General features: G+C 63.1%; 112 protein-coding genes, 1 tRNA gene and 1 pseudogene (1 of these 114 only partly in view). 84 read left to right on the forward strand and 30 right to left on the reverse strand.

Translation table 11 applies throughout. The annotated features are described in order from the left end of the window. The 17 genes from H597_RS0127270 to H597_RS0127350 form a co-directional block, all read left to right on the forward strand. Positions 1-1,033, forward strand: the 3' portion of a protein-coding gene (locus H597_RS0127270; RefSeq protein ID WP_028104910.1) for a chemotaxis protein CheA. 863 nt of this gene lie to the left of the window's left edge; only the last 1,033 of its 1,896 coding nucleotides appear in the window; the start codon falls outside the window, past its left edge; the stop codon is at positions 1,031-1,033. Positions 1,034-1,214: 181 nt separating this feature from the next. Further along, complete coding sequence (gene leuC, locus H597_RS0127275; protein ID WP_028104911.1) at positions 1,215-2,618, forward strand: 3-isopropylmalate dehydratase large subunit; 1,404 nt, start codon at positions 1,215-1,217, stop codon at positions 2,616-2,618. A 24-nt stretch (positions 2,619-2,642) separates the two neighbouring features. Then, the gene (locus H597_RS0127280; RefSeq protein WP_028104912.1) at positions 2,643-2,768 is read left to right on the forward strand and encodes an entericidin A/B family lipoprotein; all 126 of its coding nucleotides are present in this window, start codon (positions 2,643-2,645) and stop codon (positions 2,766-2,768) included. Between the two features lie 54 nt (positions 2,769-2,822). Then, positions 2,823-3,470 (forward strand): 3-isopropylmalate dehydratase small subunit, encoded by a 648-nt coding sequence (gene leuD / locus H597_RS0127285; RefSeq protein ID WP_028104913.1) that lies wholly within the window; start codon positions 2,823-2,825, stop codon positions 3,468-3,470. A gap of 14 nt (positions 3,471-3,484) precedes the next feature. Continuing rightward, positions 3,485-4,552, forward strand: coding sequence for a 3-isopropylmalate dehydrogenase (gene leuB, locus H597_RS0127290; RefSeq protein WP_028104914.1), 1,068 nt, complete (start codon positions 3,485-3,487; stop codon positions 4,550-4,552). Between the two features lie 88 nt (positions 4,553-4,640). Continuing rightward, positions 4,641-5,768 (forward strand): aspartate-semialdehyde dehydrogenase, encoded by a 1,128-nt coding sequence (gene asd, locus H597_RS0127295; RefSeq protein ID WP_083941316.1) that lies wholly within the window; start codon positions 4,641-4,643, stop codon positions 5,766-5,768. Between the two features lie 249 nt (positions 5,769-6,017). Further along, positions 6,018-8,951: a motility hub landmark protein FimV gene (locus tag H597_RS0127300; RefSeq protein ID WP_028104916.1), complete on the forward strand. Its 2,934-nt coding sequence runs from the start codon at positions 6,018-6,020 to the stop codon at positions 8,949-8,951. 77 nt (positions 8,952-9,028) lie between these two features. Next, positions 9,029-9,832 carry a tRNA pseudouridine(38-40) synthase TruA gene (truA, locus tag H597_RS0127305; RefSeq protein ID WP_028104917.1) on the forward strand — a complete coding sequence of 268 codons (804 nt, stop codon included), beginning with the start codon at positions 9,029-9,031 and terminating at the stop codon, positions 9,830-9,832. An 11-nt stretch (positions 9,833-9,843) separates the two neighbouring features. Beyond that, entirely contained in the window at positions 9,844-10,536 is a 693-nt protein-coding gene (locus H597_RS0127310) for a phosphoribosylanthranilate isomerase (RefSeq protein WP_028104918.1), read from the forward strand. After that, complete coding sequence (gene trpB / locus H597_RS0127315; protein WP_028104919.1) at positions 10,520-11,761, forward strand: tryptophan synthase subunit beta; 1,242 nt, start codon at positions 10,520-10,522, stop codon at positions 11,759-11,761. Before H597_RS0127310 ends, trpB begins: the two co-directional genes overlap by 17 nt. A gap of 182 nt (positions 11,762-11,943) precedes the next feature. Further along, entirely contained in the window at positions 11,944-12,747 is an 804-nt protein-coding gene (trpA, locus tag H597_RS0127320) for a tryptophan synthase subunit alpha (RefSeq protein ID WP_028104920.1), read from the forward strand. 89 nt (positions 12,748-12,836) lie between these two features. After that, on the forward strand, positions 12,837-13,709 hold the full coding sequence (gene accD, locus H597_RS0127325; protein WP_028104921.1) for an acetyl-CoA carboxylase, carboxyltransferase subunit beta: 873 nt from the start codon (positions 12,837-12,839) through the stop codon (positions 13,707-13,709). A 66-nt stretch (positions 13,710-13,775) separates the two neighbouring features. Beyond that, on the forward strand, positions 13,776-15,065 hold the full coding sequence (folC, locus tag H597_RS0127330) for a bifunctional tetrahydrofolate synthase/dihydrofolate synthase (RefSeq protein WP_028104922.1): 1,290 nt from the start codon (positions 13,776-13,778) through the stop codon (positions 15,063-15,065). A gap of 11 nt (positions 15,066-15,076) precedes the next feature. Then, positions 15,077-16,048 (forward strand): SPOR domain-containing protein, encoded by a 972-nt coding sequence (locus H597_RS0127335; protein ID WP_028104923.1) that lies wholly within the window; start codon positions 15,077-15,079, stop codon positions 16,046-16,048. A 24-nt stretch (positions 16,049-16,072) separates the two neighbouring features. Beyond that, on the forward strand, positions 16,073-16,561 hold the full coding sequence (locus tag H597_RS0127340) for a CvpA family protein (RefSeq protein ID WP_028104924.1): 489 nt from the start codon (positions 16,073-16,075) through the stop codon (positions 16,559-16,561). A gap of 39 nt (positions 16,562-16,600) precedes the next feature. Then, the gene (purF, locus tag H597_RS0127345; protein WP_028104925.1) at positions 16,601-18,127 is read left to right on the forward strand and encodes an amidophosphoribosyltransferase; all 1,527 of its coding nucleotides are present in this window, start codon (positions 16,601-16,603) and stop codon (positions 18,125-18,127) included. Beyond that, positions 18,127-19,356 carry a cystathionine gamma-synthase family protein gene (locus H597_RS0127350; protein WP_028104926.1) on the forward strand — a complete coding sequence of 410 codons (1,230 nt, stop codon included), beginning with the start codon at positions 18,127-18,129 and terminating at the stop codon, positions 19,354-19,356. The genes purF and H597_RS0127350 overlap by 1 nt, the downstream gene beginning before the upstream one ends. A 33-nt stretch (positions 19,357-19,389) precedes the next feature. On the opposite strand, the gene H597_RS0127355 is transcribed toward H597_RS0127350, so the two are convergent. From H597_RS0127355 to lexA, 4 genes are all read right to left on the reverse strand, one after another. After that, entirely contained in the window at positions 19,390-20,853 is a 1,464-nt protein-coding gene (locus H597_RS0127355; RefSeq protein WP_028104927.1) for a M61 metallopeptidase family protein, read from the reverse strand. Between the two features lie 106 nt (positions 20,854-20,959). Next, positions 20,960-21,988, reverse strand: a complete 1,029-nt coding sequence (locus H597_RS0127360; RefSeq protein WP_028104928.1) for an alpha/beta fold hydrolase — start codon at positions 21,986-21,988, stop codon at positions 20,960-20,962. Positions 21,989-22,090: 102 nt separating this feature from the next. Then, complete coding sequence (locus tag H597_RS0127365) at positions 22,091-22,711, reverse strand: glutathione S-transferase family protein (RefSeq protein ID WP_028104929.1); 621 nt, start codon at positions 22,709-22,711, stop codon at positions 22,091-22,093. Beyond that, complete coding sequence (lexA, locus tag H597_RS0127370) at positions 22,711-23,400, reverse strand: transcriptional repressor LexA (RefSeq protein ID WP_028104930.1); 690 nt, start codon at positions 23,398-23,400, stop codon at positions 22,711-22,713. The genes H597_RS0127365 and lexA overlap by 1 nt, the downstream gene beginning before the upstream one ends. Positions 23,401-23,529: 129 nt before the next feature. Between lexA and H597_RS0127375 the strand changes: the two genes are divergently transcribed. Beyond that, positions 23,530-23,982 (forward strand): hypothetical protein, encoded by a 453-nt coding sequence (locus tag H597_RS0127375; protein WP_154668304.1) that lies wholly within the window; start codon positions 23,530-23,532, stop codon positions 23,980-23,982. Here H597_RS0127375 and H597_RS0127380 read toward each other — a convergent pair. Continuing rightward, positions 23,956-24,210 (reverse strand): DUF4351 domain-containing protein, encoded by a 255-nt coding sequence (locus tag H597_RS0127380; RefSeq protein WP_028104932.1) that lies wholly within the window; start codon positions 24,208-24,210, stop codon positions 23,956-23,958. The two genes, H597_RS0127375 and H597_RS0127380, sit on opposite strands and share 27 nt — an antisense overlap. Beyond that, on the reverse strand, positions 24,203-24,490 hold the full coding sequence (locus H597_RS35230; protein WP_154668305.1) for a hypothetical protein: 288 nt from the start codon (positions 24,488-24,490) through the stop codon (positions 24,203-24,205). The genes H597_RS0127380 and H597_RS35230 overlap by 8 nt, the downstream gene beginning before the upstream one ends. A 155-nt stretch (positions 24,491-24,645) precedes the next feature. Here H597_RS35230 and rpsF point away from each other — a divergent pair, with 155 nt between their 5' ends. The 9 genes from rpsF to H597_RS34470 all read left to right on the forward strand — a co-directional run bounded on the left by rpsF (position 24,646) and on the right by H597_RS34470 (position 30,942). Then, the gene (rpsF, locus tag H597_RS0127385; RefSeq protein WP_028104933.1) at positions 24,646-25,026 is read left to right on the forward strand and encodes a 30S ribosomal protein S6; all 381 of its coding nucleotides are present in this window, start codon (positions 24,646-24,648) and stop codon (positions 25,024-25,026) included. Positions 25,027-25,045: 19 nt separating this feature from the next. Continuing rightward, positions 25,046-25,339, forward strand: coding sequence for a primosomal replication protein N (gene priB / locus H597_RS0127390; RefSeq protein WP_028104934.1), 294 nt, complete (start codon positions 25,046-25,048; stop codon positions 25,337-25,339). A 31-nt stretch (positions 25,340-25,370) separates the two neighbouring features. Then, the gene (gene rpsR / locus H597_RS0127395; RefSeq protein ID WP_028104935.1) at positions 25,371-25,661 is read left to right on the forward strand and encodes a 30S ribosomal protein S18; all 291 of its coding nucleotides are present in this window, start codon (positions 25,371-25,373) and stop codon (positions 25,659-25,661) included. 31 nt (positions 25,662-25,692) lie between these two features. Continuing rightward, positions 25,693-26,145, forward strand: a complete 453-nt coding sequence (rplI, locus tag H597_RS0127400; protein WP_028104936.1) for a 50S ribosomal protein L9 — start codon at positions 25,693-25,695, stop codon at positions 26,143-26,145. A 96-nt stretch (positions 26,146-26,241) separates the two neighbouring features. After that, positions 26,242-27,633 carry a replicative DNA helicase gene (locus tag H597_RS0127405; RefSeq protein ID WP_028104937.1) on the forward strand — a complete coding sequence of 464 codons (1,392 nt, stop codon included), beginning with the start codon at positions 26,242-26,244 and terminating at the stop codon, positions 27,631-27,633. A gap of 66 nt (positions 27,634-27,699) precedes the next feature. Then, entirely contained in the window at positions 27,700-28,326 is a 627-nt protein-coding gene (locus H597_RS0127410; protein ID WP_028104938.1) for a DUF47 domain-containing protein, read from the forward strand. 16 nt (positions 28,327-28,342) lie between these two features. After that, positions 28,343-29,353 carry an inorganic phosphate transporter gene (locus H597_RS0127415; protein ID WP_028104939.1) on the forward strand — a complete coding sequence of 337 codons (1,011 nt, stop codon included), beginning with the start codon at positions 28,343-28,345 and terminating at the stop codon, positions 29,351-29,353. A 78-nt stretch (positions 29,354-29,431) separates the two neighbouring features. Beyond that, the gene (locus H597_RS0127420; RefSeq protein ID WP_028104940.1) at positions 29,432-29,992 is read left to right on the forward strand and encodes a helix-turn-helix domain-containing protein; all 561 of its coding nucleotides are present in this window, start codon (positions 29,432-29,434) and stop codon (positions 29,990-29,992) included. After that, a complete protein-coding gene (locus H597_RS34470; RefSeq protein ID WP_083941317.1) occupies positions 29,980-30,942 on the forward strand; it encodes a GNAT family N-acetyltransferase in 963 nt (320 codons plus the stop codon). Before H597_RS0127420 ends, H597_RS34470 begins: the two co-directional genes overlap by 13 nt. A gap of 23 nt (positions 30,943-30,965) precedes the next feature. Here the strand turns inward: H597_RS34470 and H597_RS32695 are convergent, their stop codons facing one another. After that, positions 30,966-32,771 carry a GspE/PulE family protein gene (locus H597_RS32695; protein WP_035375361.1) on the reverse strand — a complete coding sequence of 602 codons (1,806 nt, stop codon included), beginning with the start codon at positions 32,769-32,771 and terminating at the stop codon, positions 30,966-30,968. Between the two features lie 316 nt (positions 32,772-33,087). Between H597_RS32695 and H597_RS0127440 the strand changes: the two genes are divergently transcribed. The 3 genes and pseudogenes from H597_RS0127440 to cueR all read left to right on the forward strand — a co-directional run. Then, positions 33,088-33,579 (forward strand): ShlB/FhaC/HecB family protein, encoded by a 492-nt coding sequence (locus tag H597_RS0127440; RefSeq protein ID WP_028104941.1) that lies wholly within the window; start codon positions 33,088-33,090, stop codon positions 33,577-33,579. Between the two features lie 79 nt (positions 33,580-33,658). Beyond that, positions 33,659-35,896, forward strand: a complete 2,238-nt coding sequence (locus H597_RS32700; protein WP_051294148.1) for a heavy metal translocating P-type ATPase — start codon at positions 33,659-33,661, stop codon at positions 35,894-35,896. Positions 35,897-35,899: 3 nt separating this feature from the next. Next, positions 35,900-36,280: pseudogene (gene cueR / locus H597_RS34475) on the forward strand (Cu(I)-responsive transcriptional regulator); the annotation flags it as partial. Here cueR and H597_RS36060 read toward each other — a convergent pair. Further along, positions 36,281-37,027: a sulfite exporter TauE/SafE family protein gene (locus H597_RS36060; protein ID WP_028104943.1), complete on the reverse strand. Its 747-nt coding sequence runs from the start codon at positions 37,025-37,027 to the stop codon at positions 36,281-36,283. A 7-nt stretch (positions 37,028-37,034) separates the two neighbouring features. After that, on the reverse strand, positions 37,035-37,742 hold the full coding sequence (locus H597_RS32705) for an FMN-dependent NADH-azoreductase (protein WP_035375362.1): 708 nt from the start codon (positions 37,740-37,742) through the stop codon (positions 37,035-37,037). Positions 37,743-37,853: 111 nt separating this feature from the next. On the opposite strand from H597_RS32705, the gene H597_RS0127465 reads away from it, so the two are divergent. After that, positions 37,854-38,732, forward strand: a complete 879-nt coding sequence (locus H597_RS0127465; RefSeq protein ID WP_028104944.1) for a LysR substrate-binding domain-containing protein — start codon at positions 37,854-37,856, stop codon at positions 38,730-38,732. Next, positions 38,729-39,475, forward strand: coding sequence for a glutathione S-transferase (locus H597_RS0127470; RefSeq protein WP_028104945.1), 747 nt, complete (start codon positions 38,729-38,731; stop codon positions 39,473-39,475). Before H597_RS0127465 ends, H597_RS0127470 begins: the two co-directional genes overlap by 4 nt. Here H597_RS0127470 and H597_RS0127475 read toward each other — a convergent pair. Then, positions 39,459-39,659 (reverse strand): heavy-metal-associated domain-containing protein, encoded by a 201-nt coding sequence (locus H597_RS0127475; protein ID WP_028104946.1) that lies wholly within the window; start codon positions 39,657-39,659, stop codon positions 39,459-39,461. The two genes, H597_RS0127470 and H597_RS0127475, sit on opposite strands and share 17 nt — an antisense overlap. A gap of 19 nt (positions 39,660-39,678) precedes the next feature. Here H597_RS0127475 and H597_RS0127480 point away from each other — a divergent pair, with 19 nt between their 5' ends. From H597_RS0127480 to H597_RS35235, 4 genes are read left to right on the forward strand one after another with little or no spacing between them, the layout of a single operon-like run. After that, positions 39,679-40,524 carry a DUF4349 domain-containing protein gene (locus H597_RS0127480; protein WP_051294149.1) on the forward strand — a complete coding sequence of 282 codons (846 nt, stop codon included), beginning with the start codon at positions 39,679-39,681 and terminating at the stop codon, positions 40,522-40,524. After that, positions 40,521-41,387 (forward strand): ATP-grasp domain-containing protein, encoded by an 867-nt coding sequence (locus tag H597_RS0127485; RefSeq protein WP_035375365.1) that lies wholly within the window; start codon positions 40,521-40,523, stop codon positions 41,385-41,387. Before H597_RS0127480 ends, H597_RS0127485 begins: the two co-directional genes overlap by 4 nt. After that, complete coding sequence (locus tag H597_RS0127490) at positions 41,387-41,806, forward strand: VOC family protein (RefSeq protein WP_028104949.1); 420 nt, start codon at positions 41,387-41,389, stop codon at positions 41,804-41,806. The genes H597_RS0127485 and H597_RS0127490 overlap by 1 nt, the downstream gene beginning before the upstream one ends. 39 nt (positions 41,807-41,845) lie before the next feature. Beyond that, positions 41,846-42,250, forward strand: coding sequence for a LysR family transcriptional regulator domain-containing protein (locus tag H597_RS35235; protein WP_161630649.1), 405 nt, complete (start codon positions 41,846-41,848; stop codon positions 42,248-42,250). A gap of 242 nt (positions 42,251-42,492) precedes the next feature. Here the strand turns inward: H597_RS35235 and H597_RS0127500 are convergent, their stop codons facing one another. From H597_RS0127500 to H597_RS0127510, 3 genes are all read right to left on the reverse strand, one after another. Continuing rightward, positions 42,493-44,271 carry a PhoH family protein gene (locus H597_RS0127500; RefSeq protein WP_028104951.1) on the reverse strand — a complete coding sequence of 593 codons (1,779 nt, stop codon included), beginning with the start codon at positions 44,269-44,271 and terminating at the stop codon, positions 42,493-42,495. Positions 44,272-44,508: 237 nt separating this feature from the next. Then, positions 44,509-44,964: a peroxiredoxin gene (locus H597_RS0127505; RefSeq protein ID WP_035375367.1), complete on the reverse strand. Its 456-nt coding sequence runs from the start codon at positions 44,962-44,964 to the stop codon at positions 44,509-44,511. A gap of 24 nt (positions 44,965-44,988) precedes the next feature. Next, positions 44,989-45,363 carry an Mth938-like domain-containing protein gene (locus H597_RS0127510; RefSeq protein WP_028104953.1) on the reverse strand — a complete coding sequence of 125 codons (375 nt, stop codon included), beginning with the start codon at positions 45,361-45,363 and terminating at the stop codon, positions 44,989-44,991. A 133-nt stretch (positions 45,364-45,496) separates the two neighbouring features. Here H597_RS0127510 and H597_RS0127515 point away from each other — a divergent pair, with 133 nt between their 5' ends. The 23 genes from H597_RS0127515 to H597_RS0127625 all read left to right on the forward strand — a co-directional run bounded on the left by H597_RS0127515 (position 45,497) and on the right by H597_RS0127625 (position 66,105). Further along, on the forward strand, positions 45,497-46,729 hold the full coding sequence (locus H597_RS0127515; RefSeq protein ID WP_028104954.1) for a pyridoxal phosphate-dependent aminotransferase: 1,233 nt from the start codon (positions 45,497-45,499) through the stop codon (positions 46,727-46,729). Between the two features lie 20 nt (positions 46,730-46,749). Next, positions 46,750-48,072 (forward strand): homoserine dehydrogenase, encoded by a 1,323-nt coding sequence (locus H597_RS0127520; RefSeq protein WP_028104955.1) that lies wholly within the window; start codon positions 46,750-46,752, stop codon positions 48,070-48,072. 202 nt (positions 48,073-48,274) lie between these two features. Then, positions 48,275-49,006, forward strand: coding sequence for a beta-ketoacyl synthase chain length factor (locus H597_RS0127525; protein WP_028104956.1), 732 nt, complete (start codon positions 48,275-48,277; stop codon positions 49,004-49,006). Continuing rightward, entirely contained in the window at positions 48,999-49,772 is a 774-nt protein-coding gene (locus H597_RS0127530; RefSeq protein WP_028104957.1) for a lysophospholipid acyltransferase family protein, read from the forward strand. The genes H597_RS0127525 and H597_RS0127530 overlap by 8 nt, the downstream gene beginning before the upstream one ends. Then, complete coding sequence (locus tag H597_RS0127535; RefSeq protein ID WP_028104958.1) at positions 49,765-50,019, forward strand: phosphopantetheine-binding protein; 255 nt, start codon at positions 49,765-49,767, stop codon at positions 50,017-50,019. The genes H597_RS0127530 and H597_RS0127535 overlap by 8 nt, the downstream gene beginning before the upstream one ends. Positions 50,020-50,029: 10 nt before the next feature. Further along, complete coding sequence (locus tag H597_RS0127540) at positions 50,030-50,302, forward strand: acyl carrier protein (protein ID WP_229632258.1); 273 nt, start codon at positions 50,030-50,032, stop codon at positions 50,300-50,302. Then, positions 50,302-50,850: a COG4648 family protein gene (locus H597_RS0127545; protein WP_028104960.1), complete on the forward strand. Its 549-nt coding sequence runs from the start codon at positions 50,302-50,304 to the stop codon at positions 50,848-50,850. The genes H597_RS0127540 and H597_RS0127545 overlap by 1 nt, the downstream gene beginning before the upstream one ends. Continuing rightward, the gene (locus tag H597_RS0127550) at positions 50,843-52,573 is read left to right on the forward strand and encodes an ApeI family dehydratase (protein ID WP_028104961.1); all 1,731 of its coding nucleotides are present in this window, start codon (positions 50,843-50,845) and stop codon (positions 52,571-52,573) included. Before H597_RS0127545 ends, H597_RS0127550 begins: the two co-directional genes overlap by 8 nt. Before the next feature lie 24 nt (positions 52,574-52,597). Then, positions 52,598-53,686, forward strand: coding sequence for a class I SAM-dependent methyltransferase (locus H597_RS0127555; protein ID WP_161630650.1), 1,089 nt, complete (start codon positions 52,598-52,600; stop codon positions 53,684-53,686). Next, complete coding sequence (locus tag H597_RS0127560) at positions 53,679-54,422, forward strand: glycosyltransferase family 2 protein (protein WP_035375369.1); 744 nt, start codon at positions 53,679-53,681, stop codon at positions 54,420-54,422. The genes H597_RS0127555 and H597_RS0127560 overlap by 8 nt, the downstream gene beginning before the upstream one ends. Then, positions 54,419-55,363: a lysophospholipid acyltransferase family protein gene (locus H597_RS0127565; RefSeq protein ID WP_211232090.1), complete on the forward strand. Its 945-nt coding sequence runs from the start codon at positions 54,419-54,421 to the stop codon at positions 55,361-55,363. Before H597_RS0127560 ends, H597_RS0127565 begins: the two co-directional genes overlap by 4 nt. Next, the gene (locus H597_RS0127570; protein WP_028104965.1) at positions 55,350-56,906 is read left to right on the forward strand and encodes an HAL/PAL/TAL family ammonia-lyase; all 1,557 of its coding nucleotides are present in this window, start codon (positions 55,350-55,352) and stop codon (positions 56,904-56,906) included. The genes H597_RS0127565 and H597_RS0127570 overlap by 14 nt, the downstream gene beginning before the upstream one ends. Further along, complete coding sequence (locus tag H597_RS0127575) at positions 56,899-57,333, forward strand: acyl-CoA thioesterase (protein ID WP_028104966.1); 435 nt, start codon at positions 56,899-56,901, stop codon at positions 57,331-57,333. Before H597_RS0127570 ends, H597_RS0127575 begins: the two co-directional genes overlap by 8 nt. After that, entirely contained in the window at positions 57,327-57,932 is a 606-nt protein-coding gene (locus H597_RS0127580) for an outer membrane lipoprotein carrier protein LolA (RefSeq protein ID WP_035375370.1), read from the forward strand. Before H597_RS0127575 ends, H597_RS0127580 begins: the two co-directional genes overlap by 7 nt. A 1-nt stretch (position 57,933) precedes the next feature. After that, positions 57,934-60,318, forward strand: a complete 2,385-nt coding sequence (locus H597_RS0127585; protein ID WP_028104968.1) for an MMPL family transporter — start codon at positions 57,934-57,936, stop codon at positions 60,316-60,318. Beyond that, positions 60,302-60,850 (forward strand): DUF3261 domain-containing protein, encoded by a 549-nt coding sequence (locus H597_RS0127590; protein ID WP_371850750.1) that lies wholly within the window; start codon positions 60,302-60,304, stop codon positions 60,848-60,850. Before H597_RS0127585 ends, H597_RS0127590 begins: the two co-directional genes overlap by 17 nt. Continuing rightward, positions 60,850-62,034 carry a beta-ketoacyl-ACP synthase gene (locus tag H597_RS0127595; protein WP_028104970.1) on the forward strand — a complete coding sequence of 395 codons (1,185 nt, stop codon included), beginning with the start codon at positions 60,850-60,852 and terminating at the stop codon, positions 62,032-62,034. Before H597_RS0127590 ends, H597_RS0127595 begins: the two co-directional genes overlap by 1 nt. Beyond that, complete coding sequence (locus H597_RS0127600) at positions 62,031-62,501, forward strand: hotdog family protein (protein WP_028104971.1); 471 nt, start codon at positions 62,031-62,033, stop codon at positions 62,499-62,501. The genes H597_RS0127595 and H597_RS0127600 overlap by 4 nt, the downstream gene beginning before the upstream one ends. Beyond that, positions 62,494-63,219, forward strand: a complete 726-nt coding sequence (gene fabG, locus H597_RS0127605; protein ID WP_028104972.1) for a 3-oxoacyl-ACP reductase FabG — start codon at positions 62,494-62,496, stop codon at positions 63,217-63,219. Before H597_RS0127600 ends, fabG begins: the two co-directional genes overlap by 8 nt. Continuing rightward, positions 63,216-64,448, forward strand: coding sequence for a beta-ketoacyl-ACP synthase (locus H597_RS0127610; RefSeq protein WP_028104973.1), 1,233 nt, complete (start codon positions 63,216-63,218; stop codon positions 64,446-64,448). Before fabG ends, H597_RS0127610 begins: the two co-directional genes overlap by 4 nt. Next, positions 64,445-65,029: a hypothetical protein gene (locus tag H597_RS0127615; RefSeq protein ID WP_028104974.1), complete on the forward strand. Its 585-nt coding sequence runs from the start codon at positions 64,445-64,447 to the stop codon at positions 65,027-65,029. Before H597_RS0127610 ends, H597_RS0127615 begins: the two co-directional genes overlap by 4 nt. 27 nt (positions 65,030-65,056) lie before the next feature. Then, a complete protein-coding gene (locus H597_RS0127620) occupies positions 65,057-65,512 on the forward strand; it encodes an excinuclease ATPase subunit (RefSeq protein ID WP_028104975.1) in 456 nt (151 codons plus the stop codon). Between the two features lie 5 nt (positions 65,513-65,517). Continuing rightward, positions 65,518-66,105, forward strand: coding sequence for a 4'-phosphopantetheinyl transferase family protein (locus tag H597_RS0127625; RefSeq protein WP_035375373.1), 588 nt, complete (start codon positions 65,518-65,520; stop codon positions 66,103-66,105). A gap of 58 nt (positions 66,106-66,163) precedes the next feature. On the opposite strand, the gene H597_RS0127630 is transcribed toward H597_RS0127625, so the two are convergent. The 5 genes from H597_RS0127630 to H597_RS36065 form a co-directional block, all read right to left on the reverse strand. Continuing rightward, positions 66,164-66,475 carry a BON domain-containing protein gene (locus tag H597_RS0127630; RefSeq protein ID WP_028104977.1) on the reverse strand — a complete coding sequence of 104 codons (312 nt, stop codon included), beginning with the start codon at positions 66,473-66,475 and terminating at the stop codon, positions 66,164-66,166. 171 nt (positions 66,476-66,646) lie between these two features. Beyond that, a complete protein-coding gene (locus tag H597_RS0127635; RefSeq protein WP_028104978.1) occupies positions 66,647-68,026 on the reverse strand; it encodes a sigma 54-interacting transcriptional regulator in 1,380 nt (459 codons plus the stop codon). Continuing rightward, complete coding sequence (locus tag H597_RS0127640; RefSeq protein ID WP_028104979.1) at positions 68,023-68,565, reverse strand: hypothetical protein; 543 nt, start codon at positions 68,563-68,565, stop codon at positions 68,023-68,025. The genes H597_RS0127635 and H597_RS0127640 overlap by 4 nt, the downstream gene beginning before the upstream one ends. Beyond that, positions 68,555-69,976 (reverse strand): sensor histidine kinase, encoded by a 1,422-nt coding sequence (locus H597_RS0127645; RefSeq protein WP_028104980.1) that lies wholly within the window; start codon positions 69,974-69,976, stop codon positions 68,555-68,557. Before H597_RS0127645 ends, H597_RS0127640 begins: the two co-directional genes overlap by 11 nt. Positions 69,977-70,061: 85 nt before the next feature. After that, positions 70,062-70,706, reverse strand: a complete 645-nt coding sequence (locus H597_RS36065) for an energy transducer TonB (protein ID WP_161630651.1) — start codon at positions 70,704-70,706, stop codon at positions 70,062-70,064. A gap of 142 nt (positions 70,707-70,848) precedes the next feature. Between H597_RS36065 and H597_RS0127655 the strand changes: the two genes are divergently transcribed. Together H597_RS0127655 and H597_RS0127660 are read left to right on the forward strand one after the other, a co-directional pair. Next, positions 70,849-71,487 (forward strand): response regulator transcription factor, encoded by a 639-nt coding sequence (locus H597_RS0127655; RefSeq protein WP_028104982.1) that lies wholly within the window; start codon positions 70,849-70,851, stop codon positions 71,485-71,487. Beyond that, complete coding sequence (locus H597_RS0127660; protein WP_028104983.1) at positions 71,487-72,734, forward strand: ATP-binding protein; 1,248 nt, start codon at positions 71,487-71,489, stop codon at positions 72,732-72,734. The genes H597_RS0127655 and H597_RS0127660 overlap by 1 nt, the downstream gene beginning before the upstream one ends. Here H597_RS0127660 and H597_RS0127665 read toward each other — a convergent pair. Together H597_RS0127665 and H597_RS0127670 are read right to left on the reverse strand one after the other, a co-directional pair. After that, on the reverse strand, positions 72,697-74,136 hold the full coding sequence (locus H597_RS0127665) for a sensor histidine kinase (protein ID WP_028104984.1): 1,440 nt from the start codon (positions 74,134-74,136) through the stop codon (positions 72,697-72,699). The two genes, H597_RS0127660 and H597_RS0127665, sit on opposite strands and share 38 nt — an antisense overlap. Further along, on the reverse strand, positions 74,133-74,822 hold the full coding sequence (locus H597_RS0127670; protein ID WP_028104985.1) for a response regulator: 690 nt from the start codon (positions 74,820-74,822) through the stop codon (positions 74,133-74,135). The genes H597_RS0127665 and H597_RS0127670 overlap by 4 nt, the downstream gene beginning before the upstream one ends. A gap of 100 nt (positions 74,823-74,922) precedes the next feature. Between H597_RS0127670 and H597_RS0127675 the strand changes: the two genes are divergently transcribed. From H597_RS0127675 to H597_RS0127710, 8 genes are all read left to right on the forward strand, one after another. After that, positions 74,923-75,990, forward strand: coding sequence for a porin (locus tag H597_RS0127675; RefSeq protein WP_028104986.1), 1,068 nt, complete (start codon positions 74,923-74,925; stop codon positions 75,988-75,990). Between the two features lie 13 nt (positions 75,991-76,003). Next, positions 76,004-76,954 (forward strand): Bug family tripartite tricarboxylate transporter substrate binding protein, encoded by a 951-nt coding sequence (locus H597_RS0127680; protein ID WP_028104987.1) that lies wholly within the window; start codon positions 76,004-76,006, stop codon positions 76,952-76,954. A gap of 29 nt (positions 76,955-76,983) precedes the next feature. Next, complete coding sequence (locus H597_RS0127685) at positions 76,984-78,069, forward strand: ABC transporter substrate-binding protein (protein ID WP_028104988.1); 1,086 nt, start codon at positions 76,984-76,986, stop codon at positions 78,067-78,069. Positions 78,070-78,079: 10 nt separating this feature from the next. Beyond that, entirely contained in the window at positions 78,080-79,855 is a 1,776-nt protein-coding gene (locus H597_RS0127690) for an ABC transporter permease (RefSeq protein WP_035375375.1), read from the forward strand. Between the two features lie 28 nt (positions 79,856-79,883). Then, positions 79,884-80,945, forward strand: coding sequence for an ABC transporter ATP-binding protein (locus H597_RS0127695; protein WP_028104990.1), 1,062 nt, complete (start codon positions 79,884-79,886; stop codon positions 80,943-80,945). Then, a complete protein-coding gene (locus H597_RS0127700; protein ID WP_051294150.1) occupies positions 80,933-81,991 on the forward strand; it encodes an AbrB family transcriptional regulator in 1,059 nt (352 codons plus the stop codon). The genes H597_RS0127695 and H597_RS0127700 overlap by 13 nt, the downstream gene beginning before the upstream one ends. 108 nt (positions 81,992-82,099) lie before the next feature. Next, positions 82,100-83,986 (forward strand): MFS transporter, encoded by a 1,887-nt coding sequence (locus H597_RS0127705; protein ID WP_028104992.1) that lies wholly within the window; start codon positions 82,100-82,102, stop codon positions 83,984-83,986. A gap of 118 nt (positions 83,987-84,104) precedes the next feature. Then, complete coding sequence (locus H597_RS0127710) at positions 84,105-84,821, forward strand: hypothetical protein (RefSeq protein ID WP_154668307.1); 717 nt, start codon at positions 84,105-84,107, stop codon at positions 84,819-84,821. A 251-nt stretch (positions 84,822-85,072) separates the two neighbouring features. Here the strand turns inward: H597_RS0127710 and H597_RS0127715 are convergent, their stop codons facing one another. Further along, positions 85,073-85,819 (reverse strand): hypothetical protein, encoded by a 747-nt coding sequence (locus H597_RS0127715; protein WP_028104994.1) that lies wholly within the window; start codon positions 85,817-85,819, stop codon positions 85,073-85,075. A 129-nt stretch (positions 85,820-85,948) separates the two neighbouring features. On the opposite strand from H597_RS0127715, the gene H597_RS34485 reads away from it, so the two are divergent. From H597_RS34485 to H597_RS0127730, 3 genes are read left to right on the forward strand one after another with little or no spacing between them, the layout of a single operon-like run. Beyond that, positions 85,949-87,220, forward strand: a complete 1,272-nt coding sequence (locus H597_RS34485; RefSeq protein ID WP_161630652.1) for a sensor histidine kinase — start codon at positions 85,949-85,951, stop codon at positions 87,218-87,220. Next, positions 87,217-87,849, forward strand: a complete 633-nt coding sequence (locus H597_RS0127725; RefSeq protein WP_028104995.1) for a response regulator — start codon at positions 87,217-87,219, stop codon at positions 87,847-87,849. The genes H597_RS34485 and H597_RS0127725 overlap by 4 nt, the downstream gene beginning before the upstream one ends. Positions 87,850-87,890: 41 nt before the next feature. Further along, a complete protein-coding gene (locus H597_RS0127730; protein WP_028104996.1) occupies positions 87,891-88,571 on the forward strand; it encodes a MipA/OmpV family protein in 681 nt (226 codons plus the stop codon). A gap of 7 nt (positions 88,572-88,578) precedes the next feature. Here the strand turns inward: H597_RS0127730 and H597_RS0127735 are convergent, their stop codons facing one another. Then, on the reverse strand, positions 88,579-89,151 hold the full coding sequence (locus H597_RS0127735) for an outer membrane beta-barrel protein (RefSeq protein ID WP_028104997.1): 573 nt from the start codon (positions 89,149-89,151) through the stop codon (positions 88,579-88,581). A gap of 176 nt (positions 89,152-89,327) precedes the next feature. Between H597_RS0127735 and H597_RS0127740 the strand changes: the two genes are divergently transcribed. After that, positions 89,328-89,795 carry a YaiI/YqxD family protein gene (locus H597_RS0127740; protein ID WP_028104998.1) on the forward strand — a complete coding sequence of 156 codons (468 nt, stop codon included), beginning with the start codon at positions 89,328-89,330 and terminating at the stop codon, positions 89,793-89,795. On the opposite strand, the gene H597_RS0127745 is transcribed toward H597_RS0127740, so the two are convergent. The 4 genes from H597_RS0127745 to H597_RS0127760 form a co-directional block, all read right to left on the reverse strand. Then, positions 89,796-90,062 (reverse strand): hypothetical protein, encoded by a 267-nt coding sequence (locus H597_RS0127745; RefSeq protein ID WP_028104999.1) that lies wholly within the window; start codon positions 90,060-90,062, stop codon positions 89,796-89,798. Positions 90,063-90,287: 225 nt separating this feature from the next. Beyond that, the gene (locus H597_RS0127750; protein ID WP_229632259.1) at positions 90,288-91,241 is read right to left on the reverse strand and encodes an alginate lyase family protein; all 954 of its coding nucleotides are present in this window, start codon (positions 91,239-91,241) and stop codon (positions 90,288-90,290) included. Between the two features lie 60 nt (positions 91,242-91,301). Then, positions 91,302-91,808 (reverse strand): DUF6438 domain-containing protein, encoded by a 507-nt coding sequence (locus H597_RS0127755; protein ID WP_028105001.1) that lies wholly within the window; start codon positions 91,806-91,808, stop codon positions 91,302-91,304. Between the two features lie 144 nt (positions 91,809-91,952). After that, entirely contained in the window at positions 91,953-93,797 is a 1,845-nt protein-coding gene (locus tag H597_RS0127760; RefSeq protein WP_229632260.1) for an SPFH domain-containing protein, read from the reverse strand. A 456-nt stretch (positions 93,798-94,253) separates the two neighbouring features. Between H597_RS0127760 and H597_RS0127765 the strand changes: the two genes are divergently transcribed. Genes H597_RS0127765 through H597_RS0127775 form a run of 3 tightly spaced genes read left to right on the forward strand, consistent with a single transcriptional unit; the run spans position 94,254 to position 99,967 of the window. After that, positions 94,254-95,426 carry an efflux RND transporter periplasmic adaptor subunit gene (locus tag H597_RS0127765; RefSeq protein WP_051294162.1) on the forward strand — a complete coding sequence of 391 codons (1,173 nt, stop codon included), beginning with the start codon at positions 94,254-94,256 and terminating at the stop codon, positions 95,424-95,426. 16 nt (positions 95,427-95,442) lie between these two features. Next, positions 95,443-98,580 (forward strand): efflux RND transporter permease subunit, encoded by a 3,138-nt coding sequence (locus H597_RS0127770; RefSeq protein ID WP_028105004.1) that lies wholly within the window; start codon positions 95,443-95,445, stop codon positions 98,578-98,580. Position 98,581: 1 nt separating this feature from the next. Beyond that, entirely contained in the window at positions 98,582-99,967 is a 1,386-nt protein-coding gene (locus H597_RS0127775) for an efflux transporter outer membrane subunit (RefSeq protein ID WP_028105005.1), read from the forward strand. On the opposite strand, the gene H597_RS0127780 is transcribed toward H597_RS0127775, so the two are convergent. Next, a complete protein-coding gene (locus tag H597_RS0127780; RefSeq protein WP_028105006.1) occupies positions 99,964-100,467 on the reverse strand; it encodes a GNAT family N-acetyltransferase in 504 nt (167 codons plus the stop codon). The two genes, H597_RS0127775 and H597_RS0127780, sit on opposite strands and share 4 nt — an antisense overlap. 89 nt (positions 100,468-100,556) lie before the next feature. On the opposite strand from H597_RS0127780, the gene H597_RS0127785 reads away from it, so the two are divergent. Both H597_RS0127785 and H597_RS0127790 read left to right on the forward strand, forming a co-directional pair. Then, complete coding sequence (locus tag H597_RS0127785; RefSeq protein ID WP_028105007.1) at positions 100,557-101,162, forward strand: TetR/AcrR family transcriptional regulator; 606 nt, start codon at positions 100,557-100,559, stop codon at positions 101,160-101,162. 11 nt (positions 101,163-101,173) lie between these two features. Further along, a complete protein-coding gene (locus tag H597_RS0127790) occupies positions 101,174-101,881 on the forward strand; it encodes a fumarylacetoacetate hydrolase family protein (protein ID WP_154668308.1) in 708 nt (235 codons plus the stop codon). Here the strand turns inward: H597_RS0127790 and H597_RS0127795 are convergent. Then, positions 101,878-102,720, reverse strand: coding sequence for an SIR2 family NAD-dependent protein deacylase (locus H597_RS0127795; protein WP_028105009.1), 843 nt, complete (start codon positions 102,718-102,720; stop codon positions 101,878-101,880). The two genes, H597_RS0127790 and H597_RS0127795, sit on opposite strands and share 4 nt — an antisense overlap. Positions 102,721-102,784: 64 nt before the next feature. Between H597_RS0127795 and H597_RS0127800 the strand changes: the two genes are divergently transcribed. From H597_RS0127800 to H597_RS35245, 6 genes are all read left to right on the forward strand, one after another. After that, positions 102,785-102,861 (forward strand) — tRNA-Pro (locus tag H597_RS0127800). Between the two features lie 347 nt (positions 102,862-103,208). After that, on the forward strand, positions 103,209-104,072 hold the full coding sequence (locus H597_RS0127805) for a hypothetical protein (RefSeq protein WP_028105010.1): 864 nt from the start codon (positions 103,209-103,211) through the stop codon (positions 104,070-104,072). A gap of 242 nt (positions 104,073-104,314) precedes the next feature. After that, complete coding sequence (locus H597_RS33620) at positions 104,315-104,917, forward strand: PAAR domain-containing protein (RefSeq protein WP_083941320.1); 603 nt, start codon at positions 104,315-104,317, stop codon at positions 104,915-104,917. After that, positions 104,917-105,684, forward strand: a complete 768-nt coding sequence (locus H597_RS0127810; RefSeq protein WP_028105011.1) for a hypothetical protein — start codon at positions 104,917-104,919, stop codon at positions 105,682-105,684. Before H597_RS33620 ends, H597_RS0127810 begins: the two co-directional genes overlap by 1 nt. Positions 105,685-106,133: 449 nt before the next feature. After that, positions 106,134-106,415, forward strand: a complete 282-nt coding sequence (locus H597_RS35240) for a hypothetical protein (protein ID WP_028105012.1) — start codon at positions 106,134-106,136, stop codon at positions 106,413-106,415. A gap of 167 nt (positions 106,416-106,582) precedes the next feature. Continuing rightward, on the forward strand, positions 106,583-106,840 hold the full coding sequence (locus tag H597_RS35245; protein ID WP_154668309.1) for a hypothetical protein: 258 nt from the start codon (positions 106,583-106,585) through the stop codon (positions 106,838-106,840). 268 nt (positions 106,841-107,108) lie between these two features. Here H597_RS35245 and H597_RS0127825 read toward each other — a convergent pair whose 3' ends face one another. Beyond that, positions 107,109-107,666, reverse strand: a complete 558-nt coding sequence (locus tag H597_RS0127825; protein WP_028105013.1) for a hypothetical protein — start codon at positions 107,664-107,666, stop codon at positions 107,109-107,111. A gap of 27 nt (positions 107,667-107,693) precedes the next feature. Next, the coding region (locus tag H597_RS35760; protein WP_211232091.1) for a hypothetical protein at positions 107,694-107,944 on the reverse strand (251 nt) is incomplete at its 5' end.

Here is a 107,944-nt window from a genome sequence, read left to right on the forward strand (position 1 = left end):
GGCCCTGACCGAAACCCTGGAACGCGCTTCGCGCTATTCGACCGAACTGCAGCGCGCCACGCTGGCGACCCGCATGCAGCCGGTCGGCCGCCTGTTCCAGAAGTTCCCGCGCCTGGTGCGCGAACTGGCGAAAGACCTGGGCAAGGAAGTCGAGCTGACCATCGAGGGCGCGGAGACCGAAGTCGACCGCGTGGTGGTGGACAGCCTGTACGATCCGCTGGTGCACATGCTGCGCAATGCGCTCGACCACGGCGTCGAGGCGCCCGATGCGCGCATGGCCATCGGCAAGCCGCCCAAGGCCTATATCTCGCTGAAGGCATGGCAGGAGGCCAACTCCGTCATGATCGTCCTGCAGGACGACGGCAAGGGCATGGACCCGGTCGCGCTGCGCCGCAAGGCCGCCGAGAAGGGCTTGATCTCGCCCAGCGCCAACCTGTCGGACGACGAGTCCTACCAGCTGGTGTTCCTGCCCGGCTTCTCGACCAAGGAAGTGGCGTCTTCCGTGTCCGGCCGCGGCGTCGGCATGGACGTGGTGAAGACCGCCGTGGAGAAGAACCGCGGCGCGATCCACATCGAATCGCAGCTGGGCAAGGGCACCAAGTTCGCCATCCGCCTGCCGATCGAGCTGTCGATCGTGCCGACCATGCTGGTATCGACCTCGGGCGCGCTGCTGGCGCTGCCGATGGCGGTGGTCGAGCGCGTGGTGGAACTGCCGGAAGTGTTCATGGAAGTCGGCGGCGCACCGGTCCTGAAAGACCAGGGCCGTCCGCTGCCGGTGCGCTCCCTGGCCGATGCCCTGGGCTACGAGCCATGCTCGGAGCGCGTGGGCATCGTCATCAACTCGCCGCAGCCCTATATCCTGGCCGTGGCAGCCGTGGACGGCACCGCCGACCTGGTCATCAAGCCGATGACGGCGCTGTCGGTGGACGGCATTACCGGCACCGCGCGTTCCGCCGAGGGCGACCTGGTCCTAGTCGTCGGCCTATCGTTCCTGATGGACGGTTGCAGGGGTAGTGTACGAATGGCGGCTTAAAGCCTCCCTTCAAAGAAAACAGAAACCACGAGCCTGCAGCCTCCCAAAAAGGGGCTGCAGGCTTTTTTTATTTGGCGCTGTATGGCGAAACTTACGCTGGATTGCTCACAAGGCGGAAAACGGCTGGGTTTTGCGTTGCACAAACTATGGCATAATCAATCGGATCACCTAATCAGGCAGCATCATGAAAACGCTTTACGACAAACTCTGGGAATCCCACGTAGTTCGCACTGAGGAAGACGGCACGGCCCTCCTGTACATCGACCGCCACCTGGTCCACGAGGTGACCAGCCCGCAGGCTTTCGACGGCCTGCGCAGCGCCGGCCGCCAACCGTGGCGCCTGTCCGCCAACCTGGCGGTGGCCGACCACAACGTCCCGACCACGGACCGTTCGCACGGCATCGAGGATCCGGTCTCGCGCCTGCAGGTGGAGACCCTGGACAAGAACACGAAGTCGGTCGGCATGACCTATTTCAATATGAACGACAAGCGCCAGGGCATCGTGCACGTGATCGGCCCGGAGCAGGGCGCGACCCTGCCGGGCATGACGGTCGTGTGCGGCGACTCGCATACCTCGACCCACGGCGCCTTCGGCGCACTGGCGCACGGCATCGGCACCTCGGAAGTGGAGCACGTGCTGGCGACGCAGACCCTGCTGGCCAAGAAATCCAAGGCCATGCTGGTGCAGGTGGACGGCGTGCTGCCGGCCGGCGTGACGGCCAAAGACATCGTGCTGGCCGTGATCGGACGGATCGGCACCGCCGGCGGCACCGGCTATGCGATCGAGTTCGCCGGCTCGGCGATCCGTTCGCTGTCGATGGAGGGCCGCATGACGGTCTGTAATATGGCGATTGAGGCGGGCGCGCGCGCCGGCATGGTGGCCGTCGACGAAACCACCATCAACTATGTCAAAGGCCGCCCGTATTCGCCTGTCGGCCCGCAGTGGGAGCAGGCGGTGGCCTACTGGCGCACCCTGCATTCCGAGCCAGGCGCCAAATTCGACTTCGTGGTCACGCTCGACGCGGCCCAGATCCAGCCGCAGGTGACCTGGGGCACCTCGCCCGAGCAGGTGACCTCGATCGACGGCCGCGTGCCCGATCCGGACCAGGAAAAAGACCCGGTCAAACGCGACGCCATGGAAAAGGCCCTGGTGTACATGAATCTGGCGCCGAATACGCGCATCGAAGACATCCGCATCGACAAGGTCTTCATCGGCTCCTGCACCAACTCGCGCATCGAAGACCTGCGCGCCGCCGCCGCCGTGGTGCGCGGCAAGCAGCGCGCCTCCAACGTCAAGCTGGCGCTGGTGGTGCCGGGTTCGGGCCTGGTGAAAGAGCAGGCCGAACGCGAAGGGCTGGACGCGATCTTCAAGGCCGCCGGCTTTGAATGGCGCGAACCGGGCTGCTCGATGTGCCTGGCCATGAACGCCGACCGTCTCGATCCGGGCGAGCGCTGCGCCTCGACTTCCAACCGAAATTTTGAAGGCCGTCAGGGCCAAGGCGGACGCACCCACCTGGTGTCCCCCGCCATGGCCGCGGCAGCCGGTATCGCCGGCCATTTTGTGGATGTCCGATCCATCCACTAACCATTCACCGCCAGAGCAGACATCATGAAAAAGCTATTCGCCATCGCCCTCGCCATTTCCGCCATCGCCCTGACCGGCTGCAATACCGTTGCGGGCTTCGGCAAGGACATCCAGAAAGTCGGCCAGAAAATGGAAGGCGCTGGCAAATAAACCACCGCAGAACGGCGGGCCGTGACGGTCCGCCGTCGCCACCCTTTGAGAATCATGGAAAAATTCACCGTCTATGAAGGCTTAGTTGCACCGCTTGACCGCGCCAATGTCGATACCGACGCGATCATTCCGAAACAGTTCCTGAAGTCGATCCACCGTACCGGCTTCGGCCCCAATCTGTTCGACGAATGGCGCTATCTGGACCACGGCGAACCGGGCATGGACAACAGCAAGCGTCCGCTCAACCCGGATTTCGTGCTGAACCAGCAGCGCTACCAGGGCGCCTCGATTCTGTTGACGCGCAAGAACTTCGGCTGCGGTTCCTCGCGCGAGCACGCGCCGTGGGCGCTCGACCAGTACGGCTTCCGCGCCATCCTGGCGCCGAGCTTTGCCGACATCTTCTTCAACAATTGCTTCAAGAACGGCCTGCTGCCGGTCGTTCTGACCGAAGCGCAGATCGATCATCTGTTCAATGAAGTCAAGGCCTTCCCGGGTTACCGCCTGGTGGTGGACCTTGCGCAGCAGCGCGTCGGCACCAGCAACGGCGCCGTCTCCTATCCCTTCGAGATCGACGCCTTCCGCAAGTTCTGTCTGATGAATGGCCTCGACGACATCGGCCTGACCCTGCGCCACGCCGACGAAATCAAGGCATTCGAAGCGCGCCGCCTGGCGAACCAGCCCTGGCTGGCCAACGTTATCTAACAGAAGATCGAACAATGAAAATCGCAATCCTGCCGGGCGATGGCATCGGCCCGGAAATCGTCGAGCAGGCCGTCAAGGTCCTGCATGCACTCGACGAGAAATTTGAAATGGAAACCGCGCCGGTGGGCGGCGCCGGCTACGAGGCCAAGGGCCATCCGCTGCCGGAGGACACCCTGGCGCTGGCCAAGGCGGCCGACGCCATCCTGTTCGGCGCCGTGGGCGACTGGAAGTACGATACGCTGGAGCGCCCGCTGCGCCCGGAGCAGGCCATCCTCGGCCTGCGCAAGCACCTGGGCCTGTTCGGCAACCTGCGCCCCGCCATCCTCTACCCTGAGCTGGCCGGCGCCTCGACGCTGAAGCCGGAAGTGGTGTCGGGCCTGGACATCCTGATCGTGCGCGAACTGACCGGCGACATCTACTTCGGCCAGCCGCGCGGCGTGCGCGAATGCCCGGACGGCCCGTTCAAGGGCCAGCGCGAAGGCTTCGACACCATGCGCTATGCGGAAGGCGAAATCCGCCGCATCGCCCACGTGGCGTTCCAGGCGGCGCAAAAGCGCGGCAAGCGCCTGACCTCGGTCGACAAGGCGAACGTGCTGGAAACCTTCCAGTTCTGGAAAGACATCGTCACCGACGTGCACCGGGACTACCCGGACGTGGCGCTGGACCATATGTATGTCGACAACGCCGCCATGCAACTGGTGCGGGCGCCGAAGAAATTCGACGTCATCGTCACCGGCAATATGTTCGGCGACATCCTGTCCGATGCGGCGGCCATGCTGACCGGTTCCATCGGCATGCTGCCGTCGGCTTCGCTGGACGCCAACAACAAGGGCCTGTACGAACCCTCGCACGGTTCGGCTCCCGATATCGCGGGCAAGGGGATCGCCAACCCGCTGGCCACGATCCTGTCGGCGGCCATGATGCTGCGCTATTCGCTGGACCGCGCGCAGCAGGCCGACCGTATCGAAAGCGCGGTCAAGAAGGTCTTGGCGCAGGGGCTGCGCACGCCGGACATTTACGAAGCGGGCACGACCAAGGTTGGCACGTCGCAGATGGGCGATGCCGTGGTGGCGGCGCTCTGAAACCGGCAAGTCGGTGCTTGACCCTGCGGGTCGGGCACCGGTTTACCGGTTTAGAATTGAATAGATTTCACACCCAAAGGAAAGCAAAATGAAACTCGTAGGTCTGGTTGGTTGGCGCGGTATGGTCGGTTCGGTCCTGATGCAGCGCATGCAGGAAGAGGGCGACTTTGCCCATATCGAGCCGGTATTCTTCTCCACTTCGAACACCGGCGGCGCTGCGCCGAAGATGGCGAAGAACGAGACGACCCTGAAGGACGCCACCAACATCGACGAACTGAAACGCTGCGAGATCATCATCTCCTGCCAGGGCGGCGACTACACCACCGAGGTATTCCCGAAGCTGCGCGCGGCCGGCTGGAACGGCTACTGGATCGACGCGGCGTCGACCCTGCGCATGGACAAGGACGCCGTGATCGTGCTCGATCCGGTCAACCTGAACGTGATCAAGGACGCCATGGCCAAGGGCGTGAAGAACTTCATCGGCGGTAACTGCACCGTGTCCTGCATGCTGATGGGCCTGGGCGGCCTGTTCAAGCAGGACCTGGTGGAGTGGATGACCTCCATGACCTACCAGGCGGCCTCCGGCGGCGGCGCGCAGCATATGCGCGAGCTGCTGACCCAGTACGGCACCATCAACGCCTCCGTCAAGCACCTGCTGGACAACCCGGCCTCGGCCATCCTGGAAATCGACAAGCAGGTGCTGGCCACCCAGCACGGCATGTCGGCCGAGGAGACCAAGCAGTTCGGCGTGCCGCTGGGCGGCAACCTGATCCCGTGGATCGACAAGGACCTGGGCAATGGGCAGTCGAAGGAAGAGTGGAAGGGCGGCGCCGAGACCAACAAGATCCTGGGCCGCGGCGCAGGCTTCGCTGCCGCGCCGATCCATGTCGACGGCCTGTGCGTGCGCATCGGCGCGATGCGCTGCCACAGCCAGGCGCTGACCATCAAGCTGCGCAAGGACGTGCCGCTGGACGAGATCAACGACATCATCGCCCAGGACAACCAGTGGGTGAAGCTGGTGCCGAACACCCGCGAAGCGTCGGTCAAGGACCTGACCCCGGCGGCCGTCACCGGCAGTCTGGCCATCCCGGTCGGCCGCGTGCGCAAAATGGCGATGGGCGGCGACTACCTGTCCGCCTTCACCGTGGGCGACCAGCTGCTGTGGGGGGCGGCCGAGCCGCTGCGCCGCATGCTGCGCATCGTTCTGGATAAATAAATGTTATTACCGAGATAATAACTGCTGAATAATAAACAAGTTAAACAGTATTTTCTAAAGGCCGGATTTCAAAGGAAATTCGGCTTTTTTCTTTGAATCACAAAATATTTTCGGCACGAACGAAACAGAATGCTGGCCATGAGGGGGTGATTAGTGGGAGAATGCTTGCATGCTTCCAAGCATGATGTTATGTTGAGACCTCTGGAAAAGTAACTTTCTTTCCACGTTAACCATTTTTCGTCGCTCACTATGCCTGTTCAAAAACCTTCCAAGGTCGCTTCGTTCGCGTTGAAAACACTGACCGCTGCAGTGCTCAGCGGCGCCGTGCTCGTACCTACTACCGTCAACGCAGCTGGTCTTGGCAAGCTCACCGTGCTCTCCTCCCTGGGGCAGCCGCTGCGCGCCGAAATCGAATTGACCGCCGTTTCCTCTGAGGAAGCGTCCGAACTGGTGGCCAAGCTGGCCTCGCCGGATGCTTTCCGCGCCGCCAATATCGAATTCAACTCGGCCCTGCTCGGCCTGCGCTTCGAAGTCGAAGCCCGTGGCTCACGCCAATTCATCCGTATCACGTCCGGCCAGCCGATCAACGAACCTTTCGTTGATATGCTGCTCGAACTTACCTGGACCAATGGTCGCCTGGTACGGGAATACACCTTCCTGCTTGATCCAGCCGACCTGCGGACAGCCCGTTCGCCGCAAGTGGCGGCGCCGGTGCAGGCCAAGGGGGCACGCAATGCGCCGGCAGCTGCCGCGCCAAGCGCCACCCCGAGCGCCACGCCAAGTGCCGCATCAGCAGCGCCGTCCGCACCAGCCCAGGCGCCAGCGCCAGCCGCATCGCGCGCCGCTGCCGGCACCGATGCCGGCGCCGGCGACAGCTACCAGGTCAAGAAAGGCGATACGCTCGGGCGTATCGCCGGCCGCCTGAAGCCGGCCGAAGTCTCGCTGGACATGATGCTGGCGGCGCTGTACCGCGCCAACCCGGACTCCTTCAACGGTGGCAATATGAACCGCCTGAAGTCCGGCACCATCCTGACCGTGCCTGACGCGAACACCGTCAAGGGCAGCAGCCAGAGCGAGGCCCATGGCCTGGTCGTGGCGCATGCCGCCGACTTCAATGCCTACCGTTCCAAGCTGGCGGGCCAGGTGGCTGCGGCCACCCCGGCCAAGGAAGCGGAAGCCCAGCAAAGCCACACCGGCAAGATCACAGCCAAGGTGCAAGAGCGTCCGACCGCCGTCAGCGAGTCGAAAGACCAGCTGAAGCTGTCCAAGGCGGGCGACACGGCCACCAAGGCCGGCAAAACCGGCGCCATGGAAGAGAAGATCGCCAAGGACCGTCAGATGGCCGACGCCAGCGCCCGTGTGAAGGAGCTGGAAAAGAACGTCAATAGCCTCGAGAAGTTGGTGGAGGTGAAGAACAAGGCTGCCGCCAGCGCCCAGGCCAAGGCAAGCGCCGCGGCGTCGGCTCCGGCAGCAATCTTGTCCGCACCGTCGGCCCCTGCACCTGCGCCTGCCCCAGTCGCCGCGGCGCCAGCCCCGGCCCCGGCTCCAGTTCCCGCTCCAGCCGCTTCGGCGCCTGCCGCACCGGAAGCCGCCGCGCCGGCAGCTGCCGCACCAGTGGCCCCGGCGCCTGAACCGGAAAAGCCAGTCAAGCCAAAGCGCAGCCCAGTGGCCCCGGCGCCAGCGCCTGCCAGCCCAAGCCTGGTCGACACGCTGATGGAAAACATCCAGCTGATCGGCGTTGGCATTGCAGCGCTGCTGGCCGGTGCCGCCGTGGTGGTGATGCGCCGCCGCAAGGCTGCCGAAGAAGAGTCGTCGATGATGAACACGGAATCGGGCAGCGTGATGGGCGATCCAGGCACGACCGCGCATTCCCTGTTCGCGGAAACCGGCGGCCAGAGCGTGGACACCAGCAACAGCGTGTTCAACTCGAACTTCGCGCCGTCGGCCAGCCAGCTCGACACCAATGAAGTCGATCCGGTCGCGGAAGCCGACGTGTACATCGCCTACGGCCGCGACGCCCAGGCGGAAGAGATCCTGAAGGAAGCGCTGCGCGTTCACCCTGAACGCCACCCAGTGCGCCTGAAGCTGCTGGAAATCTACGCCGGCCGCAAGGACGCGCGCGCCTTTGAAACCCAGGCCAGCGAGCTGTATTCGATGACCAAGGGCCAGGGCGACGAGTGGGCGCAAGCCGCCGCGCTGGGCGCCGGCATCGATGCCGACAATCCACTGTACGTGAATGCTGCGCAGGCGAAAGCTGCTGCAGGCCTGGGTGCAGCCGCCGCCGGCGCTGCCGCCCCTTTCGCAGCGAGCGAGTCGAATGAGCTCAACGACTTCGCTGCGATGTTTGCCGAGCCAGTAGCTGCTGCCCCGGCCAAGGCCGGTGGCCTGGACATGGACCTGAGCGCTGACGCTTCGCCAGCCGCTGCGGAATCCAGCCTGATGGACTTCGATCTCGACCGCGATGCCGGCTCGCTGCCGTCGCTGGCCGAGGAATCGAAGGCCGCGCCCAAAGCTGCTGAGAGCAATACCCTGGACTTCGACCTTGGTGGCCTGAGCTTCGATGAACCGGCGCCGTCTGGCGGGGCCGCGGTCGAACTGGCACCGGCACCGGTTGCTGCTGCGGAAGAAGTGCACGACCTGTCCTTCGACCTGGGCCTGGATACGCCAGTCAGGGCGGAAGCCGTGCCAGCCGCGCCAGCCCATGACGCCATGGCCGATATCGGCATGGACTTCGGCCTGGATCTGCCGAGCGAAGCCAAAGCGGCCGCAGCGGCGCCTGCCGCCGATCCGCTGGCTGAACTCGACAGCATGGACTTCTCGCTGCCATCCGGCGGCGCGGCGGCTCCTGCTGTAGCGCACGTCGAAGCGGCGCCGTTGTCGGCCGCCGACTTCTCGCTGGATCTGCCGAGCGAGCCAGTGGCCGCTGCCGCGGCACCGGCGGACTTCGACCTGTCCGGCATCAATCTCGACCTCGGCGGCGCGGGCCAGGCAACTGCCGCACCGAAGAACGAAGACGAGATGTCTGCTCTGCACATGGAAATGGACACCAAGCTGGACCTGGCGGTGGCATACCAGGAAATCGGCGACAAGGAAGGCGCCCGCGAGCTGCTGGATGAAGTGATCCGCGGCGGCAGCGACGACCAGGTCTCGCGCGCCAGCGCCATGCGTGCCCAACTCGGCTGAGCCTCAGCTGTCCGGCTAGGTAGCAAATAGCCGTATAATGCCCGGTCACAGATCAATCTGACCGGGCATTTTTTATTTTGAAACGCATCGCATTAGGAGTTCAGTACAACGGCGCCGACTGGCTTGGCTACCAGGTCCAGCCGCACGGCCAGACCGTGCAGAACAGGCTGGAGGACGCCATTGAGCGCTTTGCCTGCGCCCGGCTGGCCACCACCTGCGCCGGCCGCACCGACGCCGGTGTGCACGCCTTGAACCAGGTGGTGCACTTCGACACCGATCTGGATCGCGCAGAACACGCCTGGGTGCGCGGCATCAACGCCTTCCTGCCCGAATCGATCGGCGTGCGCTGGGCGCGCTACCTGCCCGCGGCGCCGACGCCGGAACAGGAATTCCATGCCCGTTTCAGTGCCCGTTCCCGTACCTACCACTACCTGCTGTACAACCAACAAGTGCGTTCGCCCCTGCTGGCGGGCCGCGCCGGATTCACCCACTGGAAGCTGGACGTGGAGCGCATGCGCGAAGCGGTCAAGCCCCTGATCGGGACCCACGATTTCACCGCCTTCCGCGCCTCGATGTGCCAGGCCAAGACGCCGGTCAAGGAGATGCACTGCATCGAGATCGAGCGCCACGGCGACATGATCCTGTTCACGCTGCGCGCCAACGCCTTCCTGCACCATATGGTGCGCAACCTGGTCGGTTCGCTGGTCTACGTCGGCCAGGGGCGCGAGAACACGGACTGGATGGGCGAGCTGCTGGCAGGGCGGGACCGCACCAAGTCGGCGCCCACCTTCATGCCCGACGGCCTGTACCTGTCCCGCATCGAATACGACGAAAAATGGGGCTTGCCTTACGAAGAGCCCTGCATCCTCCCAGCCTTTTAAGGAAACCGGCAATGCCACGCACCCGCATCAAGATCTGCGGCCTGACCCGCGAAGAAGACGTCCAGGCCGCCGTGGCGGCGGGCGCCGACGCGGTGGGCTTCGTGTTCTACGAGAAGAGCCCGCGCTACGTCGCCCCGCAGCGCGCCGCCGAACTGATTGCGCTGCTGCCGCCGTTTGTGACCCCGGTCGGCCTGTTCGTCAACCACACGGCGGAGCAGGTGGCCGCCACCGTGGCGGTGGCGCCGGTATCGCTGCTGCAATTCCATGGCGATGAAAGCGCCGCAGAGTGCGCCGCCGCGGCGCGCGCCGCGGGCCGGGCCTATGTGCGGGTATTCCGTGTCAAACCCGACACAAGCGGCGCCGAGCTGCTAGAATATGAGCGACTTTGCCGCGCATCCAGCAGCTTGTTCTCGGGCCTCCTGCTCGATACCTTCGTGGATGCCTATGGCGGCGCAGGAAAGGTTTTCGATTGGTCTCTAATCCCAAAAGATCTCGCGCATCGGGCCGTTTTGAGTGGTGGCTTGAGCGTGCAAAATGTGACTGGCGCAGTGGCCAGCGTTCGCCCTTACGCGGTTGACGTCTCAAGTGGCGTCGAGCGCGCCAAGGGCATCAAAGATGCTCGCCTGATCGCGGAGTTCATTCGCGGCGCGCGGGCAGCAGATGCCACTTTTGAGAAAGATCCGCACCATGAAAACCCCGCTTGATGCGCCACCAGCGCAGCTGTTCCACGCCTCGTCCTACCACCTGCCCGACGCCACCGGCCATTTCGGCCCGTATGGCGGTTCCTTTGTTGCCGAAACCCTGAGCTACGCGCTGGCCGAGCTGCGCGAAGCCTATGCCCGCTACAGCAAGGATGAACTCTTCCTGGAAGAGTTCCGCTATGAGTTGAAGCACTTCGTCGGCCGTCCGTCGCCCGTGTACCACGCCAAGCGCTGGTCGGAGCAACTGGGCGGCGCGCAGATCTACTTCAAGCGCGAAGACCTGAACCACACCGGCGCCCACAAGATCAACAATGTGATCGGCCAGGCCTTGCTGGCCAAGCGCATGGGCAAGCCGCGCATCATCGCCGAGACCGGCGCCGGCCAGCACGGCGTCGCCACCGCCACCATTTGCGCGCGCTTCGGCCTGGAGTGCGTGGTCTACATGGGCAGCGAGGACGTCAAGCGCCAGGCGCAGAACGTGTACCGCATGAAGCTGCTGGGCGCCACCGTGGTGCCGGTGGAATCGGGCTCCAAGACCCTGAAGGATGCGCTGAACGAGGCGATGCGCGACTGGGTCACCAATATTGAAAACACTTTCTACATTATCGGCACGGTGGCCGGGCCGCACCCTTACCCGATGATGGTGCGCGATTTCCAGTCCGTGATCGGCGAGGAGTGCCTGCAGCAGATGCCCGAGATGACCGGGCGCCAGCCGGATTATGTGGTGGCCTGTATTGGTGGCGGTTCGAATGCCATGGGGATTTTCTATCCTTATATCGACCAGGCGGCGACGGCGCTGGTGGGCGTCGAGGCGGCGGGCGAGGGGCTCGGCACGGGCAAGCATGCGGCGTCGCTGACGGCCGGCTATCCGGGTGTGTTGCATGGCAACCGCACTTACCTGCTGCAGGACGAGGGCGGGCAGATCATTGAGACGCATTCAGTCTCGGCGGGATTGGATTATCCAGGGGTGGGGCCGGAGCATTCTTATCTGAAGGATGCGGGGCGCGCAGAATACGTGTCGATTGCCGACGACGAGGCGCTGCAGGCTTTCCATGATTGCTGCCATATCGAGGGGATCATTCCTGCGCTCGAGAGTTCGCATGCGCTGGCGTATGCGGCCAAGCTGGCGGCGACCTTGCCGAAGAATAAGATCATTCTGGCCAATCTGTCGGGGCGCGGGGATAAGGATATGCATACTGTCGCGCAGCGCGCAGGACTGCAGTTCTAAAACCGGTAATCCAGGGTCAGACCCAAGGGTCAGACCCTGTCAGATCATCCGCCGCGAGTTTGGTTTGGGGCTTTTGACTTTCGTCGAAGATCAAGGCGCACATCCCTGCACGCGGCCGCCGCGTACCGGGGTCAGACCCTTGGGTCTGACCCCGCCTTACCGGTTTGAAAAAGGAAAGCAAAATGACTCGTATCGCACAAACCTTCGCCGCTCTGAAAGCGCAAAACAAAAAAGCCCTGGTCACCTTCATCACCGCCGGCGACCCGGAACCGGGCCTCACCGTAAGCTTGATGCACGCCCTGGTGGAAGGCGGGGCCGACATCCTGGAACTGGGCATCCCATTCTCCGACCCCATGGCGGAGGGCCCTGTCATCCAGCGCGCCTGCGAACGCGCGCTGGCGAAGGGTGTCGGCATCCGCCACTGCTTCGACTTCGTACGCGAATTCCGCAAGACCAACAGCAGCACGCCGGTGGTCCTGATGGGCTACGCCAACCCGATCGAACGCCTGGGCGCCGACGCCTACATCGACGCCAGCCGCGCCGCCGGCGCCGACGGCGCCATCGTGGTCGATTATCCGCCGGAGGAGTGCGAGGCGTTCGCCGCCAAGATGCGCGCCGCGGGGCAGGACCTGATCTTCCTGCTGGCTCCCACCTCGACCGAAGAGCGGGTGCAGCAGGTGGCGCGCGTGGGCAGCGGTTTCACATACTATGTGTCCCTGAAAGGCGTGACCGGCGCCGGCCATATCGACACGGAAGACGTGGCGCGCCGCCTGGACATGATACGCAAGCACGTGCAGCTGCCGCTGGGCGTCGGTTTCGGCATCCGCGACGGGGAAACCGCCCGCGCGGTGGCCGCCGTGGCCGATGCGGTGGTGATCGGCAGCCGCATCATCCAGGAAATCGAGTCGGCCGGGCCAGAAAACGCTGTAAAATCAGTACGATCGTTCGTTTCCGGCATTCGCCACGCACTTGACGCAAAGCATTAATCCGAGAGCAAGATTCTGCCTGTTTTGTTCGACAGGGCAGGCAGAACCGGCTACACTTCCGGCCTAAGTTAGTGCAAGAGGAGAAATTTATGAGCTGGTTGGAAAAATTGCTGCCACCGCGCATCCAGCGCTCGGACGCTGCCGCTCGCAAGACAATGCCTGAAGGCCTGTGGGTCAAGTGCCCATCCTGCGAGGCTGTGCTGTACCGTACCGACCTCGAGTCGAACCTGCATGTCTGCCCCAAGTGCGACCATCACATGCGTATCCGCGCCCGCGAGCGCCTGGACGCGCTGCTGGACGCCGGCGGCCGTTATGAAATCGGCCAGGAGACCCTGCCGGTCGACACGCTGAAGTTCAAGGATAGCAAGAAATACCCGGATCGCCTGAAGCAGGCGATGGAAGCCACCGGCGAAACCGATGCCCTGATCGCGATGGGCGGCTCGATCATGAGCCTGCCGGTTGTCGTGGCGTGCTTCGAATTCGAATTCATGGGCGGCTCCATGGGTTCCGTGGTGGGCGAACGTTTCGCCCGCGCGGCCCAGGTGGCGCTGGAACAGAAGGTGCCGTTCATCTGCGTGACCGCCACCGGCGGCGCACGTATGCAGGAAGGCCTGCTGTCGCTGATGCAGATGGCGAAAACCACCGCCATGCTGACCAAGCTGGCCGAGAAGAAGCTGCCGTTCATCTCGGTGCTGACCGACCCGACCATGGGCGGCGTGTCCGCCTCGTTCGCCTTCATGGGCGACGTGGTGATGGCCGAGCCGAAGGCGCTGATCGGCTTCGCCGGCCCGCGCGTGATCGAAAACACCGTGCGTGAAAAGCTGCCGGAAGGCTTCCAGCGTTCCGAGTTCCTGCTGACCAAGGGCGCGATCGACATGATCGTCGACCGCCGCCAGATGCGCGAAGAAATCGCCCGCCTGCTGGCCCTGATGCAGAACCAGGCCGTGGAAGTGCTGGCCTAAGCTTTACGTTTCACCCGGCGCGCGCAGCCTCCTGCGCTGCGCGCCCGAACTCCCTCCCTGGCGATAATGTCCAATCTCCCGAATACCCTCCCCGAATGGCTTGCGCTGATCGAGTCGCGCCATGCCGAAACCGTCATCAACATGGGCCTGGACCGCGTGCGCGCCGTCAAGGAACGCATGGCATTGCAGTTCAAGTGCCCGGTCATCATGGTGGCCGGCACCAACGGCAAGGGCTCGACCTGCGCCATGCTGGAATCGATCCTGATGCAAGGCGGTTACCGCGTCGGCCTGTACATCAAGCCCCACTTCCTGCATTTCAACGAGCGCGCGCGCCTGAACGGCGATATGGCGAGCGGCGAGCAGCTGGTGGACAGCTTCAATTTCGTGGAGCGCTCGCGCGGCGATATTTCGCTGACTTATTTTGAATTCACCACGCTGGCCATCATGCACCTGATGTCGCAGGCGGCGCTCGACGTGGTTATCCTCGAAGTGGGCCTGGGCGGCCGCCTGGATGCGGTCAATGTGATCGACGCCGACGTGTCGATCGTGACCAGCGTCGATATCGACCACGTCGACTACCTGGGCGGTACGCGCGAGCAGATCGGCTTTGAGAAGGCTGGTATCTTCCGCACCGGAAAAGCGGCCATCTGCAGCGATCCGGTGCCGCCGCAGGCCCTGATCGATCACGCCACGGAAATCGGCGCCGACCTGTGGCTGATGGGGCGCGATTTCAATTATGCCGGTGACAAGCAGCAATGGAATTACGGCGGACGTTCGCAGCGCCGCAATTCGCTGGCCTACCCGGGCCTGCGCGGCGCCAACCAGCTGCTCAATGCCTGCGCGGCGCTGGCGGCCCTGGAAGCGCTGAAGATGGAACTGCCGGTCGGCGCCCAGGAAGTGCGCACCGGCCTGGTGATGGTGGAGCTGCCGGGCCGCTTCCAGGTGCTGCCGGGCCGCCCGACTGTCATCTACGACGTCGCGCACAACCCGCACGCCGCCGCCGCGCTGGCGCAGAACGTGGGCAATATGGGCTTCAGCCCGTACACCTTCGCGGTGTTCGGCTCCATGCACGACAAGGATATCGACGGCGTGATCCAGGCCATGGCGCCCAATGTCGACCATTGGTGCCTGACCAACCTGCCGTCGCCGCGCGCAGCGACGGCGTCGGAACTGGCGGCCAAAGTGCAGGCAATTGAGCCTAAAATGGATGAGAAAACCGTTAATATTTTCGATGATCCAGGCCAGGCATTCGCAAATGCGATCAGCCGTGCGGGCGAGAATGATAGAATTGTGGTCTTTGGATCATTCCTGACCGTCGCCGGCGTCATGGCGGCGAAAAAATCCTCACTCCACTGAGAAAATCACGCATGGGCTTGTTATCGAAATTTGGCAAAGACAAGCAAGATGCTGCTGGTGATGACAGCGGCTATTACCGCGCACAGGACGACCGGGCTTTGAACGACAAGGCCCGCTCCAAGCGCGCATCCAGTGCTGGCGCCGACGCGGCGCCGCGCCGCAATGGCGGCAAAAATGCAGCTGATCCCGTATTGCCAGAGAAGAAGCGCGCCCGCCGGCGCCTGGTCGGCGCCATTGCGCTGGCGCTGGCCGTTGCCATCGGCCTGCCGATGCTGCTCGATTCCGAGCCAAAATCGTCGGTATCCGACATCGCCATCAATATGCCGTCCAAGGACAAGCCGGGCGAACCGCTGAATGGCGGGCCGGTGCCGGCACCGATGCCGGCGATCGAGCAGCCCGCCGCTGGCAAGCCTTCCGCCTCGGCCCAGTCTTCACGCACGGTGGCCCCAGTCGCTGCGGCGGGCGCCTCGCTGGACAAGGGCGAAGAAATTGTCCACGTGCCGGCCAAGCCGGCCGTGACCGAGCCGGCAAAGCCGCCCAAAGCGGCCGATGTCAAAGCGACCGACCTGAAAGTCGCGAAGGCCGAAGTGAAGCATCCGGAAACCAAGCCCGAACCGAAGAAGCCGGAAACCAAGCCTGACACCAAGCCTGACATCAAGCCTGACACTAAGCCGGAAGCCAAGCCCAGCCATAACGACGATGCGCGCGCCATGGCTATCCTGGAAGGCAAGCCCACCGAAGCGGCGCCCGCAGCCGCCAAGTATGTGATCAAGGTCGGCGCCTTCGCTGCCAAAGACAAAGTGGACGAGTTGCAGCGCAAGCTGAACGAAGCCGGCATCAAGTCCTATGCGCAAAAGGTCAACACCGCCAACGGCGAATTGACCAGCGTGCGAGTCGGCCCGTTCCCGAACAAGGACGAAGCTGAAAAGGTCAAAGCCAAGCTGGGCAAACTGGGCCTGACTGGCAGCCTGACTCCAGCCTGACCGATGATTTGAGGCTGCGCTGACGTGACGATTTTCGATTACCTGGTTATCTTCGTGCTGGTCTCTTCCGTCATCATCAGTACCCTGCGTGGCCTGGTCAAAGAGGTATTGTCCCTGGCCGGCTGGATTGTCGCTTTCGTCGTCGCCAACGCTTACGGCCCGTGGCTGGCCGCCATGCTGCCGAGCGCCCTGCCGGGCGAGGTGGTACGCCTGATCGTTGCTTTCATTGCATTATTTATCGGTGTGCGCATCCTCATGGCCCTGCTGACCATGGCGATCGATGCGCTGATCACTGCCGGCGGCCTGTCGCTGGCCGACCGTGGCCTGGGAGGCGTGTTTGGCCTCGGCCGGGGTATCGTGATCGTGCTGGCCGGCGTCATATTGTGCGGGATGACGTCCATCCCCAAACAGGATTTCTGGAAAAACGCGCTGTTGAGTCCCATGGCGGAATCCAGTGTGCGAACGGTGAAACCGATGCTGCCCGATGCGATGGCGCAGCATGTCCATTTTTAGAATTCTTTAAATCCGCAGTACCAAGTTTAGGAGCACACCATGTGTGGCATCGTCGGCGTCGTATCCCACCAACCAGTCAACCAGATGCTGTATGACGCGCTGCTGCTGTTGCAGCACCGCGGCCAGGATGCGGCAGGCATCGCAACCAATCAAAGCAACACCTTCTCCATGCACAAGGCCAATGGCCTGGTGCGCGACGTGTTCCGCACCCGGAATATGCGTTCGCTGAACGGCACTTCCGGTATCGGCCACTGCCGCTACCCGACCGCCGGCTCTTCCAGCGAGGAAGAAGCGCAGCCGTTCTACGTCAACGCGCCGTTCGGCATCACGCTGGCGCACAACGGCAACCTGACCAACTGGGAACAGCTCAAGGACGAGATGTTCAAGATCGACCGCCGCCACATCAACACCGATTCCGACTCGGAAGTGTTGCTGAACGTGCTGGCGCACGAACTCCACAAGGCGTCCACCGGCTTCACCCTGACCCCGGCCAATATCTTCCAGGCGGTGACGGTACTGATCAAGCGCGTGCGCGGCGGCTATGCGGCGGTGGCGCAAATCGCCGGCAGCGGTATGCTGGCGTTCCGCGACCCGTTCGGCATCCGCCCCCTGTGCCTGGGTGTGAACGAAACGGCGGAAGGCACCGAATACATGGTGGCCTCCGAATCGGTGGCGCTGGAAGGCATGGGCTTCCGCTTCGTTCGCGACGTGCTGCCTGGCGAAGCGATCTTTATCGACAGCGACAATAAGCTGCACGCCCAGATCTGTGCCGACGCGCCGAAGCTGAATCCATGCGTATTCGAATACGTCTACCTGGCGCGTCCGGACTCCGTGATTGACGGCGCCTCGGTGTACAACACCCGCCTGAAGATGGGCGAGTACCTGGCCGACAAGATCAAGCGCGAAGGACTGGCCGACGACGTCGACGTCGTGATGCCGATCCCGGACTCCTCGCGTCCCGCCGCGATCCAGCTGGCGATGCGCCTGGGCGTGGACTACCGCGAAGGCTTCATCAAGAACCGCTACATCGGCCGCACCTTCATCATGCCGGGCCAGGCCATGCGCAAGAAATCCGTGCGCCAGAAACTCAACGCCATCGGCGACGAGTTCAAGGACAAGGTCGTGCTGCTGGTGGACGACTCGATCGTGCGCGGCACCACGTCGCGCGAGATCGTGCAGATGGCGCGCGAAGCGGGCGCCAAGAAAGTGATCTTCGCCTCCGCCGCGCCGCCGGTGCTGTATCCGAACGTGTACGGTATCGACATGCCGACGCGCGACGAGCTGATCGCCCACGGACGCACGCTGCAGGAAATCTGCAATGAAATCACCGCCGACGCGCTGGTGTACCAGGACCTGGAAGACCTGAAGAAGTCCATCGCCGATGTCAACCCGGCGCTGACTGAATTCGAGGCTTCCTGCTTCGATGGCAAGTACGTCACCGGCGACGTGTCGGCCGAGTACCTGGACCGCATCGAGCAAGCGCGCCACAACCCGACCAAGGCCAAGGTTGCGGAGGATGCGGGCCGTATGCAGCTGAACCTGAACACCGCCAACACGGAAACCTGATGAAGAACTACGGCTTCACGACCACCATCCTGCACAACGACCGCCAGAAAGGCATCGAACACGGCTCGCTGCACAAGCCGATCCACACCTCGGTGACGTTCGGCTATGCTGATGCGCGCCAGCTGGCGTCGGTGTTCCAGGGCAAGGAGCCGGGCTTCCGCTACGGCCGCCAGGGCAATCCGACGGTTGCCGCGCTGGAAGACAAAGTCAGCAAGATGGAGCAGGGCGTTGGCACGATCTGCTTCGCCACGGGCATGGGCGCCATCGGCGCCGTGTTCCAGGCGCTGCTGCGTGCCGGCGACCACGTCGTGTCGTCGTCGTTCCTGTTCGGGAATACCAACTCGCTGTGGCAAACGGTGGCGGGGCAGGGCGTGGGCGTGGACTTTGTCGACGCCACCGACGTCGCCAATGTGGCGGCGGCGCTGACACCTGAAACCCGCATGGTGTTCGTCGAGACGATCGCCAACCCGCGCACCCAGATCGCCGACCTGAAACGCATCGGCGAGCTGTGCGCGCAGCGCGGCATCCTCTACATCGTCGACAACACCATGACGTCGCCTTACCTGTTCCGCCCGAAGGACGTGGGCGCGGGCCTGGTGGTGAATGCGCTGACCAAGTCGATTGGCGGCCATGGCAACGCGCTGGGCGGCGCATTGACCGACACCGGCGCCTATGACTGGACCAGGTTCCCCAATATCTTCGAGAACTACAAGAAGAATCCCGCGGCGCAGTGGGGGCTGGTGCAGATCCGCGCCAAGGCACTGCGCGATTTCGGCGCTTCGCTGGCGCCGGAGGCCGCGCACACCATCGCCGTCGGCGCCGAAACGCTGGCGCTGCGCATGGACCGCGCTTCGGCCAACGCGCGCGCGTTGGCCGACATGCTGGAAGCAGACGAACGCGTTGCAGCCGTCTACTACCCGGGACTGAAGTCGCACCCGCAGCATGGCATTGCAGCGGAACTGTTCAAGGACTTCGGCTCGCTGCTCAGTTTTGAACTGAAGGACGGCATCGACTGCTTCGACTACCTGAACAAGCTGAAGCTCGCGATTCCGACCTCCAACCTGGGCGACACGCGCACGCTGGTGATCCCGGTCTCGCACACGATCTTCTACGAAATGGGGCCAGAGCGCCGCGCATCGATGGGCATCGCCGACAGCCTGATCCGCGTTTCCGTCGGTATCGAAGACACCGCCGACCTGATCGCCGACTTCAAGAACGCCCTGGATTGAAAAATGAAAGCCAGAGCTGACCCCGGCTTTTAATTAGTATGCCACTCCGAAAATGGCGGTGAAGCGGGCTTTCTGTTCGGCCGATGCTGCGGGGTCGCGCAGCAGGTAGGTTTCCAGCATGCCGAATTGTTCGAGGCGCAGGCCGATGTCCTTGAACAGCGGGCCGAGGTCTGGTGCTTTGCTGGTGGCGACGATGTTGTTCAACAAGGGATCGAGGTCGATGCCGCCGATCGCCTTGCCGATGCGGACGATGTCTGCCTGGTCGTACTGCTTGCCTTTGTGGCCGAATTCCTTGTACATCGCGTTCAGCAGCGTATCCAGGCTGGCTTTGCCGTTGGTGGCCTTGCGCAGCTCCACGTCCATCGCCAGACCGGCAATCGTGCCGCCGCCGTACACCAGCAGCCAGTTGCGGTGATTGTCCTTGACTGCTTCACGTACCGTGACGGTCAGGCCCTGCACGTTGCGGGCCACGTTCTGGCCGCGTGCCAGGTTTTCCAGTTGCTGGATCAGCATGGCGCGGTCCATCAGCTCGTTGCGGGCCATGGTGATGACGGTAACGTAGTCGTTCACGCCTTCCTTGAACCATTCTTCGCTTTCATTCTTCGGTACCAGAGAATGGCCGTCCCAGAAGTGGGCCAGCTCGTGCGACATCACCTTGCCCCAGATCGGGCGCGAAACTTCGCTGCCGTCGTCCTTCAGGTATTGGCTGAAGGAGGCTGAGAAGGCGCCGCCGTCACCGGTGCCGCCCTGGTTGATGACGACCAGGAAGCGATCAGCCACCGGGCCGCGGCCATACAGCTTCTGGTAGCTGTTCATCTGTTTGTCGATCATTGATATGAAGGCGTCGCGCCGCTTCCAGTATTGCCTGCCCATCACCAGCGTCATCTCGACGCCGCCGGCCTTGAAGGTCTCGGCGCGCGCGGTGCCGAAGAAGAAGGCGTTGTTCACCAGTTCGCGACGCGATTCCGTGAGGAAGACGCCGGGTTTGCCGGCGCTGCGCCACGGCGTATTGGCCTTCCACCCGGCCGGCAGATCGAACGTGACTTCGGTCTGGCCGAGCATGTTCACGCCGGGTACGATGAAGAGCGGGTAGCCGACCGACATCAGGCCTTCGTCGGTGTGGTAGGAGACTTCCTCATTCCCGCCCGGCCATTCGTATTTGTCGTGCTCGAGCCGGATATCGTAGGACAGGCGCAGGCGGCGGTCGCCTTCCACGTCGTATTCGCCTTCGCCCTTGTCCTGCAGCGCAACGGCGTTGCCGGCCATGTCGCGCACGGCCAGCTTTTCGATCAGGTCGGCCTGGCCATTCTTCAGCTGCGGAATCGGCATGCAGTTGAAGAGCGCAAGTTCGCGCCCCTCAACCCAGACGTCGGCTTCGACGTGGGCCCGTTTGGCATCCTGGTCGATGCTCAGGCGGTAGTGGTTGGTCTGGTTGTCGAAGGCGAACGCGGACTGCGCGGCCAGCATCGCGGCTGCGATGCAGAGTGGCTTGAACATCAAATCTCCCCGGTTGTTATGTGGTGTCGTGTCACTTTAAGTTGGCGCAGCCACCCGAGGAGCGTGGCTGCGACGAACTGCAGGATTGGCGGGACAGGCTGCAGGCTTAGCGTAGCGCTTTTTCCACAACCGCTTTCATGGCGGGCATGGCGCAGCGCAGGGCGGCGTGGCCGCAATCGGTGTCGAGTATCGTGGCGTCTTCCTTGCGCAGTTTGGCGAAGGCGATCGGCGGCGCCGGGTTGACCAGGTGGTCCTGTGCCGCATTGATTGGGTAGATATGGGCCTTGATGTTCGCCGCAGCATCTTCCAGCTTGCCGCCTTGCGCAATATCGTGGCCGAGGACTGCGCGGATCTGCCACAGCGAATTGTTGGCGTCGGTGCCGTCCGGGTCGGATGCCTGGCTCTCGCGGAAGAACTTTTCGAAGTCTTTGGGCGCGGTGCGCGCGCTGCGGTGCGCGGGACTGTCGAAATTCATGGCGAACAGCAGGTTGTACATCGGCAGGGCGGGGTTTTTGGCGTAGCGGCCGCCGGCGTAGGCCGGGTCGTCGAGCATGGATTTTTCAACGATGCGCAGGAACAGCATGTCGGAGGAGGTCAGGCGCGGCGTGCCGGCAATCGGGATCGCGACGTCCATGAAGCTTGGGTAGCTGGCGGCCCACTGGAAAGTCTGCATGCCGCCCATCGAATAGCCCATGACGGCGCGCACATGCTTGATGCCGAGTTTTTCGGTCAGCAGCTTGTGCTGGCTGTCCACCATGTCACGCACCGAGAATTGCGGGAAGGCGGGACCGGGCTGGGATTTGCTGTTGGACGGCGAGCAGGATACGCCGTTGCCCAGCGCATCCACGACAATCACATACCAGGGCGCGGGATCGAACAGTGCTCCGCTTTGCAGCATGCCCGCCGCATCGCGGCTGGTGCCGGTATGCCAGGTGGTGAACAGGATTGCGTTGGACTTGTCGGCGTTCAGCGTGCCGATGGTGCGGTAGCCGATAGCGCAGTCGTTGATGATGGCCTTGTTTTCTAGCTGGAGGTCGCCGAGGCTGGCGAATTGCTGCTGTGGCGCTGCGGCGTATGCGGCCGGGGAAGCAAATGCAATGGCGCACAGGACTAAGCTGATATGGCGTGCGAACATGTTTTCTCCTTGTTTTTATGTTGATGCAAGAAGAATAACCGGGGCGCCGTGCGAACGGCGCAGCCGCTGCAACAGACGGCAGGAATCGGGGAACAGGCGGGTCTAAAACGGCACGACGCCGGGCATGTCGTAAGGATGGCGCCAGCCGGGCAGGGCGCGGATGCGCTCCAGCCAGGCCATGACATATGCGGGATAGCCGACATGGGCTTGCTCGGGCCAGAACATATAGCCGCAGATTGAGAAGTCGGCGATTGTGGGCGTATCGCCAAGGAGGAAGGCGCGGCCGTCGGACAGCTCTTCGTTCAGTCGTGCGATATCGGCATCGAAGCGTGAGCGCATCCATTCGAGGACGCCGGCAGGATAGGCCTGCGGGTCGAAGCGCTGGCCAAAGCGCAGGTGGGGCAGGGAAGTGCCTATGCGGTTGGCTTCCCAGAACAGCCATTCGCGGCAGCGCGCCAGGCGTTCCGGCGTTTCGCCGCCGAAGGCCTGCGTGTGACCAGCAAGGAACAGCAGGATGGCGTTGGACTGGACATAGGGCTGGCCCGCATGCACCAGCAGGGGCACTTCGCCGTACCTGGCCAAGCTGCGGAAAGGTTCGGCGCGCGCGTCGCGCGCCAGGCGCAGGTCGACTTCGCGGTATTCGTATGGCAGCGCTGCCACCTCGAGCGTCAGCCGCACCTTGAAGCTGTGGCCGGACTCCGCGCTGCCATACAGGGTGAACATCAGTGCCAGGTCCGCATCAGGCCGACCGCCAGGCCTTCCAGCGCGAAGTCGTCCTCCGGCGTCACGGTGATGACTTTGAAGTCCGGATTTTCCGGCAGCAGCTCGATCGTATTGCCGGTTTTCCTGTAGCGCTTGACCGTCACGTCGTTGCCGATACGGGCCACCACGACCTGGCCGTTGCGGGCGCTGTCGGTCTTTTTCACTGCCAGCAGGTCGCCGTCCATGATGCCGATATCGCGCATCGATTCGCCGCGCACCTTCAGCAGGAAGTCGGGACGGGCGGAGAACAGGTTGGGGTCGACGCTATAGGTGGTTTCCAGGTTTTCCTGCGCCAGGATAGGCGAGCCGGCGGCGACGCGGCCGATCAGCGGCAGGGTCACCAGCATGCCGGCGGGAATGGCCGGCATGTCGTCGAATTCGACTTTGGCGCGCGCTGCGCTGCGCGGTGCGGCGGTGCCGGTGGCCGGGCCGCCGAAATTGCCGGTCAGGCGGATGCCGCGCGAGGTGCCGGCGGTAATTTCAATCGCGCCTTTGCGCTGTAGTGCTTTCAGGTGTTCTTCCGCGGCGTTGGCGGACTTGAAGCCGAGCTCCGCTGCAATTTCAGCGCGGGTGGGCGGGAAACCGGTGCTTTCGATCGCATCCTTGATCAGGTTGAGGATCTGTTCTTGTCGTGCTGTGAGCTTGATCATGGCGCTATGGTGGACTGTGAATATAGACAGTCTGTATTTTTGTACAGTGTGGGAGGAATTGCAAGTAATTTGTTGCATCAGTAGAAAATATTCGGCTTAATGTCGATTAGATAACCATTGGAGGGCGGGATGGGACGAGTTGCTTTCTTGCTGGCTGCGGGGATTTCGGTGTTTGGCGCGTTGATTCACTTCGTGGCGCCCTTGCTGGGCCCGGATTGGTATGCCTTTCTCCACGCGCCGCAAAAGGTGGTGGCGTCGGCCCAGGACGGCGGCCTGCTGGCGCCCGCCGGGGCGGTGGTGATCGGCGGGCTGATGCTGACGTGTGCGCTCTATGCCTTGGCGGGCGCAGGTATGCTGCGCTGGCTGCCATTTGCGCAGATGGTGCAGGGGACGGTGGCTGCGGTTTGCCTCCTGCGCGGCTTGCTGGTGTTGCCTTATTTGTATAAGTTTCCTGACCGGATGTGGACCTTTGATGTTGTTGCTTCCCTCATCTGGGTGGCGGCCGGTTTCGCCTTCCTTGTTGGCATTCTGAAATCCAGTCCTGCCAATGCGCTGTCAGGTGCGCAAGCCAGCAGCGTCTAGCGCTTCTTTAACCGAGCGGGCGTCAAGCAGGGCAATGGCCAGGTGTTCCAGTTGCGCGACGGTTGCCTGCGCCAGTGCTTCCAGCACATTGTCTGGCAACTGGCCAAAGCGTGTCTCGAGCTGGAGTTTGAGCGTCTGGCGCTGACCTAGAGTCATGCCGGATGTTTCACCTTCAGCCAGGCCATGCATCCGGCCCTTAGCCAAGCCTTCCGCCAAGCCTTCAGCCAAGCCCGCGGCCCGGCCTTCGGCCGCAGCGAGTTTTTTGCATTCGCAAAAAAAGTTCGGGGATCAGATAGTTGAGGCTATTCCAGTAATGACACAATGGCAATGAAATCCGGTTCCCGTTCGCCCGTGCAGTTGTCAGCGGTAATGGGGGAAGCGTCTTATCGGGAAGGCAATAACTTTGCGCCCAGTCGACCAGCGCGTAAATTTCCGGAAATAAGCAGGCCAGGACCGCAGGCAGTCGGCGCTGCAGCAACAGCTTCCAGGCGAGGTCGGGGCGATCCATGCCCCAGCATGCCAGTGGCCGGGCCAGGGCGGCTTGCGCCGCATCAGTAAACCTTGAGCCGGGGTGCGAAGTCTGCTATGCTTGCGGGCTTACCTCTTCCCACACCCGTCTTGACGCCGGGGTGGGCTATATTCACAGTCCTTAAGGGAGTTTTAATGCGTCACTACGAAATCGTATTTATCGTCCACCCGGACCAGAGCGAGCAAGTGCCCGCGATGATCGAACGTTACAAAGCCAGCGTGACTTCGCGCGGCGGTAACGTGCACCGTGTTGAAGATTGGGGCCGCCGTCAAATGGCGTACTCGATCCAGAAACTGGCCAAGGCACACTACATCTGCCTGAACATCGAGTGCGACAACGAAACCCTGGTTGAGCTGGAAACCGCATTCAAATTCAATGATGCCGTACTGCGCCACCTGACCGTCAAGATGAAGAAAGCGGAAACCGCTCCTTCCCCAATGATGAAGTCGGTCCAGCGTGAAGACGCGGCCAAGAGCCATCGCGCCGAAGCCCCAGCAGCGCCTGCAGCGGCCTAATTCCTGAGCAGGAGACGGTCTGTACAACCAGCTCCGGGTTACCGCCCTGATCGCCGAACGGGATGAAATTCGTTACACCCCGGCCGGCCTGCCGATTGTGAATGCAAGCTTGCAGCACAGTTCGCAGCAGACAGAGGCAGGTATCGCCCGACTGACCGAGTTTGAAGTCCCTGCCGTCGCGGCGGGCGAGTTGTCAAAACGATTCAGTCAGGCGCCCCTTGGCGGCTTGTACGAGTTCACCGGCTTCCTGGCCAAGAAGAACCGCAATAGCAGAACCCTGGTGTTTCACATCATTGATTTTCGTGCTGTCTAGACAGCGCAATATTTAAATACAGGAGCCTAAAATGGCATTCGGTAAAAAGTTCGACAAAAACAAGCTCAAGCTGAAAGAAAAGCGCAAGCAACAAAACCCACTGTTCAAACGCAAGAAGTTCTGCCGCTTCACCGCAGCGCACGTTGAGCAAGTGGACTACAAAGACGTAGACACCCTGAAAGATTTCGTCCAGGAAAACGGCAAGATCATGCCAGCACGCCTGACCGGCACCAAGGCGCACTACCAGCGTCAAGTGGACACCGCGATCAAGCGCGCACGCTACCTGGCCCTGCTGCCATACACCGATCTGCACCACGCTTAATTCGCGCGCAGACTAGTACCTGGAGAAAACTATGCAAATCATCCTGCTGGAAAAAGTTATCAACGTCGGCAACCTGGGCGACGTGGTGAAAGTGAAAGACGGCTACGCCCGTAACTTCCTGATCCCTCAGAAACTGGCACGCCGCGCTACCGCTGCTGCTGTTGCTGAATTCGAAGCCAAGCGCGCCGAACTGGAAAAAGCTGCTGCCGCCAAGCTGGCCGCTGCCCAAGCCCAAGGCGAAAAGCTGGCCGGCATGACCGTGACCGTATCCCAGAAAGCCGGCGTTGACGGCCGTCTGTTCGGTTCCGTGACCAACTTCGACATCGCTGAAGCCCTGTCGAAAGCTGGCTTCGCAGTGGAAAAAGCTGCTGTGCGCCTGCCAACCGGTCCTCTGAAGACCACCGGCGAGTTCCCAGTTGCCGTGGCCCTGCACACCGACGTAGTGGTGGAAGTCACCGTAGCCGTCGTTGGCGAAGCTGCTTAATCAGCGTCGTAAATACAGCAAAAAAGCCGGGTACGCCCGGCTTTTTTTATTTTCAAGGATTATTCCGACCCTGCCGAAGCAGGTATAATGCGCGCCATGAACGCCGCCCCGCAGTCCGACCCACAAGTCGATTCCCTCCGCATTCCGCCGCACTCGATCGAGGCAGAGCAATCTGTCATCGGTGGCTTGTTGCGCGATAACGCGGCATGGGACCGGATTGCGGACTTCATGAACGCGGAAGACTTCTACCGCTACGACCACCGCATCATTTTCGAGCAAATGGTACGCCTGATTAACTCGGGCAAGCCGGCCGACGTGGTGACCGTGTTCGAAGCGCTCAGCATGCTGGGCAAGGCGGAGGAAGTGGGCGGCATGGCTTACTTGAACGCCATGGCGCAGAACACGCCGTCGGCGGCGAATATCCGCCGTTATGCCGAAATCGTGCGCGACCGCGGCGTGCTGCGCAAGCTGATCACGGTGGCCGACGAAGTGTCGGGCAATGCCTTCAGCCCGCAGGGCAAGGAGGTCAAGCAGATCCTGGACGAGGCGGAATCGAAGATCTTCGCCATCGCCGAAGCCGGCTCGCGCGGCGCCGCCGGCTGGCTGCCGGTGCAGCCGCTCCTGACCCAGGTGGTCGAGCGTATCGACGAACTGTATTCGCGCGACTCCGGCTCTGAAATCACCGGTGTGCCGACCGGCTGGACCGACCTCGATAAAATGACGTCCGGCTTGCAGCCCGGCGACATGGTCGTGGTGGCGGGCCGCCCATCCATGGGCAAGACCGCGTTCTCGATGAATATCGCCGAAAACGTGGCGGTCGAAGCCGGCCTGCCGGTGGCCGTGTTCTCGATGGAGATGGGCGGCGTACAGCTGGCCATGCGTATGCTCGGCTCGGTCGGCCTGCTGGACCAGCACCGCCTGCGTACCGGCAAGCTGATCGACGAGGATTGGCCGCGCCTGACGCACGCCATCCAGAAAATGAACGACGCCCAGGTCTATATCGACGAGACCCCGGCCCTGAACCCGATCGAGATGCGCGCCCGCGCACGCCGCCTGGCACGCCAGTGCGGCAAGCTGGGCCTGATCGTGGTCGACTACCTGCAGCTGATGCAGGGCAGCCAGCCGGGCGATAACCGCGCGGCCGAGATCTCCGAGATCTCGCGTTCCCTGAAGGGGCTGGCCAAAGAGCTGCATTGCCCCGTCATTGCACTGTCCCAGCTGAACCGCTCGCTGGAACAACGTCCCAATAAACGGCCCGTCATGTCCGACCTGCGCGAATCCGGCGCTATCGAGCAGGACGCGGACGTGATCATTTTCCTGTATCGCGACGAAGTCTATAACCCGGACTCGCCCGATAAAGGCACCGCCGAGATCATTATCGGCAAGCAGCGTAACGGTCCAATCGGGGCGATCCGCCTGACCTGGATCGGTGCTTACACCAAGTTTGGCAATTACACCGGTAACCTGTCGATCTACCAAGGCGACTGATTACCAGGCTGGCCACGCTGGGTGGCTATGCTGCAGTATCTACGAATCAACCAACGGAGAACAAAAATGTTTGGACGCTTGATGCCCTCTGAGGGCAAATTCTTTGACATGTTTAACCAGCATGCCGAACTTTGCGTGAAGGGCGCCAAAGAGATGCTGGGCCTGATGGCCAATTTCGACGACCTGGAAAACCGTGTCCACGCCATCGAAAGCATCGAAAAACAGGCCGACAAGATCACTTACGCCGCTGTCGACCTGCTGCATAAGACCTTTATCACCCCGCTGGACCGCGATGACATCCACAAGCTGATCACCCGCATGGACGACATCCTGGACCTGATGGAAGACGCCGCCCAGACCGTGTCGCTGTACGACCTGCATTCGGTGACGCCAGAAGCCAAGCGCCTGGCCGAGCTGGTGCTGGCCTGCTGCGAAAAGGTGAAGGATGCCGTGGCCCTGCTGTCGAACATGGACAACGCTTCCAAGATCGTCAGCATCTGCGAAGAGATCGACCGCCTGGAATCGGACGCCGACCACGTGATGCGCGCCGCCATGTCCAAGCTGTTCCGCGACGAACCGGACGTGCGCAACCTGATCAAGATGAAGGCCATCTACGAGATCCTGGAAACCGTCACCGACCGCTGCGAAGATGTTGCCAACATCATCGAAGGCATCATCGTCGAAAACGCATAATTACAAAGATCATTTCATGAGCAACCTCGAAATTAGCATCTGGGCGCTGGGGGCACTGGTCTTCCTCGCACTGGTGTTCGACTTCATGAACGGCTTCCACGATGCCGCGAATGCGATCGCCACGGTGGTGTCCACCGGCGTGCTGAAACCGCAGACCGCCGTGATGATGGCTGCCTTCTTCAACTTCGTCGCGATCTTCGTGGTGGGCCTGAAAGTGGCGACCACCATCGGCAAGGGCACGATCGAGCCTTCCGTGATCGACCATTACGTGATCTTCGGGGCGCTGATCGGGGCCATCGTCTGGAACGTGATCACCTGGTACTACGGCATCCCTTCCTCCTCCTCGCATGCCCTGATCGGCGGCCTGGTGGGGTCGGCAGTGGCCAAGTCCGGTACCGGCGCCCTGATTTCCGGTGGCCTGATCAAGACCGTGACCTTCATCGTGGTGGCGCCGCTGCTGGGCTTTGTGCTCGGTTCGCTGATCATGCTGATCGTGTCCTGGGTCTTCGTGAAGTCGACGCCGCGCAAGGTGGACGGCTGGTTCCGCCGCCTGCAGCTGCTGTCGGCAGCGGGCTACTCGCTGGGCCACGGCGGCAACGACGCGCAAAAGACCATGGGCATCATCTGGATGCTGCTGATCGCGTCCGGCCATGTGGCCGCCGGCGATTCGGCGCCGCCGGTCTGGGTCATCGTGTCCTGCTACGGCGCGATCTCCTTCGGCACCCTGTTCGGCGGCTGGCGCATTGTCAAGACCATGGGCCAGAAGATCACCAAGCTGAAACCGGTGGGCGGCTTCTGCGCCGAAACCGGCGGTGCGATCACGCTGCTAATGGCGTCTTTCTGGGGCGTTCCTGTCTCCACCACCCACACCATCACCGGCGCGATCGTCGGCGTGGGGTCGGCGCAAAAGATGTCGGCTGTGCGTTGGGGCGTGGCGGGCAATATCGTCTGGGCCTGGATCTTCACCATTCCGGCTTCCGCCTTCGTTGCAGCGGTGGCCTGGTGGGTCGGCAAGCAAATCATGTAATGGTTTGAAATCGAAGGGGCGCCGCGGCGCCCCTTTATTTTGCCCATGGTGTCTCAAAAATGGGATATATTCCCAATTATGGGAAATTCATTCGAGGACCGCTTGCTGCGGCGCCTGGCCGACCTGCGAGAAATGCGCGCGCTGTCGCTGGAAGAACTGGCCGCGCAGAGCGGCATTAGCCGGGCCACCTTGTCGCGCCTGGAGCGCGGCGAAACCAGCCCGACGGCGGAAATGCTGGGCAAGTTGTGCGCCGTGTACGGCTTGCCGATGTCGCGCCTGATCGCGGAGGTGGAGCAGGCGCCGGTGCAACTGATCCGCCGCGCCGAACAGGCCGAGTGGCACGACGCGTCGACGGGCTTCGTGCGGCGCATGGTGTCGCCGCCGGCGCGCGGCTTCGGGGCGGAGCTGATCGAGGGCAGGCTGCCGGCCGGCGCCGCCATCGATTACGCCCAGCCGCCGGTGCGCGGCCTGGAGCAGCATATGTGGATGCTGTCCGGCGTGCTCGATTACACCATCGACGGCGCTACCCACCGGCTGCAGGCGGGCGATTGCCTGCGCTTCCACCTGTACGGCGCGACGCATTTTTCCTGTCCCGGGCCGGAACCGGCCCATTACCTGATTGCGATATGCGAACCATAGAAGAACTGGACGCCGCCGGCCTGCTGGCAGATGCCGATGACCTGGCTGAAGTGCTGCGCGCCTGTGTCCAGGGCGGCGCAAGCGTCGGTTTCGAACTGCCGTTCCCGCATGAAGAGGCGCGGGCCTTCTGGCTTGGCCTGCATGGCGCCGTGCAGCGCGGCGAGCGCCGCCTGTTTGCGCTGCGCGGCGGCGACGGCCGCATCGACGGCACGCTGCAACTGGTCCTGGCGGGCATGCCGAACAGCCGCCACCGCGCCGAGCTGTCGAAGATGCTGGTGCATCCGCGGGCGCTGCGCCAAGGCCTGGCGCAGGCCTTGATATGGCATGCCGAGGCGGCGGCGCGCTCGCTGGGCCGCACGCTGCTGGTGCTCGACACCTGCAGCGGCGAACCGGCCGAGGGCATGTACCGCAAGCTGGGCTATGAGCGCTGCTGCGAAATCCCGCAATTCGCCACCATGCCCGACGGGCGGCTGGGCGCGACCACCTTGATGTACAAGCTGCTGCCGCTGGTCGCTGCGGCCGACCCGGGTGCGTCGGACGCGCAGGCGCTGATGGCGGAACTGGACGCCATTCTGATGACGATCACAGGCGACAGCGGCCGCGCCGGATTCGATGCCGGCGATGTGCGCGGCGAAGCGGCCCGCTTCGCGGTGGCGCGCGATGCGCTGGGGCGGGCGCTGGGCTGCGGCGCCTTGCGGCCAATGGGTAAGCAGGTGGCGGAGATCAAGCGCATGTATGCGCGGCCGGGCAGCAAGGGCATCGGCAGCGCCGTGCTGGCATGGCTGGAGGCGGAGGCGCGCCTGATCGGTTACTGCGCGCTGCGGCTGGAAACGCGACTGGTCAATCACCGCGCCGTGCAGTTCTACCTGGCGCACGGCTACCGGCGCATCGAGAATTTCGGCCGCTATGCCGGCAACCAGGCCGCAGCCTGTTTCGAGAAGACGCTTTAAGCCGGCTTGCGCCGGCCCTGGCTTCAAAGCGCGGCCCGGATCGCTTTGACGTCGCTCAGTCCGGCCAGGATCTTTTCGATGCCGTCCATGCGCAAGGTCCGCATGCCCTCGGCCAGCGCCGCGTTGCGCAGCTGCGGCGCGCTGGCGCGTTCGCGCACCAGTTGGCGCGTAAGTTCGCCTGGCACCAGCAGCTCGTGCAGGCCGATGCGGCCTTTGTAGCCATGGCTGCACTCCTTGCACCCGACCGGCAGATATAGCCTGAGACTGCGGCCCGCGCCGTAACGTTCGCGCCAGCCGTTGACGATGCGCTGCCGGGCGGTGCGCGGGTCGGCGCGCCAGGATTCGGACTTTTGCAATTCCTCGCTGTACTCGGCCAGCAGCAGATCCATTTCCGCCTCGCCGGGCTGGTAAGCTTGCTTGCAATGCTCGCACAGGCGCTTGGCCAGGCGTAGGGCCAGCACGCCCAGCAGGGTGTCGGCCATGGCAAAGCGGTCGTTGCCCATTTCGTGCAGGCGGGCGATGGCGTCGGTGGTGCTGGCAGTCGGCAGCGCTCCCAGCACCATGCGGCCGGCTGTCGCCGCCGCGATGGCGAGGGCCGCGGTCTCGCCGTCGCGCATATCGCCGATCGCCACTTGGTCGGGGTCGGCATGCAGTACGGCGCGCAGCGCGGCGGGGAAATCGGTGCCGGCGTCGCGCCGCACCGGGATTTGGCGCGCGCCGGGCTGCACGATTTCCAGCGGTTCTTCGATGGTCCAGACCTTGGCGTCAGGGCGTTCCAGCTGCAGCAGCAGGGCATGTAGGGCGGCTGTGCGTCCCGAACCGGCGGGGCCGCACAGCAGGAACAGGCCGTGCGTGGTGTCGATGGCGGCGCGCAGCCGGTCCTGCGTGGCGGCCTGCATGCCCAGGCGCTCAAGCGGCATCGGGGCGCCGCTGCTGAACAAGTGCAGGACGACATCTTCCATGCCGCCGGCAGAGGGAATGAAGGTGGCCCGCAGTTCCACATCGAGCTGGCTGAATTCGCGGAACAGCAGCTTGCCTTCGATCGGATGGCCGGCGGGGGAAGCAGGCAGGCCGCACATGGTCTTCAGGCGCGCAACCAATGTCGCATGCAGTTCCAGCGCGGCTTCCGCATAGGGCAGCAGGGCGCCGTCGCGGCGCAGGCGCAGCACGATGACGCCGCGCGCTGCCTGGGGTTCGATATGGATGTCCGAGGCATCGAGCCGGCAGGCGTCCTCGATGATTTTCTCGGCCAGCGCGGCGGCCTCGATTTCCGCCGCGCTGGCCGGCCTGGTGCTGCCGGCTGCCGCGGCAAAGCGCGTTGACTGGCGGGCGGCCAGGGCGACCGCCAGCGTCTCGCACAAGTCGCGCAGGCATTCGACCTGGTTGGCGCTGAATGGCTCGCCGCTGCGTGAATTAAGCAACTGGACTACGCCGAGCAGCTCCTTGCCCTGGGCGTCGGCAATGGGGGCGGCCAGCACCTGGCGGGTGCGGTAGCCGGTGCGCTGGTCGGCACCCTGCTGGAATTGCAGGTCCGGCGCGATGTCGCGCAGCTGGGACGCATCGTACACGTCGGCGATGTTGAGCACTTGCTGGGTCAGTGCCACGTGGCCGGCGATGCTGCCCGGCGTGACGGCCACCCGCGCCTCGCGCGCGACCAGGTAGTCCTGTTCCTGGTCCATCACGAATAGCAGGCAGCGGTCGCAATCGAACAGGTGGCACAGGTCTGCCGGGACGCTGGACATCAGGGCGTCGAGGCTGCGCGCCGAGTGCAAGCGCGTGCTCACAGCGTGCAGCTTGCGGTACAGCTGTAATGGTTCCGAATCGCTCACGGCGCCCCTTTTGTTATCTATTTTTTAAGTGTGTCAATCATAGCGCCAAATTCGCAACACTCAACTATGCGCCCGCGCGCGGGAGTAAAATAAAGCTGTCGAATTGGCCGTCTTGCCCTAATCCAAGGGTAAAACCGTTGCTCTTTAGCTAGGCAAGACGCTTGCCGGGAGAACGAAAATGAATAGCCGCGCGCCTCGTTTAGCGGGCTTGGCTGCCTTGGCCATGGCCTGTGGAACCCTTGCAGCCGAACCGCTGCGAGCTGAGCGAGAGCGAGCGCCCGCGACCATCTTCGACCTCAGCGCGAGCCAGTCCAAATTGTCCGACTGGCCCGGCACTCCCACCAGTAATAACGTCACCGTGCGCCTGGCGGCAACGCTGACACATTCCTTGCCGCGCGACTGGCTGGTGCGCGCCAGCGTGAATACCCAGTACAACTCCGGCGACCTGACCTTGCAGGACGCCCTGGCGCCCCCCGTGTTTACTGCGCTGAACATGATGCGCGACCGCGATGTGCTGCGCGACGGCGGCATTGGCAGCAATGTTGAGCTGTATTCGCCGAATATGTGCGCAGCATGGTTGCGCAGGTGCCGCGCCTTGCTGTTCTACGACCGCAACTACATCCGCTACAACCGCAATTACGCCGGCCAGCTGCGCAGCGGCAGGATCGGCAGCATTGGCGTCGGCGTGCGCTTGCCGCTCGACAGGCGCTCCAGCCTGCAGCTCGATTATGGCCGGGTGATCCGCTCCGATCTGTTGCCGGACGACGCCCGCAACCGCATCACGCTGCGCATGGGGCGTACCTGGTAAAAGAAGGTCAAAAAGTCCTTGACCTTCCCATCATGGGATACTTGATACTGGTCGCCAGAGCATAGGCGAGGAGTATCCCATGAGTCAGTTCCAGCTAACCGTCCGTATTGAAGGCATGAGTTGCGCATCCTGCGTGCGCCGCGTCGAAAAGGCGCTGGCGACCGTGCCGGGCGTGGCGCATGCCGCCGTCAACCTGGCAACCGAGACCGCGCGCGTCGATTCCGACGCTCCGGTGGCGTTTGCAAGTCTGCAGCAAGCCATCGGCAAGGCCGGCTATAAGGCGAGCGCGCTTGAGGCGCCGGCCGACGACGCGGCGCCGCGTATCCCGGAAGGCTGGGCGGTGGTCCTGGCCGCCGCATTGTCGCTGCCGCTGGTGGTACCAATGGCGGCGGATTGGTTTGGCGTCCACCTGATGCTGCCTGCCTGGCTGCAATGGCTGCTGGCGACGCCGGTGCAGTTCGTGTTCGGGGCACGCTTCTATCGCGCCGGATGGAAGGCGCTGCGGGCACGCGCCGGCAATATGGATTTGCTGGTGGCCTTGGGGACCTCGGCTGCCTACGGTTTGAGCGTCTACCTGGCGCTGGCGCTGGCGCCGTCGCAGGAAATGGCCCACCTTTATTTTGAGGCGTCGGCGGTGGTACTGACGCTGGTCCTGCTTGGCAAGTGGCTGGAAGCGAGGGCCAAGCGCCAGACGGCTTCGGCCATCCGCGCCCTGCAGGACCTGCGCCCGGTGACGGCGCGCGTGCGGCGCGAGGGCGAGTCCGATGCCGATTTGCCGATAGGGCAGGTGCGCGTCGGCGATATCGTGGTGATCCGCGCGGGAGAACGCGTGGCCGTGGACGGCGAGGTGGTGGACGGCGCCAGCCATGTCGACGAATCGCTGATTACCGGCGAAAGCCTGCCGGTTGCCAAGCATGCCGGCGACCGCGTGACGGGAGGGGCGATCAACGGCGAGGGCCTGCTGCTGGTGCGCACCAGCGCGACCGGCGCCGAGACCATGTTGTCGCGCATCATACGCCTGGTGGAGGACGCGCAATCGGCCAAGGCGCCGGTGCAGAAGCTGGTCGATAAGGTGGCTGCGGTATTTGTACCGGTGGTGCTGGCGCTCGCCTTGCTGACGCTGGCCGGCTGGTGGCTGGCAAGCGGGAATATCGAGCAGGCGGTGATCAATGCGGTGGTGGTGATGGTGATCGCCTGCCCATGCGCTCTGGGTCTGGCCACGCCGGCGGCGATCATGGCCGGTACCGGTGTCGCGGCCCGGCATGGCATCTTGATCAAGGATGCCGAGGCGCTGGAGATGGCGCGGCAGGTGGATACCGTGGTGTTCGACAAGACCGGCACCCTGACCCAGGGTAAGCCGGTGCTGGCGCAGCTGCTGCCGAATGGCGTATCTGCCTCGCGCGCCTTGCAGCTGGCGGCCGCGATCCAGCGCGGCAGTGAGCATTCGCTCGCGCGCGCGGTCCTGGAGGCGGAGGCTGCCGCCAAGGATGCGCCGGCGGCGCTGACGGCAAGCGCGGTGACGACCCTGGCGGCAAGCGCGGTGACGACCCTGGCAGCAAGCGCGGTGACGACCCTGGCGGGTCGCGGCCTGGCTGCGGTGGTGGATGGCTGCGACCTGCTGCTTGGCAGCGGGCGCTTGATGACGGAGCGCGGCGTCGACTTGTCGCCGCTGCTGCAGCGCGCCGGCGAGCTGGAAGCCCAAGGCCACACGATTTCCTGGCTGGCCGATGCCAGCGCGGGCGGGGCCAGGCTGCTTGGCCTGCTGGCCTTCGCCGACCAGCCGAAGGCGCACGCCCGCGCCGCCGTCGAGCGCCTGCATGCACGCGGCATCTCCACGGTGATGCTGACCGGCGACAACCAGGGCAGCGCGCAAGCCGTGGCACAGGCACTTGGCATCGGCCGGGTGGAAGCCAACCTGCTGCCCGCCGATAAAACCGCCGTCATCGCCAGACTGAAGGCCGAGGGCAGGCATGTAGCGATGGTTGGCGACGGTATCAACGACGCGCCGGCGCTGGCTGCGGCCCACGTCGGCATCGCCATGGCCACCGGCACCGACGTCGCCATGAATGCGGCCGGGATTACCCTGATGCGCGGCGAGCCGTTGCTGGTGGCCGATGCCATCGACATCTCCCACCGCACATTCAGCAAGATCCGCCAGAACCTGTTCTGGGCCTTCATCTACAATGTGGCCGGGATTCCGCTCGCTGCGCTCGGAATGCTGAATCCCTTGCTGGCGGGTGCCGCGATGGCATTCAGCTCCGTCAGCGTGATCAGTAACGCGCTTTTGCTGCGCCGTTGGCAACCTTCGAAGGAGTAGGCAATGAATATCGGACAAGCCGCCGCGGCTTCCGGCGTCAGCGCAAAAATGATCCGCTATTACGAGAGCATCGGCCTGGTGCGCGAAACCGCGCGCACCGATAGCGGCTACCGCATCTACGGCGAGAACGACCTGCACACGCTGCGCTTCATCAAGCGCGCCCGCAACCTGGGATTTGCGCTGGAGCAGATCGGCGACTTGCTGTCCTTATGGCTGGACACCGGCCGCGCCAGCGCGGATGTGAAGACGATTGCGATGAGCCATGTGGATGAGCTGAACCAGCGCATCGTGGAGCTGACGGAAATGCGCGATACGCTGGCCAGCCTGGCGAAAACCTGCCACGGCGACGACCGCCCGGATTGCCCGATCCTGCAGACGCTGGGCTCAGCGCAGGAACATGTACACGGTGAGCACTGCGCCCACCAGCACGACAAAGATGCGCATCAACTTAGGGGGAAGGCGATAGATCAGCCACGAACCCAGAAGCCCGCCCGCAATCCCACCCGCGCATAAAGCCATGGCGGCCGGCCAGCTGATCATGCCGGAGAAGGCGAAGATCAGTGTAGCGGACGCATTCATCGCCATCGCCAGCATATTCTTGGTGGCCGTGGCGGCGCGGATCTGCTGGCCGGCGATGGTCAGCGCCGCCAGCATCAGGAAGCCGATGCCGCCTCCGAAGTAGCCGCCGTAGATCGAAATACAGAACTGGACCACGGCCAGCATCCAGGTCGGCATGCTCGACGCCGCATGGAGCGGCTGGCGGCGGAAGGCGCCCCAGGCAAACATGCTGGTCGCGAACAGCACCAGCCAGGGCACCAGTCGGGCAAAGAACGTGGGCGGCGTGACCCACAGCAGGACGGCGCCCAGGATGCCGCCAACGATGCTGATCGCAAACAGGTGCCTGAACTTCAAGCCACTGACGCCTTTCGCCAGTTTGCGGCCCGCGACGGCGGACGTGGTCTGGCTGGGGAACATGGCGACCGTGGACGTCATGTTGGCAGCGACAGGATTCAGGCCCGCCAGCAGCAGGGCGGGGAAAGTGATGAAGGAACCGCCGCCGGCCAACGCATTCTGCGTGCCGGCGAAAAGTCCCGCTGCGGCGAGCAGCAATATGGTGTGGATCTCGGGCATCGGGCCATTATAGCCAAGCTGCCCGAGTCTTGCCTGCGGCCATGCGGGCGGCGGCGATGGTCTCGGCGATCCGGTCGGTGGCGCGCTCTGCCCCGGTGATGGAGCGGGCCAGGCGCTCGTCGGCGAATTCGTCGTATTCGATGGCAGCACCGTAAGCGTCCGTCACGCCCAGGTAGCGAAATGCGCTGCGCACCGAGCCCTCCACATGGTTGATGCCTTCCAGCCGCTGACCGGGATCGTAGCCGTAGTCGCCGCGCGACGACAAGATCACCAGCTGCTTGCCCGCATCGGCCAGCAGCGGCCAATATGGCTCGCCGGGCCGGCTGCGGTCGAAGCCGAACGTCCGGCCAACGCGTACGATGTTGTCGAGCCAGGCCTTGAACTGGGCGGGCGGGCCGAAGTTATACATCGGTATTCCGGCGACGATGATGTCGGCCCGCAGCAATTCGTCGACCAGGGCATCGCTTTGCGCCAGCGCGTCCACCATCCAGGGTTCGCGCATCGCCGGCGGCGTAAAGGCCGCATGCACCCAGCTTCCGGTGACGGGCGCGGGCGGCTCGGCGCCGACATCGCGATAGATGACTTCAATTTCGCTATCGATGTGTCGATAGCGTTCGAGGAAGCGTGCCGTCAGGCGCCTGGTATGCGAACCGTGCGCCTGCGCGCCGGAGCTGCCCGGGCGCGCGCTTGAGTCGATATGCAGGATTGTGGTCATGAGTTTTACTCCATCAGGTTGCGATGGCTACACTTTGCCCGCGCCGGAAAACTTCGACAAAGGATCATTTCTCACCGGATGGATGAACTCAATTCATGTATAGTTATTAACATGAAACGCCGCCTGCCATCTCTTTCCGCATTACGCAGCTTCGAAGCGGCCGCGCGCCTGCAAAGCTTCAAGCTCGCGGCCGAGGAGCTGTCGGTGAGCGCCACGTCGATCAGCCACCAGGTGCGCTCGCTGGAGGAGACACTGGAGGTGCAGCTGTTCCTGCGCAAGACCCGCGCCGTAGAGCTGACCGAGGAAGGGCGCATCCTGCTGCAGGCCACCGGCAGCGGCTTCGATGCCATCGCCGCCGGTGTCGAACGCCTCAGGCGCGAACGGCGCCGCACGGTCACTTTGTCGACCACGCCGTCTTTCGCTGCACGCTGGCTGGTGCCGCGGCTGGCCGGCTTCAACGCTGTTCACCGCGACATTGTGTTGAACGTCCAGGCCAGCAATCATCCGGTCGACCTGGCCGGTGGCGCGGCCGACCTGGCGGTGCGCGGCGGCACGGGCCATTTCCCCGGGCTGCAGGTGCAGCGCCTGATGCGGGCCGGTTTTGCCCCGGTGGCGAGTCCGCGCCTGAAGTTGCGCAAAGCCGGCGATGTGGCGCGCCACCCCTTGATTCACTTCGACTGGCAGCGGGGCTTCAAGGGCGCGCTGACATGGGATAAATGGGCGAAGGCGGCCGGGGTCGCGCTGGACGCCGCTAGCGGCGCGCGCTTTTCGGAGGAGTCGCACGCGGTGCAGGCCGCCATCGCAGGGCAGGGTGTGGTGCTGACCGCCTTGCCCCTGGTGCGCGATGAAATCGGCATGGGACTGCTGGAGGCGCCGGTTGGCCCGGTGCTCGGCGGATTCGATTTTTATGTCGTGCGTCCGGGAGGCAGCGAACCGCGCGCAGAAGTACGCGCCGTCGAAGACTGGCTGCTGGCGCAGGAGGAGCAATGATGGAGCCATACAAGCTTTACTACTGGCCAACGATCCAAGGCCGCGGCGAATTCGTTCGCCTGGCGCTGGAGGAGGCCGGTGTGCCATACATCGATGTGGCGCGGGGCAAGGGCGGCATGAAGGAAATGAACGCGGTGATCGCGGGCGGTCGCGACGAGCGGGCCGCATTTGCGCCGCCGGTACTGCGGGCGGGGGAACTGCTGGTTGGGCAGACCGCGAATATCTTGCTGTTCCTCGGCGCGCGCCACAAGCTGGCGCCGCGCTCGGAAGCCGGCCGGCTGTGGTGCAACCAGCTGCAGCTGACCATTGCCGACGTGGTCGGCGAGGCGCACGACACGCACCACCCGATTTCGGTCAACCAGTATTACGAGGAGCAGGCGCGCGAGGCGAAAGCCAGGTCGCGCGATTTCGTCACGGAGCGGATCCCGAAATACCTCGACTACTTCGCATCGGTTTTGCAGGCCAATCCGGGACGCGGCGGCTGGATGGTGGGCTCGCGCATCAGCTATGTCGACCTGTCGCTGTTCCAGCTGCTGGACGGCCTGCGCTACGCCTTCCCCAAAGCCATGGCGGGCTATCAAGGCCGCTGGCCGGGGCTGGAGCGGCTGGCGGCAAAGGTGGCGGCACGCCCCAGGATTGCCGCCTACCTGGGCTCAAAACGCCGTCTCTCGAACAACGAGGACGACGTGTTCCGGCATTACCCGGAGCTGGAACAGGGCGTGCGTGTCAAACCGCGCGGGTGACGGGATAGCCGGCATCCGCGATGGCGGCCTTGATCGGCTCCAGCGCGGAAGCCGAGTTGACCTTGACGTGCTTGCCCTTCAGGTCCACCTCGACAAAGGCGGCAGGATCGACGGCATGCACGGCTTCCGTCACGGCCGATACGCAATGGCCGCAAGTCATATTTTCTACAGTCAGTTCATACATTTGGAGTTCCTTTCGTCTTATGGATAAACGTACTTTAATCCTTTCCACCATTGTAAAGTCAAGCGTGCTGGCGCTGCTTTTGCTGCAGGGTTGTTCCAGGCATGCTGAGTATGCGGCAGCCGCGGCGCCGGCCCATAAAATGTACGATGCCGCCGCACCTGCGGCTGCTCCCGCCGCAAATGCGGAGCCCGAGTCGCCGCGCGGCAAGTTTCTCGCCTATGAGCATTCCCTCACGGTTGACGTCCCCGAGGGCGGCGTCAAGCCGCTGTTGGACAAGTTGGTCGCGGCCTGCCAGGCCGACGCTGCGAACCAATGCACGCTGCTGTCCTCCGGTGTGCAAGGCGGCCGGGACTCCAGTGCGGCCATCCGCGTCCGTATCAAGCGCCCTGGCGTGGAGACAATGATTTCGCTGGCGGCGGCGGGAGGCGAAGTTGCGTCGCGCAATACATCAGCGGAAGACCTGGAAGGGCCGATCCGCGATAATGCCAAGCGCCTCGAGATGCTGCGTTCTTACCGCGAGAAGCTGCTGGCGCTGGAGGCCAAGGTGGGCAACAACGCCGAAGCGCTGATCAAGCTGTCGCAGGAACTGGCGACGGCACAGAGCGAACTGGAATCGGCCACCGGCGTCGAAGCGCGCCTGATGGAGCGGGTCAATATGGACTTGCTGAACATCGCCATCCAGTCCCGTACCCAGCGCGGCTTCTGGTCGCCGGTCAGTCATTCCATGAGCGACTTTGCCAGCAACCTCTCGCAAGGCATTGCCAGCGCGATCACCGGCGTGGCCTATATGCTGCCCTGGGTGCTGATCCTGTTCGCGCTCGGCTTTGTGATTCGCAAGGTTTGGAGGAGGGCGCGCCGGAAATGAAGCACAAGGTCAAGTGGCTGGTACAGAAGGAAGGGTTTGCCATGGCGAACCGCATCGAAACCATAGCGTTGCTGGAACGGCTCGGATTCGCCTTCGGCAATTTTGGCATCCTTCCCTCGTCGTCGGCCATTCTGAATCTTGCAGCGAACTTGCAGGATCCGGAGGAGCGTTACATTATCCGGGGCGGGACTCGGCTTCACGCCATCCTGAGCGCCGCCGAAGATCCGGCAGTGTTGGGTGAGGACCTGACTTCAGCCCAGCTGGCACAAGCTGCGCAATATATAAAACAGCTTCGGCTGGGTGTTTTTTATGACGAGAAAAAGTTCGACCAGGCGCATTATTCGGGACTCGGACTGCCGCTTTTGAATGCCGACGCGAAAATGTACCCGATCGAAAGCAATCTTGCGCAAGTGTTCGACAGGGACATGTTCATCAAGCCTAGCAAGGATGAAAAGGCCTTCGACGCGGGCATTCTGGCTGCGGGGCAGACAATCGAGGGATTCATTGCATCGCAGCCCCAAGCGCGCAACTGGCGCGAGGAAATGGCAGTCATTGCCCCTTGTAAGACGATCATCGCCGAATACCGGTTCTTCGTCGTCAACAGGGAGGTCGTCACCGGTTCGCTGTATCGCTTTGCCGGAAACGCAAATTTCAGTGCCCATATTCCGGGCAATGTGATGGCGGCTGCGACCGAATTCGCGCCGCTATACCAGCCGCACGCGGTTTTCACGATGGATCTTGCAGAGACTCCCGATGGCATCCGTATTGTCGAGTACAACTGCTGGAACGCTTCGCGCATGTACGCAGCGGATGTTGCGACGATTTTCCACACGGTGCATGAGTTCATATCGCAGGAGAATTGATGAAGCAGTCCATCGTCCATATTGCCCTCGTCGTAAGAGATTACGACGAGGCGATCGATTTTTACGTCAACACGCTCGGTTTCGAGCTGCTGGACGACACTTATCAGCCGGAACAGGACAAGCGCTGGGTGGTGGTGGCGCCGCCCGGCGGTAGCGGGGCCACCATCCTGCTGGCGCGCGCGTCGAAGCCGGAGCAGGAACCCTTTGTCGGCAACCAGGCCGGCGGGCGCGTATTCCTGTTCTTGAATACGGACGACTTCTGGCGCGATTTTGAGCGACTGAAAGAAAAAGGCGTGCGGATCGTGCGTGAGCCGAAGCAGCAGGACTACGGCTTGGTTGCCGTCTTTGCCGACCTGTATGGCAACCTGTGGGACTTGCTGCAGCTGAATCCTGACCATCCGATCGCCCGCCGTACATGAACGTGAACGACCTCTATTACTTTGTCCAGGTGGTGGTGCATGGCGGCTTTTCCCGGGCGGTCCACGCGCCATTTTTCGGTGACGGAAACAGGGCGCGAGTTCTGCCAGCGGTGTCAGGCCGTCATGGCGGAAGTGCAGGGCGCGCGAGGTGATGGTGTGCCAGCGCTCGGGCCGCAGGGTGTGGTGCCGGTCAGTAGCCCGACTGCCCTGCTCGAGTACCGCATCGGGCCGCTGGTGGCCGGTTTGATGAAGCAGTGGCCTCAAGTGCGCGTGCTGCGGGAGGCGACGAATCGGCGTGTCGATGTGCTGGGCGAAGGAATTGGCATCGCCTTGCGCGTGCGCTTTCCTCCGCTGGAGTCGAGCGACCTTGTGATGCGCGTGCTGGCGAACAGTCCGCAGCGGCGGGTGGCCAGCCGCCCTGCATGGTGGTGGGGGATGCGCTGACTGACGGCAGCCTGGTCGATGTCATGCCGGGTTGGGCGCCGAAGGGCGGCTGCTGATCGACTTCCTGGCAGAGAATATTCAGCAGGATTGACGCTTGATTGTTCAGAACCGGTACATCAGGGTCTGACCCGAGGGTCCGACTCGTCTCGCTGCCGATGCTGGCCTGGTGTGGATTTTCCGGCGGTTTGAGATAAAAAAAGCCCCGCACGGGGCGGGGCTTGAGGCTGCTGATCTGTGTGCAATTAAAGCACGTCGCTCGCATGGTCGGCAAGGCGGGAACGTTCGCCGCGCGCCAAGGTCACGTGGCCGCTGTGCGCCCAGCCCTTGAAGCGGTCGACCACGTAGGTCAGGCCGGACGAGCCTTCGGTCAGGTAAGGCGTGTCGATCTGCGCGATATTACCCAGGCACAGGATCTTGGTGCCCGGGCCGGCGCGCGTCACCAGGGTCTTCATCTGCTTCGGCGTCAGGTTCTGCGCTTCGTCGATGATGAGGAACTTGTTGACGAAGGTGCGGCCGCGCATGAAGTTCAGCGACTTGATCTTGATGCGCGAGCGGATCAGGTCCTGGGTCGCGGCGCGGCCCCATTCGCCGCCTTCGCCGTCGGATTTGTTCAGCACTTCCAGGTTGTCGTCGAAGGCGCCCATCCACGGCCCCATCTTCTCTTCCTCGGTGCCAGGCAGGAAGCCGATATCTTCGCCCACCGGCACCGTGACGCGGGTGACGATGATCTCGTTATACAGCTTGGTCTCCAATACCTGCGCCAGGCCGGCGGCCAGCGCGAGCAGGGTCTTGCCGGTGCCGGCCTGGCCCAGCAGGGTAATGAAATCGCAATCGGGGTTCATCAACAGGTTCAGCGCGAAGTTCTGCTCGCGGTTGCGGGCTGTGACGCCCCACACGCTGTTCTTGTTGTGCGAATAGTCGCGCAGGGTTTGCAGGACGGCGGTCTTGCCGTTGATCTGCTTGACCTGGGCGTAGAACGGCGACTCGCCGCTGTTCGGTTCCAGGAACACGAACTGGTTCACCAGCAGGGAAGGGATGAACGGGCCGGTCACGCGGTAGAACGTGCTCGACTGGCCGTGCTTGTTCTCCTGCCAGGACTCCATGTCCTTGCCATGCTTGTTCCAGAAGTCGTCCGGCAGCTGGACGATGCCCGAGTACAGCAGGTCGGTGTCTTCCAGCACGTGGTCGTTGAAATAGTCTTCCGCCGGCAGGCCCAGGGCGCGCGCCTTGATGCGCATATTGATGTCTTTCGACACCAGCACCACGGCGCGGCCAGGCTGCTCCGCTTCCAGCGAGCGCACCACGGCCAGGATCTGGTTGTCGGCCTTACCTTGCGGCAGGCCTTCCGGCAGGTCGGCAACCTGCACCTTGGTCTGGAAGTACAGGTGGCCCTTGGCATCCTTGTTACCCAGCTTGTTCAGCGGGATGCCGGTTTCCATGTCGTCGTCTTCGGTGTTGCTGATCAGGGCATCGAGGGTGCGCGATACCTGGCGCGCATTGCGCGCGACTTCGGACATGCCTTTCTTGTGGTTGTCCAATTCTTCCAGCGTCATCATCGGCAGGAAGACATCGTGTTCTTCGAAGCGGAACAGCGAAGACGGGTCGTGCATCAGCACATTGGTGTCGAGCACGAACAGCTTGGTGCTGCCCACCACGTCGGCCTTGCGGCTGGTGGCGGACTTGAGCACCACTTCGTGGGCTTTGTGTTTGGCCGGGTGCGGCGCGTCGGCCTTGATCGGCGTGACCTTGGCGCGGGCCTGCGGCGCAGCCTTGGTGCGCGGCGGGGCCGGGACGTCGTCCGGCAGCTTGACGGCCTTCAGCTCAGGCGTCTTCTTGGCCGCGGCCTTTTTCGCAACCGGCTCTTTGACTGCTTTGGCAGCAGTTTTCGGCACCGCTTTCTTCGGCGCCGGTGCTGCCTTTTCTTCAGTAGGGAAGGGAACCGGATTTGCTCCGCTCGCCTTCGGATAGTCTTTAGCCAGCAGCAGGGTGGCTGGCTTGCTAGGCAGTTTTGGCAGTGGCATCAGGATCTCAATCTAAAAAAGATACGCCCACGCAAAGGCGAATGCCCGGCATGGACGAACTATGGGGTGAATCGGAAAAACTAAAGGATGCCTGGCGGGCGTCTGCGTCGCCCGAAAGCCGGTGGGCATGCCACCGGGGACAGTGGGTAGAAGGACTTACTCGACTCAAAATCTGGCTGACACGTTCAAATGTAAAGCTCCCGTTGAGCTAACACATTCGCGGCGAGGGCCTTGCCATCAGCCCAGGTTTGCCACGAATTCCAGCACTTCATCGACGTGACCTGGTACTTTCACGCCTCTCCATTCTTTCACCAATCGGCCTTTTGCGTCAATCACAAACGTGCTGCGCTCGATGCCGCGGACATCTTTACCGTACATTTTTTTCATCTTCATGACATTGAAGGCCAGGCACACCGCTTCGTCCGGGTCGGAAATGAGCTCGAACGGCAGGCCCAGTTTTGTCTTGAAGTTTTCGTGCGAGCGCAGCGAGTCGCGGCTGATGCCGTAGATTTCGGCACCAGCGGCGCTGAACTGCTCATGCAGGTCGCGGAAGGCCATGTTCTCCGTGGTGCAGCCCGGGGTATTGTCTTTCGGGTAGAAGAACAGCACGGTGGATTTGGCGGGGCGGCCGGCAAGCTGAAAGGTCTGGCCGCTGGTCATGGCGGCGCTGAAGTCGGGGATGGATTGGCTCATGCGCGTTTAGTTGGGGGCGAAATTTTACTTTTCAATGATCAGTGCCAGCAGGGCTTTGCGGCCTTCGCCCATCAGGATATTGTAGGTGCGGCAGGCGGCGTTGGTGTCCATGCATTCGACGCCGATCTGCTTGCCGATCAGGGGCGCGGTCAGGCGCGGGTGGACAAAGCGCTGGCGCTCGCCGGTGCCCAGGATGACCACGTCGGGCTGTTCGGCCAGCAGCTGTTCGAAGTGTTCGGACGTCAGATCCTCGAACTTTGCCACCGGCCAGGCGCGCGGCGCGGACTCCGGCAGCACCAGCAGGCTGTAGTCGAAAGGCTTGCCATTGATCTCGACTCCACCGTCGAAATAACCAGAGACGGTCTGGTACTGGCCGGTGGTGCTGGAGTGGAGCTTCATATCGATTCGCTATATTTAAATACAATAGAGATCTTATTGTAACGTTTTGCTCATATCGATGGTTGATTAAACCAATTTAATTCGGCAGAATGGGTATTTTCGCAATGCAGCATTTACACCTAAGGGATTGATTTTGCGTCCGGTTCAGAAATCCAACAAGCTTAACGAGATTTGCTACGAAATCCGCGGTCCTGTCCCGGAAAAAGCCCGCCTGATGGAGGAAGAAGGGCACAAGATCATCAAGCTGAACATTGGCAATATGCAGCCGTTCGGCTTCGATCCGCCGGACGAAATTGTCCACGACATGATCGTCAACCTGCCCAATGCGGCCGGCTACACCGATTCCAAAGGCTTGTTCGCGCCGCGCAAGGCGGTCATGCACTACACCCAGCAGAAGAAGGTCGCCAATGTCGCGATGGACGACATTTACCTGGGTAATGGCGCCTCCGAGCTGATTGTGATGTCCATGAATGCGCTGCTGAACAACGGCGACGAGGTGCTGGTGCCGGCGCCGGACTATCCGCTGTGGACGGCGGCCGTCAGCCTGTCCGGCGGCAAGCCGGTGCACTATGTCTGCGACGAGCAGCAGGACTGGTTCCCAGACATCGACGATATGCGCAGGAAGATCACGCCCAACACCAAGGCGATCGTGGTCATCAACCCGAACAATCCGACCGGGGCCCTGTACCCGGACGAGGTGCTGCTGCAGATTATCGAACTGGCGCGCCAGCACCAGTTGATCATCTACGCCGACGAAATCTACGACAAGGTGCTGTACGACGGCGTCACCCACACGTCCATCGCCGCGCTGTGCGAAGACGTGTTCTGCGTGAGCTTCAACGGCTTGTCCAAAAGCTACCGTTCCTGCGGCTACCGCGCCGGCTGGATGGTGCTCTCGGGCGAAAACAAGAAATATGCGAAGGATTACATCTGGGGCCTGAACATGCTGGCCTCGATGCGCCTTTGCGCCAATGCGCCGGGCCAGTTTGCGATCCAGACTGCGCTCGGCGGCTACCAGAGCATCAACGACCTGGTGGCGCCCGGCGGGCGCCTGCTCAAGCAGCGCGACCTGGCATACAAGCTGCTGTCCGAGATTCCGGGCGTCAGCGTCGTCAAGCCAAAAGCTGCACTGTATATGTTCCCCCGCCTCGATCCGAAGATCTACCCGATCGCGGACGACCAGCAATTCGCTTACGAACTGCTGGAAGAAACCAAGGTCCTGATCGTGCAGGGCACGGGCTTCAACTGGCATAGCCCGGACCACTTCCGCGTGGTGTTCCTGCCCAATTCGGACGACATGGAAGATGCTTTCGGCCGTATCGCGCGCTTCATGGAAGGCTACCGAAAACGGCACGGGCACGGCTAACAATACCAGGGATGTGAATGATGAAATCGATTAAAGTAGGTTTGCTGGGCGTCGGCAATGTGGGCGCCGGAACGTTCAGCGTATTGCGACGCAACCAGGAGGAGATCCGCCGCCGCGCCGGCCGCGGCATCGAGATCGTGGCCGTATCGGCCCGCAACCTGGAGCGGGCGAAAGAGCGCACCGAAGGCCAGTGCAAAGTCGTGGCGGACCCGTTCGCGATCGTCAACGATCCGGAAATCGATATCGTCGTGGAGCTGATTGGCGGCTATGACACCGCCAAGGACCTGGTGATGCAGGCCATCGCCAACGGCAAGCATGTGGTCACCGCCAACAAGGCGCTGCTGGCCATGCACGGCACCGAAATCTTCGCCGCGGCCCAGGCCAAGGGCGTGATGGTGGCCTTCGAAGCGGCCGTCGCTGGCGGCATCCCGATCATCAAGGCGCTGCGCGAAGGCTTGACCGCCAACCGCATCGAATGGATCGCCGGCATCATCAACGGCACCACCAATTTCATCCTGTCGGAGATGCGCGACAAGGGCCTGGACTTCGCCACCGTGCTGAAGGAGGCGCAGCGCCTGGGCTATGCCGAAGCCGATCCGACCTTCGATATCGAAGGCGTGGACGCGGCGCACAAGGCGACCATCCTGTCGGCGATCGCCTTCGGCATCCCGGTGCAGTTCGACAAGGCGCATATCGAGGGCATCGCCAGGCTGCAGGCGATCGACATCAAGTATGCCGAGCAGCTGGGCTACCGCATCAAGCTGCTGGGCATCGCGCGCCGCGCCAAGGTCAATGGCAGCGAAGGCATCGAGCTGCGCGTGCACCCGACCCTGATCCCGGCCAAGCGCCTGATCGCCAATGTGGAAGGGGCCATGAACGCCGTGCTGGTGCAGGGCGACGCCATCGGCGCCACCATGTACTACGGCAAAGGCGCCGGCCCCGAGCCGACCGCGTCGGCCGTGATCGCCGACCTGGTCGACATCACCCGCCTGGCGACGGCCGACCCCGAGCACCGGGTGCCGCATCTGGCGTTCCAGCCCAACGCGATGACCGACATCAAGATCCTGCCGATGGCCGAGATCACCACCAGCTATTACCTGCGCATGACGGTGGCCGACCGTCCGGGCGTGCTGGCGGAACTGACGCGCATCCTGGCCGACGCCACCATCTCGATCGACGCCATGATGCAGAAGGAGCCGGCCGATGGCGAGACCCACACCGACATCATCCTGCTGACGCACCAGACCCAGGAAAAGAACGTGGTGGCGGCGATCGAGAAGATCGAGAAGCTGTCCAGCGTGGTGGGCAATGTGACCAAGATTCGCCTGGAAAACCTGGCTTGACAAACAATGGCCCCGCCGGGGCCATTTTCTATTTGTTGTTATTAACCACTAACGTCGTTACATTTTGATAGATTCGATGCTTTTTGGAAATTTATTTGCGCAGATTGATTAATATTTGAGCATCCGCTTGAAGGCTTCGTTTATAATTGCTGCTCCCCTGAAAAAGGGTAGATAAAAAACAAAGCAGCAAGAGAAAAAAGCAATGAGCGGGGTGAGTTTTTCCATTGTCAGGCATGCGGCGTGGGCGCCGTCCTTGGCTACGCCGGAGGCGTGGCTGGACTGGTCGCGCGCCCCCACATTTGCCGGGGCCGAGGGTGAGCCGGGCCTCAAGGCCATGCCGCCCATGCTGCGCCGGCGCGCCGCCCAGCTGGGCAAAATGGCGCTGGAAGTGGCCTATGAATGCCTGGGGGACGCAGCCGGCGTTCCGATCGTTTACTGCTCGCGCCACGGCGAAGTCGGGCGCTCCATCGAGCTGCTGGACGCCATGGCGCGCGGCGAGGCGCTGTCGCCCACTGCCTTCGGCATGTCGGTGCATAACGCCAATCCGGGCCTGTTCACCATCGCACGCAAGGAGCAGGCCAATCACATAGCGCTGGCTGCCGGTGCAAGTTCGCTGGAGCATGCGGTGATCGAAGCCTGCGGCCTGCTGGCCGACGGCGCGCCGCAGGTATTGCTGGTGATGGCCGATACCCCCTTGCCTGAGTTGTACGGGCAGTTTGAAGATTGCGAGCGCCAGGCCTTCGCGTTTGCCTGGCTGCTGCAGGCGCCCGGCGGCGCGGGAAATACGCTCTCGCTGCGCTGGGCGCCGGGAGCGCCTGCCATACCCGGCTCCATGCCTGGTGCGCTGCAAGTGCTGCGCTTTTTCCTGGCCGGCGAAGCGCAAATGGTGCGCATGGCCGACCAGCGGCAATGGCAGTGGCAACGCCATGTTTGAGGCGCTGTTCATGTATTGGCGGGTGCTTGCCACCGGCCTGAGTTTCGCATTGTTTGGCATCGGCGGCGTACTGCTGCGGGTGCTGGTATTCCCGCTGCTGCATGTCCTGGTGCGCGACGTGGGAAGGCGCGTGCGCCTGTCGCGGGACCTGATTCGCCACAGCTTCCGCGTGTACATCGAAATGATGCGCGTACTGGGCGTGCTGCGCTACGACGTGAGCGGGCTGGATAAGCTGGAGCGGGGCGGCTTGCTGATCCTGGCCAATCATCCGACCCTGATCGATACGGTGTTCCTGATGGCGTTCGTCAAACAGGCCGACTGCATCGTCAAGGCCAGCTTGCGCGACAACCCGTTCACGCGCGGCCCGGTGCGGGCGGCGTCGTACATCGCCAATAGCGGCGGAGCGGGCCTGGTGGACGATTGCATCGCTTCGCTGGAGCGGGGCAATAACCTGATCGTGTTCCCCGAGGGGACGCGCACCGGCGCCGACGGCGTGATCGCGCTCAAGCGCGGCGCTGCAAACATCGCCGTGCGCGGCGAGCGCGATATCACGCCGGTGGTCATTCAATGCGCGCCAGCCACCCTGGGCAAAGGGGAAAAATGGTGGCGCGTGCCGCCGCGCCGGGTGCGGTTCAGCATCACGGTGCAAGATGACGTGGCGGTGAGCCACTTTACGGGCGAAGGAACGAGCGAAGTGCTTGCCGCACGGCGCCTGACGGATTATTTACAACATTACTTTGCAGGGAAATACGAACATCATGTTTGAACAGGAAGTCAAGGAAATGATCATCGATGTGCTCCAGCTGGAGGACATCACGCCGGACGATATCAATAGCGAAGAGCCGCTGTTCGTCGAAGGCCTGGGCCTCGATTCGATCGACGCGCTGGAACTGGGCGTGGCCCTGCAAAAGCGCTACGGCATTTCGCTGTCGGCCGATTCGGAAGATACGCGACGCCACTTCGCTTCCGTGCGCGCCCTGGCTGCGCTGGTAGAAACGCAACGCAAGCAATAAGGAGAGCAGCATGGTTGACCTGAATGCCATGAGCAAGGAAGAACTGCACCAGTGGGTGGTAACCCTGCTGGCCGACATGTTCGAACTGGATGTGTCGGATGTGACGCCGACCACCAACCTGTACGAAGACCTGGATATCGACAGCATCGACGCCGTCGACCTGGCCGTGAAGCTGAAGCAGCTGACCGGCAAGCGCATGGGCCCTGAAACCTTCAAGACCATCCGCACCATCGACGACGTGGTGACGGCACTGCAAGGACTGGCGACCGAAGAGGCGGCTTGATGTTCTGGACCGTGCTGACCGTGGCGCTCACGCTGCTGTACCCGCTGGCCATCTGGCTCGGGCACGGCCAGCTGGAGCCGCGCTGGCTGGCCTGCGTGCTGCTGCTGGCGGCGGCCACGCGGCTGCCCGCGCTGCGCATCAGCGGCGCCGCGCGCTGGTCGGTGGCGGGCGCGCTGGTGCTGGTCGCGCTGGCCGTGTGGAGCAATGTGCTGCTGCCATTGAAGCTCTATCCGGTCCTGGTCAACATGGCTTTCCTGGCGGCGTTCGGCTTCAGCCTGGCGACGCCCGTTTCGATGATCGAGCGCCTGGCGCGCTTGCGCGAGCCGGACCTGCCGCCTGAAGGCGTTGCGTACACGCGCCGCGTGACGCAGGCCTGGTGCGTGTTTTTCGTTGTCAACGGCTCGCTGGCGCTGGTGACGGCGCTGTGGGCCAGCGAGGCGGTGTGGTCGCTGTATAACGGCGTGATCGCCTACGGCCTCATGGGCCTGATGTTCGGCGGCGAATTGCTGCTGCGCCGGCGCGTGCGCAAGGCGGTGACCCATGCGTGATGCGTTGCTGCACCTGGCCGCGGACCTGGGCGCCCGTCCCGCCGGGGCGCTGGCCGGCTGGCGCGGGACGCAGGCCGTCAGCTGCGCGGCGCTGGCGCAGCGGATGCGGGACTGGCAGCTGGCGCTGGCCGCGCATGCCGGCCGCAATTTCGCCCTGTATCTGGAGGACAGCCTGGAATTCGCCGCGGCGCTGCTGGGCGCCTGGCAGGCCGGCAAGACCATCTGGCTGAGCGCCGATGCGCTGCCCGCCAGCTGCGGCGCGCTGCGCGCACGTGTGGACGGCTTTATCGGCCTATTCCCGGCCGATTGCGCGCCGTTGGCGGCGCCCGCTGCCGCGGCGGATGCGCCGGCGCCGCGCGTGCTCGATGGCGCCTTCGAGGCGCTGGTGGTGCACACTTCCGGCAGCACCGGTGCGCCGCAGGCGATTGCCAAGCGCCTGTCGCAAATGGCCAGCGAGGTGGACGTGCTGGAGGCGATGTTCGGCGCCAGCCTGGGCGGCGACACGGCGGTGCTTGCCACCGTCTCGCATCAGCATATCTACGGCCTGCTGTTCAAGGTGCTGTGGCCGCTGTGCGCCGGCCGTCCCGTCCTGGCCGACAGCGCGCTCTACCCGGAGGAGTTGGCGGCATTGCTGGCGCAACGCCCGTCGCTGCTGGTGAGTAGCCCGGCCCACCTGAAGCGCTTGCCGGAACTGGCCGGCTGGCAGGCTGCGCGCGGCCAGCTGCGCGCGGTATTTTCCTCCGGCGGCCCGCTGCCCGAAGAGGCGGCCTTCGCCTGCGCCGAACTGCTTGGCAAGGCGGCGGTCGAAGTATATGGCAGTTCCGAGACCGGCGGCGTGGCATGGCGCCAGCGCAGCCGGGCCGCTGCCGACGCGGCATGGACCGCGTTCCCGAATGTCCAATGGCGCCTGGATGACGAGGGCATGTTTGCCGTGCGTTCGCCGCATCTGGCCGACGATCACTGGCTGCAGCTGGCCGACCGCGCCGAAGCCACTGCCGACGGCCGCTTCGAACTGCGCGGCCGCGCCGACCGCATTGTCAAGCTGGAAGAAAAACGCATTTCGCTGGACGCGCTGGAAGCGGCCTTGCGCGCCAGTCCACTGGTGGCTGAGGCCCGCCTGCTGCTGGACGACAGCGCAGCGCGCGCCTGCCTGGCCGCTTTCGTGGTGCTGGCGCCGCAAGGCCGCGAGCAACTGGCGGCGCAGGGCAAGCTGGCGCTGAACCGCGCCTTGCGCACCCTGCTGGCCGGCAGCGCCGAGGCCGTTGTGCTGCCGCGCCGCTGGCGCTATCTGGCGCAGATGCCGGTAAATACCCAGGGCAAGACCACCCACGCGGCGCTGGCCGCCCTGCTGGCCGACGCGCCGGCCGAGGCCGGGCGCCCGGTAGAACCCGTATGGCGCGAGCTCGAGTGCAGCGCCACGTCGGCCAGTCTGACCCTGACCGTGCCGCCCGACCTGCTGTATTTCGACGGCCATTTTCCGGGCAGCCCGATCCTGCCCGGCGTGGTGCAGCTCGACTGGGCCATCGCCCGCGGCCGCCATTATTTCGACATGCCGCCGGTATTTCGCGACGTCGCCATGCTGAAATTCCAGCAAATCATCGCGCCGGGCGCGACGTTGCAACTGGAACTGGCCTGGGATGCCGGCAAATCCAGCCTGCAATTCAAGTATTTGTCCGACACCGGACAACATGCCAGCGGCCGCGTGCTGTTTGCCGTAGCCTGATTTTCAACCTTTGATCGAATGCCCATGCAAGACAAATCGTTTTCCCCGCCGCGCCAATCGGCCTTCGCCGCCCGTTATGAAGCGCAGAAGATCGCATTCGGCCCCGTCGTGTTCCAGTGCGTGCGCTACGCGTGGAAGCGCGGCATGCTGCAAGCCCTGGCCGACGCTGGCGGCGCCGGCCTGAGCGTCGAACAGATGGCCGCCGGCGGCCAGTGGAGCGAGTACGCCCTGAAAGTTGTGCTGGAAACCTGCCTGTCGGCCGGCGTGGTGTCGCTCGAAAAGGGCTGCTATGTGCTGGACAAGGCCGGCTTCTGCGTCCTGACCGACAGGATCACGCAGATCAATATCGATTTCAACCACGACGTCTGCTACCAGGGCCTGTTCGACCTGGACCGCTCGCTGGACGCGCAGCAGCCGCTCGGCCTGAAGGCGCTCGGTGAATGGCCGACCCTGTACCAGGGCCTGTCGCAGCTGTCCGAGCCGACCAAGACCAGCTGGTTCGCCTTCGACCACTATTATTCGGACACTTCCTTCCCCGATATCCTGCCGGACGTGTTCGCCACTGCGCCGCGCAAGGTGATGGACATCGGCGCCAATACCGGCAAATTCAGCCTGGCGACCCTGGCCTACAACGCCGACGTGCACATGCACCTGGTGGACCTGCCGCGCCAGCTCGAGGTGGCGGAACAGAACCTGCAGGCGGCCGGCGTGCGCGAGCGCGCCAGCCTGCACCCGATCGACCTGCTGGACGACGCGCACCCGCTGCCGGCCGGCATGGACGTCATCTGGATGAGCCAATTCCTCAGCTGCTTCAGCGAGGCCGCCATCGCCAGCATCCTGCGCCGCGCCACCGAGGCGCTGTCCGAGCGCGGCCAGCTCATCATCATGGATACCTTCTGGGACCGCCAGCAGTACGACATCGCCGCCTACTGCCTGATCAACACGTCGCCGTACTTCACCGCCATGGCCAGCGGCAATTCCAAGATCTACCAGGCCGCCGACTACGTGCGCCTGGCGGAAGCGGCCGGCCTGCGCCTGCTGACCACGCGCGACAACATCGGCTATTGCCACTCGCTGCTGCGCTTCACCCGCGCCGGAGACGCCGGTGTTTAAACCCTGTTTCGTCATCCCCGTCTACAACCACGAGCACGCGATCGCGGGCGTGGTGGCGGGGCTGCTGCCGCACGGCCTGCACTGCGTGCTGGTGGATGACGGCAGCCGCCAGGAATGCGCCGCCGAACTGGCGCGCCTGGCGGCGGCACACCCGCGGCAGCTGAGCCTGGTGACGCATGCCGTCAACCAGGGCAAGGGCGGCGCGGTGATGACGGGCTTCCAGGCCGCCGCGCGCCTGGGCTATACCCATGCGCTGCAAGTGGACGCCGACGGCCAGCACAACCTGGACGACGTGGCGGCCTTCCTGGCCAGCGCCGAGCAGCAGCCGCAGGCGCTGGTGGTGGGCTATCCGATCTACGACGCGTCCGTGCCGAAAGGCCGGCTGTACGGGCGCTACGCGACCCATATCTGGGTCTGGATCAACACGCTTTCGCTGCAGATCAAGGATTCCATGTGCGGCTTTCGCGTCTATCCGCTGCAGCCGGTGCTGGCACTGATGGCGCGCCAGCGCCTGGGCCTGCGCATGAATTTCGATATCGAGATCCTGGTGCGCCTGTTCTGGGACGGCGTGCCGATGGTCAACCGCGCCACCCGGGTCGGCTATCCGGCCGACGGCGTGTCGCACTTTCAGGTCTGGCGCGACAACGTGCTGATTTCGCGCATGCATGCGCGCCTGTTCTTCGGCATGCTGTGGCGCGCGCCGCGCCTGCTGGCGCGCCGCTGGAGCGGTGCATGAACAAGGCCGCGCCGCGCCACTGGGCCGCGATCAACGAGGTGAGCTTCGTGGCGGGCATGCGCCTGCTGTTCTGGACCTTCCGCGTGTTCGGCCGCTGGCCGTTCCGCGCCATGCTGTACCCGGTGCTGTGCTGGTACCTGCTGGCGGCGCCGCGCGCGCGCCGCGTTTCGGGCGATTATTTGCGCCGCGTCGCCGCGTACGCGCCGGTGCCGCGCCTGGGCGTGCTGCGCCATTTCGCCGCCTTTGCCGAGAGCATTCTCGACAAGATGCTGCTGTGGGGCGGGCTGTACGACACGCGCGCCGTCACGGTGCACGGCGACCAGACCATCCAGCGCATGCTGGCGCAAGGGCAGGGCGGCCTGCTGCTGTGCTCGCACCTTGGCAACCTGGAGCTGTCGCGCGTACTCTCGCTGGGCTACCCGGATGTGAAGATCACGGTGCTGGTGCATACGCGCCACGCGCAAGCGTTCAACCGCCTGCTGGCGCGCCTGAATCCGGCCAGTGCCATGAATCTGGTGCAGGTGACGGACATGGATGCGGCGATGGCGATGCAATTGTCCGAGCGGGTGGCGCGCGGCGAACTGGTGGTGATGGCCGCCGACCGCGTACCGGTGGCGGACCAGCCGCGCGTGGCGACGGCTGACTTCCTGGGCGCGCCGGCGCCGTTCCCGATCGGACCGTATGTCCTGGCCGGCGTGCTGCAATGTCCGGTCTACCTGATTTTCCCGCTGCAGCGCGACGGCCGCAGCGAACTGCATTTCGAACTGTTCAGCGAACGCGTGCGCCTGCCGCGCAAGGCGCGCGCGGCGGCGCTGCAGGAATGCGCGCAGCGCTACGCCGCCCGCCTGCAGCACTACTGTGTGCAGGCCCCGCTGCAATGGTTCAATTTTTACGACTTCTGGCATTTACCGACACTGGATACTAGCGATGCACCTGGCTGACCTGACCAACACCAAGCGCGCCGTGCGCTTCGACCGCAACCGACTGACGATCGAAGACATCGTCGATATCGCCGCCGGGCGCGCGCAAGCCGTGCTGTCGGACGATCCGGCCTACCGCGCCATGATCCAGCGCGGCGCCGATTTCCTCGACCGCCTGCTGCGCGAGGACGGCAATATCTACGGCGTGACCACCGGCTACGGCGATTCCTGCACCGTCAACGTGCCGGCCGAACTGGTGGCCGAATTGCCGCACCACCTGTACACCTACCACGGCTGCGGCCTGGGCGAGCATTTCTCGCCGGCGCAGACGCGCGCCATCCTGGCCGCGCGTCTGGCGTCGCTGTCCAAGGGCTTCTCGGGCGTCAGCCTGGACCTGCTGGAGCAGATTGCGCGCCTGCTCGACGCCGGCCTGCTGCCGCTGATCCCGAGCGAAGGCTCGGTCGGCGCCAGCGGCGACCTGACCCCGCTGTCCTACCTGGCGGCGGTGCTGTGCGGCGAGCGCGAAGTCTGGCGCAATGGCGAAACCGTGCCGGCCGCGCAGGCGCTGGCCGAAGCGGGCATCGCGCCGCTGCGTCTGCGCCCGAAGGAAGGCCTGGCCATCATGAACGGCACCGCCGTCATGACCGCGCTGGCCTGCCTGGCGTACGACCGCGCCGAATACCTGGTGCGCCTGTGCACCCGCATCACCGCGATGGCGTCCTTCACGCTGGACGGCAACGCCCACCACTTCAACGAAGTGCTGTTCTCGGTCAAGCCGCACAGCGGCATGCAGCAGGTGGCGGCGTGGCTGCGCAGCGACCTGCCGACCGCGCTGCTGGAACGCAACGGCAAGCGCCTGCAGGACCGCTACTCGATCCGCTGCGCGCCGCACGTGATCGGCGTGCTGGCCGATGCGCTGCCGTTCTTCCGCAGCGCGATCGAGAATGAACTGAACAGCGCCAACGACAATCCGATCATCGATCCGGACGGCGAGACCGTGCTGCACGGCGGCCATTTCTACGGCGGCCACATCGCCTTCGCCATGGACGGCATGAAGAACGCGGTGGCCAACCTGGCCGACCTGATGGACCGCCAGATGGCGCTGATGGTCGACACCCGCTACAACCACGGCCTGCCGAGCAACCTGTCCGGCGCCACCGGCCCGCGCGCGGCCATCAACCACGGCCTGAAGGCGCTGCAGATCAGCGTCTCGGCGTGGACCGCGGAAGCGCTCAAGCTGACCATGCCGGCGTCGGTCTTCTCGCGTTCCACCGAATGCCACAACCAGGACAAGGTCAGCATGGGCACCATCGCCGCGCGCGACTGCCTGCGCGTGCTGGAACTGGTGGAGCAGTGCGCCGCCGCGCTGCTGGTGACGGTGCGCCAGGGCGTGCACCTGCGCTGCCGCGAAAACCCGGACATGGCGCCGCAGGCGGCGCTGGCCGCCATGCAGCAGCGCTTGGCCGAGGATATCGCCGTGGTGGCGGAAGACCGCCGTCTCGACCCGGAACTGCGCCAACTGGTGCAGCGCATCCGCAGCCAGGCATGGGAACTGTATGCGTAAGAAAACCGAAGCGCGCTGGTTTGCCGAAGTCGAGATGCAGGTCCAGTTCTTCGACCTGGACCCGATGGAGATCGTCTGGCACGGCAACTACGTCAAATACCTGGAGGTGGTGCGCTGCGCCCTGCTCGACAAGATCGGCTACAACTATGTCGAGATGAAGGCTTCCGGTTACGCCTGGCCCATCGTCGACATGCAGCTGCGCTACGCGGCGCCGGCCACTTTCGGCCAGGTGCTCAGATTGCGCGCTGAAATCGTGGAATGGGAAAACCGCCTGAAGATTGATTACCTGATCAGCGACGCGGCCAGCGGGCGCCGCCTGAACAAGGCCAGCACGGTGCAGGTGGCGGTCGATATGGCGACGCGGGAGATGTGTTTCGTGTCGCCGGCGGTGCTGTTCGCGAAGCTGGGAGTGCCTGCGCCATGCTGAAACAGCTGATGCTCGCGGCCCTGCTGGCGGCCGCTGCCGCCGGGGCCCAGGCGGGCGCGCCGATTGCCCGGATCCAGTCCATGCTGGCCAAGCCGGATGTGCTGTGCGGCCGCTTCGACCAGACCAAGCAGCTGGCGGGCATGAAGAAGCCGCTGCTGTCGAACGGCCGCTTCTGCGTGGTCAAAGGCAAGGGTGTGTTGTGGCGCACCCTTAAACCGTTCCCTAGCACGCTGCGCCTGACGCGCGACGAAATCGTCCACCTGCAGGGCGAGCGCGTGGCAATGCGCATGGATGCGAAAAGCGAGCCGGTGGTGCGCATGATCAATAGCGTGCTGTTCTCGCTGCTGGGCGGCGATCTGGCGCAGCTGGACAAGCTGTTCGAGGTGGACGGCTCGGCCGACAAGGACGGCTGGCAGGTGGCGCTGAAGGCGCGCGAGCCGGCGCTGGCCAAAGCCGTCGGCGCGATCAGCATGGAAGGCGGCGCCTACGTCAAACGCATCGACATGAACGAGGCCGCCGGCGACAAGACCAGCATCGTGTTCTCCCTGATGCAGGCGGGCGAGGCGGCCATGACGGCGGAAGAAGCGGCGCAGTTCTGATATGACGTCCAAGCGCTTCGCCCTGCTATGGCTCCTGGTCGCGACCCTGGTCGCCGGGCATAACGCCTGGCTCTGGTTCGTCCAGCGCGTCGTGCCCGATACGGACATCCTGGCGCTGCTGCCGGTGCAGGAGCGCGACCCGGTGCTGCAGCAGTCGTTCCAGCACATGGTCGACGCGGCCCAGCAGCGCGTGGTGGTGCTGGTGGGCGCGACCGACTGGGTCAAGGCGAAGCAGGCGGCCGATGCCTACCGCAAGGTGCTCGGGGAGCAGCCTTCGGTGCTGGCGGCCACGGCGCTGAACGACAAGACCCAGGATGACTGGCTGCAGCTGTTCCACCGGCACCGCAGCGTGCTGCTGACCGCGGCGCAGGAACGGCAGCTGCGCGAACAAAGCCCGCAAGCCTGGTCGGAAACTGCGCTGGGCGGCCTGTACGGCGCCTTCGGCGGCCCCAAGGTCGGCAGCTGGCAGGACGATCCATATGGCCTGTTTGCAGGATGGGTGCAGCAGCGCGCGCAGGAAACGCCGGTGCGCCCGCGCGACGGCCAGTTGTTCGTCGGCGACGGCAAGATGCAGTATGTGCTGCTGCCGCTGGAGCTGAAGCTGCCGGCGTTTTCGATCGCGGCACAGGAAACCGTACTGCCGCTGCTCGCGCGCGCCGCCGGCGCGGCGCGCGCGGCCGTGCCGGAAGCGGACCTGGTGCAGGCCGGGGTCATCCTGCACGCCGCCGCCGCCAGCGCGCAGGCGCAGCGCGAGATGCATACGATCGGCGCCGGCTCGCTGCTCGGCATCGTGCTGCTCACCTGGCTGGTGTTCCGCAGCGTGCGGCCGATTGTCATGGTGCTGCTGTCGATCAGCGTCGGCGTGCTGGGCGCCTTTTCCGCCTGCTGGCTGATATTCGGCCAGGTGCACCTGATGACGCTGGTGTTCGGCGCCAGCTTGATTGGGGTGGCGCAGGATTACGGCATCGACTTCCTGTGCAACCGCATGGAGGCCGATCCGGCGCTCGATTCGCGCGCCTTGCTGCGCCGCCTGCTGCCGGCGCTGGTGCTGACGCTGCTGGCCGCCGTGATCGGCTATGCCGGCCTGGCGTTCACGCCATTCCCCGGCTTGCGCGCGATGGCGGTCTTTTCGGCCCTCGGCCTGGCGTTTGCCTGGATGACGGTGATGGCCTGGTTCCCGCTGTGCGTGCCCGGCGGTGTGCTGCGCCAGGGGCCATTGGTGGCACCGTACGTGGGCCTGCTGGCGCATTGGCCGCGCTGGCCGTTCGTGCGCGCCGGCGCGGCGCCCAAGGCACGCCTGCTGTTTGGCGTGGCGTGTGCGGCAGCCTGTACTGCGATCGGCGCCGGGGTTGCCCGTCTGGCGCCGAATGACGACATCCGTCTGCTGCAGAACTCCCCGAAAGCGCTGCTGGAGAGCCAGTTGCGCCTGGGCCGCCTGCTCGATGCGGCGACGCCCGCCCAGTATTTCCTGGTGCGTGGCGCCAGCGAAGAGGAGGTGCTGCAGCGCGAAGAGGGGTTGAAGCAACAGCTCGACCCCTTGATCGCGGCCGGCGTGATCGGCGGCTACCAGGCCATGTCGAACTGGGTGCCGTCGGCCAGGACGCAGGCGGCGCGCCGCGCGCTGCTGCAAGCGAAGCTGTTTGGCGACGACGGCCCGCTGGCAGCGGTGGCCGGGCAGGTCGGCGAGGACCGGCACTGGATCGCCGCCACGCGCGCGCACGCCGTTGCCGGCGCCGCTCCGCTGGCGCTGGAAGCCTTCCTGTCCGCGCCGGCAAGCGAGCCGTGGCGCCATCTTTGGCTGGGCCGGCACGGCAAGGAATTCGCCAGCATCGTCGCCTTGCGCGGCATGCAGTACGGCGGCTTGCCGCGCTTGCAGCGCGCTGCCGACGGCCTGACGGGCGTGCAGTGGGTCGATAAGGTCGGCGAGATTTCCTCGGTTCTGGGGCGCTACCGTTCCATGATGGCCTGGGTGGTCGGCGCGGCCTATGCCGTGGTGTTCTTGCTGCTGCTGCCGCGCTACCGCGGCGGCGCATGGCGCGTGCTGGCGCCGACCGCGCTGGCAAGCGTGGCCACGCTGGCCATGTTTGGCTGGTTCGGCATGCCGCTGCAGCTGTTCCACGTACTGGCCTTGATGCTGCTGCTCGGCGTGGGCGTGGACTACGGCGTTTTCATGGCGGAGCGGGCCAGCCGCGGGCCGGTGGCGCCATGGCTGGCGGTGGGCATGTCGGCCGCCAACGCCATCCTGGGTTTCGGCCTGCTCGGATTGAGCGGTACGCCGGCCCTGCGCGCCTTCGGCCTGACGATGCTGCTTGGCACGGCGCTGGTTTGGCTGCTGGTGCCGTGTTTTGTGAACATTGAGGATGAAAAAAATGTGGAAGCGGCTTAAGGGGGGCGCCGCGCTTGCCGCGCTGCTGCTGGCGGCCTGTGCGACGACGACGGCGCCGCCCGCGGCGCGCCTGGGCCTGAAGCTGGCACCGGCCGCGCTGGGCGCGTCGCTCAGCGTGCAGCAGCACCTGCGGGTGGAGCGCAATGGCCGCAGCGATGAACTGGACGTGGCGCTGGAAGTCGAACCGGCGCACCTGGAGCTGGTCGGCCTGGCGCTGGGCCAGCGCGTGCTGTCCCTGAGCTATGACGGCCAGGAGCTGACGTCCTGGCGCCATGCCCTGCTGCCTGCGCAAGTGAAGGCGGAAGACGTGCTGGAAGACATGCAGCTGACGCTGTGGCCGGTGGACGCCGTGCGCGCCGCCTTGCCGGCCGGCTGGCAAGTGGAGGAGCAGGGCCTGCGCCGCACGCTTTCGCTGAACGGCGAGGCCGTTATGGTCATCCACTACAGCGGTACGCCACGCTGGAGCGGTAAGCTGGTGCTGGAAAACCTGCGCTACAACTATCGCCTGACGATTGAATCGGAGATGCAGTAATGGCCTTTTACCTCAACGATTGCGGCATCGTCTGCGCCATGGGCGACGGCAAGCAAGCTGTGCGCGCGGCGCTGTTGCGCGGCGCAAGCGGCGTGCAGCCGACCGAAGCCTGCTCGCCCGGGCGCGTGCTGCCATTAGGCCTTGCCGCCGGCGCCGTGCTGCCCTCGGTGGCGCACCTGCCGCTGGCCCAGCGCAGCCGCAACAACCAGTTCGCATTGGCGGCGCTGGCGCAGATCCGTCCGGCGGTCGACGCGGCCATCGCGCGTTACGGCGCGCATCGCGTCGGCGTGGTGATCGGCACCAGCACGTCCGGGGTTGGCGAGGCGGAAGCGGCGCTGGCGGCGCGCGCCGCCAGCGGCGCGCTGCCGGCCGGCTTCCACTACGGCCAGCAGGAAATGGGCGCCCCGGCACTGCTGCTGGCGCAGGAGCTGGGCATCAGCGGACCGGCCCTGGTGCATTCGAGCGCCTGCTCGTCGGGCGCCAAGGCCCTGGCCAGCGCCGCGCGCCTGATCGCCATGGGCGCCTGCGACGCGGTGGTGGCGGGCGGCGTGGATACCCTGTGCGCCTTCACCGTTGCCGGCTTCTCGGCGCTGGAGTCGGTCAGCGCCGTGCGCTGCAACCCGCTGAGCGCCAACCGCAACGGCATCAATATCGGCGAGGGTGCCGGCTTGTTCCTGATGAGCCGTCAAGCGGCGGCGGTGGCGCTGTGCGGCTGGGGCGAATCGTCGGACGGCCACCATATGTCGGCGCCCGATCCGGAAGGCGGCGGCGCGCGCCTGGCGATCGGCCAGGCCCTGCAGCGCGCCGGGATCACGCCGCAGCAGGTCGACTACATCAACCTGCACGGTACGGCCACGCAGCAGAACGATGCGATGGAAGCGCGGGTGGTGGCATCCCTGTTCGGCGCCGGCGTGCCGGTCAGTTCGACCAAGCCCTTCACCGGCCATGCGCTGGGCGCGGCGGCGGCGCTGGAAGCGGCCTTGTGCTGGTTGCTGATGCAGGACGATAATCCGGAGGGCTATCTGCCGCCCCATCTGTGGGACGGCGCGGCCGACCCGGCCCTGCCGCCATTGCAGGTGGCGGCGCCGGGCGCCAGGCTGGGACGCCCCTTGCGCTATGCCTTGAGCAATTCCTTTGCCTTCGGCGGTTCCAATGCCGCCCTGCTGCTGGGGAGGCTGGCATGACGCTGCCCGATATCCGCACGCTGGTGCCGCATGCCGGCGCCATGTGCCTGCTGGACCGCGTGCTCGCGGCCGACCAGGCCACCCTGAGCGCCGAAGTGGCGATCCACGGCGACAGCCTGTTTTACTCGCCATCGAGCGGCGGCGTGGGCAGCTGGGTCGGCATCGAATATATGGCGCAAGCCGTCGCGGCGCACGCCGGCTGGCTGGCGCGGCAGAATGGCGGGCAGGTCAAGGCCGGTTTCCTGCTTGGCTCGCGCCGCTACAGCACCGCCAGCGCGCTGTTTGCCGAGGGCCAGGTGCTGCATATCAGGGTCACGATGGAAATGCGCGCCGACAATGGTCTCGGCGCATACGAATGTTCAATTGCCGATGCCGGCAATCCAGGGCACAACCTGGCCAGCGCCACGCTGACCTTGTTCCAGCCCGATGATGTTAATGCGTTTTTGCGGGGAGTTTCAAATGAATAAGTCTGTCCTGGTAACGGGATCGTCGCGCGGTATCGGCAAGGCCGTTGCGCTGCGCCTGGCGCGCGACGGGTTTGATGTGGTGGTGCACTGCCGCAGCCAGCGCGCCGAAGCGGAGGCCGTGGCGCAGCAAATTGCCGCCATGGGCCGCGGTGCGCGCGTGCTGCAGTTCGACATCGGCGACCGCGCTGCCACGGCTGCCGCCATGGAGGCGGACATCGCCGAACACGGCTGCTACTACGGCGTGGTGTGCAATGCCGGCGTGGCGCGCGATAATGCCTTCCCGGCCATGAGCGGCGAGGACTGGGACATTGTCCTGCGCACCAACCTCGATGGCTTCTACAATGTGGTCAATCCGCTGGTGATGCCGATGGTGCAGCGCCGCAAGCCGGGGCGCATCGTGACCATGGCGTCGGTTTCCGGCCTGGTCGGCAACCGCGGCCAGGTCAATTACAGCGCGGCCAAGGCCGGCATCATCGGCGCCACCAAGGCGCTGGCGCTGGAACTGGCTAAGCGCAATATCACCGTCAACTGCGTGGCGCCTGGCCTGATCGATACCGACATGACCGAAGAACTGCCGCTGGACGAAGTCGTGAAGATGATTCCGGCGCGCCGCGTCGGCACTGCGGACGAAGTGGCCGCGGCCGTCAGCTTCCTGGTCGGCGAGGAAGCCGGCTATATCACCCGGCAGGTGATTTCCGTTAACGGGGGCCTGGCATGAATCACCGCGTCGTCGTCACCGGCATGGCCGGCATCAGCCCGCTTGGCAATGACTGGCAGGCCATTCGCGCCCGGCTGGGCGAATACCGCAACGCCATCATCCGCATGGCGGACTGGGAAGATTATGAAGGCCTGAACACGCGCCTGGGCGCGCCGGCGGCGCAGTTCGAACTGAGCCCGCGCTTCAACCGCAAGAGCATGCGCAGCATGGGCCGGGTGGCGCTGATGGCAACCCGCGCCACCGAAATGGCGCTGGAAGACGCCGGCCTGCTCGATTCGGAGCTGCTGAAAAGCGGCCGCATGGGCGTATCCTTCGGTTCCTCGGCCGGCACGCCGAGCGCGATCGGCGACTTCGGCCGCATGATGGAGGAGCGCAGCACGCGCGGCATCAACGCCACCACCTACATCAAGATGATGTCGCACACGGCGCCGGTCAATATCGGCGTGTTCTTCGGCGCCACCGGCCGCGTGATCACCACGTCCAGCGCCTGCACCTCGGGCAGCCAGGGCATCGGCTACGCCTACGAGGCGATCCGCAGCGGCAAGCAGACCGCCATGATCGCGGGCGGGGCCGAAGAACTGTGCGCCACCGAAGCCGCAGTATTCGACACTCTGTTCGCCACCAGCACCCGCAACGATGCGCCGCAGACCACCCCGCGCCCGTTCGACAAGGCGCGCGACGGCCTGGTGATCGGCGAAGGCGCGGGCTGCCTGATCCTGGAAGACCTGGAGCACGCGCAGGCGCGCGGGGCCCATATCTACGCTGAAATCGTCGGCTTCGGCACCAACAGCGACGGCTGCCACGTGACCCAGCCCAATTCGGCGACCATGGCGCAAGCCATGCGCCTGGCGCTGGACGATGCCGGCCTGCCGCCGTCGGCCATCGGTTATGTGAATGCACACGGCACGGCGACCCAGCACGGCGATATCGCCGAATCGCATGCCACGCATTCGATTTTCGGCAGCGCCATGCCGATCAGCTCGCTCAAGAGCTATATGGGCCATACTCTGGGCGCGTGCGGCGCCCTGGAAGCGTGGATCAGCATCCAGATGATGAACGAAGGCTGGTTCGCGCCGACCGCCAGCCTGACCGACATCGATCCGGAATGCGCACCGCTGGACTATATCGCCGGCGAAGGGCGCCTGATGCAGTGCGACTATGTCATGTCGAACAACTTCGCCTTCGGCGGAATCAATACCTCCCTGATTTTCAAGAAAGGAATCAAATGAAACTATCCCGACGTACCATTCTCCTGGGTGCCGGCCTGGCGGCCCTGGCCCTGACGCAAGGCTGCGCCACGCGCGTCAAGAGTTCCAACCTGGTGAACCCGCCGCCGGCCGAGGCATTCAAGAACTTCGGGCGCATTGAAGTGAAGCCGGCGGCGTTTGCGCCGGGCGTCAGCGGCAAGGAAAAAGGTGTGGAGCGCATCGAAGCGAACCTGAAAAAAGACCTGGCCGAGAAGCTGGTCGAATGGAACAGCGGCCCGGATAACGGCCGCACCCTGGTGGTGGAACCGCTGGTTGAGCAGCTGGAACTGACTTCCGGCGCCTCGCGCGTGATGTTCGGCCCGATGGCCGGCAGCTCGGGCGTGCTGCTGCGCCTGAATATCAGGGACAATACCGGCAAAGTGATCGCAACGCCGGAATTCTTCCAGCGCGCCGGCGCGTTCAGCGCCGGCCTGGCGGTGGGCGTGGCGGACGGTATGATGCTGACACGCGTGGCGAACCTGGCGTCCGGTTACCTGACCAGCAACTATGCAGTAGCCCATGGCGGCCCGACCGGTGCCGACAATAATGCAGTAAAGCGATAGTCCCTTAATCCAATAGGAGAAACAAGAATGAAAAAAACCTTCGCGGCGGTTGCCGCTGTTGCTGCCCTGATGTCCACCGTTGCCCCTGTTCAGGCGCGCGACAACAAACTGACTTTCCCGATCGCCGGCGCCATGTCTGAAAACGAGGCCAAGGGCCGCCTGGGTGACGACGTGCAGTTCTTCTTCGGCGACCAGAAGCCGGCCGGCAAGGTGCAGGAGACCCTGGGCAGCGACAAGACCAGCCAGAAGACCAACTCGGTCGGCAAATCGCCGCAGACCGCCTGCAACTGGGCCTTCCTGTCGGCCATGCTGCAGCTGAAGAAGCGTGCCAACGCCCTGGGTGCGGATGCCATCGTCAATATCCAGAGCAACTACAACAACCAGCCCCTGTCCTCGGCCACCGATTATGAATGCCACGACGGCGCCATCATGACCGGTGTCGCCCTGAAGGCTGATTTCGTCCGCCTGCAGAAGAAGAAGTAATCGCCATGCGGCCGCAAGCAACCCTCTGGCTGCTTGACCTGGCCGCTTGCGACGATGCGGCGCTGGCGCGCGGCCTGGAAAGCCTGGGCGCCAGCGTACAGCAGCGTTTCCGGCGCTTTCGCCGCGAAGAACGGCAACGGCAATTCCTTGCCGGCCGGCTGCTGCTGCGGCGGGCCCTGGCCGACGCCAGCGGCGCCGATGGCACGCAAATCCAATTCTTCGAACGTCCCGGCTTGCCGCCGTTGGCCAGCATGCCCGGAGCGCAGCCGTATTTCAGTATCTCCCATGCCGGCCGCTGGGTTGCCTGCGTGGTGAGCATGTCCGCTCCGCTGGGGCTGGACGTGGAACTGCAAAGCCGCCAGCGCGATTTCAGCGCCTTGGCCGAGCATAGTTTCGATGCCGCCACCGCCCAGCGCATTGCAGCGCTGCCGCCCACACAGCGCGCCCTGCCTTTTTACCGGGAATGGTGCCGGCTGGAGGCGGCATACAAGCTGGGCCAACCCGCGCAGTACTGGCAGTATCCCGCGCATGCGCAGCTGGCCATCGCCGTCGCCAGCAGCGTGGAGTTCGAACTGCACCTGCGGGCGGCATAAAAAAGCGGGCGGCCTGGTGTGGCCGCCCGTCAAGGGAGGTACTACTGCAGCGCAGGCATTATTTGCCGGCGACAGTCAGTTCGCTCTTCACTTCCTTCACTCCGGCCACGGCGGATGCCGCCTGGATCGCTCGGGTGCCGGTATCGGAGTCCGGCACCGAGCCGCTCAATACCACCACGCCGCCCTGGGCGGAGACCGAAATCTGCTTCTGCTCCGCGAGCGCCGACTTGACTTTGGCGATCAGGCTGGCGTCGTTGGTGGCAACGGCTGCACCGGCCATGGCGGCCTCCTGCTGCGCATGGGCGGACAGGGAGGCGAGGGTGAAAGCAGCGGCGGCGAACAGTCCTGCGATCAGTTTGGAATCCTTCATGGTCTATCTCTCCGTTTAAGTTGGCTAAGAACGCTGGTGCGTCAGCCCTCCTATTGCAAGGCCCGTGCCAGGTAGATAAATCAATGACTTAGCTGTGCGGTAGCACGCTGCTTGTCGCCGTGCGGCGACACCGTTCGCGCCGCGTCGCCTAAGCCCCTGATTTCACGGGCCTTACGCCTGTCGCTCCTCGGCGACAGGCTCGTTGCGGAACTGCGCAGCATTCAGTTCATGCTTTTGCAGCAGGCGATAGAACTCGGTGCGGTTGCGCTCCGCCAGGCGCGCGGCATCGGCCACATTGCCGTCGGTGAGCTTGAGCAGCTGGACCAGGTAATTGCGCTCGAAGCGCTGCTTGGCCTCCGTGTAGCTGAGCACTTCCAGTGTGGGGACGCGCAGCGCGCGCTGCACCAGCGACAGCGGCACCAGCGGCGCGGTGGCCAGGGCGCAGGCATGTTCAACCACGTTGTACAACTGGCGCACATTGCCGGGCCAGGCAGCGCGCGACAACGCTTCCAGGGCTTCGGGGGCGAAACCATTGACGGTCTTGCCGTATTTGGCCGCCAGCATCTGCAGGAAGCGCGTCGCCAGCAGGCCGATGTCTTCGCGCCGTTCGGCCAGCGGCGGCAGCGTCAATGTGATGACGTTCAGGCGGTAGTACAGGTCTTCGCGGAACTGGCCTTCCAGCATGGCCGCATCCAGGTCGCGGTGGGTGGCTGAGAGCACGCGCACGTTGACAGGGCGGCCGCTGTCGGAGCCCACCTGGCGCACGACGCGCTCCTGCAGCACGCGCAACAGCTTGACCTGCAAGAGCAGCGGCATATCGCCGATTTCGTCGAGGAAGAGGGTGCCGCCGTCGGCCGCCTGCAGCAGGCCTTCGCGGCTGGCGACGGCCCCGGTAAAGGCGCCTTTCACGTGGCCGAACAATTCGGACTCCAGCAGCTGTTCCGGGATGGCGCCGCAGTTGACGGCGATGAAGGGCGCGGCGGCGCGGCGGCTGGCGCGGTGGATGGCGCGCGCCAGCAATTCCTTGCCGGTGCCGCTTTCGCCCCGTATCAGCACGCTGGCGTCGGAGGCGGCCACCAGCCTGGCCTCGTGCAGTACTTCTTCCATGGCGCGGCTGCGGCTGATGATGTCGCTGCGCCAGGCGCCGTTGCCGGCGTCCGGCGCGGCTTCGGGGGCGGCCAGGCTCAGCGCCTGGCCGATGCGCTCCAGCAGCACGCGCGCGTCGAAGGGCTTGGTCAGGTAGGCGTAGGCGCCGAGCGAGGTGGCTTCCACCGCGTCGGGAATGGTGCCGTGGGCGGTGAGCAGGATGACCGGCAGCGAGGGGTGCTGGCTGCGGATCTGCTGGAACAGGGACATGCCGTCCCGCTCCGGCAGGCGTACGTCGCTGATCACCAGGGCGGGCAGGGCGATCGAGAGGCTGGCCAGGGCCGCTTCGGCGCTGCCCACCGCGGTCACCTGGTAGCCGTTGGCGCTCAGGCGCATCGACAGCAGGCGCAGGAGGTCGGCGTCGTCGTCGACCAGCAGGAGGCGGTGAGAGATGGGTGCATTCATTTACTGGCCCTCGCTGGCAGGCCGCGCTCGATTTCTTTCAGCGCTTCCAGGGTTTCGTTCAATTGCTCGTTCTTGCGCTGGTTGTCTTTGAGCTGGGCGCGCAGGCGGTCGCCCTCGTCGACCAGACGCCTGGTATCGGCGCATTGGGCGGAGAGCAGCTGCGCCAGTTGCCGCAGGCCTTGCGCCTCCGCTTCCTGCGCGCTGGCGACGACATCGAATTGCGCCTGAGCCCGGGCCAGGTCGCCACTGCCGCGCGTGAGCGCGAGCACCATGGCCGATTGCAGCAGGACCTTGGGCGATTTCTGCTGCAGCGACAAGCCGCTCAATTCCTTCAGCAGCTCGCCCTGCGTCATGCGCCGCAGCGACTGGTGGTAGGCCAGCAGCGGCCCCACGTCGTCATGCGGCGCAACCAGCAGCGTGAGCTGCGCCGGCGGCGGTGGCGGCGGCAAAGGCGGCAGCGGCGGTGCGACCGGGAGCTGGCGCTGCGCGCAGGCGACGAGCAGCAAGAGCAGCAGCAAGGGCAGGTTCTTAATAGTCATAGGGAAGTTCGATCCGGAAGTGGGCGCCGCTGGCGGCCGGCAACAGTTGCAGCGAGCCGCCGTGGGCGTTGACGTATTCGAGCACGATGGACAGGCCGACGCCGTTGCCGCGCCGGGCGCCCGGCGGTTGGCGCAGTCCCTGATAGAACGGTTCGAATATGTGGGCGGCATCCTCGGGCGCCACGCCGGGGCCCTGGTCGATGCAATCGATGGCAAGCGTACCGGCCTGCTCGCCAACGATGAAGCGCACGCTGCCGCCTTCTGGGCTATAGCGCACTGCATTCGACAGCAGATTGCTGGCAGCGATGGCCAGCTTGCCGGGATCGGCGGAAATGGGCGGGGCATTGCCTTCCACCGCGACGTCCAGCCGGCGAGCCTGCCACTGCAGGCGCTGCGCATCGACCGCATCGCGCAGCAGGGCGGCGATATCGGTGGGCTGGCGCTGCAGATGCTGGGCGGCGAAAGCTGCCGTGTTATAGCGCAGCAGGTCTTCGATCTGGTTTTGCAGCGAAGCCGTATTCTGGCGCAGGATGGCCGCCACTTCGCGCTGGTTGGGCGCCAGCGGGCCGACCACTTCGTCCTCCAGCAACGCCACGCCTTCCACCAGCGCCGCCAGCGGTGTTTTAAGTTCGTGCGAAATATGGCGCAGGAAGCGCGATTTGTCGGCCTCCAGGCTGGCCAGGCGCTGGCGCAGCCAGTCCAGCTGCTGGCCCAGGCGCCGCAGGTCGTTCGGGCCTTCCACGTCGATCGGATGGTCGTAGCGGTTGCCGCCCAGGCGGCCGATGGCGCTTTCGATCTGCGCCAGCGGGCGCGATAGCCACAGGCCGCAGCCGACCGCCAAGGCGGCGGCCAGGCTGATGGAGGCGAGCAGTTGGCCGGCCAGGACGCTGCGCCGGTGTTCCAATCCAAGCAGGATGCGCTGGTTGCGCTGGTCGACTTCGCGTTTGACTTCTTCCGCCAGTTCGTCGTTGATGGCGGGCAGCCCGGCCAGCGCCGCGTTCAGCATCTGCTGGCGTTGGGTGCGTTTGGCGCGCGGCGCCTGCAAGGCATTCCAGGCTTGCTCACCCTGCGCGCGCCAGGCGGCGAAACTGGCCTTGGGCACGGCGGGTAGGCCGGCCGACAAGGCCGACAGCGCATCTTCCCCATCGCGCCAGGCGGCTTCATAGCGGTCGCGGAAAGCCGGGTCGTCCAGGACGAGGAACTGGCGCGCGCTGCGCTCCATGGCGACGCTGCGTTCAGCCAGGCGCTGGGCGCTGGCGGTCAGCGCCACGGCATGCTGGCCGACTTCGCGGCTTTCCGCCGCCAGGCGGTCGAGCGTGAACAGGGCCTGGATCGAGGCGGCACTGAGAAGCAGGGCGATCAGCAGAAAAACGCCCAACAATAATTGTCGGAAGGAAAGCTTGATGAGCATAGGTCATGCGCCGGCACCACAAGGGGCACCACAAGGTTAACCGGCGCATGATAGGGGATTTCGCTTTACTGCCGCGCTCTATTGCTTACTCGTCGAGGCGCCAGGCATATTGCATGCGGGCCCACGATTCCTGCGCCACGCCGTCGATCGTGCCGGGCTTGAAGGCGCACATCGAGAGGCCTTGCAGGGCGGCGCGATCGAGGTCGCGATGGCCGCTGGTGCGTTCGACCTTGGCGCTGGCGATATGGCCGTCTTTGCCGACCAGGAAGGCCAGGGTCACCGTGCCTTCATCGCCATTGCGCAGGGCCGCCGCCGGGTAGGCCGGCTTGGCGCAGCTGGCGGCGTCGATGATTGCCGCGACATTCACCGGCGTATGGCGCGGAGCGACGACTTCGTTCTGCTCTGTGCCGCCGCCAAGCGTGCCAGGTTCGATGCGCCCGCGTGGTTCGTCGGGCGGCGCAATGGTGGTGATGGGCGGCTCGGCAGGAAAATCCAGCACGGGTACTTCGGGCGGAGTAATCACCGGCAGCTGCGCCTTCCGCGGTTCGGGCTTGTCGGTTGGCTCAGGTTTCGGTTGCTCTGGTTTTGGCGGCACCAGGATCAACGGACCTGGATCGGTATGGGTGATCAAGACCGTGGAATGTTTCAGCGCAATACCGGCTGCTACCAAATGCAAGACGGCAACGAAGGCCAGGCCAGAGTAGTTCTTGCGCGAGGTGTCGAAGTTCATGGTAGTGTTCCTTTCTTCTTCTGGGTAGGCTGAATTGCCAGTCCATGGCAAGATATTCTTCCATCGCATGGAAATATGCAAGCAATTTTTATTGCTAGGGGTAAGCGTGATATGCTTCCATCATCTGGAAATCGGGAATTCTATGAATAAGATCAAAGTGTTACTGGCAGACGATCATCCCATGGTGATGGGCGGTTTTGCGATGGCCTTGGCCGGATTTGGCGTGGACGTGGTGGGCCAGGTGCGGACGCCGACGGAAGCGGTGGAGGCCTACCAGACCCTGGTACCGGACGTTGCTATCCTCGATATACGCTTCGGCGAGCAATTGACCGGTCTGGACGCGGCCCGGCAGATCCTGGCGGCGAGCCCGCAAGCCCGCATCATCTTCCTGACCCAGTTCGACCAGGACGCCCTGGTCAAGGAGGCCTACCGGATCGGCGCGCGGGCCCTGGTCACCAAGGACTGCGATCCGGCCGAACTGGCTGCCGCCGTGCAGCGGGCCGCCCATGGCGAGCTGTATTTCATGCCATCGATCGCGGAACGCCTGGCCAGCCTCTCGGTGCTGGGAGAGCAATCCCCGCAAGCGCTGCTGGACGAGCGCTCGCTGGAAATCTTCAAGCTGATGGCGGAAGGCCTGACCAATGCCGAAATCGCCGAGCGTCTCGGCGTTTCCAGCAAGACGATCAGCAATTCCAGCCAGGCGATCAAGGACAAGCTTGGCGTCGAGCGGGCGGCCGACATCACCCGCCTGGCGGTGCGCCACGGCGTGCTGCAAGCCTGATGCGCGCGGCCAAACGCATCGGCACGCGCGGGCGGCTGCTGGCCATCACTTTGCTGCCGGTGCTGGCATTGTTTGTCACGCTTACCTGGTACAACTACCAGTCGCGCCAGTCGGAGGTGCAGGCCGAACTGGCCGAACGCGGCCAACTGCTGGCCAGCGCCCTGATCGCGAGCGGCGAAATCAGCCTGGTGCAAGGCCAGTTCGACGAACTGCGTGCGACCATCAATGGCATGCTGCAGACCGACCGCGCAATCCACCGCGTCACCTTGCTCGATGAAGCCCGCAAACCCCTGCTGGACGTGGTTGCGCGCGGCGATACCGTAGCCGAATCGCGTTATTACGAAGCGGCGATCCACAAGCGCCTGCTGTATGTGACCGGTGGCGGCAACCGCAACGTAGGCACCATGGGCTATGTGCAGGTGCGCATGTCGCCGACGGCCATGCTGCGCAAGGCGCGCGCGCGCTTCCAGCTCGAGCTGGGCGTGGCGTTTGCCGGCCTGATGGTGTGCGCCGCGCTCGCCTGGCAGATGACCAGCGGCTTCGCTTCTTCGCTGCAGGCGTCGATGCAGGCGGTGCGCGCGGCGGACGCGGAGAAGCGCCGCCTGCTGCAGCGCGTGACCACGGCCGTCGAGGATGAGCGCAAGGCCATTGCGCTGGAGATCCACGATGAACTCAATGCGACGCTGATCGCAATACGGCTCGAATCGCAGCAGATCGCGGCGTTGGCCGCGGACGATGCGCTTGCGCAGATCCGCGATAAGGCGCAAGCGATTACCCGGCTCGCGCTGGGCTTGTACAACAGCGGCCGTACGCTGGTGCGCCGCCTGCGGCCGGAAATGCTGGATATGCTCGGTCTGCAAGGAGCGGTGGAAGAAATGGTGCGCCAGGTCGGCAGCAGCCATCCCGCCTGCCATTTCTCGCTGCACACCGAAGGCGATTTCACCGGACTGAATGGGGATGCCGCAATCTCGGCCTACCGCATCGTGCAGGAAGCGTTGTCGAATATCGTCAAGCACGCGCGCGCCGGCAGTGCGAGTGTGGACATTGCGCGCCGCGGCGATGCTTTGCATATCACGGTGGCGGACGACGGCACCGGCTTCGATCCCGCGCGCACCGCGGCCGGCATCGGCCTGGCGGGTATGCGCGAACGGGTGCAAGGGCTGGGAGGAACGTTTGCGATGGATTGCGCGTCCGGCACGTGCATTGCCGTTACGCTACCGGTGGAGGCGTGGCGCGCGGGAATCTGACCCGCACCAGCAAGCCTTTGCCGCCTGCGCCCCGATCCAATTCGAGCGCGGCGCGGTGCAGGGCCGCGATGTCGCGCACGATGGCCAGCCCCAGGCCGGAACCGCCCGGATTCGCCTGCATGGTGGCGGCGGCGCGGTAGAAAGGCGAGAACACGCGTTCGCGGTCTTCCGGCGCGATGCCGGGACCGCTGTCCTCCACTTCCAGCACCACTTCCTCTTCACTTGGCAGCACGCGCAGCACCACGCTGCCGCCGCGCGGCGTGTAGTGCAGGGCGTTGTCGACCAGGTTGGATGCCAGTTCATGCAACAGCAAGGCCTGGCCATGGACCCAGGCTTCAGCGTCGCCTTCCAGTGAGAGGTCGATGCCGCGCCCCACGGCGGACAAGGCCAGCTCCAGCGCAACCTGCTGCACTGTCTCGCGCAGCGGCACCGGAAGCGGCTGGCCGCCATCGCTATGCTCGATACGCGCCAGCATCAGCAGGCGGTTGGCCAGGTGCACGGTGGAGTCGGTGGTGTCCGCCATGCTGGCAACGATGGTGCGAAGTTCTTCGGAAGAGGATGGAGAGCGTTCCAGCGCGCGCTGCGCCAGTTCGGCCTGGGTTTTGAGCACGGTCAGCGGGGTGCGCAACTGGTGCGATGCATCGGCGATGAAGCGGCGCTGGCTGGCGATCAGGCCTGCAATGCGCGTGGTGGAGGTATTCATCGCCTGCACCAGAGGCCTCACCTCCTTATGCACCAGGGCCGGATCGAGGTCGGACAGGTCGGATACATCGCGCGACTCGACTTCGTGCTTGAGCCGCATCAGGGGCCGCAGCACCAGTTTGACCGCGAACCAGATCAGCAAGCCCGCCAGCAGCACGACGGCGGCCTGCCATGCAATGGTGTCGAACAGGATCTTGCGCGTCAGGCCCTTGCGCGCGTCGAGCGTTTCGCCGACCTGGATCAGCGCGATGCCGCGCATATTGTCGTCATACACCGGCTGCAGCAGGGCCGCGATGCGGATCGGCTGGCCGTTGTAATTAGCGTGGTAGAAGCGCACCAGGGCGGGGTAGTTTTCCGAGCGCGGCACATTGGCCGGCACCGCAGGCAGGTCGTCGTAGCCTGAAACCGTTTCGCCGCTGATGCCGGTGACCTTGTAGTAGATGCGGCCCAGCGTATCGGTTTCAAAGCTGTCCAGCGCAACGTAGGGCACGTCGGCGACTACCTTGCCGCCTTCCACCGACACCCGTTCGGCCAGGGCGCGCGTGGATGCCAGCAGCGAACGGTCGTAGGCCATGTCCGCCGCGTCCACCGCGTTGTAGTAGACGGAAACCGTATTGATAATTTCCAGCACCACCAGCGGCAGCAGCAGCCAGCGCAGCAATTGGCCGCGCAGGCTGCCCATGGCAAGCATGGCTTTCATCCAGCCTTCGCTTCGGCCGGCTGCAGGAGGTAGCCGATGCCGCGCAGGGTGGTGATGGCCGCGGCGCCGGGCTCCTTGCGGTCAAGCTTCTTGCGCACGCGATGGATGTACAGCTCGATGGCGTCCAGATTGGCATCGTCGGCCAGCGAGAATACCTGGCCGAACAGTTTTTCCTTGGCCACCGGTTTGCCGCCCTTTGTAATCAGCGATTCCAGCACGGCGTGCTCGCGCGGCGTCAGTTGCAGGTTTTCGCCGAAGTAGGAAAACATGCGGCTGACCGTGTCGAAGCGCAGCTCCCCGCATTCGTATACCAGCGACTCGTTGCCGGCGCTGCGGCGCAGCAGTGCTTTGACGCGCGCTTCCAGCTCCAGCAGTTCGAAAGGCTTGGCGAGGTAGTCGTCGGCGCCCAGATTCAGGCCCTGCACACGGTCTTCCAGTCCGCCGCGCGCGGTGAGGATCAGCACCGGCGTCTTGCCGCCGCGGGCACGCAGGCGCTTGAGCACTTCCAGGCCGTCCATGCGGGGCAGGGTCAGGTCCAGGATCACCAGCGCGTAGTCCTGGGTCAGCAGCAGGGAGTCGGCATCGGCGCCGTTATCGGCGCATTCGACGGAAAGGTTGGCGTCACGCAGGGCTTTGGAAAGCCAGTGTTGCAATTCGGTGTGGTCTTCCACTAACAGTATTCGCATGGCATTTGCCTGAAAGGCGTTTGAAAGGTTGGCGATTTTATAGTTGAACCGTGCCAGAGCGAGGCATGACGTAAATAACTATAAACCGAGGAGACTGATTGTGAAAAGAACTTCGATGGCGGCGGCCATCGTGATGCTGCTGGCCGCCTATAGCAATGCGAACGCCCAATCCAATGCACAGGTATATGGCCTGCTGGATGTCGGCGTCGACATTTCTTCCGATTCCAAACCGGGCGGCGGCAGCATGTCCCACGTCAGTTCCGGCGGCATGAATACATCGCGCTGGGGCATCAAGGGTTTCGAAGACCTGGGCGGAGGCCTGAAAGCCGTGTACCAGCTGGAAGGCGGCATATTGATGGATACCGGCGCGCAGGACGGCAACCTGTTCAAGCGCCAGGCCAATGTGGGCCTGGAAGGCCGCTTCGGCCGCGTCGTCCTGGGGCGCTCCTTCACCAGCGTGTACGACACTGTGATCCGCTTCGACCCGATGGGCTTTGCGCCTTACTACTCCTGGGCCACCGGCGGCAGCGCCACCTTGCCAAACAAATACGGCATGACCACCGGATTCGATAACCTGATCAAATACTCGGGCGAGAGCGGCGACTGGAAATACGGTTTCAGCTACGGCCTCGGCGAGCAGCAGGGCGGCAGTTCGGCCGACAGCGCGAAATACGCCGGTGCGGTCAGCTACCAGTCCGAATCGCTGGGCGGCATGTTCACGGTGGAGCGGATCAACGGCAATACGGTCGCCGCCACCGGTAACCGCGACGAAACGACGGCCTTCCATTTCGGCGGCTATTACGCCACCGGCGACGTCAAATTCTGGCTCGGCGGACGCACTTATAAGCAGGTGGCCGGCAAGGCAGCGCTGGCTGATATAAAAGGCAACACCTTATGGGCCGGCGTGGCGTACAAGCTGCAGCCGGAAGTGACGCTGACCGGCGCCGTGTACCACATCGATGTGCGTAACGTTGCGGCGGGCAAGGATGCCGACCCGACGATGTACGTGGTGCGCTACCGCTACGCGGCCTCCAAGCGTACCGACCTGTATGCGACTGTCGCTTACACGAAAGCCAGGAACGGCCAGCTGGTCGGCCTGTCGCGCGATGACGCGGCTTTCGGCGACAGCCAGCATGGCGTAATGGTTGGCATGCAGCACCGCTTCTGATAATAATGAAGCCATGAAGATCCTGCCCATCATCTTCGCCACTGTCCTGCTGCTTGCGGGGCAGGCGCAGGCTGCGGAATGCATCGTCCCGTCCAAGCCGGGCGGCGCGATGGACCTGACGTGCAAGCTGGCCCAGAAGGGACTGGCGACGGTGCCGGGCAGCCCATCCATGAAGCTGGTCTACCGTCCGGGCGGGATCGGCGCCGTCGCGTGGCACTCGCTGGTGTCGCAGCGGCGCGCCGAGCCGAACACCCTGGTGGCGTTTTCCGGCGGTTCCTTGCTGAATCTCGCGCAGGGCAAGTTCGGCAAGGCCAAGGCGGAGGACGTACGCTGGGTGGCGGCGCTGGGGGCCGACTACGGCATGATCGCCGTGCGCGCCGATTCGCCCTACAAGTCCCTGGCCGACCTGGTGGCGGCGCTCAAGCGCGATCCTGCCAAGGTGCTGATCGGCGTCAGCGGCACTATCGGCAGCCAGGACTGGCTGAAGGTGGCGATGCTGGTGCGCCTGGCAGGCCTGGATCCTAAAGTGCTGCGCTTCGTGGCGCTGGAAGGCGGCGGTGAATCCTTCACGGCGATGCAGGCCAACTTTGTGCAGGTGGTGTCGGGCGATGCGTCCGAGGCCAGCCTGGCGGCCGCCGACGGCAAGATCCGCGTGCTGGCTGTGATGTCCGAGCAGCGCCTGCCGGGCGCGCTGGCCGCCGTGCCGACGGCGCGCGAGCAGGGCTACGACCTTGTCTGGCCGGTGATCCGCGGTGTGTGGATGGGCCCCCAGGTCGCCGACGCCGACTACCAGCACTGGGTCAGCACTTTCGAGCGCCTGATGGCCACGTCCGAATTCGCCAAGCTGCGAGCGGAGGCGGGACTTTACCCCTTTAGCCTGACCGGTCAGGCACTCAACCAGTACGTGCATAAAGCCGTGGACGACTACGGCAAACGCGCCAGCCAGCTAGGCCTGGTGCGCTGAAACATCCCTCAAAAACCTAGGAGACACAAATGATCAAGACGACCCTGGTGGCCGCCGCTGCCGGCCTGTTCGCGTGCAACGCATTCGCGCAAGCGCCTGCCGGTTATCCCGCCGATTACCCGAAGGTGATCGAGGCGGCAAAGAAAGAGGGCAAGCTGGTGGTGTACGGTGCCACCGACAGCAAGGCGGCGCAGCCGCTGATCCGCGACTTCAATGCCCTGTACCCCGGCATTACCGTCGAATACAACGACATGAATTCGACCGAAGTGTACAACCGCTTCATCTCCGAGATGGCGGCCGGCGGCAATACGGCCGACGTGATGTGGTCTTCCGCGATGGACCTGCAGATGCGCCTGGCCTCCGACGGCTATGCGCTCAAGTACAAGTCGGTGGAAGCTTCGAAGATTCCGGGCTGGGCAATCTGGGATGACCAGGCCTACGGCACCACGTTCGAGCCGGCCGCCATCGTCTACAACAAGCGCCTGGTCGACGCCAAGGAAGTACCGCAGACGCACGCCGATTTCGTGAAGCTGATTCAGCAGCCGAAATTCAAGGACAAGGTCACCACCTACGACATCGAAAAATCCGGCGTCGGCTTCATGTTCATGACCCAGGATGCCAAGGAGTACGCAAAGTTCGCGGAATTGCAAGACGCCTTCGGCGAAGCCAAGGTGCGCGTGCAATCCTCGACCGGCACCATGATGGAGCGCATTTCGTCGGGCGAAAACCTGATTGGCTACAACGTGCTGGGTTCCTACGCCCTGGTGCGCGCCAAGAGCGATCCGTCGATCGGCGTGCAGCTGCCAAAGGACTACACGCTGGTGATGTCGCGCGTCATGTTCATCAACAAGGGCGCGAAGAACGTCAACGCAGCGAAGCTGTGGCTGGACTACTCCCTGTCGCACCGCGGCCAGACTATTATCGCCAACGAATCGAAACTGTATGCGATCCGCGCCGATGTGAGTGGGGAAACCACCTCGTCCGACCTGGTCAAACAGATCGGCCAGGACAAGATCAAGCCGGTGCCTGTCCACCCGATCCTGCTGCAGTTCCTCGGCCCGCAGAAACGCATGGCCTTCCTGAAGCAGTGGAAAGAAACCGCCGGCAAGAAATAAGGAGCCGCAAATGACTACCGCGACTTTGCAGGGGACGGGCCGCATGGGCTTCAACTGGCCGCGCTGGGTGGTGGCAACGCTGACTTGCCTTGCCATCTTCCTGCCGCTGTTCCTGATCTTTTACCAGAGCTTCCTGTCGGCGCCGTTCTTCATGCCCGCCAAGGAAGTGGGGCTGGACGCCTTCCGTTTCATTTTCGACGACCCTGACTTTGCCATCGCATTCAAAAACGGCATGCTGCTGGCAGCCGGCCTGGCGGCAATCGCCGTTCCGCTGGGCGGCATGCTGGCCTTCCTGATGGTGCGCACCGACCTGCCGGGGCGCGGCTGGATCGCCCCGCTGCTGCTGGTGCCGATCTTCGTCTCGCCGATGGTGATGGGCTTCGGCTACGTGGTGTCAATGGGGCCGGTGGGCTTTTATTCGACCTGGGTGAAAGACCTGGTCGGCTTCATTCCCTGGAATGTGTACTCTTTTAGCAGCATTGTGGTGATCGCCGGCCTGACCCACGTGCCGCACGTCTATCTGTATGCGTCGTCCGCGCTGAAAAGCCTCGGCTCGGACGTGGAGGAGGCGGCGCGGGTGGCTGGCGCCTCGCCGCTGCAGGTGATGTTCAATGTGTCGCTGCCGATGATCATGCCGGCGCTGGCGTATGCGGGCGTACTGGTGTTCTTCCTTGGCTTCGAAGTCTTCGGCCTGGTGCTGGTGCTGGGCGACCCGGAAGGCCACCTGGTGCTGCCGACCTACCTGTACAAGCTGACCAACAAGCTGGGCACCCCGTCCTATCACCTGATGGCCGCGGTGGCGGTGTGCCTGGTGGCGGTGACGATGCCGCTGGTGATGCTGCAGCGCTGGCTGCTCAAGTCGGCCAGCAAATACGTGTCGATCAAAGGCAAGGGCGCGCGCAGCAAGGCGCTTCCGCTGGGGCGCTGGAAATGGCTGGCGTTCGCGGTGCTGGGGGCATGGCTGCTGCTCACGGTGGTCATGCCGATTTCCGGCATTGCGCTGCGCTCCTTCGTGCAATACTGGGGCGAGGGCGTCAAGCTGGCGGACGTACTGACGCTGCAGCACTTCCGCGACATCTTCGAACAGCCTGCGCTGATCCGCGGCATCGTCAACACGGTGCTGATCGGCGTGATCGGCGGCGGCCTGGCGATCTTCTGCTACAGCTTTATCGCGCTAGCCATGCACCGCAAACCGGATCTGCTGACCCGCATCCTGGACTACAGCGTGCTGGTGCCGCGCGCTATTCCGGGCCTGCTGGCGGGCCTGGCATTCCTGTGGGTGTTCCTGTTTGTGCCAAGCTGGCTGGATGGCATGCTCAAAGGCTCCGGCAGCGGCCTGGCGTTGTGGCTACAGGAAAACGCGATCCCGGCGCTGCGCAGCCTGCGCACCACCATCTTCGCGGTGTGGCTGGCTTACTCCGTGGTGTGGATGGCGTACGGCATGCGCCTGATTTCCACCGCCTTGCTGCAAGTCGGCCCGGAGCTGGAGGAGGCCGCCCGCGCGGTGGGCGCCCGGCGTGGCCAGGTAACGCGCGACGTGACCCTGCCGCTGATCAAGTACGGCCTGCTGGGGGCATGGCTGATGATTTTCCTGATCTTCGAACGCGAATATTCGACCGGCGTGTACCTGCTTTCGCCGGGCACGGAAGTGATCGGCGCGCTGATCGTGTCGCTGTGGGCGGGCGGTTCGACCGACCTGGTGGCGGCACTGTCCTTTATCAATATCACCCTGGTCGGCATCGGCCTGGGCATTGCCTTGCGCTTCGGCGTCAAGCTGCATAACTGAGACCACGATCATGAAACGAGACCTCAAAATGAACGAACTCTCCGTCGACGACCTGCACCTGGACTATGGCAGCGGCGCCCACGCCAACCCGATCCTGAAGGGCGTTTCCATGCACCTGCAGAAGGGGGAAGTGGTGGCGCTGCTGGGCCCTTCGGGCAGCGGCAAGACCACGCTGCTGCGCGCCGTGGCTGGGCTGGAGAGCCCGCGCCTGGGTTCCATCGACATCGGCGACCGCCGTGTATTCGACGGCGGCCGGAAATTCGACATGCCGGCGGAGCAGCGCAACCTGGGCCTGGTGTTCCAGTCCTATGCACTGTGGCCGCACAAGACCGTAGCGGAAAACGTGGCCTATGGCCTGAAGCTGCGCAAGATGAACAAGGAGGAAATCGGCCGCCGCGTCAGTGAAGTCCTGAAGCAGCTGGGCCTGGGCCATCTGGGCGAGCGCTTCCCGCACCAGCTTTCCGGCGGCCAGCAGCAGCGCGTCGCGATTGCGCGCGCACTGGTGTACAACCCGCCCGTGATCCTGCTGGACGAACCGCTGTCCAATCTTGACGCCAAGCTGCGCGAGGAAGCGCGCGCTTTCCTGCGCGAGCTGATCGTGCGCCTTGGACTGTCGGCGCTGATGGTGACCCACGACCAGGACGAGGCAATGGCAATTTCGGACCGCATCCTGCTGCTCAATAACGGCAAAATCGAACAGCAAGGTACGCCGCAGTCGATGTACGAAACGCCGGAGACGCTCTTTACGGCCGAATTCATGGGCAGTAACAACCGTTTGCCCGGAACGCTGGTGAGCCGCGATGGCGACAAGGTGGTGATCGAAGTTGCCGGCACCAGGCTGCAGGCGACGGCGCGCGGCAAGGGCGGCGAGACGATTGCCCCGCTGATCCGCGTGGAAGAAGTGCGTGTCAACAGTAGCCAGGCGGAGAATTCGCTGCAGCTGGCGCTGTCCACCTGCATGTACCTTGGCGACCGATGGGAATGCCTGTTCAAGCGCGGTGACATCAGCGTGCGCGCCCATTCCAAGTTCCGCCTGCAGGATGGCCAGTACTGGCTGCAGCTTCCGGCCGATAAGCTGTGGGTTTTCTAAGTAAGCACCGCGGCTTCCTGCAGGCGTTGGCGGCCGGCTTGCTGGCCGCATCGTTTTGCCGCTGGCTTGATACGCCGCTGCCCTGGTTGATCGGCCCCTTGTTTGCCAGCGCCGCCTTGCGCATGGCGGGTGCGGACCTGCGCTGTCCGGTGGCGGCGCGCGCCGCCGGACAGTGGGCGATCGGCACGGTGCTAGGGTTGTATTTCACGCCTGCGGTTTTGGCGGTGGTGGCGGCGCGTGCAGGCTATATCGCGGCGGCGCTGGCATTTGCGCTGGCGCTGGGCGCGTTGTGCGCCTGGCTGCTCAAGCGGCTGGCCGGCGTCAGTACGGCCACGGCCTTTTTCGCGATGGCGCTGGGCGGAGCCTCGGAAATGGCGGTGCAGGGGGAGCGGCACGGGGCGGAAGCGCAGCACGTGGCTGCGGCGCAGGGCGTGCGGCTGATGATGGTGGTGAGCTTCCTGCCCTTTGTCCTGCGCTATTGGAGCGGGCATGGCATGCCGCCGTCCGGGCTGTCGACGTTGGCGCTCCCTGCGCAAGGCCCGGCCGGTGCGGCGGCCTTACCGGCTTTTGCCATGCTGGCGGCGGCAAGCTGCGCTGCGGGTTGGCTGTTGTGGCGGTGCGCAATGCCAAACGCCTGGGTGCTCGGACCCTTGTTTGCAGCGGCGCTGCTGGCGGCTGCCAAAGCGCCGGTCGGCGGCGTGCCTGAATGGATGGTGCGCGCCGGCCAGCTCTGTATCGGGCTGTCCCTTGGGACGCGCTTCACCCCCGGCTTCCTGCACGCCGCGCCGCGCTATATGGCGGCCGTGGGCGCGTGCACCGCGATGGCACTGGGGCTGGCGGCGCTATTCGGTTTGGCGCTGGCGACATGCGGCGGCCTGCATCCGGCGACCGCAATGCTGGCAACATCGCCTGGCGGAATCGCCGAAATGGCGCTGACCGCCCGCGCCCTGCATGCCGAGGTGCCCGTGGTGACCGCCTTCCATGTGTGCCGGATGGTGGTGTTGGTGCTGGCGGTGGGACCGGTATTTCGAAATCTGCTACGTTGATTACTTTTTCTATTGAAGTATTATATTGCGATACTTTGACGAGTCGAGTTGAGCGGATTGCCGACATACTGTATGTTGTCAGCAATTTCACTATTCCTGTGACGCAACATGAGCCATCCTAGCCAGTTCGACCTGCTGAAACAGCGTCGTTTTGCCCCTTTCTTCTGGACGCAGTTTCTCGGCGCGTTCAACGACAACCTGTTCAAGACCGCCCTGGTCGTGGCGCTGGCATTCAACGCCACCAGCTGGACCGATCTGCCGCCGTCGCTGATCACCAATCTGGTACCCGGCCTCTTTATCCTGCCCTATGTATTGTTCTCCGCCACTTCCGGCCAAATCGCCGAAAAGGTGGAGAAGAGCATGCTGGCGCGTTTCATCAAATGGCTGGAGATCGGCATCATGGGCGTGGCCGCGATCGGCTGGTTCACGCATACCCTGGCGCTGCTGATGATTGCTGTATTCGGCATGGGGATGCACTCCACGCTGTTCGGCCCTGTTAAATATGCGTACATGCCGCAGCACCTGAAGTCGGAAGAACTCACCGGCGGCAACGGCATCGTCGAAATGGGTACCTTTGTCGGCATCCTGCTTGGCCAAGTGTTCGGCGCCATCATTGTCAACTACCAGCCGAACGGCATTATCTGGCTGGCGGTGGCGACCGTCGGTTTCGCCGTGCTTGGCCTGGTCACCGCATACAGCATCCCGACCACTCCGGCGCCGCAGCCGGATCTGAAGGTCAATTGGAATCCCTTTACCGAATCGATCCGCAACCTGCGCTTCTCCGCCGGCAACCGCAGCGTATTCCTGTCGATGCTGGGTAATTCCTGGTTCTGGTTCTACGGCGCGATCATCCTGGCCCAGTTCCCGGTCTACGCCAAGGATTACCTGAAAGGCGATAACAGCGTCTTCGTGCTGCTGCTGACGATGTTCTCGCTGGGTATCGGCACTGGCTCGCTGCTGTGCGAAAAGCTCTCCGGCCGTAAGGTTGAAATCGGCCTGGTGCCATTCGGCTCGATCGGCCTGACGGTATTTGGAATCGACCTGTACCTGGCCAGCCTGGGCTACAGCGCCTCGGGCACCGTGAACGCCTACGCCATGGCGATGCAGCCCGGCGCCTGGCGCATCATCCTCGACGTGATCATGATCGGCGTGTTCGGCGGCTTCTTCATCGTTCCGCTGTTCGCCCTGATCCAGTTGCGCGCCGATCCGAAGCACCTGTCGCGCACCATCGCCGGCATGAACATCCTGAATGCGCTGTTCATGGTCGTGGCTACCGGCGTGGCGATCCTGCTGCTGGAGGAGGGCTTCTCGATTCCGGAACTGTTCCTGGCCACGGCCATCATGAACGGCCTGGTGGCGGTATATATCTTCTCGCTGGTGCCCGAATTCCTGATGCGCTTCCTGGCCTGGCTCCTGATCCATACCGTGCACAATGTGAAAACCATCGATGCCAACCGTATTCCGGAAGAAGGCGGCGCGGTACTTGTCTGTAACCACGTCAGCTACGTCGATGCGATCGTGATCGGTGCTGCCAGCCCGCGTCCGATCCGCTTCGTGATGGATCACCGCATCTTCAAGACGCCTTTCATGGGCTGGATCTTCCGCACCGCGAAAGCGATCCCGATCGCGCCGGCCAAGGAAGATCCATGGCTGATGGAGAAGGCCTTCGTCGATATCGCGCAGGCCCTGCATGAAGGCGAACTGGTTTGCATTTTCCCTGAAGGTAAGCTGACCAGCACCGGCGACATGAATGAGTTCAAAGGCGGCATCAGCAAGATCATCGAACGTTCGCACGTGCCGGTGATCCCGATGGCGCTGCGCGGCCTGTGGGGCCACCTGCTGAGCCGCAGCAAGGACAGCCTGCTGGAACGCGCTTTCCGCAAAGGCTTCCGTTCGCACCTGGCGCTGGCAGTCGGCGAGCCGGTAGCGCCGGTCGATGTTACCCCCGAATCGCTGTACCAGCAGGTGGCGGAATTGCGTGGCGAGTGGAAGTAGAAATATGTAGGCAAAGGTAGGTGCGGGCTACATACCTCTACATACAAAGGCGCCGTTCCGGCGCCTTTTCTCTTTTCTACAATTGGTTTTTCTAAACCACTTGTGAAAAGGACAGTCAATGAAAACAATTCTGAAAGCCGGTCTCTCCGTCGCCATGCTGTCCATGCTGGCGGCATGCGGCGGCGGCAACGACAGCGGCAATCATCCAAAGCCGGCTTCGATGCTGATCGATTTCAATAAGGACGGCATCACCGGCTGGACCGGAAGCTCTTCCGATTACACTCCCGAAACCGCCCCGACCAACGTCATCTTCGAAGCGCGTACGCTGCCCACCCCGTTGACGGGCAAGGGCTACTTCATCGGCGGCACCAACCGCAGCGACGACCTGTTCCTGTTCGTGAAGAAGCAGTTCAGCGGCCTGGAAAAGAACGCCTCGTACAGCGTGAACTTCTCGGTCAAATTGGCGAGCAGCGCGCCGTCCGGCTGCATGGGTGTCGGCGGCGCACCAGGGGAGGCGGTGTGGGTGTATGCTGGCGCCACGGCGGCCGAGCCGAAGGCTGTCGCAGTCAATAACGAGATCCGCATGAACATCGACCGGGGCAATCAGGCTGCCGGCGGCAAGGACGCCCAGGTGCTGGGCAATATCGCCAACGGCCTGGCATGCGGCAGCACCGCTTATGCCAGCAAGACCGTGAAGACCGACAAGTCGCAAAAGGTCACCACCGATGCCAATGGCGCGGTATGGATCATTCTGGGCATCGACTCCGGCTTCGAAGCGCGTTCCGAAGTGTTCCTGCAAAGCGTGCAGATCGACGCGACGCCGGTTACTTTCTGAGCTGGCTGGGGCGAAAGCCGTATTGGGCGTCTACAGTGTTCTGGACATGAAAATGCGGCTGACGCCTCCCGGTCCGGAGCTGACCTCTCCGAACTTCACCCAGCCATTCCTTGCGTAGAATCCGGGGGGCTGGAGGCCGATTCCGCATGATCGGCAATGACAATGTCGTTCTGTTTCAAAAGATTTCCCTACTTGTATTCAAGGAGCGACATTACTCTACCTGAAGGGACAAAAGCGTGCAGACGGCGACGTTATTCGTAAAGGGTGCCGATCGCCAGCGGGCGGCTGACAGTCAGAACCTGGCCCTGCTCGGGCCAGTCGGCGAAGCGGTATTCAGCGACGCGGTACTTGCCCATTGGGGGGCCTTCGAACGGGGCGCCAGGATGTATGGCCAATGGCGTCCGCATGCCCGCGGCATCGCTGTGCAGCACCGTCGGCGTGGAATCGTCCAGCGCGTAGACAAACTTCACGCCGGCGCATTTCTTGCCGATCAGGCGCAAGCGGTATCCCGATTCACGCTGGGCGCTCAATAGTTGCCCACACGCTTCGCGCAAGTCCGCTGCGTTGTAGACGCCATCTTCCCGCTCGCGGATCGAATAGCGGCCGCTGAAACGGTAGTGGCCTTTTTGGCGATTCAGGCGCAGCACCGCATCTTCGTCGTACGCCTGTTTCAACATGGGGAGCGTGGCCCGGCCCAGGGCATCGACTGGGATGACTACATTCACGCTTTCGCCCACCAGCAGGACCTGCAGTCCGTCCATCGGCTCGTCCGGCGAGTTCGGTCGAATTTGCATATGCGCTTGGATCAAAGGACGCGTTTTCAGGAATGGCTCGAAGAAGCGTGCAGCTTTGTAGGCATGGCGATAGCTGTACCACTCCGCGTCGCGCGCGGCGGGCACCACTACTCGCGGCAGTGTCGTTGCATCGGCCGCCATCGCGCTGCAGGGCAGGGCGGCGGCAATCAGCAGGAGGTAGGCGGTCAGCGGTCGGATTGGCATGGGAGGCGATTTTACGGCATGCTGTGTTTGGCGTCCCATGCCAAAAGTCACTGCCATGACTTTTGGCACTTTGCGGGCCTTCCCCTTGCGCGTAGAATTGCGCGCTCAAATTGTAAGAAAGACAGGCCCATGACTGCCATTGCCAGTAACCGTGCCCGCATCACCCGCAACCGCTATCCCGCCGCAGCGCTGGTTTGTTGCCTGGTCTTCGGCATCCTGGAGCTGACCGCTCCATGGGCGGCAGGCCCGGAACGGGCTGAAATGAACAATCTCGTGGCACGCGCGGCTTACAGTGTGGCTAGCCTGTCGACACCACCCACTTCCTTGCTGCGGGCCGGCACGGAACGGCAGGAACTGGCCTTTCACTTCTTCATGGTCGCGCAAGCAGCCCTGGTCTCACTCTTTATCGGCCTTCTCTGGTGGCGCATACGACCTGGATTGGGGCGGTCCGCCAAGCTCAATAGTTGTTTGCTTGGGGTGCAGTTTTGCATTGTGCTGGTCATGGGGTCGATCGCCTTCAGCCTGGCCATGGCAACCGCATTGGCGGCGCTGCTGCCAATGCGCCGCGCGCTGGTATGGTTGGCTGCGCTCTTCGTGTTAGGCCTGGCGATCGAAATGTGGCTACTGACCCATGGGCGTCAACGCTTGAACGATGCGGACGTCGGGGCCGGATTCTTTATTCTCACGTTCGAGCGAACCTTGCTGATACTGGGGGCGGCGCTGGCATGGCTGGTGAAGCAAGAGCGCCAGACGCGGATTGGGCTGGCGGCGGCCAATGCCCAGCTGCGTGCCACGCAATCGCTGCTGGCCGATACCGTGCGCTCCTCCGAGCGGCTTCGCATTGCCCGTGATTTGCACGACGCCGTTGGCCATCACCTGACTGCCCTCAAGCTGCATCTCGATCTGGCGACCCGCCAGTCGGCTTCGCAGCCGCTGCCTGCGCTGGTGACGGCCAATGAGCTGACGCATACTTTGCTGGCGGAAGTACGCAGCGTGGTCAGCGCGGAACGGCAGGAGGCGCGGGTGAACCTGCGCCATGCGCTGGAGCTCTTGTGCGCCGGCATTCCATCGCCATCTATCCAGCTCAGTATGGGGGATGGAGTGGCGGATTGTCCGCCTGCGACGGCGCACACGCTTCTCTCTTGTGTGCAGGAAGCCATCACCAATACGGTGCGCCATGCGGGGGCAAACCAGCTCACGATTGACGTCCAGTGCGACAGCAAGGGCTTCGCCGCGCGCATTGCCGACGATGGCCGCGGTGCGCGCGGAGCGCCTGAAGGCAACGGCTTGTCCGGCATGCGCGAACGATTGTCTGAACTTGGCGGCATGCTGGTGGCCGGAAGCGGAGCGCAAGGCTTTGCGCTGGAAATCTCGGTGCCATCTACCGGAGCGCGCGCATGATCCGCGTCGTGTTGGTGGACGATCAGATGCTGGTGCGCAGCGGCATACGCGGCCTGCTCGACCTGACGCCGGATATCCGCGTGGTCGCTGAAGCGGCCGACGGCGCCGAAGCGGTCGCCGTCATCGCCCAGGCGCAAGCCGACGTTCTGTTGCTTGACGTTCGCATGCCCAACGCCAGCGGTATTGACCTGCTGCGAAGCGCTCAGGTCGACTTGCCGCCCACTATCCTGCTCACTACGTTCGACGATGACGATGCCTTGTTCGACGGCATGCGGGCCGGTGCGCGCGGCTTCCTGCTCAAGGATATTTCCCTTGAGCGGCTGGCGGACGGGATCCGCAGTGTGGTCGCGGGCGAAACGCTGTTCCGTCCCGCCCTGACTGAACGAACCCGTGCCGCCTACGAAAAGCCCGCTGTGCCGCCGCTGCTTGCGGTCAGCGCGCCGCTTACCAGCCGCGAAACCGAAATTCTGGCGTTAATGGCAGCCGGCTTCAATAACGCCGAAATCTCGGAGGCGCTCGGTCCGAGCGAAGGAACGATCAAGAACCACGTATCGAGCATCCTGGCGAAGCTTGGCGTGCGCGATCGTGTCCGCGCCGTTTTGCGCGGCCTTGAGCTGGGCCACATCTGATGCGGACGAGCATCCTGCCGGTATGTTTGGTTCTTGCCGCTATGACGCCGGCGCACGCACAATCCAATGCAAGCCTGCTGCCCGACGGTGCGACCGATGTGCGCATGGGGGCGGTGCTGGGAACCGCCCCCAGCGCGCCGGGAAGCGCCAGGCGTTCGGCCTTCCTCGTTCCCCAGTTTTCGGCAGAGTGGAGCAACGGCGTATTTGTCGAAGGGCTGGCGGTGGGCAAGCAGATGTCGTCCGACCCGATGCTGGGATATGGACCGGTGTTGGCTGTCAACCTGGGAGCGCAACGCGCGGACGGCAGCAGCGTCATACGTCCAGTGACGGGGGTATTTGTCCAATACCAGCCATTGCGCGAATTGGCGCTGCATGCGCAGGTTTCGATCCCCTTGCTGCGCGATACCGGCGGCGCCCTATTCAATTTCAGGGCCAGTACGCAGTTCGTACCGGCGGCCCATCACTGGCTCGAGTTCGGGACCGGATTCAATGCGGCAGACCGGCGCTACCAGCAAACGGATTTCCGTACCGCGCAGTTTCAGCCGAGCGGAGGTTTGCGGGATGTGTTTGCCGACGTGCAGTGGGGCTGGCAGGTCAGCCGCAAAATCACGCTGACTGCGTCCGTGCGGGCTGCGCGTTTACAGGGAGATGCTGCGGCAAGTCCGCGCACCCGGCAGCGTACCGGGGTCGCGAACGCATTGGGATTCAGTTATAGCTACTGAGTTCCATTCAGAAGCCCACTTTCACGCCCAGGTGCAGCGCGTCCTGCTTCACGTCCAGTCCGGACTTGCGTGTACGGCCGATGTGTTCGAGTTCCAGCGTCAGCGCGACAGCTTTGCTGACGTTGTATGCTACACCCAGGCCAAGCAAGGGTTTGGTGCTGGATAAACTGTCACGCTCGCTCACGCCATTGAATGCTGTGAAACGCGTCCGGGCAAAGCCCGCCTTTGCAAATACCGACCAGTCGTCGTTGAACTTGTGGGTGAAGCGGCCAGCCAGGTACAGGCTGCGCATCTTGAACGTTGGGGATTGCGTCAGCCCCAATGCCGCCTTGTCAAAGGTCGTGGTGCCCGATTGCGAAAAGCCGCCTTCAATGGCCAGGTAGTCCGTGATTGCAAAGCCGCTATACAGTTTCAGCGCAGTCTTGCCGTCGCTTTTGGCGGATTTGCCATTGACGGGATTCGTGAAGGTCAGGTTGCCGCCGGGCGCGATGTCTGCACCGACGTAGAAGTCTTCTGCGTAGGCGGTGAATGGGGCGAGTGTGGCTGCAGTGATCAAGCATAATGTCAGGATTTTGGGCATAGTATTCCTTGTAAAATTGGGGCTGGTCCGGGGGGCTTGTGCTGACCCGAATCAGTTTCCAAATTCTAGGGAAACGCGGCGCAGGGCGCATGTGCCGCCAGACATCCCCAGTCACCATGACTTTCGGCACGGTGCTTTACAATATGGCTTCTTCGTTGTTTTGTTCACTGTAAGCCATGCATATCTGGGTCGATGCGGACGCCTGTCCCGCCGTAATCAAGGACATACTGTTCCGTGTGGCCGAGCGCACGCAAATCAGCGTCACATTGGTGGCAAACCAGTTGATCCGCGTGCCGGGCTCACGCTTTATACGGTCGCTGCAGGTTCCTGCCGGAGCGGATGCAGCCGATGCGGAAATCGTTGAACGGGTCAGCACCGGCGATATCGTAGTGACTGCCGATATTCCGCTGGCGGCTCTGGTGCTGGAGAAAGGCGGGCTGCCGCTCAACCCGCGCGGCGAGTGGTACACCAGGGACACGATCGCACAGCAGCTGACGATGCGTGCTTTCATGGAGGAGTTGCGCGGCGCCGGTGTCGATACCGGCGGCCCGCCGGCCTTTAGTCAAAGCGACCGGCAGAATTTTGCCAATGCGCTGGACCGGGAACTGGCGCGGCGAAGGCAAGCGCCTTCGCGGCCTGGCTAATTATGCGTCGAGGCCCTTGACCAGGACATCGGCTACCGTGGCGTTCAAGTCCTCGCCACGTTCGGTCGCCAATGCATGCAGGCGCTTCACCAGATCGCCATTGAGCTTAATCGCAAACGGCACGAGGCCAAGTGCCTGGTCACGTTTGCGCTGCTCGCGCTTGTCGATGGCGGGACTGCCGGCATTGCCGAAGGACGTCGCGCCCGGAGCCGCCATTTTTCCCATCAGCTTTTTAGCATCGTTCTTCGCCAGGTCTGTTTTTTTCATGCTGAATTCCTTTTAAAGGCGCTATTTTACGCGTTTGACCGTTGGATGACCCCCAATCGCAATCGCACGCTGCAGAAACGGCCGCGCTATGCTCCGGGCCGGCAAATAAAGCGAATCGCGTTTCTCTGTTCATCAAGTTGGACTTCGATTGGTCCGTGTTCCGTTGCTCCTGCCAGAAAGTACAGCGAATTGCCGCTTTGCTTGATCGGCAGCCCCAACAGGAAGTTAAGCTGCTGGTTTCAGCCGCAAGTGTTCGAGGGGATTCGGTAAGGTCAGATCGCCGCCTAATCGGGCTGTCCACGCCTTGGCCGGTGTCCCGTTTGGTGAAAGTGCGGTGTGGCGGTCGTAGATAAGCTTCCAGCCCGGCGTCGACTTCGGCACCTCTTGCTCGAATCCAGTCATCTGCTCGAACGAGGCAGGATTGGATACGCCGTCCAGCGTGGTTTTCACCAGCCGGTCCAGCGGCTCGGATTGAACATCGAGAATCGACGCGACGAAAACCAAGGCCTCCGCCGAGAACACGTGGTACTGCAGGGCTTTTCCTGCACGATTCAATTCAAGCGGCAGCGTGCCGTCGGCCTGGACCTGGTTCATCGCATAGTCGAACATATTGCGTGCCCATCTCAGGTAATGCTGATCGCCCGTGGCGGCACCGGTTGCCGCGACAGCCAGTCCCTCCCAGTAGTAGTGGTTGTTGCGCGCGCCCTTTTGTTGATCCGAATGCTTGATCGTGGCATCGGCCAGCGACTTGAGCCAGGCTTCAATCACCTGGCGTTGATCCGATGCTGCGGCGTGCTGTACGCGTGCGTAGCTTAGCGCCAGACTGGCCAGTGCCCATTTGCGCGTGTAATAGGACTGCATGGTTGTCATCCTGCCGAGCATCGCATTTTGCCCCGCCCAGCTTGCGAGCCAGGACAGCGAGCATTCGGCGTCGCTCTGATTCAGCTTCGCTTGGTAGGCGCTGGCGCTTCGGGCCACGACCTCAAGAAAGTCGCTGACCGGCTTCGTCGCCGCTTCGTTGCGTGCTTTGCGTGCAGGGTCGATTATCGAGTAATGGCTGTCCGAGTAGTAGCTGTTGGCATCGATGTCGATGACGGCCTGCGGCGGCGCGCCGCAAGCTTGCGCCATCTGCGAGGAAGCGGCGAGCATCAGGCACCATGAATATTTTGAAAGCACCACGTTAAATCTCCTGATCCACGCCAGCTGGATGGCGTGAACCGGCGCCAGCTAATTGTCCGCTCATTCTTCTACCAGGCTCGCAGTGCGGGCCATAATATCAATCGTGCGCGCGAGCCACTCCAACCGTTCCACAGGCACAGTGGGACCATGGCAACCGGTATAGAAGCTCACGGTCTTTGGCTTTCCCTTTTTTACGATAGAAATTGAAAGCGAAGGGTGGTCCCTGGGGATGTCCATGCAACCGTCTTTGGGGTCTACGTATGCCTCGTTCATCTCAGCGAAGTTGACATGGCGCACGGCTGCGGATACCAATTCCACGTCTGCTTGCGGAATGCTGCTTTGGCGCTTCCCTTTGATCTTTACAAATTCTTCGCCCAAGAACGTGACCTGTCCATTTGCTTGTATTTCGACAGAGTAGACGGGGCATACTCCATAGCAGGCAATTCGCTGCAGCGATATCGACTCAAATTCGAGTGGCTTCTGCAACGCGGCCTGGCTTTCATTATTTCCCCGGGAGCATGCGCCGAGCGAGAGTCCAAGTGCGGTATATATCAGGATTTTTTTCATCTATTTAGAAGTGTCACTCTCATCTCTAAAGCTGTCAACCAACAGGATGGAAAAAGGCGATTCACAACACTTATGACATAAACGTCCGATATCCAGTGATCTAGAATGCGGACTGGGCACCGTTAGCCAGTCCGCGATAGAGCCTTAAGTCTTGTCGGACGTCGCGGTCAGCTCGCCGGCCTTGATGGCGCTCATCAGGCCAAGCAGGGTGCCGAAGGCATTGCTGTCGGCGCCGCCCATTTGCACTTGCGGCACCAACGGCACCTTGGCTGCTTCGAACGCTTCGGCCAGGCGCAGCATCACGGTCTGCATCAGCTGCTTGTCGGCGCCTTCGCCCTGCATCGCCTCGGACTTGGCGTGGATCGCCGCAGCTTCCGCTTCACCGACGGAGCGAATCGCAGATGCACGGCCAGAACCTTCCATCTCCTGCTTGAAGCGTTCGGCCTGCGCCAGGGCTTCGATCTCCTGGCGGCGCTTTTCGGCGGCCTTGACGTTCGCCGCCCCCTGGTTTTCCTTGATCGAGATGTCGACCAGCGAGCCGGTAAGTTCCTTCTGTTTGGCGGCGCGCTGTTCGGCTTCGTTCAGCTCGCGCTCCTTGTCGGCGGCAATCTGCTTCTGGGCGAAGGTCTCGACCTGCTCGCGTGCGATCTGCCGGTCGCGCAGCTGGGCCATGATGTTCTCGATCTTGTTGTCGCCCTCCTGCGGCTTCGGTGTGCCGATCAGGACTTCCTGGAACTCCAGGGAGTAGGCCTGGAAGCGCTGCTTCATATCTTCCGATGCATTGTGCTGCAATTCGCTACGCGACTGGATCAGCTCAATGAAGGTCTTGGTCTGCGAGACGTTCTTGAAGTATGAGGACACCATCGGGTCCAGCGTCTGTTCCACCAGCTGTGCGACGTTGCCGAAGCGCTGCACCACCATCGGGGCCTTGCGGTAGTCGATGTGCACCACCACCGACAGCGGCAGCTGCGGCTCGAAGGCGTCCTTGGTGATCAGCGTAATTTCGCGCAGATTCTTGTCGAAGCTGGAGCCGCTTTCGCCGGACTTCCACATCAGTACGAAGTTCGTGGTCGGCACCAGCTCGATCTTGCCGGCGTAAGTGTTGAACGCGTATTTGCCGGGCATCAGCGGATCGCGCCATACACCGCGGCAGCCGCTTTCCACCAGTTCGCCGTGCGAATACTCGGCGCCGGACAAGTCGGTGCCTTTGTGGCCGGTGTAAGACACCACCACGCCGACAAAGCCGACCGGGATCACGGTCTTCTTGATGAATTCCACCGTCGCGAACAGGCGGTTGATGAAGTAAGTGCCTTCCACCAGCACGCGTTCCTGGCGGCCGCGGCGACCACCGGCGGCGATGAACTTCTCGGGTTCCTGGAAGGCGTTATGGCTATCGCCCACATCGGGTGCCAGCAGCTCGTCTTTCAGCAGGCCCGGTCCGTCCTGCACCGTCACCACCGCCAGCTGGTCGGAATCGTGCGAGCCCGTGGTTTCCTTGATCACGACAGGCGTGAAGCCGCTGCGGTCATCCAGCAAGCCGCGCATCTGCTCGTAATAGATCTTTTCCTTGGAGTCGAGCGACATCGAGTATGTCGCTTCGCCCGTCATCACCACAAACAGGGCAGGGTTGATGATGTGCGTACCTTCGCGCAGGATCTTGCGCTGCGGGCCTTTCTGTCCGCCGTTGCCGAGGAAGGCGCGCACGTCGCGGAAGTCGTCGATGTTCGAGTTGTCGGCCAGTGTCTGGCCTGCCGGCAGGTCGATGCCGTCGCGGGCGAAGACGTAGCCGATCGTGCCCTGCGTGACCGACACCATCGAGTGAATGTGGACGCGGTACTGGAACGGTGCGAAGAAGTGGAAACCGCCTCGGCGCAGTTCTGGCTGCAGGCCCGCTTCGCCATTCAGCGCGAGCAGGCCGCTTTGTACGGAGCCGGAAGGGCTCCAGAGTTTTTCAACGACCCCGATCCGGTCATTGGGGATGTATTTCACTACACCGGATATCAATATCAACAGCAAAACAGCCAACAGAGTCGCTACAACGACGATCACCCCAAATAGCAGGCTTGACATACATACCTTTCGGTTGTGGATAAGACTGGAAATACGGATGCGTCACGGCGACGCAAATGGGCGCGCGTATGGTCAGCGCAGCGGCGGTGCCGTGACATGCAAAAGGGAGGGGAGCGGGTTGGCATCAGCCAGCGGGCGGGACTGCGGTTGCGCGTGGAGCGCGGGTGACACTAGATCGGACACGATTTTTGTTATTGCTCTTCAATGAGTGCGTGAAATCATTCTGGCACATCTTGATAAAAATTAAAGATGCTGCACTGCGATTAGAGCGGTGCCTCTAAGCCCTCCGTAGCATTACTGACCCGGTGGTCATCTGTCCTAATCATGTTAGAATGATCGTTCATTCTAAGTCTTTTTGGAAAAAAGATGAAAAACATGCAAAAGAAATTCGTAATGCTGGGCGCCGCAGCCGCGGTGGCTGCAATGGTCGCCGCTTGCGGCGGCAAACAGGCTGGCCCGGCGCCGGGCGGCGCAGCGCCGGCGCCGGAAGTGGCGGTATTTACCGTGGCGCCGCAAGCGCTGGCCCTGAGCACCGAGCTGCCGGGACGCACCGCCGCCTACCAGGTGGCTGAAGTGCGCCCGCAAGTCGGAGGCCTGATCCAGAAGCGCCTGTTCACGGAAGGCGCCGACGTCAAGGCCGGCGTGCAGCTGTACCAGATCGATGCCGCGACCTACCAGGCCACGTTCAATTCCGCCAAGGCCAACCTGGCCAAGGCCAAAGCCAACCTGGCAGCGGCCGAACCGAAGGTCGCCCGCTACAAGGAACTGGTGGCGATCGAAGGGGTGAGCCGCCAGGACTACGATGATGCGGTAGCCGCCCACGAACAGGCCAAGGCCGAAGTGGAAGCCGCGCAAGCCGCGATGGAATCGGCGCGCATCAATGTCGACTACACCAAGGTGGCCGCCCCGATCTCTGGACGCATCGGCCGTTCCAGCGTCACGCCGGGCGCGCTGGTGACCGCCGGGCAGGCTAACGCACTGACCACCGTGCAGCAGCTCGATCCGATCTATGTCGACGTGACCCAATCCAGCGAAGAGCTGCTGCGCCTGAAGCGCGAGCTCGATAACGGCTCGATCAAGAAGACCGACGGCCAGGCCAATGTGACGCTGCTGCTGGCGGACGGCAGCAAGTACGCGCTGCCGGGCAAGCTGCAATTCTCCGATGTCAGCGTCGATCCGGGCACCGGCAACGTGACCCTGCGCGCACTGTTCCCGAATCCGAAGCACGACCTGCTGCCGGGCATGTTCGTGCGCGCCGTGCTGGAAACCGGGGTGAGCGAACAGGCGATCGCCGTGCCGCAAATGGGGGTGACCCGCAATCCGAAAGGCGAAGCGACCGCCCTGGTGCTGAACAAGGAAGGTAAGGTTGAACAGCGTTTGCTGCAAACCGGCGGCACCATCGGCGACAAATGGCTGGTGAAGTCCGGCCTGGAAGCAGGCGATCGCGTCATCATCGAAGGCCTGCAGAAGGTGAAGCCCGGCGCTCCGGCCGTTGTGGCGAAAGCGGTCACCGGCGGCGATGCGCAACGCCAGTCCGCAGCACGCTAAGCGGGGAGGCTGAATCATGTCCCGCTTCTTTATCAACCGCCCCATCTTCGCCTGGGTGCTCGCCATCGTTGTAATGCTGGCTGGTGTGATGGCGATCAAAGGGTTGCCGATTTCGCAGTACCCAAGCATCGCGCCGCCGTCGATCTCGATCGCCGGTTCCTATCCGGGCGCATCGGCCAAGACGGTGGAAGACGCCGTGACCCAGATCATCGAACAGAAGATGAAGGGCATCGACGGTTTGCGCTATATGTCGTCGAACAGCGATTCGACCGGCGGCATCAATATCACGCTGACTTTCAACAGCGGCACCAATCCCGATATCGCACAGGTGCAGGTGCAGAACAAGCTGCAGCTGGCGACGCCGCTGCTGCCTGCCGCGGTCACCCAGCAAGGCCTGGTGGTGTCCAAAGCGACCCGCAACTTCCTGATGGTGCTGGGCTTCGTCTCCGAAGACGGCAAGATGAAGCAGTCCGACCTGGGCGACTATGTGGCCGCCAGCGTGATCGATCCGCTGAGCCGTGTTCCGGGTGTGGGCGATGTGACGCTGTTCGGTTCCCAGTATGCGATGCGCATCTGGCTGGATCCGCAGAAGCTGCAAGGCTTCCAGTTGACGCCAGCCGATGTGATGGCCGCCATCCAGGCGCAGAACGCCGAAGTGTCGGCCGGTGAGCTGGGCGGCGCGCCCGCCGTGCCGGACCAGCAGCTCAACGCCACCGTGACGGCGCAAAGCCGCCTGCAGACGCCGGAGCAGTTCGGCGCCATCCTGCTCAAGACCACCGCCAGCGGCGCCACCGTGCACCTGCGCGATGTGGCCCGCATTGAGCTGGGCAACGAGAACTACAACACCGTCGCGCGCTACAACGGCGCACCTGCCGTGGGCGTGGCGATCAAGCTGGCCACCGGCGCCAATGCGCTGGATACCGCCGATGCGATCAAGAAGAAAATCGAGGTGATGGGCAAGCGCTTCCCGCAGGGGATGAAGGCGGTAGTGGCATTCGACACCACGCCGTTCGTCAAGCTGTCCATCGAAGAGGTGGTGAAGACCCTGATTGAAGCGGTGATCCTGGTGTTCATCGTGATGTACCTGTTCCTGCAGAACTTCCGCGCCACTCTGATCCCGACGTTGGCGGTGCCGGTGGTGCTGCTTGGCACTTTCGCCGTGCTGTTCTCGCTCGGCTACTCGATCAATACGCTGACCATGTTCGCCATGGTGCTGGCCATCGGCCTGCTGGTGGACGATGCTATCGTGGTGGTGGAGAACGTTGAGCGCGTGATGACGGAGGAGGGCCTGTCGCCGAAAGAGGCGACCATGAAATCCATGGGCCAGATCTCCGGCGCGCTGGTGGGTATCGCACTGGTGCTGTCCGCCGTGTTTGTGCCGATGGCCTTCTTTGGCGGCTCCACCGGTGTGATTTACCGCCAGTTCTCGGTGACCATCGTTTCCGCCATGACGCTGTCCGTGCTGGTGGCGATGGTGTTCACCCCGGCGCTGTGCGCAACGTTCCTGAAACCGGGCGCGCACGTTTCGGAAAAGGGCTTCTTCGGCTGGTTCAACCGCACATTCGACCGCAGCAGCACCAAGTACCAGGGCTGGGTCGGCAAGATGCTGGCGCGCAGCGGCCGCTCGCTGCTCGTGTACGGCGCGCTGTTGGCCGTGCTGGCGGTCTCCTTCATGCGCCTGCCGACTTCCTTCCTGCCGGAAGAAGACCAGGGCGTACTGTTCTCGATGGTGCAGCTGCCGACCGGCGCCACCCAGCAGCGCACCCTGAAGGTGCTGGAAAAGCTGGAGCACCACTTCATGGACGATGAAAAGGCCAATGTGGCATCTGTGTTCACCGTGGCTGGTTTCAGCTTTGCCGGTAATGGCCAGAACGCCGGCTTGGCCTTCGTTCGCCTGAAGGACTGGTCCGAGCGCAAGAACCCGGACCAGAAAGTGAAAGCGATCGCAGGCCGCGCCATGGGCGCCTTCTCGCAGATCCGCGAAGCGATGGTATTCGCCTTCGCCCCGCCGGCCGTGATGGAACTGGGCAACGCCAGCGGCTTCGACATGCAGCTGCAGGACCAGGGTGGCGTAGGCCACGACGCGCTGATGGCAGCGCGCAACCAGCTGCTCGGCATGGCTTCCAAGAACCCGCTGCTAATGGCGGTGCGCCCCAACGGCCAGGAAGATACGCCGCAATTCAAACTCGATATCGACCAGCAGAAAGCCACGGCGCTGGGACTGAGCGTTGCGGACGTGAACAAGGTGCTGAGCGTGGGCTGGGGCTCCTCGTATGTGAACGACTTCGTCGACCGCGGCCGCGTCAAGCGCGTCTACCTGCAAGGCTCGCCGGAATCGCGCATGTCGCCGGAAGACCTGAACAAATGGTCCGTGCGTAACGCACAGGCCGAGATGGTACCGTTTTCGGCCTTCGCCACCGGCCGCTGGATCTACGCTTCGCCGCGCCTGGAGCGCTACAACGGCATTCCATCGATGAACGTGCAGGGCATGCCTGCGCCGGGTGTCAGCTCCGGCGTGGCCATGGCTGAAATGGAAAAGCTGGTGGCGCAACTGCCGCCCGGCATCGGCTTCGAGTGGACCGGCCTGTCGCTTGAAGAGCGCGATTCCGGCTCGCAGACCACGGTGCTGTACGCCATCTCGGTGCTGATCGTGTTCCTGTGCCTGGCCGCGCTGTATGAAAGCTGGTCGGTGCCGTTCTCGGTGCTGCTGGTGGTGCCGCTTGGCGTGATCGGTACCGTGCTGGCCACCTGGGGCTTCCACCTTGCCAACGACGTGTACTTCCAGGTCGGTCTGCTGACCGTGGTCGGACTGTCGGCGAAGAACGCGATCCTGATCGTGGAATTCGCCAAGGAACTGCAGGAAAAAGGCATCGACCTGCGTGAAGCCACGCTGCAGGCAGTCAAGCTGCGCCTGCGCCCGATCCTGATGACGTCGATCGCCTTCGGCCTCGGCGTGCTGCCGCTGGCCATGGCAAGCGGCGCGGGTTCCGGCAGCCAGAACGCCATCGGCGTGGGCGTGTTGGGCGGCATGCTGACGGCTACTTTCCTCGGCATCTTCTTCGTGCCGGTGTTCTTCGTGGTGGTGCGCGCATGGGTAGGCCGCAAGGCTACCGCCGCGCCATCCGCACCGGCCCTCGCTTCGGAGGCGAATTGATATGAACAAGACGATCTTTACCCTTGCAGCGGCAGCTTTGCTGGCCGGCTGCAGCATGGCGCCGGTGTATGAGCGCCCGGCTTCGCCCGTGGCCGCCGAATGGCCGCGCGGTGAAGCCTACAAGCCCGCACGGACTGCGGCCGATGCCAAGCCCGCCAGCGAAATCGCCTGGCAGGACTTCATCGGCGACCAGCAACTGCGCGAAGTCGTGGAACTGGCTCTGAAGAATAACCGCGACCTGCGCGTCTCGGCATTGAACATCGAAAAGGCGAGGGCGCAGTACGGCATCGATCGTGCCGCCCAATTCCCCAGAGTGAATGCGCAAGTGGGCCAGAGTGCGGCGCGTGCGCCAGGCGGCGATATCAACCGCCAGTACACCGGCGGCCTGGCGTTGCCGGCCTATGAGCTGGACCTGTTCGGCAAGCTGCGCAATCTGTCGGAAGCAGGCATGCAAACCTGGCTCGGCACGCAGGAAGCGCAGCGCGCCCAGCGACTCAGCCTGGTGGCGGAAGTGGCCACCACCTGGCTTAGCCTGGCCGCCGACAAGGAACGCCTGCTCCTGGCCCAGGACACGCTGAAAAGCCAGCAAATCACCTTTGAACTGAGCAAGCGCCGCTTCGACGCCGGGGCCACCTCGGGTCTTGACATGTACGACGCACAAACCAGTGTCGAAGCCGCGCGCAACGACATGGCTCTGTACACCGCCCAGGTAGCGGCCGGCGAGAACGCGCTGGCCCTGCTGGTCGGTACCCAAGTGCCGGCAAGCCTGCTGCCGCAAGCCTTGCCGACCGCAGTCAGCACGCTGGCCGAACTGCCGGAAGGTGTGCCGTCCTCCGTCCTGCTGCAACGTCCGGACGTGCTGGAGGCAGAGCATGCGTTGAAAGCCGCCAACGCCAATATCGGCGCGGCGCGCGCGGCCTTCTTTCCGAGCATCACGCTGACAGGGACGGCAGGCAGCGCAAGCGGCAGCCTGTCCAATCTGTTCAAAGCGGGTACCGGCGCCTGGACCTTCCTGCCGCAACTGGCCCTGCCGCTGTTCGACGGCGGCGCCAACAGCGCAAGGCTGGATATCGCCAAAGCCGACAACGGCATTGCCGTGGCTCGCTACGAAAAAGCGATCCAATCGGCCTTCCGCGAAGTGGCCGATGCCCTGGCCCAGCGCGGCACGCTGGACGAGCGCGTGGAATCGCAGTCCGCACTGGCGGAAGCTGCCAGCCGCAGTTACCGCATTCATGAAGCGCGCTACCAGAAAGGCACGGAGTCCTTTATGAACGCCCTGGTCTCGCAGCGCGCGCTGTATGCGGCGCAGCAAGGCCTGATCAGCGTGCGGCTGGCGAAGGCTGCCAACCAGGTGACGCTGTACAAGGTGCTGGGTGGCTGGTCCTAATCGGGATCGATGCCGGCGGGCGGCAGCCACTCCATCAGGTTGTACATGCCGTCCACCGCCAGGAGCTCAAACCCGCAGCGCACGAACAGGTGCTGCGCGGGGCTGCCCAGCGCCAAATTGACGCGCACCGGCAGGCGCAGGCGTTCGCCCTGGGCCTGCAGGCTGCGCAGCAGTCCGAGCCCGATGCCGCGGTTGCGGTATTCGGGCAGCAGGCAAATATCGAGGATGCGCAGTTCTCCCGGCCCGTAATCGACAAACAGGCGCCCGACCGGACGCTCGCGGTCCATGATCACGGCCAGGTCGGCATTGGGATATTGGGTCTCGTACCAGGTTTGTTGCGCCTTGAACTGCAAGCCTTGCAGCAGGGTCTCGGTGGCGAGGTCGCAGCCTCCCATGCGGACTTCGGCGCTGCGCGTGCTGGAATACAGTTGCTGCATGAACGCCAGGTCGCCCGCTTCGGCGGGCCGCATCTCAATTGAGCGAGAGGTACGGGAGGGCATATCACTCCTTTAAGAATGAAGTAACTGCCGGTCCATCATAGCACGTTGTAATTTGACAAAGTTCAATCCCTTCTCCATTGTGTCGCCTTATGACTGAAAAACGCCACATTGACCCGGAGCGCGCCGCCAACCGCCGCCGCCAGGTGCTGGATGCCGCCGCCATTTGTTTCCGCCGCAGCGGATTCCATGGCGCCAGCATGTCTGAGATTTCGAAAGCCGCCGGCATGAGCGCTGGCCATATTTACAACTACTTCGCCAGCAAGGACGCCATCATTGCCGCTTTCGTGGAAGAAAACGAAACGCGGGTGCATGAAATCATCAGCAATATCGGCAGCCAGCCGGACCCGCTGCAGGCGATCATCGACGACGCCGAGCAGAGCGTCCTTAACAACCTGGACCCTGACCACTGGGCGCTGCCCCTGGAAATCGCCGCCGAAAGTGCACGTAATCCCGCGATAGCCGCCTTGAGCCAGGAAGCCGACCGGCGCATGTGCGAGAGCTTGCACACGCTGCTGAAAATGGGCCGCGAAAAGCATGGCCTGGCGGCCGACGATATCACCGTCGAAGGCCGCATGCAGGCCGTCATCTGCCTGCACCAGGGCCTGCAATTGCGAGTACTGAACTATCCCGGCTTGCCGGTTCCCGAGCTGGTGGCGTCCTTCCGCATCGCCATGCGGGCGCTCCTGCTCACCTGAGGAGAAGTGGAATGATCCGTTACGTATTCCTGCCGCACCACCACGCTGCATTGCATATCGCCGGTACCGACGAACGATTCCCGGTTCGCCGCGTCTACTGTGTAGGCCGCAATTACGCCGGCCACGCGCGCGAAATGGGCTCGGACCCGGACCGCGAACCGCCATTCTTCTTCTGCAAACCGGGCGACGCATCGGCCGTGGTGCCGGTGAAGCCGGGCACGGTGGCCGAACTGCCATATCCGCCGCAGACCAGCAACTACCATTATGAGTGCGAACTGGTGGTGGCAATCGGCGACGGAGGCAGCGACATTGCGCTGGCCGACGCGCCAAAGCATATCTTCGGCTACGCCGTGGGACTGGACATGACGCGCCGCGACCTGCAAGCGAAGATGAAAGACGCCGGACGCCCCTGGGAAATCGGCAAGGCCTTCGACTATTCCGCTCCGGTGGGGGAATTGCGGCGCGCAGCCGAAGTGCCGGGAGTGGAAAACGCGGCGATCGCGCTGGCACTGGATGGCGCGGTCAAGCAATCCAGCAGCATCGACCACATGATCTGGTCGGTATCTGAAACCATCGCCAACCTGTCGACGTTGTTCCGCCTCGAACCAGGCGACTTGATTTTCACGGGCACTCCGGAAGGCGTCGGCCCGGTCGCGCGCGGCCAGTCGCTGACCGGCAGCATTGAAGGCTTGGCCAGCCTCTCCGTGAAATTCGTCTAACTGACAGAAGACTGCATCGCGGCGGCAATGGCGTGCAGGCCTTCCAGTGCGCCAGCAGCGATGCCGACATCCGCCGCGTTGCCGACCGCATGTTCGCGCGGATTGATGCGCACCGTGCGCCCGCCGCGCTGCACGACACTGTGGCCGAAGCGGCGCACGGAAGGAATCGCCGTCCCGGCACCGAGTTCAATCACCAGTGGACGGTGCACTTGCGAAAGCCAGGCTTCCAACCGTGCCGCCTGCATTGCACTGCGGCGTTCAACCCAACTCCAATCGCAAAACATCAAGATATTCGGCCGCGCCAGGCCGCCGCAGTTGGGGCAGAGGGGCGGCTCGTTGCGCAGACGGCACCTGTCGGCGTCGACATCCGGCGCGAAATCGTCGGCCGGCCAAATCCTGCCGCAACATGGCTCAAGGCATTGCAGGTGGTGGATCGAGCCGTGGCATTCGTGGATCGCGCCGCCGTCAAAGCCCGCCTTCTGGAATTGGCCATCCACATTGCTGGTAAAGACAAAGCAGCCATGGTCCAGCGCTTCGCCCCAGGCTTTTAACAGCGCAAAGCCCTCATGCGGGACGGTGTCGCGATACAGTGCCAGGCGGTGGCCGTAAAATCCCCAGGCCAGGGCCGGATCTTCGTGGAACGTGCGTGGCGACGCGATGCTGGTGAATTCGATGCGCGCCCGGCCAAGGGCAGGGTAGGCCTTCCAGAAGCCTTCGTTCCCGCGAAAATCCGGCAAACCGGAATCCACGCCGATGCCGGCGCCAGCCGCGATGACCAGCCCGTCCGATTGCGCAAGGAGTTCGGCTGCGCGTGCCGCCAGGTCTTTTTCGATTGTCATTCGTGAAGTTTGAAGTAACTTTGACAAAACCACAAATTGCTCTGATATAATCTGTAACTCGAGTCGGGGCGTAGCGCAGCCTGGTAGCGTACTTGCATGGGGTGCAAGGGGTCGGAAGTTCGAATCTTCTCGCCCCGACCAATCAAATCAAAGGGTTACAGTTTTTGGACTGTAGCCCTTTTTTGTTTTTCCATGTCCGTGCCGTAAATTTGCCTAAGATTGTGTAGCGTAGCGGGCGTTTTGACACCCATTTGCGCGCGTTTTGACACTCACTTCTTTGACTGATTTGCAGCTTTTTTGCAGCTGATTTCAGGGCGAATCGGCACCGTCTCAAGCGGCCGAATCCACTACAGCGGTATCATCGGGTGTCGTATACGTTTGAGTTCCGCTTGGCTCATTGACGCCAAAATTCGGTCGAATGGCTCACTATGAGCGCCCACAGAATTGTCAGATGCCCCCGTTTCGCCCACTTATCAAATGGAGGCGCTATGGTTTCCGATGACCGCGAGAGCCGAAAGTTCTTAGATGATCACTCTTCCAGTGGTTACAAAGAGGGCATTAGGTTAGCCTCCGCGCAAACAGAAAGTGTTAAGGCCACGAAAATCGCGGGAGTAGTGGTCGCTGCGGCGACAGTTGTCGCCATATACGTGCTTAGCTATTTGCGGAATGTCCCTGCCGATAATCACGGTTCGGCCGCACTTCTCGCGGCTGTGGCGCAGACAGGCGCCGAACCGCTCAAGGATGGAGTTGATTTATGGGAGGAGACGGCGTGGCGTGACTGTGTTGTCGACTACAAAAATGCATACAACAGCGCTCGCGCCATTAAGTCCGAAGAGCCACCTTGGTATCGATATTACGACGGCCAATGCGCGGAAGAATTGCCCAACATTCCCGACGGAGTTCCGTATCTTATGGTGCATGGGCCATCAGACTTTTTTAACAGCAGTGGATTTGAGATCACTCTTAATGTCAATAATAGCGGTAGCAACGAAACCATCTGCAGCAACCGGGCTGGTCGGTACGCGGAATGGTTTGAAAGTCAAATGAAATCAGAATCGCGATGCAAGCAATTTCCGGAACTGCTTGCATTGCGGATGGATAAAAAGAGGCTCACTGGCAACAGGGAAAAGAAAGCTGCCAGGTCACTTGACGGCCGCTCAGCCTGCCTCAGTACTGTGCTCAATGGCATGCCTAAAAAGTACGTCACGTACGAGGAACGAGGGCGCACATATGCCATTAACGGATCTGCGCGAGACATCGCGTCTGGCCGACGCTGGTTGGATGGGAAATCGCACTTTTCTGTCGAACAAATGCAACAGCTACTTGCTCGTGGGTTGGCGGCATGTGATTAGTTTCTTGAATTTCGCTCCCGCGTGAGTGTGCAGAGCAACGCCAATCGGACGGCCCGTCTAGGTACTTTTGGACTTGCGCGGGGAACTGAAAACTCTCACGGCTTCAATTGAGTAGCCTCTCCTGCCAGTTCGATTAGAGTCGTCGTCCGCCTGATAACGTCCATGAGCGCGTAGCTCAACCGTGCGACCCGAAGTTGTGGTCAGAAATATAATCTTCTGTTGCGCAGATTTTAGGTTAATGCATGGCTGGAGAAATAATTCGACTTGGCGACAGAACAAGTCACAACGGAACAGTACTAGAAGGTTCTCAGACCGATATTTGTTTGGGAAAGCCAATCGCCTATATTGGCCATAAAGTCCATTGCCCCAAGTGCAAAGGCGATTTTCCGATTATTGAAGGGGTTCCGACCACGACGATTTTTGGCAAAGGTGTCGCACTAGCGGGTATGAAGACCTCATGCGGCGCAGTGCTCATCGCCAGCCAATTTACAGATACCGTTGAGTGGGGCGGCGGTAGCTCCTCTAGTTCGGCAAAAAATATCACGCCTGAGTCGGCGCCGGGCCACGTCATGGCTACTTCGAGTGTTTCCTCGTCGGGCGTCCCAACTTCTGAAGGCAAGTCATTTTCGCAGGCGGCCACAAGTGGAGGGAAGGACGAACAGCCGCATGACGAACAGTTCTTCCTCAAGGATAAAGATGGTGTGATCTTGAGCGGCATGCCCTACACGGTAATTCTGCCATCTGGTCAGCGAATTCACGGTGTCACGGACGGTGATGGGCGCACTGGTCGCTATAGCACTCAAGGCGCGCAATACATTGAAGTTTGTTTAGGGCACATTGACTGATGAATCAGGTAATCGCAAGAGCGCGCACCAACACTACTACAGACAGCGTATATCCTGTGGTGGTAACAACGAAGTACACAAAGTCGCCAGACATGTCCGGTTGGCTCAAAGTTCAACGTGAACCTTCGGGAAAAAAAGTATACCTTCCGGAGTTCGTGAAGGTTTCGGTGATCAAAGAAGGTACTCGAACCCATTTCATAATCCTCGAAGGCGAATACAAAGGCGAAACTGTCAGTCTCAAAAGCGAGAATGCCGCAAAGTGCTTGGTGTCGGCGAGCCGTGGCTCTGGCGCAAAGCTCATAGCAAAAGCCAAAGGGCGAGAAAGACTCTATTCCAAGCCAAAGGACGAAACGCTGAACCAACTCATTGGGACGCTTAACTTTAACGGCCAGACCGCGATGGTTACGCTAGACTCGGATGTTATGTTCCACGACCCAAGGCTAGGAAGACTCAGTAAGCCGGTGCATTCGAAACCTCTGCCGAAGGGGATATACAAAATCCTGACCCCGCAACACGCGCACGACGCCGAAAGCACCGAATTTTATGTAACCGAGCCAGGCGGCAACCCAGATTTGAAGTACCACACGGTGTGGTTTGCCATCGAGTACGCTCCCACTGAGAACACCAATTTTGTTCACGTCGGGAACCTCTCGGAAGGATGCGTCACCGTCTATGATCTGACCAAATGGAATGACGTGTATCGCTACCTCATTTCGAACCGTAGCGATAAAGAAGGGAAATATGTTGGCACCGTCACCATTGAGTAGCGCCCTTGGATTCTTGCTTCTCGGCGCAGTGGCATGCGTGAACTGCTTCGCGCAGGATGCCTCTGAGGTAGATCCGTTGATGAAGTACAGGACAAAGAATGGCAGGCACGGCCTCTATGAAATCAGGGACGTGGCAAGGGAGTTCATCCGGCGCGAAAATTTGAAGGGGAAATCGCATTGGTTTGTAGGTGATCCAGATATCCGTGCTTCGGTGAGAGAATGTGCAGTTCCGCTGATTGCTAAATGGAAGGACGTCGAAGAAGGCGAACGCCCAACGGTAATCGTTAGATGCTCTCAAACTGTGAAAGATTCCCCGGTAAAGGCCTGGAAAGTAAGAGTGCCCGTCGCCCCTGGCTGACTTAATGCTGTGATTAACGGCCAAGATCAGACTTTATTGCAACTTGCCTACAATTATTGATAGTTTTGTCGGGCCAGAAAGGAAAACAAGCGTGATCACCCCTTGCGTAAGCATTACCAGGCATAAGGCTGGTCTCTATGAATGGACCGTGACACTCGGCCAGGAGTCTTTTGATGGAGACGTAGGCGATTCATCCATTTCGTCCTGCCTCACCAGCGCAGCGAATGGCTTGCCCGACGAAATTCGCTTGGTTGAGGTGGTTTATCGCGCGGTACATATGGGGACATTTGAACGGCTTGCGCTTGAACACGCTGCAGAAGACATTGCCGATAAAATTGCGACAGAGTACTTCGCACTTACAAGCTCCAATTAACTGGAAAAGTGCCACTTCGGAGGGGACGAACGGACTTGACTCGGCTTGTAAAGCCAAGGCACCATTTTGTTAGCGCACGATCCGGATGCGCTGACTTCCTAAGAACGACGGTCGTCTAACGGATATCGTAGGTTGGACTATTTGCACGCCACTAAACGGAGGGTTTTATGACGGATTTTAAAGTTCCACCCGATAATGACTCGATGCTACCAGAAGACTTCGGTCCAGCAGATTGTCACCAGGAGGGCAGTTATCGGCGCGGCTATCATCAAGCCGTCGCTGCGGTCGCTGACGCATTGCGTTCCCGCAATCTATCGGCAGACGAGCTTGAATCCTGGGTACTAGGCGCAGGCATGGACTGGAGGAAGAGTCTGACGCTGGACCGTATGATATTACCTCCATCGCTCTACAACCAAGGTCATTGAGCGCTTGAGGTGGCTGCGATCCCCCTTGTCTATCTGCTGCGTGGGGACGCAGCATGTGGCCAGTTGCAGACGTCTGGAAATGTTCACTTGGATATCGAGGAAAGCGCATGGAAAACGCAATTGCCGGACTGTTGTTTGCTATCGCATGCGGGGTGTTTGGCATTTGCCGAGTATTAGACAAGATTTACGTAGAAATCTCGACGATTCGGAAGATGCAAGAACATGAGTTCGAGAAGCGATTTTGATTACAGGAGTACACCCAGAAGGTCTATCGCTCTACGCTGGATCGAACGTCCCACTTCTCGACCTGAAGCGTTTGCTTTTGCCAGGCCTCTTTCCAGAAACCCTCTCCGTGTGGGTCCGGGTAAATGAAATCGACGTCCAGCGCAGTTTTGCCGCCGGCCGCTGAGAAGCCAGCGACAAACACTCGAGTGACTGACTCAAACGCTTCGCGGGTGCAGTACAGCGTAATGTAGAGCTGCTCGGGCATGCCCGAGTTGTCGGCGGAAGCAAGTGACGCATGGCCTTCCACAGACTCCGGAAGGCTTTTCCAGCGGTCCATCAGGAAGCGAGGGGTTTCCGCTTCATCTAGGACTTCAATGTCTCCGAATATCGGCACATTAGGCGTGGTGCCAAGCCTAGCGTGGCCCTCGAACGAGAACTCGACTTTGCCTCCGTTGCGCCACTGAAGCCCAGGTTGGGCCTTGTAGAACCACGACTTCACGATGACTCGCGTCGATTGGGAGCGCCGGGTGCCCTGGTCCCACTCGAGCGTCTCCGACTTTTTTGCATGAGTTTCTTGCTCAGTTCTCTTATTAAAAAACATTCGAATAGCCCCTTGCTGTTGGCCGTATTATAACGGCCAGTAAAGAAGCGGATGGCTTGTTATCTCAGAGACTGCTATGGGGCGAATCTGACGGTCGACTGACACCGAGTGTTCAAGTCGAATAGCAAAAGTATGCCTGATCGTTTGGGCAGCACGATCAGGCATATCGCTGCGCGGTTCCTTCGTAAGCGTCCAGCGCCACCACATATGAAAGGCCGTCTCGCTTCGCCATACTCCGATTTTCACTTCGGAGAACAGGATGGAAAACGGAGAACGCG

This window comes from Pseudoduganella violaceinigra DSM 15887 (genome assembly GCF_000425385.1).
Classification (GTDB): domain Bacteria; phylum Pseudomonadota; class Gammaproteobacteria; order Burkholderiales; family Burkholderiaceae_D; genus Rugamonas; species Rugamonas violaceinigra.

Bases quoted from the DNA above. Each gene is read 5' to 3' on its own strand.
- H597_RS0127280 (WP_028104912.1), top strand. From the start codon at position 2,643: ATGAAAAAGCTATTCGCCATCGCCCTCGCCATTTCCGCCATCGCCCTG.
- leuD (WP_028104913.1), top strand. From the start codon at position 2,823: ATGGAAAAATTCACCGTCTATGAAGGCTTAGTTGCACCGCTTGACCGC.
- leuB (WP_028104914.1), top strand. From the start codon at position 3,485: ATGAAAATCGCAATCCTGCCGGGCGATGGCATCGGCCCGGAAATCGTC.
- asd (WP_083941316.1), top strand. From the start codon at position 4,641: ATGAAACTCGTAGGTCTGGTTGGTTGGCGCGGTATGGTCGGTTCGGTC.
- H597_RS0127300 (WP_028104916.1), top strand. From the start codon at position 6,018: ATGCCTGTTCAAAAACCTTCCAAGGTCGCTTCGTTCGCGTTGAAAACA.
- H597_RS0127310 (WP_028104918.1), top strand. From the start codon at position 9,844: ATGCCACGCACCCGCATCAAGATCTGCGGCCTGACCCGCGAAGAAGAC.
- trpB (WP_028104919.1), top strand. From the start codon at position 10,520: ATGAAAACCCCGCTTGATGCGCCACCAGCGCAGCTGTTCCACGCCTCG.
- trpA (WP_028104920.1), top strand. From the start codon at position 11,944: ATGACTCGTATCGCACAAACCTTCGCCGCTCTGAAAGCGCAAAACAAA.
- accD (WP_028104921.1), top strand. From the start codon at position 12,837: ATGAGCTGGTTGGAAAAATTGCTGCCACCGCGCATCCAGCGCTCGGAC.
- folC (WP_028104922.1), top strand. From the start codon at position 13,776: ATGTCCAATCTCCCGAATACCCTCCCCGAATGGCTTGCGCTGATCGAG.
- H597_RS0127335 (WP_028104923.1), top strand. From the start codon at position 15,077: ATGGGCTTGTTATCGAAATTTGGCAAAGACAAGCAAGATGCTGCTGGT.
- purF (WP_028104925.1), top strand. From the start codon at position 16,601: ATGTGTGGCATCGTCGGCGTCGTATCCCACCAACCAGTCAACCAGATG.
- H597_RS0127350 (WP_028104926.1), top strand. From the start codon at position 18,127: ATGAAGAACTACGGCTTCACGACCACCATCCTGCACAACGACCGCCAG.
- H597_RS0127355 (WP_028104927.1), bottom strand. From the start codon at position 20,853: ATGTTCAAGCCACTCTGCATCGCAGCCGCGATGCTGGCCGCGCAGTCC.
- H597_RS0127360 (WP_028104928.1), bottom strand. From the start codon at position 21,988: ATGTTCGCACGCCATATCAGCTTAGTCCTGTGCGCCATTGCATTTGCT.
- H597_RS0127365 (WP_028104929.1), bottom strand. From the start codon at position 22,711: ATGTTCACCCTGTATGGCAGCGCGGAGTCCGGCCACAGCTTCAAGGTG.
- lexA (WP_028104930.1), bottom strand. From the start codon at position 23,400: ATGATCAAGCTCACAGCACGACAAGAACAGATCCTCAACCTGATCAAG.
- H597_RS0127375 (WP_154668304.1), top strand. From the start codon at position 23,530: ATGGGACGAGTTGCTTTCTTGCTGGCTGCGGGGATTTCGGTGTTTGGC.
- H597_RS35230 (WP_154668305.1), bottom strand. From the start codon at position 24,490: ATGGATCGCCCCGACCTCGCCTGGAAGCTGTTGCTGCAGCGCCGACTG.
- rpsF (WP_028104933.1), top strand. From the start codon at position 24,646: ATGCGTCACTACGAAATCGTATTTATCGTCCACCCGGACCAGAGCGAG.
- rpsR (WP_028104935.1), top strand. From the start codon at position 25,371: ATGGCATTCGGTAAAAAGTTCGACAAAAACAAGCTCAAGCTGAAAGAA.
- rplI (WP_028104936.1), top strand. From the start codon at position 25,693: ATGCAAATCATCCTGCTGGAAAAAGTTATCAACGTCGGCAACCTGGGC.
- H597_RS0127405 (WP_028104937.1), top strand. From the start codon at position 26,242: ATGAACGCCGCCCCGCAGTCCGACCCACAAGTCGATTCCCTCCGCATT.
- H597_RS0127410 (WP_028104938.1), top strand. From the start codon at position 27,700: ATGTTTGGACGCTTGATGCCCTCTGAGGGCAAATTCTTTGACATGTTT.
- H597_RS0127415 (WP_028104939.1), top strand. From the start codon at position 28,343: ATGAGCAACCTCGAAATTAGCATCTGGGCGCTGGGGGCACTGGTCTTC.
- H597_RS0127420 (WP_028104940.1), top strand. From the start codon at position 29,432: ATGGGAAATTCATTCGAGGACCGCTTGCTGCGGCGCCTGGCCGACCTG.
- H597_RS34470 (WP_083941317.1), top strand. From the start codon at position 29,980: ATGCGAACCATAGAAGAACTGGACGCCGCCGGCCTGCTGGCAGATGCC.
- H597_RS32700 (WP_051294148.1), top strand. From the start codon at position 33,659: ATGAGTCAGTTCCAGCTAACCGTCCGTATTGAAGGCATGAGTTGCGCA.
- H597_RS36060 (WP_028104943.1), bottom strand. From the start codon at position 37,027: ATGCCCGAGATCCACACCATATTGCTGCTCGCCGCAGCGGGACTTTTC.
- H597_RS32705 (WP_035375362.1), bottom strand. From the start codon at position 37,742: ATGACCACAATCCTGCATATCGACTCAAGCGCGCGCCCGGGCAGCTCC.
- H597_RS0127465 (WP_028104944.1), top strand. From the start codon at position 37,854: ATGAAACGCCGCCTGCCATCTCTTTCCGCATTACGCAGCTTCGAAGCG.
- H597_RS0127470 (WP_028104945.1), top strand. From the start codon at position 38,729: ATGATGGAGCCATACAAGCTTTACTACTGGCCAACGATCCAAGGCCGC.
- H597_RS0127475 (WP_028104946.1), bottom strand. From the start codon at position 39,659: ATGTATGAACTGACTGTAGAAAATATGACTTGCGGCCATTGCGTATCG.
- H597_RS0127480 (WP_051294149.1), top strand. From the start codon at position 39,679: ATGGATAAACGTACTTTAATCCTTTCCACCATTGTAAAGTCAAGCGTG.
- H597_RS0127485 (WP_035375365.1), top strand. From the start codon at position 40,521: ATGAAGCACAAGGTCAAGTGGCTGGTACAGAAGGAAGGGTTTGCCATG.
- H597_RS0127490 (WP_028104949.1), top strand. From the start codon at position 41,387: ATGAAGCAGTCCATCGTCCATATTGCCCTCGTCGTAAGAGATTACGAC.
- H597_RS35235 (WP_161630649.1), top strand. From the start codon at position 41,846: ATGGCGGCTTTTCCCGGGCGGTCCACGCGCCATTTTTCGGTGACGGAA.
- H597_RS0127500 (WP_028104951.1), bottom strand. From the start codon at position 44,271: ATGCCACTGCCAAAACTGCCTAGCAAGCCAGCCACCCTGCTGCTGGCT.
- H597_RS0127505 (WP_035375367.1), bottom strand. From the start codon at position 44,964: ATGAGCCAATCCATCCCCGACTTCAGCGCCGCCATGACCAGCGGCCAG.
- H597_RS0127510 (WP_028104953.1), bottom strand. From the start codon at position 45,363: ATGAAGCTCCACTCCAGCACCACCGGCCAGTACCAGACCGTCTCTGGT.
- H597_RS0127520 (WP_028104955.1), top strand. From the start codon at position 46,750: ATGAAATCGATTAAAGTAGGTTTGCTGGGCGTCGGCAATGTGGGCGCC.
- H597_RS0127525 (WP_028104956.1), top strand. From the start codon at position 48,275: ATGAGCGGGGTGAGTTTTTCCATTGTCAGGCATGCGGCGTGGGCGCCG.
- H597_RS0127530 (WP_028104957.1), top strand. From the start codon at position 48,999: ATGTTTGAGGCGCTGTTCATGTATTGGCGGGTGCTTGCCACCGGCCTG.
- H597_RS0127535 (WP_028104958.1), top strand. From the start codon at position 49,765: ATGTTTGAACAGGAAGTCAAGGAAATGATCATCGATGTGCTCCAGCTG.
- H597_RS0127540 (WP_229632258.1), top strand. From the start codon at position 50,030: ATGGTTGACCTGAATGCCATGAGCAAGGAAGAACTGCACCAGTGGGTG.
- H597_RS0127545 (WP_028104960.1), top strand. From the start codon at position 50,302: ATGTTCTGGACCGTGCTGACCGTGGCGCTCACGCTGCTGTACCCGCTG.
- H597_RS0127550 (WP_028104961.1), top strand. From the start codon at position 50,843: ATGCGTGATGCGTTGCTGCACCTGGCCGCGGACCTGGGCGCCCGTCCC.
- H597_RS0127555 (WP_161630650.1), top strand. From the start codon at position 52,598: ATGCAAGACAAATCGTTTTCCCCGCCGCGCCAATCGGCCTTCGCCGCC.
- H597_RS0127565 (WP_211232090.1), top strand. From the start codon at position 54,419: ATGAACAAGGCCGCGCCGCGCCACTGGGCCGCGATCAACGAGGTGAGC.
- H597_RS0127570 (WP_028104965.1), top strand. From the start codon at position 55,350: ATGCACCTGGCTGACCTGACCAACACCAAGCGCGCCGTGCGCTTCGAC.
- H597_RS0127575 (WP_028104966.1), top strand. From the start codon at position 56,899: ATGCGTAAGAAAACCGAAGCGCGCTGGTTTGCCGAAGTCGAGATGCAG.
- H597_RS0127580 (WP_035375370.1), top strand. From the start codon at position 57,327: ATGCTGAAACAGCTGATGCTCGCGGCCCTGCTGGCGGCCGCTGCCGCC.
- H597_RS0127585 (WP_028104968.1), top strand. From the start codon at position 57,934: ATGACGTCCAAGCGCTTCGCCCTGCTATGGCTCCTGGTCGCGACCCTG.
- H597_RS0127590 (WP_371850750.1), top strand. From the start codon at position 60,302: ATGTGGAAGCGGCTTAAGGGGGGCGCCGCGCTTGCCGCGCTGCTGCTG.
- H597_RS0127595 (WP_028104970.1), top strand. From the start codon at position 60,850: ATGGCCTTTTACCTCAACGATTGCGGCATCGTCTGCGCCATGGGCGAC.
- H597_RS0127600 (WP_028104971.1), top strand. From the start codon at position 62,031: ATGACGCTGCCCGATATCCGCACGCTGGTGCCGCATGCCGGCGCCATG.
- fabG (WP_028104972.1), top strand. From the start codon at position 62,494: ATGAATAAGTCTGTCCTGGTAACGGGATCGTCGCGCGGTATCGGCAAG.
- H597_RS0127610 (WP_028104973.1), top strand. From the start codon at position 63,216: ATGAATCACCGCGTCGTCGTCACCGGCATGGCCGGCATCAGCCCGCTT.
- H597_RS0127615 (WP_028104974.1), top strand. From the start codon at position 64,445: ATGAAACTATCCCGACGTACCATTCTCCTGGGTGCCGGCCTGGCGGCC.
- H597_RS0127620 (WP_028104975.1), top strand. From the start codon at position 65,057: ATGAAAAAAACCTTCGCGGCGGTTGCCGCTGTTGCTGCCCTGATGTCC.
- H597_RS0127625 (WP_035375373.1), top strand. From the start codon at position 65,518: ATGCGGCCGCAAGCAACCCTCTGGCTGCTTGACCTGGCCGCTTGCGAC.
- H597_RS0127630 (WP_028104977.1), bottom strand. From the start codon at position 66,475: ATGAAGGATTCCAAACTGATCGCAGGACTGTTCGCCGCCGCTGCTTTC.
- H597_RS0127635 (WP_028104978.1), bottom strand. From the start codon at position 68,026: ATGAATGCACCCATCTCTCACCGCCTCCTGCTGGTCGACGACGACGCC.
- H597_RS0127640 (WP_028104979.1), bottom strand. From the start codon at position 68,565: ATGACTATTAAGAACCTGCCCTTGCTGCTGCTCTTGCTGCTCGTCGCC.
- H597_RS0127645 (WP_028104980.1), bottom strand. From the start codon at position 69,976: ATGCTCATCAAGCTTTCCTTCCGACAATTATTGTTGGGCGTTTTTCTG.
- H597_RS36065 (WP_161630651.1), bottom strand. From the start codon at position 70,706: ATGAACTTCGACACCTCGCGCAAGAACTACTCTGGCCTGGCCTTCGTT.
- H597_RS0127655 (WP_028104982.1), top strand. From the start codon at position 70,849: ATGAATAAGATCAAAGTGTTACTGGCAGACGATCATCCCATGGTGATG.
- H597_RS0127660 (WP_028104983.1), top strand. From the start codon at position 71,487: ATGCGCGCGGCCAAACGCATCGGCACGCGCGGGCGGCTGCTGGCCATC.
- H597_RS0127665 (WP_028104984.1), bottom strand. From the start codon at position 74,136: ATGAAAGCCATGCTTGCCATGGGCAGCCTGCGCGGCCAATTGCTGCGC.
- H597_RS0127670 (WP_028104985.1), bottom strand. From the start codon at position 74,822: ATGCGAATACTGTTAGTGGAAGACCACACCGAATTGCAACACTGGCTT.
- H597_RS0127680 (WP_028104987.1), top strand. From the start codon at position 76,004: ATGAAGATCCTGCCCATCATCTTCGCCACTGTCCTGCTGCTTGCGGGG.
- H597_RS0127685 (WP_028104988.1), top strand. From the start codon at position 76,984: ATGATCAAGACGACCCTGGTGGCCGCCGCTGCCGGCCTGTTCGCGTGC.
- H597_RS0127690 (WP_035375375.1), top strand. From the start codon at position 78,080: ATGACTACCGCGACTTTGCAGGGGACGGGCCGCATGGGCTTCAACTGG.
- H597_RS0127695 (WP_028104990.1), top strand. From the start codon at position 79,884: ATGAACGAACTCTCCGTCGACGACCTGCACCTGGACTATGGCAGCGGC.
- H597_RS0127705 (WP_028104992.1), top strand. From the start codon at position 82,100: ATGAGCCATCCTAGCCAGTTCGACCTGCTGAAACAGCGTCGTTTTGCC.
- H597_RS0127710 (WP_154668307.1), top strand. From the start codon at position 84,105: ATGAAAACAATTCTGAAAGCCGGTCTCTCCGTCGCCATGCTGTCCATG.
- H597_RS0127715 (WP_028104994.1), bottom strand. From the start codon at position 85,819: ATGCCAATCCGACCGCTGACCGCCTACCTCCTGCTGATTGCCGCCGCC.
- H597_RS34485 (WP_161630652.1), top strand. From the start codon at position 85,949: ATGACTGCCATTGCCAGTAACCGTGCCCGCATCACCCGCAACCGCTAT.
- H597_RS0127725 (WP_028104995.1), top strand. From the start codon at position 87,217: ATGATCCGCGTCGTGTTGGTGGACGATCAGATGCTGGTGCGCAGCGGC.
- H597_RS0127730 (WP_028104996.1), top strand. From the start codon at position 87,891: ATGACGCCGGCGCACGCACAATCCAATGCAAGCCTGCTGCCCGACGGT.
- H597_RS0127735 (WP_028104997.1), bottom strand. From the start codon at position 89,151: ATGCCCAAAATCCTGACATTATGCTTGATCACTGCAGCCACACTCGCC.
- H597_RS0127740 (WP_028104998.1), top strand. From the start codon at position 89,328: ATGCATATCTGGGTCGATGCGGACGCCTGTCCCGCCGTAATCAAGGAC.
- H597_RS0127745 (WP_028104999.1), bottom strand. From the start codon at position 90,062: ATGAAAAAAACAGACCTGGCGAAGAACGATGCTAAAAAGCTGATGGGA.
- H597_RS0127755 (WP_028105001.1), bottom strand. From the start codon at position 91,808: ATGAAAAAAATCCTGATATATACCGCACTTGGACTCTCGCTCGGCGCA.
- H597_RS0127765 (WP_051294162.1), top strand. From the start codon at position 94,254: ATGCAAAAGAAATTCGTAATGCTGGGCGCCGCAGCCGCGGTGGCTGCA.
- H597_RS0127770 (WP_028105004.1), top strand. From the start codon at position 95,443: ATGTCCCGCTTCTTTATCAACCGCCCCATCTTCGCCTGGGTGCTCGCC.
- H597_RS0127775 (WP_028105005.1), top strand. From the start codon at position 98,582: ATGAACAAGACGATCTTTACCCTTGCAGCGGCAGCTTTGCTGGCCGGC.
- H597_RS0127780 (WP_028105006.1), bottom strand. From the start codon at position 100,467: ATGCCCTCCCGTACCTCTCGCTCAATTGAGATGCGGCCCGCCGAAGCG.
- H597_RS0127785 (WP_028105007.1), top strand. From the start codon at position 100,557: ATGACTGAAAAACGCCACATTGACCCGGAGCGCGCCGCCAACCGCCGC.
- H597_RS0127790 (WP_154668308.1), top strand. From the start codon at position 101,174: ATGATCCGTTACGTATTCCTGCCGCACCACCACGCTGCATTGCATATC.
- H597_RS0127795 (WP_028105009.1), bottom strand. From the start codon at position 102,720: ATGACAATCGAAAAAGACCTGGCGGCACGCGCAGCCGAACTCCTTGCG.
- H597_RS0127805 (WP_028105010.1), top strand. From the start codon at position 103,209: ATGGTTTCCGATGACCGCGAGAGCCGAAAGTTCTTAGATGATCACTCT.
- H597_RS33620 (WP_083941320.1), top strand. From the start codon at position 104,315: ATGGCTGGAGAAATAATTCGACTTGGCGACAGAACAAGTCACAACGGA.
- H597_RS0127810 (WP_028105011.1), top strand. From the start codon at position 104,917: ATGAATCAGGTAATCGCAAGAGCGCGCACCAACACTACTACAGACAGC.
- H597_RS35245 (WP_154668309.1), top strand. From the start codon at position 106,583: ATGACGGATTTTAAAGTTCCACCCGATAATGACTCGATGCTACCAGAA.
- H597_RS0127825 (WP_028105013.1), bottom strand. From the start codon at position 107,666: ATGTTTTTTAATAAGAGAACTGAGCAAGAAACTCATGCAAAAAAGTCG.